Annotated in this window: 103 protein-coding genes and 4 tRNA genes (2 of these 107 only partly in view); 23 read left to right on the top strand and 84 right to left on the bottom strand. The window is 62.9% G+C overall.

All coding sequences use genetic code 11. The features are described 5' to 3' along the window. The 5 genes from KBB96_RS15010 to KBB96_RS15030 form a co-directional block, all read right to left on the bottom strand. Positions 1-230, bottom strand: partial view of a polysaccharide biosynthesis/export family protein gene (locus KBB96_RS15010; protein WP_211630271.1) — the 5' portion only. The gene continues 334 nt to the left of window position 1, outside the view; only the first 230 of its 564 coding nucleotides appear in the window; its start codon is at positions 228-230; its stop codon lies beyond the left edge, outside the window. 37 nt (positions 231-267) lie between these two features. Next, positions 268-2,448, bottom strand: a complete 2,181-nt coding sequence (locus KBB96_RS15015; RefSeq protein ID WP_211630272.1) for a GumC family protein — start codon at positions 2,446-2,448, stop codon at positions 268-270. 121 nt (positions 2,449-2,569) lie between these two features. Then, positions 2,570-3,907, bottom strand: coding sequence for a porin family protein (locus tag KBB96_RS15020; RefSeq protein ID WP_211630274.1), 1,338 nt, complete (start codon positions 3,905-3,907; stop codon positions 2,570-2,572). 47 nt (positions 3,908-3,954) lie between these two features. Next, a complete protein-coding gene (locus KBB96_RS15025; protein WP_211630276.1) occupies positions 3,955-4,800 on the bottom strand; it encodes a hypothetical protein in 846 nt (281 codons plus the stop codon). A 42-nt stretch (positions 4,801-4,842) separates the two neighbouring features. Continuing rightward, positions 4,843-4,913 (bottom strand) — tRNA-Gly (locus KBB96_RS15030). Positions 4,914-5,078: 165 nt separating this feature from the next. Here KBB96_RS15030 and KBB96_RS15035 point away from each other — a divergent pair. Next, positions 5,079-5,152: transfer RNA gene (locus KBB96_RS15035), tRNA-Gly, on the top strand. Between the two features lie 26 nt (positions 5,153-5,178). Here KBB96_RS15035 and KBB96_RS15040 read toward each other — a convergent pair. Together KBB96_RS15040 and KBB96_RS15045 are read right to left on the bottom strand one after the other, a co-directional pair. Continuing rightward, entirely contained in the window at positions 5,179-5,742 is a 564-nt protein-coding gene (locus tag KBB96_RS15040; protein ID WP_211630277.1) for a DNA-3-methyladenine glycosylase, read from the bottom strand. 2 nt (positions 5,743-5,744) lie between these two features. Then, positions 5,745-6,497, bottom strand: coding sequence for a Nif3-like dinuclear metal center hexameric protein (locus KBB96_RS15045; RefSeq protein WP_211630278.1), 753 nt, complete (start codon positions 6,495-6,497; stop codon positions 5,745-5,747). Positions 6,498-6,586: 89 nt separating this feature from the next. Between KBB96_RS15045 and KBB96_RS15050 the strand changes: the two genes are divergently transcribed. The 5 genes from KBB96_RS15050 (at position 6,587) to KBB96_RS15070 (ending at position 11,807) form a co-directional block, all read left to right on the top strand. After that, positions 6,587-7,657 (top strand): PDZ domain-containing protein, encoded by a 1,071-nt coding sequence (locus tag KBB96_RS15050; RefSeq protein WP_211630279.1) that lies wholly within the window; start codon positions 6,587-6,589, stop codon positions 7,655-7,657. Positions 7,658-7,789: 132 nt separating this feature from the next. Beyond that, positions 7,790-9,064 (top strand): caspase family protein, encoded by a 1,275-nt coding sequence (locus tag KBB96_RS15055; RefSeq protein ID WP_211630280.1) that lies wholly within the window; start codon positions 7,790-7,792, stop codon positions 9,062-9,064. 117 nt (positions 9,065-9,181) lie between these two features. Then, positions 9,182-9,955 (top strand): formylglycine-generating enzyme family protein, encoded by a 774-nt coding sequence (locus KBB96_RS15060; RefSeq protein WP_211630281.1) that lies wholly within the window; start codon positions 9,182-9,184, stop codon positions 9,953-9,955. 73 nt (positions 9,956-10,028) lie between these two features. Continuing rightward, entirely contained in the window at positions 10,029-10,913 is an 885-nt protein-coding gene (locus KBB96_RS15065; protein WP_211630282.1) for a formylglycine-generating enzyme family protein, read from the top strand. A 120-nt stretch (positions 10,914-11,033) separates the two neighbouring features. Beyond that, positions 11,034-11,807 carry a formylglycine-generating enzyme family protein gene (locus KBB96_RS15070; protein ID WP_211630283.1) on the top strand — a complete coding sequence of 258 codons (774 nt, stop codon included), beginning with the start codon at positions 11,034-11,036 and terminating at the stop codon, positions 11,805-11,807. Positions 11,808-11,838: 31 nt separating this feature from the next. On the opposite strand, the gene KBB96_RS15075 is transcribed toward KBB96_RS15070, so the two are convergent. Then, the gene (locus KBB96_RS15075) at positions 11,839-12,630 is read right to left on the bottom strand and encodes an RluA family pseudouridine synthase (protein WP_211630285.1); all 792 of its coding nucleotides are present in this window, start codon (positions 12,628-12,630) and stop codon (positions 11,839-11,841) included. Positions 12,631-12,703: 73 nt separating this feature from the next. On the opposite strand from KBB96_RS15075, the gene KBB96_RS15080 reads away from it, so the two are divergent. The 4 genes from KBB96_RS15080 (at position 12,704) to KBB96_RS15095 (ending at position 16,278) form a co-directional block, all read left to right on the top strand. After that, a complete protein-coding gene (locus KBB96_RS15080) occupies positions 12,704-14,017 on the top strand; it encodes a bifunctional UDP-3-O-[3-hydroxymyristoyl] N-acetylglucosamine deacetylase/3-hydroxyacyl-ACP dehydratase (protein ID WP_211630286.1) in 1,314 nt (437 codons plus the stop codon). 22 nt (positions 14,018-14,039) lie between these two features. Continuing rightward, positions 14,040-14,417, top strand: coding sequence for a hypothetical protein (locus tag KBB96_RS15085; RefSeq protein WP_211630288.1), 378 nt, complete (start codon positions 14,040-14,042; stop codon positions 14,415-14,417). 228 nt (positions 14,418-14,645) lie between these two features. After that, complete coding sequence (locus tag KBB96_RS15090) at positions 14,646-15,047, top strand: hypothetical protein (RefSeq protein ID WP_211630290.1); 402 nt, start codon at positions 14,646-14,648, stop codon at positions 15,045-15,047. 67 nt (positions 15,048-15,114) lie between these two features. After that, on the top strand, positions 15,115-16,278 hold the full coding sequence (locus KBB96_RS15095; RefSeq protein WP_211630292.1) for an FG-GAP repeat domain-containing protein: 1,164 nt from the start codon (positions 15,115-15,117) through the stop codon (positions 16,276-16,278). 37 nt (positions 16,279-16,315) lie between these two features. Here KBB96_RS15095 and KBB96_RS15100 read toward each other — a convergent pair whose 3' ends face one another. After that, positions 16,316-16,759, bottom strand: a complete 444-nt coding sequence (locus tag KBB96_RS15100; RefSeq protein ID WP_211630294.1) for a hypothetical protein — start codon at positions 16,757-16,759, stop codon at positions 16,316-16,318. 153 nt (positions 16,760-16,912) lie between these two features. Between KBB96_RS15100 and KBB96_RS15105 the strand changes: the two genes are divergently transcribed. After that, positions 16,913-21,766 (top strand): beta strand repeat-containing protein, encoded by a 4,854-nt coding sequence (locus KBB96_RS15105; RefSeq protein ID WP_211630295.1) that lies wholly within the window; start codon positions 16,913-16,915, stop codon positions 21,764-21,766. Positions 21,767-21,805: 39 nt separating this feature from the next. Next, entirely contained in the window at positions 21,806-21,958 is a 153-nt protein-coding gene (locus KBB96_RS15110; RefSeq protein ID WP_211630296.1) for a hypothetical protein, read from the top strand. A gap of 161 nt (positions 21,959-22,119) precedes the next feature. On the opposite strand, the gene KBB96_RS15115 is transcribed toward KBB96_RS15110, so the two are convergent. The 10 genes from KBB96_RS15115 to KBB96_RS15160 all read right to left on the bottom strand — a co-directional run bounded on the left by KBB96_RS15115 (position 22,120) and on the right by KBB96_RS15160 (position 30,505). Next, positions 22,120-22,545 carry an organic hydroperoxide resistance protein gene (locus tag KBB96_RS15115; protein ID WP_211630297.1) on the bottom strand — a complete coding sequence of 142 codons (426 nt, stop codon included), beginning with the start codon at positions 22,543-22,545 and terminating at the stop codon, positions 22,120-22,122. A 195-nt stretch (positions 22,546-22,740) separates the two neighbouring features. Continuing rightward, positions 22,741-23,238, bottom strand: a complete 498-nt coding sequence (locus KBB96_RS15120; RefSeq protein WP_211630298.1) for a single-stranded DNA-binding protein — start codon at positions 23,236-23,238, stop codon at positions 22,741-22,743. Between the two features lie 71 nt (positions 23,239-23,309). Continuing rightward, positions 23,310-23,597, bottom strand: a complete 288-nt coding sequence (rpsF, locus tag KBB96_RS15125) for a 30S ribosomal protein S6 (RefSeq protein WP_211630299.1) — start codon at positions 23,595-23,597, stop codon at positions 23,310-23,312. Then, positions 23,594-24,178 carry an aminoacyl-tRNA hydrolase gene (gene pth / locus KBB96_RS15130; RefSeq protein ID WP_211630300.1) on the bottom strand — a complete coding sequence of 195 codons (585 nt, stop codon included), beginning with the start codon at positions 24,176-24,178 and terminating at the stop codon, positions 23,594-23,596. Before pth ends, rpsF begins: the two co-directional genes overlap by 4 nt. Before the next feature lie 140 nt (positions 24,179-24,318). Then, on the bottom strand, positions 24,319-24,906 hold the full coding sequence (locus KBB96_RS15135) for a 50S ribosomal protein L25 (RefSeq protein ID WP_211630301.1): 588 nt from the start codon (positions 24,904-24,906) through the stop codon (positions 24,319-24,321). A gap of 137 nt (positions 24,907-25,043) precedes the next feature. Then, positions 25,044-26,447, bottom strand: a complete 1,404-nt coding sequence (locus KBB96_RS15140; RefSeq protein ID WP_211630302.1) for an ATP-binding protein — start codon at positions 26,445-26,447, stop codon at positions 25,044-25,046. Next, the gene (locus tag KBB96_RS15145; RefSeq protein WP_211630304.1) at positions 26,444-27,103 is read right to left on the bottom strand and encodes a response regulator transcription factor; all 660 of its coding nucleotides are present in this window, start codon (positions 27,101-27,103) and stop codon (positions 26,444-26,446) included. The genes KBB96_RS15140 and KBB96_RS15145 overlap by 4 nt, the downstream gene beginning before the upstream one ends. Before the next feature lie 77 nt (positions 27,104-27,180). Further along, on the bottom strand, positions 27,181-27,711 hold the full coding sequence (locus KBB96_RS15150; protein WP_211630306.1) for a PepSY domain-containing protein: 531 nt from the start codon (positions 27,709-27,711) through the stop codon (positions 27,181-27,183). A gap of 119 nt (positions 27,712-27,830) precedes the next feature. Next, positions 27,831-29,384 (bottom strand): flavin monoamine oxidase family protein, encoded by a 1,554-nt coding sequence (locus KBB96_RS15155; RefSeq protein WP_211630307.1) that lies wholly within the window; start codon positions 29,382-29,384, stop codon positions 27,831-27,833. A 194-nt stretch (positions 29,385-29,578) separates the two neighbouring features. Beyond that, complete coding sequence (locus KBB96_RS15160) at positions 29,579-30,505, bottom strand: ribose-phosphate diphosphokinase (protein WP_211630308.1); 927 nt, start codon at positions 30,503-30,505, stop codon at positions 29,579-29,581. A 94-nt stretch (positions 30,506-30,599) separates the two neighbouring features. Between KBB96_RS15160 and KBB96_RS15165 the strand changes: the two genes are divergently transcribed. Beyond that, positions 30,600-31,574, top strand: coding sequence for an exosortase/archaeosortase family protein (locus tag KBB96_RS15165; protein ID WP_211630310.1), 975 nt, complete (start codon positions 30,600-30,602; stop codon positions 31,572-31,574). After that, positions 31,571-32,329, top strand: a complete 759-nt coding sequence (locus tag KBB96_RS15170; RefSeq protein ID WP_211630311.1) for an exosortase-associated EpsI family protein — start codon at positions 31,571-31,573, stop codon at positions 32,327-32,329. The genes KBB96_RS15165 and KBB96_RS15170 overlap by 4 nt, the downstream gene beginning before the upstream one ends. 15 nt (positions 32,330-32,344) lie before the next feature. Here the strand turns inward: KBB96_RS15170 and KBB96_RS15175 are convergent, their stop codons facing one another. The 52 genes from KBB96_RS15175 to KBB96_RS15430 all read right to left on the bottom strand — a co-directional run bounded on the left by KBB96_RS15175 (position 32,345) and on the right by KBB96_RS15430 (position 89,741). Continuing rightward, entirely contained in the window at positions 32,345-34,285 is a 1,941-nt protein-coding gene (locus KBB96_RS15175) for an O-antigen ligase family protein (RefSeq protein WP_211630312.1), read from the bottom strand. Further along, positions 34,282-35,046, bottom strand: coding sequence for a hypothetical protein (locus KBB96_RS15180; RefSeq protein ID WP_211630314.1), 765 nt, complete (start codon positions 35,044-35,046; stop codon positions 34,282-34,284). The genes KBB96_RS15175 and KBB96_RS15180 overlap by 4 nt, the downstream gene beginning before the upstream one ends. Further along, complete coding sequence (locus KBB96_RS15185) at positions 35,046-35,303, bottom strand: hypothetical protein (protein ID WP_211630315.1); 258 nt, start codon at positions 35,301-35,303, stop codon at positions 35,046-35,048. Before KBB96_RS15185 ends, KBB96_RS15180 begins: the two co-directional genes overlap by 1 nt. A gap of 19 nt (positions 35,304-35,322) precedes the next feature. Next, positions 35,323-36,741, bottom strand: a complete 1,419-nt coding sequence (locus tag KBB96_RS15190; protein WP_211630316.1) for a sugar transferase — start codon at positions 36,739-36,741, stop codon at positions 35,323-35,325. Positions 36,742-36,791: 50 nt separating this feature from the next. Then, on the bottom strand, positions 36,792-37,982 hold the full coding sequence (locus KBB96_RS15195; protein WP_211630317.1) for a glycosyltransferase family 4 protein: 1,191 nt from the start codon (positions 37,980-37,982) through the stop codon (positions 36,792-36,794). A 6-nt stretch (positions 37,983-37,988) separates the two neighbouring features. Further along, positions 37,989-38,516 carry a GtrA family protein gene (locus KBB96_RS15200; protein WP_211630319.1) on the bottom strand — a complete coding sequence of 176 codons (528 nt, stop codon included), beginning with the start codon at positions 38,514-38,516 and terminating at the stop codon, positions 37,989-37,991. Next, entirely contained in the window at positions 38,513-39,313 is an 801-nt protein-coding gene (locus tag KBB96_RS15205; RefSeq protein WP_211630320.1) for a glycosyltransferase family 2 protein, read from the bottom strand. The genes KBB96_RS15200 and KBB96_RS15205 overlap by 4 nt, the downstream gene beginning before the upstream one ends. 2 nt (positions 39,314-39,315) lie before the next feature. After that, positions 39,316-40,314: a glycosyltransferase gene (locus KBB96_RS15210; RefSeq protein WP_211630321.1), complete on the bottom strand. Its 999-nt coding sequence runs from the start codon at positions 40,312-40,314 to the stop codon at positions 39,316-39,318. A gap of 26 nt (positions 40,315-40,340) precedes the next feature. Next, positions 40,341-41,459 (bottom strand): NAD(P)/FAD-dependent oxidoreductase, encoded by a 1,119-nt coding sequence (locus tag KBB96_RS15215; RefSeq protein ID WP_211630322.1) that lies wholly within the window; start codon positions 41,457-41,459, stop codon positions 40,341-40,343. Next, positions 41,456-42,283 (bottom strand): sugar phosphate isomerase/epimerase family protein, encoded by an 828-nt coding sequence (locus KBB96_RS15220; RefSeq protein WP_211630323.1) that lies wholly within the window; start codon positions 42,281-42,283, stop codon positions 41,456-41,458. Before KBB96_RS15220 ends, KBB96_RS15215 begins: the two co-directional genes overlap by 4 nt. After that, positions 42,280-43,863: a hypothetical protein gene (locus KBB96_RS15225; RefSeq protein WP_211630324.1), complete on the bottom strand. Its 1,584-nt coding sequence runs from the start codon at positions 43,861-43,863 to the stop codon at positions 42,280-42,282. The genes KBB96_RS15220 and KBB96_RS15225 overlap by 4 nt, the downstream gene beginning before the upstream one ends. Beyond that, complete coding sequence (locus tag KBB96_RS15230; protein WP_211630326.1) at positions 43,860-45,416, bottom strand: hypothetical protein; 1,557 nt, start codon at positions 45,414-45,416, stop codon at positions 43,860-43,862. The genes KBB96_RS15225 and KBB96_RS15230 overlap by 4 nt, the downstream gene beginning before the upstream one ends. Beyond that, positions 45,394-46,140 carry an NAD-dependent epimerase/dehydratase family protein gene (locus KBB96_RS15235; protein WP_211630327.1) on the bottom strand — a complete coding sequence of 249 codons (747 nt, stop codon included), beginning with the start codon at positions 46,138-46,140 and terminating at the stop codon, positions 45,394-45,396. Before KBB96_RS15235 ends, KBB96_RS15230 begins: the two co-directional genes overlap by 23 nt. Continuing rightward, positions 46,137-47,009 carry an SGNH/GDSL hydrolase family protein gene (locus KBB96_RS15240; RefSeq protein WP_211630329.1) on the bottom strand — a complete coding sequence of 291 codons (873 nt, stop codon included), beginning with the start codon at positions 47,007-47,009 and terminating at the stop codon, positions 46,137-46,139. Before KBB96_RS15240 ends, KBB96_RS15235 begins: the two co-directional genes overlap by 4 nt. Positions 47,010-47,021: 12 nt before the next feature. Then, positions 47,022-48,548 (bottom strand): MBOAT family O-acyltransferase, encoded by a 1,527-nt coding sequence (locus KBB96_RS15245; protein ID WP_211630330.1) that lies wholly within the window; start codon positions 48,546-48,548, stop codon positions 47,022-47,024. A gap of 24 nt (positions 48,549-48,572) precedes the next feature. Next, positions 48,573-49,556 carry an acyltransferase family protein gene (locus KBB96_RS15250; RefSeq protein WP_211630331.1) on the bottom strand — a complete coding sequence of 328 codons (984 nt, stop codon included), beginning with the start codon at positions 49,554-49,556 and terminating at the stop codon, positions 48,573-48,575. Positions 49,557-49,590: 34 nt separating this feature from the next. Next, positions 49,591-51,693: a hypothetical protein gene (locus KBB96_RS15255; RefSeq protein WP_211630332.1), complete on the bottom strand. Its 2,103-nt coding sequence runs from the start codon at positions 51,691-51,693 to the stop codon at positions 49,591-49,593. A 176-nt stretch (positions 51,694-51,869) separates the two neighbouring features. Further along, positions 51,870-52,958 (bottom strand): acyltransferase family protein, encoded by a 1,089-nt coding sequence (locus tag KBB96_RS15260; RefSeq protein ID WP_211630333.1) that lies wholly within the window; start codon positions 52,956-52,958, stop codon positions 51,870-51,872. A 22-nt stretch (positions 52,959-52,980) separates the two neighbouring features. Beyond that, entirely contained in the window at positions 52,981-54,447 is a 1,467-nt protein-coding gene (locus tag KBB96_RS15265; protein WP_211630334.1) for a hypothetical protein, read from the bottom strand. A gap of 86 nt (positions 54,448-54,533) precedes the next feature. Then, positions 54,534-55,589, bottom strand: coding sequence for a glycosyltransferase family 4 protein (locus KBB96_RS15270; RefSeq protein ID WP_211630335.1), 1,056 nt, complete (start codon positions 55,587-55,589; stop codon positions 54,534-54,536). 5 nt (positions 55,590-55,594) lie between these two features. Further along, the gene (locus KBB96_RS15275; protein ID WP_211630337.1) at positions 55,595-56,689 is read right to left on the bottom strand and encodes a glycosyltransferase family 4 protein; all 1,095 of its coding nucleotides are present in this window, start codon (positions 56,687-56,689) and stop codon (positions 55,595-55,597) included. Positions 56,690-56,730: 41 nt separating this feature from the next. After that, positions 56,731-57,786, bottom strand: a complete 1,056-nt coding sequence (locus tag KBB96_RS15280) for a glycosyltransferase family 4 protein (RefSeq protein ID WP_211630338.1) — start codon at positions 57,784-57,786, stop codon at positions 56,731-56,733. Between the two features lie 8 nt (positions 57,787-57,794). After that, entirely contained in the window at positions 57,795-59,414 is a 1,620-nt protein-coding gene (locus KBB96_RS15285) for a hypothetical protein (protein WP_211630339.1), read from the bottom strand. An 89-nt stretch (positions 59,415-59,503) separates the two neighbouring features. Next, positions 59,504-61,429, bottom strand: a complete 1,926-nt coding sequence (locus tag KBB96_RS15290) for a hypothetical protein (protein ID WP_211630340.1) — start codon at positions 61,427-61,429, stop codon at positions 59,504-59,506. Continuing rightward, positions 61,407-62,396 (bottom strand): glycosyltransferase family 2 protein, encoded by a 990-nt coding sequence (locus KBB96_RS15295; protein ID WP_211630341.1) that lies wholly within the window; start codon positions 62,394-62,396, stop codon positions 61,407-61,409. The genes KBB96_RS15290 and KBB96_RS15295 overlap by 23 nt, the downstream gene beginning before the upstream one ends. A 20-nt stretch (positions 62,397-62,416) precedes the next feature. Next, positions 62,417-63,787 (bottom strand): hypothetical protein, encoded by a 1,371-nt coding sequence (locus tag KBB96_RS15300; protein ID WP_211630342.1) that lies wholly within the window; start codon positions 63,785-63,787, stop codon positions 62,417-62,419. A gap of 11 nt (positions 63,788-63,798) precedes the next feature. Then, positions 63,799-64,707: an NAD-dependent epimerase/dehydratase family protein gene (locus KBB96_RS15305; RefSeq protein WP_211630343.1), complete on the bottom strand. Its 909-nt coding sequence runs from the start codon at positions 64,705-64,707 to the stop codon at positions 63,799-63,801. 16 nt (positions 64,708-64,723) lie between these two features. Further along, entirely contained in the window at positions 64,724-65,716 is a 993-nt protein-coding gene (locus KBB96_RS15310) for a hypothetical protein (RefSeq protein ID WP_211630345.1), read from the bottom strand. 4 nt (positions 65,717-65,720) lie between these two features. Continuing rightward, positions 65,721-66,257, bottom strand: coding sequence for a dTDP-4-dehydrorhamnose 3,5-epimerase family protein (locus KBB96_RS15315; protein ID WP_211630347.1), 537 nt, complete (start codon positions 66,255-66,257; stop codon positions 65,721-65,723). A gap of 17 nt (positions 66,258-66,274) precedes the next feature. Then, positions 66,275-67,819 carry a lipopolysaccharide biosynthesis protein RfbH gene (gene rfbH, locus KBB96_RS15320; protein WP_211630348.1) on the bottom strand — a complete coding sequence of 515 codons (1,545 nt, stop codon included), beginning with the start codon at positions 67,817-67,819 and terminating at the stop codon, positions 66,275-66,277. A 24-nt stretch (positions 67,820-67,843) separates the two neighbouring features. Further along, positions 67,844-68,956 carry a CDP-glucose 4,6-dehydratase gene (rfbG, locus tag KBB96_RS15325; RefSeq protein WP_211630350.1) on the bottom strand — a complete coding sequence of 371 codons (1,113 nt, stop codon included), beginning with the start codon at positions 68,954-68,956 and terminating at the stop codon, positions 67,844-67,846. A gap of 18 nt (positions 68,957-68,974) precedes the next feature. Next, the gene (gene rfbF, locus KBB96_RS15330) at positions 68,975-69,742 is read right to left on the bottom strand and encodes a glucose-1-phosphate cytidylyltransferase (RefSeq protein ID WP_211630352.1); all 768 of its coding nucleotides are present in this window, start codon (positions 69,740-69,742) and stop codon (positions 68,975-68,977) included. 34 nt (positions 69,743-69,776) lie between these two features. Then, entirely contained in the window at positions 69,777-70,880 is a 1,104-nt protein-coding gene (locus tag KBB96_RS15335) for a hypothetical protein (RefSeq protein ID WP_211630353.1), read from the bottom strand. Beyond that, positions 70,877-71,602: a glycosyltransferase family 2 protein gene (locus KBB96_RS15340; protein ID WP_211630355.1), complete on the bottom strand. Its 726-nt coding sequence runs from the start codon at positions 71,600-71,602 to the stop codon at positions 70,877-70,879. Before KBB96_RS15340 ends, KBB96_RS15335 begins: the two co-directional genes overlap by 4 nt. Positions 71,603-71,614: 12 nt before the next feature. Beyond that, entirely contained in the window at positions 71,615-72,010 is a 396-nt protein-coding gene (locus KBB96_RS15345) for an HAD family hydrolase (RefSeq protein WP_211630357.1), read from the bottom strand. A gap of 7 nt (positions 72,011-72,017) precedes the next feature. After that, entirely contained in the window at positions 72,018-73,625 is a 1,608-nt protein-coding gene (locus tag KBB96_RS15350) for a phosphotransferase (RefSeq protein ID WP_211630358.1), read from the bottom strand. 33 nt (positions 73,626-73,658) lie between these two features. Then, on the bottom strand, positions 73,659-74,354 hold the full coding sequence (locus KBB96_RS15355; protein ID WP_211630360.1) for a putative nucleotide-diphospho-sugar transferase: 696 nt from the start codon (positions 74,352-74,354) through the stop codon (positions 73,659-73,661). Positions 74,355-74,445: 91 nt separating this feature from the next. Next, positions 74,446-75,690 carry a sulfate adenylyltransferase subunit CysN gene (gene cysN, locus KBB96_RS15360; RefSeq protein ID WP_211630362.1) on the bottom strand — a complete coding sequence of 415 codons (1,245 nt, stop codon included), beginning with the start codon at positions 75,688-75,690 and terminating at the stop codon, positions 74,446-74,448. Between the two features lie 45 nt (positions 75,691-75,735). Further along, positions 75,736-76,098, bottom strand: a complete 363-nt coding sequence (locus tag KBB96_RS15365) for a four helix bundle protein (protein ID WP_211630363.1) — start codon at positions 76,096-76,098, stop codon at positions 75,736-75,738. Positions 76,099-76,153: 55 nt separating this feature from the next. After that, complete coding sequence (cysD, locus tag KBB96_RS15370; RefSeq protein WP_211630364.1) at positions 76,154-77,059, bottom strand: sulfate adenylyltransferase subunit CysD; 906 nt, start codon at positions 77,057-77,059, stop codon at positions 76,154-76,156. 124 nt (positions 77,060-77,183) lie between these two features. Then, the gene (gene cysC / locus KBB96_RS15375) at positions 77,184-77,792 is read right to left on the bottom strand and encodes an adenylyl-sulfate kinase (RefSeq protein WP_211630365.1); all 609 of its coding nucleotides are present in this window, start codon (positions 77,790-77,792) and stop codon (positions 77,184-77,186) included. Between the two features lie 29 nt (positions 77,793-77,821). After that, a complete protein-coding gene (locus tag KBB96_RS15380; RefSeq protein ID WP_211630366.1) occupies positions 77,822-78,904 on the bottom strand; it encodes an adenylyltransferase/cytidyltransferase family protein in 1,083 nt (360 codons plus the stop codon). A gap of 7 nt (positions 78,905-78,911) precedes the next feature. Further along, complete coding sequence (locus KBB96_RS15385) at positions 78,912-79,718, bottom strand: WecB/TagA/CpsF family glycosyltransferase (protein ID WP_211630367.1); 807 nt, start codon at positions 79,716-79,718, stop codon at positions 78,912-78,914. Between the two features lie 8 nt (positions 79,719-79,726). Beyond that, positions 79,727-80,869 carry an FAD synthase family protein gene (locus KBB96_RS15390; protein WP_211630368.1) on the bottom strand — a complete coding sequence of 381 codons (1,143 nt, stop codon included), beginning with the start codon at positions 80,867-80,869 and terminating at the stop codon, positions 79,727-79,729. 112 nt (positions 80,870-80,981) lie between these two features. Then, on the bottom strand, positions 80,982-81,980 hold the full coding sequence (locus KBB96_RS15395) for an NAD-dependent epimerase/dehydratase family protein (protein ID WP_211630370.1): 999 nt from the start codon (positions 81,978-81,980) through the stop codon (positions 80,982-80,984). 35 nt (positions 81,981-82,015) lie between these two features. Further along, positions 82,016-83,050: a GDP-mannose 4,6-dehydratase gene (gene gmd / locus KBB96_RS15400; RefSeq protein ID WP_211630371.1), complete on the bottom strand. Its 1,035-nt coding sequence runs from the start codon at positions 83,048-83,050 to the stop codon at positions 82,016-82,018. Positions 83,051-83,076: 26 nt separating this feature from the next. After that, a complete protein-coding gene (locus KBB96_RS15405; RefSeq protein WP_211630373.1) occupies positions 83,077-84,009 on the bottom strand; it encodes a GDP-L-fucose synthase family protein in 933 nt (310 codons plus the stop codon). Between the two features lie 5 nt (positions 84,010-84,014). Beyond that, positions 84,015-85,145: a glycosyltransferase family 4 protein gene (locus tag KBB96_RS15410; protein WP_211630375.1), complete on the bottom strand. Its 1,131-nt coding sequence runs from the start codon at positions 85,143-85,145 to the stop codon at positions 84,015-84,017. A 12-nt stretch (positions 85,146-85,157) separates the two neighbouring features. Then, positions 85,158-86,264, bottom strand: a complete 1,107-nt coding sequence (locus KBB96_RS15415) for a DegT/DnrJ/EryC1/StrS family aminotransferase (protein WP_211630376.1) — start codon at positions 86,262-86,264, stop codon at positions 85,158-85,160. 6 nt (positions 86,265-86,270) lie between these two features. After that, a complete protein-coding gene (locus KBB96_RS15420; RefSeq protein WP_211630378.1) occupies positions 86,271-87,587 on the bottom strand; it encodes a nucleotide sugar dehydrogenase in 1,317 nt (438 codons plus the stop codon). Continuing rightward, complete coding sequence (glf, locus tag KBB96_RS15425) at positions 87,584-88,762, bottom strand: UDP-galactopyranose mutase (protein ID WP_211630380.1); 1,179 nt, start codon at positions 88,760-88,762, stop codon at positions 87,584-87,586. The genes KBB96_RS15420 and glf overlap by 4 nt, the downstream gene beginning before the upstream one ends. Before the next feature lie 7 nt (positions 88,763-88,769). Next, positions 88,770-89,741, bottom strand: coding sequence for a UDP-glucuronic acid decarboxylase family protein (locus tag KBB96_RS15430; protein ID WP_211630382.1), 972 nt, complete (start codon positions 89,739-89,741; stop codon positions 88,770-88,772). Positions 89,742-90,133: 392 nt separating this feature from the next. Here KBB96_RS15430 and KBB96_RS15435 point away from each other — a divergent pair, with 392 nt between their 5' ends. Continuing rightward, positions 90,134-90,454, top strand: a complete 321-nt coding sequence (locus KBB96_RS15435) for a low molecular weight protein tyrosine phosphatase family protein (RefSeq protein ID WP_211630384.1) — start codon at positions 90,134-90,136, stop codon at positions 90,452-90,454. A gap of 38 nt (positions 90,455-90,492) precedes the next feature. On the opposite strand, the gene KBB96_RS15440 is transcribed toward KBB96_RS15435, so the two are convergent. Both KBB96_RS15440 and KBB96_RS15445 read right to left on the bottom strand, forming a co-directional pair. Further along, complete coding sequence (locus KBB96_RS15440) at positions 90,493-91,002, bottom strand: transcription termination/antitermination NusG family protein (RefSeq protein WP_211630385.1); 510 nt, start codon at positions 91,000-91,002, stop codon at positions 90,493-90,495. 29 nt (positions 91,003-91,031) lie between these two features. Then, positions 91,032-91,547, bottom strand: a complete 516-nt coding sequence (locus KBB96_RS15445; protein ID WP_211630387.1) for a GbsR/MarR family transcriptional regulator — start codon at positions 91,545-91,547, stop codon at positions 91,032-91,034. Positions 91,548-91,649: 102 nt separating this feature from the next. Between KBB96_RS15445 and KBB96_RS15450 the strand changes: the two genes are divergently transcribed. Then, positions 91,650-92,252: a flavin reductase family protein gene (locus KBB96_RS15450; RefSeq protein ID WP_211630389.1), complete on the top strand. Its 603-nt coding sequence runs from the start codon at positions 91,650-91,652 to the stop codon at positions 92,250-92,252. Positions 92,253-92,281: 29 nt separating this feature from the next. Beyond that, positions 92,282-93,307, top strand: a complete 1,026-nt coding sequence (locus tag KBB96_RS15455; RefSeq protein ID WP_211630391.1) for a tRNA dihydrouridine synthase — start codon at positions 92,282-92,284, stop codon at positions 93,305-93,307. 126 nt (positions 93,308-93,433) lie between these two features. On the opposite strand, the gene KBB96_RS15460 is transcribed toward KBB96_RS15455, so the two are convergent. Beyond that, positions 93,434-94,930, bottom strand: coding sequence for a DNA recombination protein RmuC (locus tag KBB96_RS15460; RefSeq protein WP_211630393.1), 1,497 nt, complete (start codon positions 94,928-94,930; stop codon positions 93,434-93,436). 109 nt (positions 94,931-95,039) lie between these two features. Here KBB96_RS15460 and KBB96_RS15465 point away from each other — a divergent pair, with 109 nt between their 5' ends. Both KBB96_RS15465 and KBB96_RS15470 read left to right on the top strand, forming a co-directional pair. Beyond that, positions 95,040-95,663: a superoxide dismutase gene (locus KBB96_RS15465; RefSeq protein ID WP_211630394.1), complete on the top strand. Its 624-nt coding sequence runs from the start codon at positions 95,040-95,042 to the stop codon at positions 95,661-95,663. A gap of 89 nt (positions 95,664-95,752) precedes the next feature. Beyond that, entirely contained in the window at positions 95,753-97,045 is a 1,293-nt protein-coding gene (locus KBB96_RS15470; RefSeq protein ID WP_211630396.1) for a hypothetical protein, read from the top strand. A gap of 4 nt (positions 97,046-97,049) precedes the next feature. On the opposite strand, the gene KBB96_RS15475 is transcribed toward KBB96_RS15470, so the two are convergent. Continuing rightward, positions 97,050-97,658, bottom strand: a complete 609-nt coding sequence (locus tag KBB96_RS15475; protein ID WP_211630397.1) for a DUF2238 domain-containing protein — start codon at positions 97,656-97,658, stop codon at positions 97,050-97,052. Between the two features lie 119 nt (positions 97,659-97,777). On the opposite strand from KBB96_RS15475, the gene KBB96_RS15480 reads away from it, so the two are divergent. Then, on the top strand, positions 97,778-102,904 hold the full coding sequence (locus KBB96_RS15480) for a tetratricopeptide repeat protein (protein WP_211630398.1): 5,127 nt from the start codon (positions 97,778-97,780) through the stop codon (positions 102,902-102,904). A gap of 6 nt (positions 102,905-102,910) precedes the next feature. Here the strand turns inward: KBB96_RS15480 and KBB96_RS15485 are convergent, their stop codons facing one another. From KBB96_RS15485 to KBB96_RS15495, 3 genes are read right to left on the bottom strand one after another with little or no spacing between them, the layout of a single operon-like run. Further along, a complete protein-coding gene (locus KBB96_RS15485) occupies positions 102,911-105,115 on the bottom strand; it encodes a hypothetical protein (protein WP_211630399.1) in 2,205 nt (734 codons plus the stop codon). 25 nt (positions 105,116-105,140) lie between these two features. Beyond that, positions 105,141-106,436, bottom strand: a complete 1,296-nt coding sequence (locus tag KBB96_RS15490; RefSeq protein WP_211630400.1) for a DUF3142 domain-containing protein — start codon at positions 106,434-106,436, stop codon at positions 105,141-105,143. 53 nt (positions 106,437-106,489) lie between these two features. Next, positions 106,490-107,590, bottom strand: coding sequence for an aminopeptidase (locus KBB96_RS15495; protein ID WP_211630401.1), 1,101 nt, complete (start codon positions 107,588-107,590; stop codon positions 106,490-106,492). Between the two features lie 149 nt (positions 107,591-107,739). Between KBB96_RS15495 and purN the strand changes: the two genes are divergently transcribed. Continuing rightward, a complete protein-coding gene (gene purN / locus KBB96_RS15500; protein ID WP_211630402.1) occupies positions 107,740-108,318 on the top strand; it encodes a phosphoribosylglycinamide formyltransferase in 579 nt (192 codons plus the stop codon). Positions 108,319-108,322: 4 nt separating this feature from the next. Here the strand turns inward: purN and KBB96_RS15505 are convergent, their stop codons facing one another. The 5 genes from KBB96_RS15505 to KBB96_RS15525 all read right to left on the bottom strand — a co-directional run bounded on the left by KBB96_RS15505 (position 108,323) and on the right by KBB96_RS15525 (position 112,102). Continuing rightward, the gene (locus KBB96_RS15505; protein WP_211630404.1) at positions 108,323-108,694 is read right to left on the bottom strand and encodes a metallopeptidase family protein; all 372 of its coding nucleotides are present in this window, start codon (positions 108,692-108,694) and stop codon (positions 108,323-108,325) included. 242 nt (positions 108,695-108,936) lie between these two features. Further along, positions 108,937-109,013: transfer RNA gene (locus tag KBB96_RS15510), tRNA-Pro, on the bottom strand. Positions 109,014-109,034: 21 nt separating this feature from the next. Continuing rightward, a tRNA-Arg gene (locus KBB96_RS15515) sits at positions 109,035-109,111 on the bottom strand. Positions 109,112-109,167: 56 nt separating this feature from the next. Further along, the gene (locus KBB96_RS15520) at positions 109,168-110,535 is read right to left on the bottom strand and encodes a hypothetical protein (protein ID WP_211630406.1); all 1,368 of its coding nucleotides are present in this window, start codon (positions 110,533-110,535) and stop codon (positions 109,168-109,170) included. An 88-nt stretch (positions 110,536-110,623) separates the two neighbouring features. Continuing rightward, entirely contained in the window at positions 110,624-112,102 is a 1,479-nt protein-coding gene (locus KBB96_RS15525) for a sulfatase family protein (protein WP_226373555.1), read from the bottom strand. 110 nt (positions 112,103-112,212) lie between these two features. Between KBB96_RS15525 and KBB96_RS15530 the strand changes: the two genes are divergently transcribed. Both KBB96_RS15530 and KBB96_RS15535 read left to right on the top strand, forming a co-directional pair. Then, positions 112,213-113,373, top strand: coding sequence for a substrate-binding domain-containing protein (locus KBB96_RS15530; RefSeq protein ID WP_211630408.1), 1,161 nt, complete (start codon positions 112,213-112,215; stop codon positions 113,371-113,373). Positions 113,374-113,433: 60 nt separating this feature from the next. After that, on the top strand, positions 113,434-114,927 hold the full coding sequence (locus KBB96_RS15535) for a sulfatase family protein (RefSeq protein ID WP_211630410.1): 1,494 nt from the start codon (positions 113,434-113,436) through the stop codon (positions 114,925-114,927). A 152-nt stretch (positions 114,928-115,079) separates the two neighbouring features. Here the strand turns inward: KBB96_RS15535 and KBB96_RS15540 are convergent, their stop codons facing one another. Beyond that, positions 115,080-115,343, bottom strand: the 3' portion of a protein-coding gene (locus KBB96_RS15540; RefSeq protein ID WP_211630412.1) for an alpha-N-acetylglucosaminidase. Its footprint extends 2,331 nt past the window's final position; the window shows 264 of its 2,595 coding nt (coding positions 2,332-2,595); the start codon falls outside the window, past its right edge; it ends in the stop codon at positions 115,080-115,082.

The raw sequence follows: 115,343 nt of genomic DNA on the forward strand, positions 1-115,343 counted from the left end.
CCGCCCAGCGAAGCGGGACTGGTGCCCGCCGCCGAAACCGGGCCGATCATCGGCATGTCCACATTACCGCTGTCCGAAACGGTGTACTCCCCGCTCACGCGGGCGGCGTCCTCGGGCGGCACGCCACGAAGGTCGATCTTGATGGCCTGACCCGGTTGAATGGTGGTCTGCGCCGAGGCAGACGCCGCCAGGCCGGCGAACGCCAGCAAGGCAAAAAGGAAACTCTTCACGTTCATATCCTTAAAGGTGGTGGAGGTTGGCGCCGTGTCAATACAGCTCGGAGTCCTTCTGCCCCTGGGCTTGCGCCTGCGGGCGGGCGGGCGGAGCCGACGAGGATTGAGCCGCGGCAGCAGGCTGGTGGGACACCGGCTGCGACTCCGCCGGAGCGTAGTAGGTGTAATAGCTGGTGTAATACTGGTACTGGCTGTCACTGCGGACATCCACGTTGTTGAGCACCACCCCGATGACGTGGCCGCCCACGTCCTCGACGGCCCGCTTCACACGCATCAGCATGTTGCGCGGCAGCTTGCGGTGCTGGACGACGATCATGGTGAGGTCCACTTCGCTGGCGAGCACCGAGGCATCGCTCACCCCGAGGATCGGCGGGCTGTCCACGAGCACGAGGTCGAAGCGCTGCTTCACATCCTGGATCAGTTCCGACATGCGCCGGGAGTTCAGGATGCCCGCGGCGTCCGCCGGCAGGATGCCGGAGGGCATGAAGTAGAGGTTGTCCACCGGAGTCTGGAGGATCACATCCTCAAGCATCAGCTCGGTCGTGAGGTAGTTGGTCAGACCCACCGAGTTGTTGATGTCGAAGAAAGTGTGGAGACGCGGGCGGCGCAAGTCGGCGTCGATCATCAGAGTGGTGTAGCCGCCCTGCGCACAAATGTAGGCAAGGTTGACCAGCGTGGTCGATTTACCTTCACCCGCACCACCCGAAACGACGGTGATGGCGTTGTCCTCGGGGTTCTTGCGGTTGAACTCGATATTCGTGCGAAGAATTCGATAAGCCTCCGCATCGGGGCTCATGCCGCTCTGCTTGTGGAGCACGCCGACATCCTTCGGAACCACGGCGAGCACTGGCACCTGGAGATAGCGCTCCACGTCCTCAAGGGTCTTCACCGAGGTATCGAGATACTCCAGGAAGAAGGCGATGCCGACGCCGAAGACGAGGCCGACCACGGCGCCGAGGATGAGGTTCAGCGTCACGTTCGGGCTGACCGGACCGGGAGCGATCACCGGGCTTTCATGGACCTTCACGAAATTGCTGGTCATGCGGACCTGGGCCTTCTCGGAGACATACTTGGTCTTCATGGCCTTCAGCATGTCCTGGGCACCCTCCAGATCGTTCTTGGCCTGGAGGTAGTCGGTGGAATCGATGGAGCGTTCGAGCGCTTCACCCGTCTTCTCGTCACTCAAGACCTTGAACTTGGCCAGGTTGCCTTCCGCGAGCGCCAACTGGGCGCGAAGCGTATCCTTGAGACTCGCGACGCCCTCATCGAGCTGGCGCTTCATGTTGCCTAGCTCCTGGTTCTTCGCGAGCACCAGCGGGTGGCGGGCGCCGAGCCCCTGCGTCTTCAAGGTGGAAATCGTGCGCTGGAGCTCCAGATACTGGGGATACAGGGCTTTGATGATGTTCTCCGGCAGATTGAGACCTGCTGCATAGGTGAGGAGTTGGTCGCTGTCGTACTTCAGCAGCGTCTGGATCTGGCTCTCGATCTGGATCTTCTCCTGTTCCAGCTTGTTCGCCGTTTCACGGGCGCTGACCGCTCCGCGGTCATCCTCATTGATGGCGGCGCCATACAGGCTTTCCTGACCCGTAAGGATGATCCCCTTCGTGCGGACGATGTTCGTGAGAAGCTTGCGTTTCTCCTCGACCTTGTCCTCCTGGTCCTGAACCAAGCGGGACAGTTCCTTCAACTGCGCGTCGGACTGGTTTTTTTCGTCCTCGGTACGGTAGGTATAGTAGGCCTTGGCCACCTCGTCGGCGATGTCGCGGGCATCCTCCTTGTTCGTGTGCCGCACCTTGATGTCGATCAGGTCGGTGCCACGGCGGTTCTGCGCATCAACGATCCCCTTCAGAATCATCAGGACGCTTTCCTTGTCGTATCCCCAGCGGTTCGGCAGCTCAAGCTGGTCGGAGACCTTGGAAAGCACGTTGCGGGATTTGATCACTTCGAACTGGGTGGCGAAGAACTGGGCGGATACGGCGCCGGTGCTGAGTTCGGTGTTTTCACGCCCCAGAACGGTGAGTCCGGGAGACGGGGCTTTCACTTCGACGACCGCGGTACTTTCGTACTTCTTCGGCATCACGTAGGTGATCACGGCGGCGGTCATGAACACCAGGAGCAGCGTGAGCAAAATGACGCCGTAGCGGTTCTTGATGACCTGCCAGTAGTCGACCGCGTGCAGGGTCGCCTCGGAGGGGATGGGAGTCTGCGGATTCATGGCATGGGACGGGAGAAAAAATGGAAGCAGTCCCCTGAAAAGACGAACTCCCGCAATGAAATCATTGCGGGAGTTCCGGGGAAGTCAAATGTCGTGACGTTTTGTAACGAGGCGGACCGGCTTAGAACTCGGCGCGGACGCCGACGTTGATGCGGTTGCGGTTGTAGCTGTTCGCATACAGATCCGAGCTGGAGTCCGTGTAGTTGTAGGACACATCGCCGGTGATGCGGTCGGTGAACTTGACGGACAGGCCGATGTAGGCGTTCACAAGATCTTCGCTGAGGCCGCTGACGCGGGCAGGAACGCCCGGCGGGAACGGACCGGAAACGGCGAGGTTATTGGCGAGAACACCATCATCGAAGCTGGCCGGGATGTAGTCCACTCCGGCAAACACCGAGAGACGGGACGATACCGTGTAGTCGGCGCTCACACCGAGACGGAGGGTCTCGCGGGAAGTGAACTCATACTGGTCGAACTGCACCACCGGGCCGGCCGAGGTCGCGCCGAACACCGTGCGGACGGTGTCGTAGTTCTCATTGGAGTAGCGGGCGAACGCACGGACCCGGAAGGCGGTGTTGATCTGGGAATTCAGAGCCGCTTCGAAATACGGGTTGGTGGTGCTGCCGTCGCCGATGGTGGAGTCCACGTCGTGGAGCTGGGCACCGGCCTTGGCCACGAAGATCGTGTTCGGGCTGAGGCGGTGCTCGATACCGACGAGGATGAACTGGTCGGTGGCATCGGAGGCAAGCCCGTCACCTTCGGTCTGTGAGTAGCGATACTCGGCGGTGCCGACGGTCTGCGGGGTGAACTGGTAGCGGAACTGGTTGTAAACCGCCCAAGTGAAACGATCCGCATTCGGAACGTTGTCATCGTAGGTCAGACCGCTGAGCGTGAGACCGGTGTAGGTCGCGAGGCGTTCGGTCCAGCGGTAGCCGAGGGAATTGTCGGTTTCCCAGTAGAAGTATTCGCCCACCTGGCGGGAACTGGCAAAGCCATAGGCATAGTCCGGCTCGAGCTCGTAAGCGACGAAGCTGCGGCTGCTGAGGCGGAGGCGCTCGTTGAAGCGGTGCGTCAGGTTCACACCGGCGCGGGCCTGGGTGTAAAGGTCTTCGGAACCGGAAGCACTGGGAGCATCCAAGTAGTAGATCAGACCGAGGCGGCCATAGACGTCCCAAGTGGTCTGCGGATTGGCGGACACGAAGGACACGCCGACATAGGGATTCAGGCTGTAGGCGCTTTCCTTGTAGCCCGGATTCGGTGTGACCGCGGAGGTGATGGGATTGATGAAGACGGCTGGCGACGTCGGGTTGACGTTGTCGTCATAGGTGGCGTTGATGCCAACGGTCCACTTGAGAGGAGAGTTCTCCTGGGATTCGCTGCCGGCGTAGTAGAGGCCTTGGCCGTAGGCGGAGCCCAAGGCGGACAAACCGGCAACGCCGGCAAGAAGGGTGCGTTTCATCTAGAGAAATTGGATTTAAAGGTGAACAGACTGGGGGGTGGTTCCATTCAAGTCGGGTTGGAGAAATTCGGATCGGTCGTCACCGGCGGCTCAAGGACCGGTGGGATCTCGGCACCCGGGCCGGGAGGCAGCAGGCCGCCATCCGGGGTCTTGGTGTCATTCGGGCTGAACTGGACCGGGCCTTTGCCGGGGAAGTTCAGCGGATTGAATTCCTCATCGCAGGGCTGGAGGTAGAAATCGAGATTGTCGGCGTTGCGGACGACGAGGTAGCCGCCGGGAGCCTGAACCCAGCACTCGTTCGGCACGGGAACCTTGGCGGTGTAAACCCAAGTGCTGCCGCCGCCGGTCGCGGTGGCGCGGACGCGGGTGTCAACACCGGCCTTGGCATTGAGATCACCGAGATAGACTCCGTTGGTGTCAACCACCTTGTAGTGCTCGGGGTTCTGGGTCGCGACGGCCTTGCCGATGCGGATGTTCTTTCCCCAGAGGTAGCTGCCAGCTTCCTTTGAGCTGTAGGAGCCGCCACCGGTGCCCGGATCGAGCTTGGCCATCACGGCCTGCACGCTGCCGACCGCATCCGGAGCCGCGGCGAGCGAGCACTGGGCGATGAGGCGCATCTGGTCCGGAGCCGCGGTCGAGGCGGTCTGGACGATGGAGGCGACGGTGTCCGAGTTCGCCTTGGAGGCCTCAATGGCGGCCTTCACGATCTCGCAGGCGCTGCCCGAATGAGCGGACACGTTACGCTCCACGATCGAGAGAAGATCGGAGGGCTTGGCGGCGATGGACTCCTTCACGGAGGCGGCGAGCTTCGCGCCGTCCTCAGCCGCGCTGGCGGAGAAAGCAAAAAAGCCCATGGCTGCACCAAAGAAGGCGCGCGTGGCGGTCTTGTTCATGATGATCGAAATTCCTGATGTGAGGATTACCGGCAGAAAAAAAGCGGGCAGCGGGAATCGAACCCGCATGGCTAGCTTGGAAGGCTAGGGCTTTACCACTAAGCTATGCCCGCGTTGACGCCTGCAAGCTAACAGGCACCCTAAAATGGCGGCAAGCGTTTTTTTGCGATTTTGGAGGCGCAATTTGCACGTCCAAAGCCCGATTTTACGGCATTTTGCGACGTTTGAGGTTGCCTTCCCTGTCCCTTGGGATAGCCCTGTCGCGGTCCCCTTCCAAGGCGGGTGTAGTTCAATGGTAGAACGCGAGCTTCCCAAGCTCGATACGTGAGTTCGATTCTCATCACCCGTACCACCGCCTCCTGCCGGACCTTTGGAATTCTAAAATTTCCGGCTCAAGGAGGTCGAATTCGGGTCGCCAAACCGCCACGGCAGATCAATGGCAGCCGAGATCCCAATTCTCGGGCCTTCCACGCGATGTTTCACGGGACCCCTGAAAATCGAGCATTCCGGATCATCGAGAAATGTAGTGGCGTGATGGCTGCCGTCGATGCCGAGGGCCTTGGTCAGTTTGCCCGGCCCTGAGCAGAGCTCCCGATCCTTCACCCCGGGCCGGCGTTTCCGCATGCCCTCCAAGCCTCCGACCGGCTCCAGGGCCCGGAACAGGACGAACCCATCCATGCCGCCGCCTCTTGCGAGAATATTGAAGAGCCAATGGACCCCGTAGTTGAGATAAACATATGCATCCCCCGCCTCATGAGAGGCCACGAATCGGCGCGCGCCGGGTCGGAAAAAGGTGTGGCAGGCGGGATCGCCCTCCGCCGCATAGGCTTCCGTTTCGACGATCCGCCCGACGCATCCATACCAGTGGAACGTGCAGCCGATCAGATCCCGGGCACAGTCCACAGGATGGCGGGTGAAGAATCCTGCGTCGATTTTCTCCATGCTCAAAGGCCGGTCGGGCGATCCACGAATTCCCAAGGCAATCCGAAGCGTTGTGACAACTCCTGCGCCAGTGCTTTGACCCCGAAGGTCTCGGTCGCATAGTGACCGGCATAGAGGACATTGAGCCCCAATTCTTCCGCCAAGGGATAACTCCAGTGAGGTCCTTCCCCGGTGATGAAGGCATCGATGCCGCTGGCCGCAGCCGCCGCGACCTCGCTACCCGCTCCACCCGTGACGAGGCCGACATTCGAAATGTGCTCCCTGCCGCCCGGGCAAAGGTGGACCGACCCTCCCACTGCGGCAGCGGTCGCCTCGACCAACTGCCCGCGTGTTCCCTCCCAGGCGCCCCGCAATCCCATGGGCCGCCCCTTCCAATCGAGGAATGGCTCGGGACTTTGCAACCCGATCGCGCGGGCGAGCAGGACGTTGTTCCCCCACTCTGGATGGACATCCAGCGGCAGGTGGGCCGAATAGATCGCCAGCCCGGCATCCATGGCGGTCTTGAGTTTCCGATAAAACGCACCGCGAACCGGCTGGGCTCCCTGCCAGAACATCCCGTGATGCACGAGCAGCAAGCCCGGACCGCCCGCCGCGGCAGCCTCGATCACGGGCAGGGAAGCATCCACCGCCGCAATGAGGCGCGGCACTTCGCCACTGTTCTCCAGTTGGAGACCGTTCACCGCCCCGGAATAGTCCGCGATCTCACCGATCCGCAGTTCGGAGTCGAGAAAGCCCGTCAAGGTCGCCAAATCCATGCCCGCTATCTAGCCGATGGCAGAAGGATCGCCAGCACGGATCAGGCTCGGCTTGCCGCGACCGCGCGACCACCCTTTGATGAAACCGCATGCCCGTCCTGCGTTTGCTATTGATAATGGCCCTCGTCACGCCCGCCCGGGCCGCGACACCGCAGGCGATCGTGGCCAAGGGGCAGGAGGTGCGGGTCCAGCCATTGGTGACTCTCCAATTGAACGGCAGGTCCACGCCGCTGCTGGTCGATACGGGTTCCGCCGCACCGCTGGTAATTTTTCCGGAAGCTCTTCCCAATGCCGCCGGCAAGATCGCGACGGTCGACCTCCGCGTTTCCAAAAACCAGCCTCCGCTTGCGGACCAAGCCACGGTCCTGCCCGCCGAGATTCCCGGCGCCAAGGGCATTCTCGGCTGGCCGCTGCTGAGGAACAGCATTTGGAAGCTCGATCTGCCATCGGGTCGCCATGAATTCCTCGCAGCTCTGCCGGATGTCCGCGGATGGATCTCCTTCCCGATCATCACCAGCCGGGATAGCCTCGCGATCCGCCATCCGCAGCTTGGCGAAGTCTTTCTCGACAGTGGTGCTCGGCGTGGTGCCTGCCTCACCAAGGACAGATGGAACACCTGGCGAAAAGCTCACCCCGAATCCGAGCTGACCCTGTCCGAGGGACTGAGCCCTGCCAGTCCCGGCGGTGCCTTCGCCAATCCCACCGCACATGACGTTTCCTTCGCCTTCGCGCCTCTGGAGTTCCGGCACACCAATGTCGGCGAGGCGTTTTTCGATCCGGCGCATGACGGGGCCTCGATCTTGCTCGGCCTGGAAACCTTCACGCGCACCGCGATGATCGTCGATGGTCCGGGCAAGCGGGTCTATTTCCAGCCGGACGAACGCGAACCGGCCTACAAGCCGCTGCCGCCGAACCGGCTCCAGACCGCCTTCCTCCCCGATCCGGATTTCACCAATGCCCTGTGCATCAAGCTGCTCCCCGGTGGGGCAGGCGAACGTGCAGGCCTGCAGGATGGTGACCGCGTGCTGGAGCTCAATGGCAGCGGTGCCCCGCCATCCTTCACCACGATGTTCGACTTCGTCCGCAAGCCGGGAGCGAAGGCCACGCTGCGAATCCGACGCAACCGCCAGCCGGTGATCATCAAGCTGACCGTTCCCTGATTCCGAGGCGAATCTTGATGATTCATGATCGACCGCCTATCGTCCGTGCCTACCACTTCCCCCTCGTCCATGCATCCGCCTTTCTTTTCCCATGTTTTCAGGAGTTTGATCGGCACAGTCCTGCTCATAGGAATGCCGGGCCATGCCAAGGCGGAATCCCGGCAGGCGTTGGTCATCGGCAACAGTGCCTACCAACACACCCGCATTCTCATCAATCCGCGGAGTGATGCCGCGGCCATGTCCGCGAAGCTCCGCACCCTTGGCTTTCAGGTGACCGAGCGGCTCGACACAAACCAGAAAACCCTCAGGGCCTCCCTTGAGGAATTCGCCGCCAAGGTGCCGAAGGACGGCGTTTGCCTCATCTACTATGCGGGCCACGGCTTGCAGATCAACGGTCGGAATTATCTGGTGCCCGTCGATGCGAATCTCGCCACGGAATACAAGGTGCAGGATGAGACCCTGCCCATGGACGCCGTGATGAAGACCTTGGAAGGCACCGGTAGCTCCCTCAACATGCTGGTTCTGGACTGTTGCCGGGACGATCCCTTCTCCAAAGGAAAAAGCACGGGCACCACGAACGGCGGAAACTCCTCCCGCCTGAATGCCCTGCGGGCGAAAACCAGCAGCGCGGAAACGCAATCCACCGCCGGGGTTCCCGCTGAATCCGCCACCCGTTCGATCGGCTCCGGCGGCCTCACGGTTCCGAAGGACATCCCCCGCGGCATGTTCATCGCTTTCGCCACCAGCCCGGACACCACCGCCGAGGACGGAAGCGGCGCCAATAGTCCCTATACCGCCGCACTCCTCGAGGAAATTGGCCAGCCCGGCGTCGATTTTGAAAAAGTCTTCAAGAACGTCGGCGCCCGCGTCTCCAAGGCCACCAATGGGAAACAGGAACCTTGGTCGAACAGCAAGTTCTACGGCACCTTCCATTTCGCCGCCGCATCCAACAACACCGCCGCCACCCCGGCTCCCGCCCCGCCGCCGGATGCTTCTGCCGTTCCAACCATTCCCGCGAACGGGTTCTTCGCGGTGGACCAGCTTTTCGACGGCACCGCCTACAGCAGCTACAACGCTTCCTCGAAAAAGAAGATCCTCGGGAAGGCCCAGGAAAAACTGAAGCAACACCAGCTCTACGGTGGCTCTGCGGACGGGAGCATGGGCCTCGGCACCCAGAAGGCGATCCTCGACTTTCAAGCCCAGAGCGGCCTGCCCCGTACCGGCAGGCTGGACGCCGCCACCCAAGCCGGACTCCAGATTGCCGGGGTCAAGGAAACCTCCGCCGCGGTGGACGACGACACGCCGCGCACCCCCCAAAAGCCCCGCGCCAAGACGGAGGCACCCGCGCCACGCAAACCGGCCCCGGCTCCGAAGAAGCCCAAGGACGACTTCTTCATCGACACCTGACAAAACGGCGGACATCCCATCCCCGGACCTGCGGGCTGGAGCCATTTCCAGATTGAAGACAGGCGGATCGGCACGGTATGAAGGAATCTAACAGGCCTTTGTCCTCGTCCTCCGTCCATGAAATCCGCCCCCGTCCTTTCCCTCATGGCACGCGTCGCCGCGTGTTCCGCGTTCTGCCTCCTCACCCACTGCTCGACCACTCCGGTCCCAGCGGGTGGCGGCGAGGCTCCCGCCGCCACCGCAGCCTCTCCGTTCGTGAACTCGCTAGGCATGAAGTTCGTGCCCGTCCCCGGCACCAACATTCTGATGTGCACGACGGAAACAACCGAACACCAATGGGTCACCGGAGGCGGCGCTCCACCTCTGGATTCCTGGGGAAACAGTGGGAATCAACCCCAATGGGACATCGGATGGAATGAAGCCAAAAAATGGTGCGAACAACTGTCCCTCAAGGAGGGCCGGCGCTACCGCCTGCCAACCAATGCGGAATGGAGTGCCGCCGCGGTCGGGGCCTCCACGCCCTATCCATGGGGTTCCGCCTGGCCGCCCCCCTCGAACTTCGCCAACTACTCCGGCGAAGAACGAAAAATCGATGGCATGAAAAATTATCTGAAGGGCAATGGCGTTCAAAAGCTCTCGGTTATCAAAGGGTTCCACGACGGAAACCCCACCCGTGCGGCGGTTGGGAGCTATCCAGCCAACGCCCTCGGCATCCATGATCTTTTCGGCAACGTCGATGAATGGGTCAGTGACGGCCCCATGACCCGCGGAGGCAGTAGCAACAGCGCGGGCGATGACGAGAACACCGGCAAAAAAAGGCGCGAGCTGGAGACCTACTATCCTACCTCTGGACAATCCGAGGCAGGTCTCCGTCTGGTGGTGGAACGGTGAGCTGTTTCCACGACCGCCCCGCACTCACCAACCGTTCCTTCTGTTAGACCATTTCCCCCCACAACTTTTCCCCATGAAAGCCACCCCTCGCTTCATCCCTTCGCTGCTCGCGCGTGCCATCGCATGTTTCGCCGCCTGCTTCCTCACCCACTGTGCGACCACGCCGGTCTCAACCGGCGGTGGTGCCAGCAGCGCCAATCTCCAAACCACGACGAAAGAAAGCCCCTACGTCAACTCTCTCGGCATGAAGTTCGTCCCCATTCCCGGCACCAATATCCTGATGTGCACGACCGAGACAACCATCGCCCAGTATCAACAATCCGGGCTCCCCTTCCAAGGTTCCGAGTATCCTCAGAGCAGCAACCATCCGGTGGTCAACATGACCGGAGGCGATGCCGCCAAATTCTGCGAATGGCTGAGCCGACAGGACAAGCACACCTACCGCTTGCCCACCGAGGCGGAATGGCTGGCCGCCGCAGGCAAGTCCCCCGGTTCCTGGCCGCCACCCGGCAACGCCGGCAACCTGGCCGGACAAGAACTCAAGGGCAGTTCCGAATCCGAGCGCACACAACTGAAGACCGAGTTCAGCAAAAAGGTGCCGGACCAACACTACTTCTACGATCAGCAACAACTGGCCGTCATCCGGGACGCAATGACTTCGAAAAACTTCCTGGCTATCGGTGGATACACGGATCGTCACCGCCACACCGCCCCTGTCGGAAGTTACGCTCCCAATTCCCTGGGCCTCTATGACATGGTCGGCAATGTCTCGGAAGTCTGTGACGGCTGGGTGGACAAGATGACCGGCCTGCGCGTGACCCGGGGCAGCAACTGGAAAAGCGCGGTCGCCTACGCAATCCGCAACCACGAACGGGGCACCCTCGGCAATTCCGATTGGCCGGTCAAGAGCCTCGCCCACAGCACCACCACCGGCTTCCGCTGCGTGTTGGTCCGTTGAACTTTCCGGGGCCAGGGTCTCCGGCGACAAGACGGAGACCATTTCCAGATTGAAGCCGACCGCCATGGCAGGATATGAGAGAAGTCTAACAGTCTGCCATCCGCTCTCCTCCCTCCTCCTATGAAAACCGCCTCCATTACTTCCCTTGTGGCACGTGCCGCCGCCTGTTCCGCCCTCAGCCTGCTCACCCACTGCGCGAACACTCCGGCCTCAGCGGCGAGCGGTGGCGGGACACCGGGGGTGGCCACTGTTTCGGCCCCGTTGGTGAACTCCCTCGGCATGAAGTTCGTGCCGATCCCGGGAACGAAGGTTCTGATGTGTGCCACCGAGACTTCCGTCGCCCAATACAAGGCCGCGGGCCGGGGCTACAATGCACCGTGGTATCCACAGGGAGAACACCACGCCGCCGCGAACATCACTTGGGCGGACGCGAAGGCCTGGTGCGACTGGATGTCCGCCAAGGAAGGCCGGAAATACCGCCTGCCAACCTCCGCCGAATGGTCCGCCGCGGCGGGCGGGAGCGGATTCCCATGGGGCACGTCCTGGCCTCCCTCCTCCGGGGCTGGAAACTATTGCGGCCAGGAATGGCGCACCGCTCCGGAAAAGGATCTCCAGCAACTCAAGGACCTCTGGAAATCCCGCTATGGCCAAACCAAAGGTCTCATCACCGGATACCAAGACGGCTACCTGTACACCGCCCCCGTGGAAAGCCAGACTCCGAACGCATTGGGACTCCGCCACATGAGCGGCAACGTCTGGGAATGGTGTGAATCGAAGGTGCTGCGCGGCGGCTCCTGGGCGGACAACGACCAGCGCTTCCTCACGCTCAACGCCACCGTGTCCAGTCCCCTCTACGATTTTGACAACGGCTTCCGCTGCGTGATCGAAAACTGACCGGACCCGCGGTCTCCCGCGGCCGGTGAGGTCATCCGGCCATGAACTCCGCCAGATCCGCCGCCAACCCGGCTTCCCACGCCACCTCCCGACCTCCCCACGGAATCCCGAGCATGGCGGCATGCAGCGCATGACGGCGCAGCAGCAATCGCTCTTGGAGCGCCGGAGTCCAATCGTCCCGCATCCATTCCATATACTCGGCACCGTCTCCGGAGTAGAGCTTGTCCCCGACGATGGGATACCCGGAATGAGCCAGATGCACGCGGATCTGGTGCATGCGCCCGGTCTTGGGGAAGCAGCGCACCAGCGCGAATTCCCGGCCTTCCCGGAGGAAGCGCCGTTCCACCCAAAAGCCGGTTTCACATTCGCGGCCCTCCGGATGCACCATCTGCCGCAGCCAGATCGGGGATGGCCCGACCTCGCCTGCGCGCAGGATAGGAGCATCGCTGGTCCAGGTGTCGAACTTCGGCCAACCGTGGACGATCGCGAGATACTCCTTCCGCGCCTCGCGCCGCTCGAAGATGCGCGAGAGATCGCGCGCCGCATCGCGATGCTTGGCAATCAGGACCACGCCGCTGGTTTCACGATCCAGGCGGGTGATGATCGAAAGCGCGGCTCCGTTTTCCATCTCATACATCAGCAGGGTCTCCACCCCTCCGAGCAGGTTCGGCTCCACCTTGCCATTGGCCGGGTGGACGATCAGGGGCGCCGGCTTGTTCACGACGATCCAATCGTCACTCTCTCCGAGGACGTGGAAATCGGCGATCGCGTGCAGGATCATCGCCGCACCCTTGCCACGGTTCCCTGCAAAACCAAGCGCCATCGGCACAAAATCAAGATCTTGGCGCTGGTTTCCGCCTTGCCAGCGGGGCCTCCAGCCATTCCACTGCGCGCCCATGCCCGCCGACGTCCAGCACACTCTCGCCGGTTCCGCCACCCTCGAAGGCACCTCCCTTCACACCGGTGAAAAGGTCACCCTGACCCTCAAGCCCGCTCCGGAAGGCCACGGTTTCAAGTTCCGCCGCATCGACCTGCCGGACCAGCCGTTCATTTCCGCGGATGTGGACAAGGTCCAGACCGTCGAGCGCGCCACCACCCTCGCCGAAGGTTCGGTGAAGGTGCACACCGTGGAGCACGTCCTGTCCGCCCTCACCGGCATGGGCATCGACAACGCGCTCATTGAAATGGACGCGAACGAGCCACCGATCGGTGACGGCTCCGCCAAGCCATTCGTCGAGCTGATCAAGAAAGCGGGCATCGCCGCCCAGACCGCCCCGCGCAAGACCTGGGAAATCCGCGAGCCGATCCACATGGAAACCGGTGATGGCACGCTGATCACCATCGTCCCGGCCAAGTCCTTCCGTGTCTCCGTGACCAACGTCGGCCCGGACGGCCGCTTCACCCAGTACTTCTCCAGCGAGGTGACTCCGGAGAAGTACGAGAAGGAAATCGCCCCGGCCCGCACCTTCGTTTACTACGAGGACGTCAAGCCGCTGCTCGAAAAGGGCCTGATCAAGGGCGGCTCGCTCGAAAGCGCCGTGGTCATCCGCGGCAACGAGGTGATGTCCAAGGAAGCCCTCCGCTACAACAACGAATTCGCCCGCCACAAGGCGCTCGATGTGATCGGCGACCTGATCCTTTCCGGCAAGCGTATCCTCGGCCATGTCATCGCGGTGAAGCCCGGCCACGGCCCGAACACCAAGATGGCCGCCACGCTCAAGAGCGAGTACTCGCGCCTGCGCTCGATGGTGCCGCCGTTCTCCATCCCGAAGGGTGAGACGGTCCTGGACATCAACGACGTGCTCAAGATCCTGCCGCACCGCTATCCCTTCCTGCTGGTGGACCGCGTGGTCGATTTCGAGGGCGACACCAAATGCACGGGCGTGAAGAACGTCACGATGAACGAGCCGTTCTTCCCCGGTCACTTCCCGGAGCATCCGATCATGCCGGGCGTGCTCCAGCTCGAAGCGATGGCGCAGGTTTCCTCCGTGCTGATGCTCCGCAAGCCGGAGAACGCGGGCAAGATCGGCTACTTCATGAGCGCGGACGACGTGAAATGGCGCCGCCCCGTGCTGCCGGGCGACACGCTCTTCATCGAGGCCGAAGTCATCAAGATCCGCGGCTCCATCGGCCAGACCCGCTGCAAGTGCCTGGTCAATGGCGAGGTGGTATCCGAAGGCGAACTGAAGTTCGCGCTGATGGACCGGTGATTCCAACGCGATCGAACGGGTCATGAAGATCGACCTGACGCATTCTCCCTACGGCGCTCTCCTGCTAGTGGGGATGATCGGATTCGGATTCGTCCTGTACATCTTGATTCGCAGGACTGAGGAGGCGACTGATCGATTCACCGCCTTGCTCTCCAAATTTCCCAGCCGGGGCGTGGACGCAAACCTGTCGTTCACGTCTCTGTCAGCCCCGGTCATGATCGGAGGCATCCGACAAGTGGACACCTCCTTCTCCCTGGCGGAAAACCCCTCGGGTGTCTACTTGCGGAAAGACGTTTCGGTTTACGGCCGCCGGGGCACGATTTTCATTCCCGTCAAACGTGTCGCCGAACGTACCTCGCGAATGATCCGGACGACCTGCGGCATACGAATTGAGTTCTGAGAGCCTCGAAAACATCCTCATCGCCACCGCTCTCCAGACCACGCCGTGTAACAGAGGACACACCGCACCAAAGAAAGATCGCACGGCTGAGTAGCATGACAACGCGGTGGTCTGGTGCTGCACCAGCAACCGACTTTCGGTAACCGGATCTTTCCCAACGAAACAATCCATGGATCTCAGACGATCCTCCGGTATGATCCCGGAATGCATCGGATCGCATCCTGCCTGATGTTTCTTCTCCTGGCGTCCCCGCTCCTCCATGCGGAGCCCGAACCCACGAAAACCGAACTCGCAAAAAAGGCTCCCACCATCCTGAAGAGCGCGCAGCAATTCGCGATCGGCGGTGTGGGCATCGCCGGCACCACCTCTCCCGCGGAAAGCGCGCTCCGTGCCCTGCTCAACCGACCCGACGCGGTGGCCGAGTGCAAGAAGCTCGTCTCGGACGCCACTCCGGCAGGCAAGCTCTACGGCCTGCTGGGACTGAAACTGAAGGACGCCAAAGCCTTCGAAGAGGCCTTCCCTGCCTTCAAGGATTCGAAAACCGCCGTCTCCACCGCCTCCGGCTGCATCCCCTACGAAACCACCATCGGCAAGATCGCGTCCGACATCCGGGATGGGAAACTGAAGTGACACGCATCTCGCGTTGTCGCTACACCGGTGCTAAAGAATCATCGGCCACGGAGTATTCTCCTCACGCATGAAACTCTCATTGCTCCTGCTTTCCCTCGCCTTGCCGCTCCACGCGGAGGTTTCCTTCACGAAGAAAACGCTGACCACGGAGTTCCTCGCTGAAGGGGCCGCGGTCGCGGACTTCGATGGAGATGGCAAGATGGACATTTCCGCCGGAGCGTTCATCTGGTTCGGCCCGGATTTCCAACGGAAGACCCACTTCACCACGCCGCCTCCGGCGCTCGATGGCTCGAAGGAATACTCGCAGTTCTTCATCGGCGGTGCGGCGGATGTGGATGGCGACGGCAAGCCGGACATCCTCAACACCGGCTTTCCGGGCAAGGAAACCTATGTGTTCTTCAACCCCGGGAAGGATGGCGGCGAATGGAAACGCCAGGTGCTGCTCGATGTGACCGACGGCGAATCCCCGATGTGGATCGATGTCACCGGCGATGGCAAACCCGAGCTGGTCTGCCACAGCCGCGGCTCGACAGGCTATCTGGAGCTGCCGTGGGGCAAGCGAGACACCCCCGGCACCTTCCACGCCATCGCCCCAGCGAATCCAAATCTCTACCAGCGCTACACCCACGGCCAGGGCGCAGGCGATCTCAATGGCGACGGCCGCCCCGCGATCCTCGATAAGACGGGCTGGTACGAGCAACCAACCGACCGCAACCAACCATGGCCGTTCCATGCGACCACCTTCGCCCAGAACGGCGGCGCGCAGATGCTGGTGTTCGATGTGAACGGCGATGGCGCGAACGACGTGGTGAGTTCCGCGAACGCGCATGGCTATGGCCTGAGCTGGTTTGAGAACAACAAGGACGGCACGTTCAAGGAGCACGTGATCATCGACAAGGATCCCGCCAAGGAAACCAACGGCGTGCAGTTCTCCCAACTCCACGCGCTGACCACCGCGGACATCAATGGCGATGGCATTCCGGACCTCGTCACCGGCAAGCGCCGCTGGGCCCATGGCAGCAACGGCGATCCGGATCCGAATGGTGCCGCGGTTCTCTATTGGTTCGAAACCAAGCGGGACGGCAAGGGCGGAGCGGAATGCATCGCCCATGAGATCGACCGTGATTCCGGTGTCGGCACCCAGGTCACGGTCACGGATATGAACAGCGATAAGAAGCCCGACATCGTGGTGGCGAACAAGAAGGGCGTCTTCGTGTTCGAGCAGAAATAGCCGTTGGCCAGGAGGGACGGACCTTGTGCCCCACATCTCATGGTCGTTCCTTGCCACACAGCAACGGCAGCCCTGTTAGAAGTGCCGTGAGATAACAGAACGTGATGTCCGGAATGAACATCGGATGTCTGGGGGGCGTCAGGTGGTTCTGGATCGCCGCGACCAGCAGGGTCGTGCCGACGAAGAGGTGGAACGGCGAAACCAGTTTCACCAACCCCTCGAATGCGTCCGGCTTCCAACAAGCGAGCGCCGACGCAAGGCCGATGCACCCGAACACGCTGGAGGCCATCTTCAGCCAATAGTCGAGCAGCGGGTCGTAGTGCAACGGCTTCGCCCCCATCGCCCGGAGCTGCTCGGCGGCGTTCTGCCACGGCACAAAAGTGAACCAGAAGGAGATGCCCCAGCCGCAGGCGCTGCACAGCAGGCCGAGCCGCAGAATTCTCAGCCAGCCGGGCGTTTCGGGAATCCTCGGGTCTTTCATGATGGAGGTCCGGCGCGGCGGGTCGATGCGCCTTCCGGGAATAACTCCGCCAAGTGCGGAAATTTTCTCCGTCAGGTTTCCGGGGGTGCGGGAGATCTACGTCCATCCGGCCCCCGTTCGCGCCGGAGCCCAAACCCATACCCCCGCCATCGCATGCGACCTCTCCGAAAACTTCCGTTCCTCGCGACCGTCCTGGTCGCAACCTATACCGCCCACGCGGACACCCGTACCTGGCAGACCGCCGGCACCACCGATACCTGGAGCACCGCCGCCGGGGATACCAACTGGTTCATCGATGCCGACACCACGCTCTCGCCGTGGGTGGATGCGAATGCCGCCGTTTTCGATGCCGCCACCGGGGAGACCGTCACCAAGACCGGCACGCTGCTCCCCACCAACGTCACCATCGGCGCGAACAACGGCAGTTGGGCCTTTTCCGGCGCAGGCACCATCGGCGGCACCGCCTCCGTGTTGAAGACCGGCACCGGATCGCTTTCCCTCACCACGGACAATGCGTTCAGCGGCGGCCTCACGATCTCGCAGGGCACCGTCAACTTCTCCACCGCCAATGCGACCGGCACCGGCACGGTCACTCTGAACGACGCGAACACCGGCAGCACGAACACCTCGTTGCTCGGCAGCATCGGCACCGCCCGTGCCATCACCGTGGCGAACGCTGGCACCGGTACCACCACCATCGGCACGACCTCCGGCGGAGCCGTCGCTTACAGCGGCGCGATCACGCTGAACAAGGCCGTCACCTTCCAATCGTCCACCACCGACCGCACCGACTTCAGCGGCGCAATGAGCGGCGCGGGTGACATCACCATCACCGCGGGCGTCGCCAACGGCCGTACCATCTTCAACGGCACCGCGAAGACGGCGACCGGCAACGTCACCATCACCTCCGGAGCCAATCTCCAGCTCAGCGATGGCACCGCCACCGCCAACAGCTTCATCGGAGATGCCTCGCTGGTCACGGTCAACACCGGCGGCTTGTTCCGCATCGCCAAGGGCGGCAACAACGAAACCATCGGCGGCCTCACGGGAGGCGGCAAGGTGCAGGCCTTTTTCAGCAACAACACGCTCACCATCGGCGGCACCGGCACCAATACCTTCACCGGCGAACTGGAAAACAACAGCGGCACCCTCTCGCTCACCAAGTCCGGCACCGGCACCCAGACGCTGGGCGGCACCGGCACCAGCAACTTCTCCGGCAACGTCGCGATCAACGGCGGCATCCTCAAGCTGGCGAAGTCCACCGCACTCGGCGCGACCAACACCGCCGTGACCAAGACCACCGTGGCCGCAGGCGCGACCCTCGATGTCAACGGCACCAACGACAGCAACTACGGAGTGACCATCGCAGGCACCGGCACCAGCGGCCAGGGCGCGCTGGTCAATACCGGTGCCAACACCGGCGCGGGCAACATCCAGACGCCGAACATCGCGCTGTCCGCCCATGCGACCATCGGCGGCACCGGAAACTTCTACATGATCGCCTCCGGATACGGGGCGAATACGCTCACGCTGAACAACAACACGCTCACCAAGGCGGGCACCAACACCTTCTTCCTCACCAACACCACCGTCACGGCGGGCACCATCGCCATCACCGGCGGCGGCATTTCCCAGAACCGTGCGTCGAACGGCAGCGCCGCCGCCTTCACCCTGGACAACACGGCGGGCGTTTCGCTGGCCCTCGGCGGTTATGATCTTTCGGTGGGTTCGCTGGCAGGTGGCGGAGCCACCGGTGGCAATGTGAATCTCGGCGGCAATACGCTGACGGCCGGCGCGCTTGGCACTTCGACGTCTTTCGCAGGCGCGATCAGCGGCACCGGTGGTCTCACCAAGGCTGGCGCGGGCACGCTCACGCTGGCGGGCACGAATACCTGGAGCGGTGCCACCACCATCAATGCGGGCACGCTGCAAGCGGGCTCGACGGGCGCGGTCGGTTCAAGCTCCGCCGTCACCCTCGCGAACGTCGCGGGAGCCACGCTCGATCTCAATGGCTTCCCGCTGCAAGTCGGTTCGCTCGCCGGAGGCGGCGCAACCGGCGGCACGGTCACGAACAGCAGCGGCACGCCAGCCGTTCTCACCACCGGTGGCCTCAATGCCTCACCCACGTTTGCAGGCACGATCACCGGCGCGGCGCTCGGCCTCACCAAGACCGGCACCGGCACTCTCACTCTTTCCGGCACGAACACGTATGGCGGAGCCACCACGATCAACGGTGGCAAGCTGCTCGTCACCGGCGCGCTGGCTTCCGGTGGAAACATCTCGGTGGGCAATGGCGCGATCTTCGCAGGCAGCGGTTCCGCAGGCGCAGTCACGGTGGCGGCTGGAGGCACCCTTGAAGCCGGAGCTTCCGGCACGGGTTCGCTGTCACTCGCTTCGCTGTCGTTCAGTGATGCGGCCACCGTGAACGTCGGCACGCTCACCGGCTACACCTCCACGGCCGCCATCAACGTGAGCGGCACGGCCACGACCTCCGTCACACCGGCTGCGGTGGTGCTCAATCTTCCCACCAGCGGCGTCGCTTCCGGCACCTACCATCTGATCTCTCATGCCAACGCGCTGGCGGACCTCTCCGCCTTCACGCTCGGCACCGTGCCCACCCTCAGCAACCGCCAGAGCGGCATGCTCGTGAACAACACGGGCTCCATCGATTACGTGGTCGCCGGTGATACTCCGAAGTGGACCGGCCTGGATGGCCCGGACTGGGTCGTGGGCGGCACGGTTCCACTGCACAACTGGAAACTCATCAGCGCGGGAACAGCCACTGACTATATCGAAGGCGACCTGGTGCTGTTCGATGACACCGCTTCCAACAAGAACGTGCGGATTTCGATCGCAGACATCTCACCCGCCGCGGTGACGTTCAACAACTCCGCGGGCAACGACTACGTGCTCAGCGGCACGGACTACACCACCGGCATGGAGATGTGGGGCATCACCGGAGGCACCACGCTCACCAAGAGCGGCACCGGCGCGCTGACCCTCACCGGACGCAATACCTTCACCGGCGGCATCACCTTGTCGGGAGGCACGATCAACGCGAACCATCCTTCCGCGCTGGGCGCCGGTCCGCTGAACTTCGCCGGTGGTGCGATCGACAACACCACCGGAGCTCCCCTAGCGCTCACCACCGGCAATGCCTTGCAAGGCGGTGACATCGTCTTCACCGGCAGCAATGATCTCACTCTGGATGGCCCGCTGGCGATGACCATCAACCGGCAGGCGGTGGTGAATGGCGGCACGCTCACCTTGGGTGGCGTGGTCAGCGGCACCGGTTTCAGCCTGACCAAAGCGGGTGCGGGAACGCTGGTGCTCTCCGGCACGAACACCCACACCGGCGGCACCATCGTGGCGGCGGGAACACTGCGCCCCACCGCGAATGCGGCGTTCGGCACGGGTGCTCTCACCCTGAACGGCGGCACCCTTGATCCGAATGCGCTTACCATCACCACCCCCATCACCATGGGTGCGGGTGGAGGCACGATCGCAGGCCATGGCACCTTGGGCAGCGTGATCTCCGGCAGCGGCGCGCTTTCGCTGGCGTCCGATGGCACGCTGGTTCTTAGCGCGATCAACACCTACTCCGGCGGCACGACTGTGACTTCCGGCACCGTGACGCTTTCTGGTTTCGCCGGATTCGGCAACGGCAATGCCTCCATTGGCTCGGGAAGCCTGACCATCCAGTCCGGAGCAACGGTGACCACCACCAGCTTCTTCACGATCGACGCCAACAACACCGCCACCACCCGCACCGTGAACGTGGCCGGCACCCTGAATCTCGCGGGCAGCGAATACATCCGCACCTTCAACCTGACCGGCGGCACCCTCAACGCCCCGAACTCCGGCACGGAATACCTGCGCGCTCCGGCTACCGGCCTTGCGATCAACTCGCTGGCATCCGCCACCACCTCGACGCTCACCAACCGTCTCGACCTGACCTTCAGCCCGCTGGTGGCGGATACCGCGAATGGAGCGGCGGCGGTGGATCTGGCCATCACCGGTCCGGTCACGGAAAACACCGGAGCTGGCAGCGGTGCGAAAACGATCACGAAAAACGGCACCGGCACACTGCTGCTCTCCGGAGCCAACGCCTACTCCGGCGGCACAACCGTCAATGCTGGCACCTTGCTGGTGAACAATGCCACCGGCTCGGGCACCGGCAGCGGTGCGGTGACGATCGCCAGCGGAGCCGCCCTCGGTGGCACCGGCACGCTTTCCGGTGCGGTCACCGTGAATGGCACGCTCGCGCCGGGCCAGGGCCTGGGTGGCATTTCCACCGGAGCACTCACGCTTGCGGCGGGTTCCAATACCTCCCTTGAAGTGGACACGACCGCGGTCACCTCGGACGTGGCCCATGTCACCGGCAATGTCACGCTCGGTGGCACGCTCAACCTGACCGACCTCGCACCGGGCACTCTGGCCAATACCGCGAAGCTCACGCTGTTCACCTACACCGGCACGCTCACCGGCACCTTCGCCGGACTGGCGGAGGGCGCGACGGTGAATGTCAGCGGCAATCCGCTCTTCATCCACTATCACGATGGCAATGCCGTGACGCTGTCGATGGGCGATGCCTACACCAACTGGGCCTCCGCCCGCGGCCTGGCCGGCCCGGACGCCGCCCGCGATGCGGATCCGGATCATGATGGCGTGAAAAACGCGCTGGAGTTCCTCTTCGGCAGCGAACCGAATCCCGCGACTGCCGGAGCCGGCTCCCTCGCTTCACTGCCGGCCATCACCACGGATGCCACCATGCTGCACTTCACCTACCGCCGCACGGCTGCTTCGGTGGGCGTGGTTTCACCGGTGGTGCAATACGGTTCCAATCTCATCGGCTGGACGAGTGCCGTAGACGGGTCCAATGGCGTGACGGTGCAGGTGGTCACCGATGGCTTCGGAACCGGCGTGGATCGGGTAACGGTGAACATCCCGCTCGCGCTCGCCAGCGGCGGCAAACTCTTCGCCCGCCTGACCGCACCGAATCCCTGACTCCCTTTTCCTGGGTACATGCAATGCTAGCGCGGCCGGGTGGTTCTGCCATCCGGCCGTGCTATTTGGGCATCCGGGAACTACAATCTGGAGGAATTCATCAATCTCCAGTCGCCTTGGTCCTCCGGGCAATCACCGGGGCCGTTCACCAACAACCAGCTCATCGAGCTGGTACACATCGGGTGCGGGTGAAGACGGCGGGGAATCCGTAGCAGCGCCAAGCTGAGCTTGGCGTGCTGCTGGCGGAGCTTTTCGAAAAAGAGGCTGCCGTGATCCTCTCCCCACACGCGAAGCCAAGCTTCGCGCTACCACCGCATCCCCGCTGACACGGGGATGCGGATGAAACACGTGCCTCAGGCCACGGTGAGCTTCACCGGGATATTGTTGCGCGTGGCATTCGAATATGGGCAGACGATGTGCGCCTTCTGGACGAGGTCTTCCAGCAAAGCGCGGTCGGTGCCTTCGGACTTGATCGTCAGTTCGACATCCAGGCCGAAGCCGCCGCCGTCGTCGCGCTTGCCGATGCCGACCTGCGCGGTGACGGTGGTTTCCGCCGGGAGGTGGATCTTCGCCTGACCCGCCACGAAGCGCAGCGCGCCGAGAAAGCAGGCCGAGTAGCCGGTGGCGAAAAGCTGCTCCGGATTGGTGCCTTCGCCGCCGGGGCCGCCGAGTTCCTTCGGGATCGAAAGCTGCACGTCGACCTTGCCGTCGGAGGTGGAGGATGTTCCATCGCGACCGCCGCCGGTGGCGGTCGCCTGGGCTGTGTAGAGAACTTGCATGGGATGACAGGGGTTGGATTGTTAGATAGAAGACATGGCAAGGTATCGTGACGAGTCCCCAGCCATGCTCAGGGATCTAACTCCGGAGAGCGTCCAGTCAAGTCCGGGAGGCAACCTCACTCACCCGTCACCAACGCAAAAACGCGCCCCGGAGCTCCGGAGCGCGTCTTGTGAAATCAATGGCTGGAAGACCGTTCAGAACGGGATGTCGTCCTCGTCGTGGTAGTCCTCTACCGGAGCGGCGGAGCCACCCTGCGGAGGGCCGGAGCGCTGCGGAGGGCCGCCTGCGGGGCGGGAGTAGCCGCCATTGCCCTGCGGGGCGTGGCTTGCGCCGGACGGCGGGCCACCGGGGCCACTCTTGCCATCGGGAAGGAATTGCAGGTTCTCGGCGACGACCTTCAGCTTGCTGCGCTTCTGGCCGGTGGCCTTGTCCTCCCAGGTGTCCATCTGCAGGCGGCCTTCGATGAAGCAGCCGCGGCCCTTGGTGAGGTACTGCTGGGCCAGCTCGGCCTGGCGTCCCCAGAGGGTGATGTCCACGTAGGTGGTTTCTTCCTGGCGCTGGTTCTGTTCGTTGGTCCAGACCCGGTTGATCGCCAGGGCGATGTCCGCCACGGCGGTGCCCTTCGGCGTGTAGCGGAGCTCCGGATCGCGGGTCAGATTCCCCAGCAGGAGAACTTTGTTCAAATTGGCCATGTGAGCGTAAACCTACGGAGAAAATCCGGGTTGCAGCAAGACGGATCATCGCTCCGAAGAGCGAAGCCGGATCAAGCGACGCGCTGGTAGTGCTGGACGTGCACCTTGGAGTTCAGCGTGAGGCGGGCCTGGATCTTGGAGATGGCGGCCGGCTCGGCGGTGAAGACGTAGGTCACGTAGTGGCCGGCATCGAGATGCTTGGACTCGTAGGCGAACTTGCGGCGGCCGATCTGCTTGATCTCGCCGACCTTGGCGCCTTCGGTTTCGAGTTCCTTGGCGACGCTGGCGACGGTTTCATCGACGCTGCCTTCGACACCCTTGGTGTTGAGGATGATCAGGCCTTCGTATTTGCGGCTCATGGTGATGGAGGTGTGTTGGAGCGGGTGTTGAAGCGGTTCGCCGCTGAGGCGACGCCTTGGGAGCGCGCAACCTGTACGGCCTCAACGGCGGAATCAAGCGTGTTTTCCAGAAGCGGCCGCTCTTCCAGCCGGAAATTCCCCAACACGTGTCCGACCATCTCCCCCTGCTCGCTGCCGCCGATGCCGAATTTCAGCCGCGGGAACGCGTCCGTGCCCAGTTGCTGGATCAGCGAGCGGATGCCGTTGTGGCCGCCGTGGGAGCCCTTTTCGCGAAAACGCAGGGTGCCCAGCGGGATCGCGGCATCGTCATAGACCACCAGGATGCGATCCGGCGTCCACTTGTGGAAAGCCAGGATCTGTTGCACCGGCCGGCCGCTGAGGTTCATGAAGGACTGCGGCTTCAGCAGCAGGGTGCCGTCCGGGAGCTTTGCCAGATGGCTCTGCCACTTCGGCTTGCTTTCGAAGGCAACGCCGGATTTCGCCGCCAGGCGGTCCAATACCATGAAGCCGACATTGTGCCGGGTGCCTTCATACTGCCGCCCGGGGTTGCCGAGGCCTACGATGAGGGTGAAGGGGTCCAAATGGAGAAAAACGGGAATAGAGGTTCAGCCGCAAAAAGGCGCAAAGAGAACGCAAAAACAAGACCGGTCCCCCCGGTGCTGAAAACAAAAACGCCCGGACCGCGTGGGCGACCCGGGCGTTTTCGGAAAGATCAGTTGGCTCAGGCGGCCGGGGTCTCTTCGAGACCGGCACCCGGGACGCCCACGTGGGCGACGACCACATCACCACCGTGGGTGGCCTTCACGCCCTTCGGCAGGCCAAGCTCGGAGATGTGGAGGGAAGCGCCGACTCCGAGAGCGGTCACGTCCACCTCGATGGTGTCCGGGAGGTCGTTCGGCAGGCAGACGATTTCGAGGGTGTGGATGTACTGCTCCACCACGCCACCGGCCTTCACGCCAGCCGGCTCACCATTGAGGTGCACCGGGATGTGGGCGGTGATTTCGGTCTTCTCGTCGATGGCGAGGAAGTCAGCGTGCAGGGCGGCGCCGGAGATGGCGTCGTGCTGGATCGACTGGAGGAAAGCGAGGCGGACACCCTGACCCTCGACATCGAGGTTGATCAGGATGTTGTCCGAGGTGCTGTGGGCGAGAAGCTCGGCAAAGGTCTTTGCGTCGACCTTGAGGTTCACGTTCTCGGTGTTGCGTCCGTAGATGACGGACGGCAGCCAGCCCTCTTTGCGCATCTGGTTGAGACGGCCGGAGCCGGTGCGCGCGCGCGGGGCGGCTTTGAGTGTCTGCTTGGTGGCCATGACAGGAAGTGGTGGATGTTGCGGGATGCGCCGGAGGTTCCAACCCCCGGACCGGGGGGCGGTCTGTATCCGGGGATCGCGGGTTTGTCAAAATTTTGTTGCGCGAAGCAGCTTTTGATCTCTGGAGGATGGATTTTTTATTCCGGATCCGAACTGGCCGCCACCAACCGGAATTCGATCACGCCGTCCCCGGTCAACCGGGCCTCCAGCGTGCCACCGAGGAGGCCCGCCGTTTCCCGGGCCAGTGCCAGTCCCAGCCCGTGGCGGCGGCCATCGCTGCGGGCGGCATCCTTTTTCCAGAATCGCTCGAAGAGATTCGGCAGATCCACCGCGGTCAGGCCGGGAGCGGCGTTTGCAAAGCGGATGGAGAGCGCATCCGCGGTGATCCGGACCATGGAATCCACCAGGGCATGGTGGACGGCGTTTCCGATCAGGTTGGTGAAAATCAAATCCAGCAGCACGGGATCGCTTTCCCAAACCAAGCCCGCCGGAATCTCCCTTTGGCAGGTGATGCCGCGTCCTCCGGCAGCCGCGGCATGGCGCTGCCACACCACATCCACCAAAGCCGGAATCCCCACCGGCTCACGCCGCACCAGACGACCCGGCTCCTCGGAACGGGCCAATTCCAGCAACCGCAGGGCCAGTGATTCCATCCGACCGCTCACCGTCCGCACCTCCTGCCACCCGGCAGCCTGTTCGTCCGCGGTTTCCGGCGGAGCCATCAGATTCACCTCCGCCAGCGCCCGCAGTTCCGCCAGAGGGGTCCGTAATTCGTGGGCGACGTTCGCGGTGAAGCTCTTTTCCCGCTCGAACACGGCTGCGAGACGCTCCAGCAGCTCGTTCAACCGACCCGCGATCGGTTGCAGCTCGGCAGGCAGCGGCTCCACCGGGAATCGTGTGGCCAGCGAACTGGCGGTGACACCGGAAATCTCCGTCACCAGCTCATCCAGCGGCCGCAGGCCGCGCCGCACGCCCCATATCAGAAGCCCCGCCATGCCCGCAAGGGTCACTCCTCCGGCGATCCACAGCGAATTCCTTAGCTCACGCAGCGTGTGCTCCAGTGGCGTGCGCACCCGCCCCACCACCAGCAAGGCCTCCCGGCCCGGATGCCCGGACTCCTCCTCATGCTCATGCCCGGCCTCAAGACGGTAGCCGATGCAGCGCAGCTTCCGTCCATCGCCCAGCTTGGTTTCGAAATAGACCGGCTCCTTCGTGGTTCCTCCCGCCATGGGCAGGGTCTCCTTCCCCAGCGAGAGGGAGCGCCGGATCTCCTGCCCGTCCGCACGGCGCAACAGGAATACCGTATTGCCGCGGCGGACATTGAACTGCGGCATCTCATCCACGTCCGAGTCCATCTTCAGCGTCTCGCCCTTCTCCTCCACGAAGGCCTGGAGCGATTGGGCGGTGAGTCGCAGCGCCGCATCGAATTCTTCCGTCAATGCCCGCCGCATCTGCCAGTGGAAGGCGACTCCCGCCAACCCGAGAAGGACGATGCCGCCGAGCAGCAACCGCAGCGTGAGGGTTCCCTTCAGAGAGTTCATGGCGCGCTCAACACGTAGCCCAAGCCGCGGCGGGTGTGGATGAAGCCGCTGCCGATTTTACGACGCAAACCGTAGATGGCGGTGTCCACCACATTGCTCATCGGCTCCACCTTGTCATCGTAGATCTGCTCCTCGATCTCGGAACGCGGCACCACCTGGTCGCGGCGGCGCGCGAGGCACTCGAGGAGTTTCCACTCGCGGGCGGTCAACTCCACCGCAGCGCCATGAAGCGTCACGCGCCGGGCGGCGAAATCCAGCTCCAGCGGCCCCAGTGCGAGCACCGGCTGGGTCATGCCGTGGCGGCGGCGGCCGAGCGCCTCGACCCGCGCGAGCAATTCCTGCAACGCAAACGGCTTCACCAGATAATCATCCGCCCCCTCGCGCAATCCGCGCACGCGATCCTCGATCGTATCCCGGGCGGTCAACAACAGCACATGAGCCTGACCGCCGTCCTTCCGGAGATGCCGCAACAGCGAAAGGCCGTCCATTTCCGGCATCATCACGTCCAGCACGATCACGTCGTAATCGTGCGTCAGCGAGGCCTCCAGCCCCTCCCGGCCGTTCGCCGCCACATCCACCGTGTGGCCGTGGTGCTCCAGCGCCCGGCGCACGGACCGGCGCAGGCTTTCGGAATCTTCGGCGTAGAGAACTCTCACGATGCGGAAATACAGGGCGCGAGCCCATCCTGCCGGAAAGCGGGATGGGGCCGCAATATCATCAAGCGATGCGGGGCTTACTTCCCACCTTGCTCCTCGTGATCGTCGTCGTCCTTCTCTTCGTTTTCCTCCTTCTCCTTGCCCTTGGTTTCGCGGGCGATCTCCTTGCCGGAGGCGTCGAACTTCACCTCGACCTCACCGGCCGCGGTTTCGATCTCGGCTTCATAGACGGTGGTTCCCTTCTCGGTGACCTTTTCCACCTTCTCGACCTTGCCTCCGGCGGCGACGGTCTTGATGGCGGCCTGTACTGGTGCGGGAGCGGCATCGGCGGCGATCACCTCCTCCTGGGAAAGGACAGTGCCATCGGCTCCGACGGTGATCTCGTGTTTGTGGCCGGCAGCGGACCACTTCGCCTCAAAGGCGTCGACGCCGTCTTCCTTCTCGGCCTTGATCTGGACCGGCTCGTTGCCAGCGGCGGCGCGGATCGCGGCGGCGACCTTGGCGGGCACCTGATCGAGTGCGAGGCCCTTCTTCTCTTCCTTGGCGGAAAGGATCACCGGCAGGGCGAGACCGGCGAGGATCAGGATGGTTGCGGATTTCTTCATCATGGCGATGTGGATGCGTTTGTGATTTGGCGCGATCCGGATCACTCCGGACCGCACGCACACCCTGCCACCGCCCGCATGATGGAATCATGACGCGGGAGAAATAATTCTCCGGCGCGGCATCAAACCGCCGCCGCCAGCACTTCCTTCGCAGCGCGTTCGCCGGATTCGACGCCGCCGTTCATGAAACCACCGAAATCCGGACTGGTATGCTCGCCAGCGAAGACCAGCGCGCCGCCCAGTTCCTGCGTGGCGGAGGCCGCATAGGCCCAGGTGTATTGACCCACCAGTGTGGCGCTGTAGCTACCTCGGTTCCATTTCACTTTCGGCCAGTTCATCACCGCGCGGTTGCCGTCCCATTGACCCGCGAGGGCCGGGAACACTTTCTCCGCCTCGCCGGGGAAGGCCTTGAGGCGCTCGGCGGTCCAATTCGCCGCCGGAGTGCCGCCGATGAAGTTCGTGAGGATACCGGAGCGGCCTTTCTGACCGCGGCTGGTTTCCCAAAACTGCTGGAACGGCAGGTCGGACACCACCGAGCCGTTGCAATAAAAGTCCCGGCCGCCGCTTTCCTGACGCCAGACGCGCTCCTTCACGCCCCACATCACCTTCACGTTCGCGCCATAGCCGAAGGTGTGAATCGCGCGTTTCTTCTCCGCGCTCAGGCCGAGCGAATCAATGCCCTCCACGTGCCTCAGCACCGTGAACGGGATCGCGCAGATCACATGAGCCGCGTCTTTCACCACGCGCTGGCTGCCGTGGCGGAAGGTGAGGCGCAGCCCGGTCTTCGTGCGCGCAACGGCGGAGAGCTCATGCTCGGAGAACGTCCGCACCTTGCGCTGGATCCTGCCATACACGGCGGTCGGCACGCGGTCGTTGCCGCCTTCGATGCGCATCGATTCATCGCTGGTGCCGAACATCTCGAAACCCTCCTTGGTATCGGTGCCGATGAAGTTCACCAGGTTCAGCGCGCTCTGATGGACGGTGTCCACGCCGTATTCGCAGCAGTAGGCCACATCCAGCATCTCGATGAGCCAGGCCGGGGTATCGTGTCGGGAACCCGCGAGATAGCTCTTCAGGTTGATGCCATCGAGCCGCTTCGCCTTCGCAGTGTATTCCTCCTGCGCATCGGTGAGGCCTTCCGCATCCGCGGCGATGCGCTTCGCCATCGGCTGGAAAGCCGGGATCAGGTCGCGGTCGGTGAAAATTTTCCCGCCGATGTGGTAGAAATCGAGGCCCTTCTCGCCCTTCTTGAGCGGCTGGGTGGAAATGCCGCACTCCTTGGCCAGCTTGATCAACGCCTCATGGTTGGTGTCCACCAGTTCGCCGCCGAGCTCGCAGAACATCCCATCGCGGTTGAAATCGCGCTTGGTGAACATCCGGCCGCCGAAACGCGGCGAGGCCTCGTAGAGTTCGCAATCAACGCCCTGCTGCATCAATCGCAGCGCCGCCGTCAGCCCCGCGATCCCGCCGCCTACGATCACCACCGGTCCACGCAGATTCTTCCCGGCGGGCGGAACGGTGACGCAGCCGGAAAGGGCACCGGCCATCCCCGCCGCACCGAGGGTCTGGAGAAACCCACGGCGGGACCAGTTGCCCTCCCCGGTCGCATTGGCCACATGGGCCTCGCGGAGACAATCGATCAGGGAACGGAAAAGCGGGACACGACCACGGTTCATGATGGTGCGGACTCCATCACATATCTCATTTCCCTAACAGGAAATTCCGTAGTAGCGCGAAGGTCCTCCTTCGCGTGCTGGAAGAGCGCATTCCAGATGATGGGCACCCTCTTCTCAAAAGCTCCGCAAGAAGCACGCCAAGCAGAGCTTGGCTCTACTCGGCGCGACAACTCCGCGATCGTATGGCAAGTGACTCAGATCTCGAACAACGAGGTCACCGACTGCCCGCCGCTGATGCGGCGGATTGCCTCACCCAGCAGCGGGGCAATGCCGACGGCCTTCACCTTCGGCCCTTCGGCCTGCGGCACGGAGTCGGTGGTGATCACTTCCTCGATCACGGAATCGCGGATGCGGTCGTGGCCCAGTTCGCCAAGGACGGCGTGGGAAACGCCGGCGAACACGCGCTTGGCCCCGTTCTTCTGGAGAATCTCGGCGGCGGCGGTAAGCGTGCCGGCGGTTTCCGTCATGTCATCCACCAGCAGCACGTCTCGCCCCTCCACCTCGCCGATCACATTCATCGCCTCCACGCGGGTGGCGGAGATGCGGTGCTTCGCCACGATCGCGAGATCGGCACCGAGGGCGTCCGCATAGGCGCGGGCCATCTTCACGCCGCCCACGTCCGGGGACACGACGGTGAGATTGGAAGTGTCCGGATGACGCTCGCGGAGGTAGCCGATGAGCGCGGACTTCGCGTACAGATGATCCACCGGAATGTCGAAGAAGCCCTGGATCTGCGGCGCATGGAGATCCATGGTCAGCACCCGGTTCACGCCGGCGGAGGTGAGCAGGTTCGCCACCAACTTCGCGGTGATCGGCACGCGCGGCTGGTCCTTCCGGTCCTGGCGGGCGTAGCCGAAAAAGGGCATCACGGCGGTGATCCGCTCCGCGCTGGCGCGGCGGGCGGCGTCCACCATGATCAGCAGTTCCATGATGTTGTGGTTCGTCGGCGGGCAGGACGGCTGGATGATGAAGACGTCCTCTCCACGGATGTTCTCGTTGATTTTGACGAAAGTTTCACCGTCCGGAAAGGCGGTAACATGAACATCGGCAAGAGGTTGTCCGAGGACGTCTGCGATGCGTTCTGCAAGGGCCCGGTGGGCGGTTCCACTGATGATTTTCATGGGACGGAGCTGCGGCGGCGATTGTTGACAGCGGGGGGCGGGTCGGCAACTCTTTGCAACGCCACGGCGAAAATGAGTTCGCCGACCTCCGACCATGAACCCGAGCGAAGAAGGTTCCCTCACGCCCGCGACACAGCCCGAAAGCCGGGACAACGTGATCGCCTGGGTGGGTTTGGCCTTGGTGATCGGGTTCTTTTACTTCGGCCTCCATCACTACGGGCCGGGCCGGGCGGAGTTCGTGGTGCAGACATGGACTCGTGCTTGGAACAAAGAGAGCGATTTCGAACACGGTGTCATCTTCCCCTTCCTCCTGGCCGGACTGCTGTTCTGGCGGCGGAAGGAAATCCTCGCTGCCCGCGGACCGGGTGAATGGCTCGGTTTGATCCCGGCGGTTTTCGGCGCGCTGCTGTTCCTGCTTTCCTACCGCACCATCCAGTGGCGCGTGGCCATCATCGGCCTGCCCTTCCTGCTCACCGGCTCCGTGTGGTACCTGTGGGGTCGCCGTGCCGCCTGGCTGCTGGCGTTTCCGCTGTTCCTGATCTGGCTGGCCATTCCGGTGGGATTCCTGCAGCAGGCCACCGGCGGTCTCCAGCTCATCGCCACCCGGCTCGCCCATGTGGGAGCCTCGCTGTTCGGCGTGCCCACCACGATCATGGGCAACAAACTGATCATGGCGGATGGCGCGGGCTTCGATGTCGATGAAGGTTGCTCCGGCATCCGTTCGCTGTGGGCGCTGATGCTCATCGCCGCCGCCTGGACCTACGTCGCCCGCATTCCGCTGTGGAAGCGGGTGCTGTTGTTCCTCAGCGCCTTCCCCATCGCCATCATCGGCAATGCCCTGCGGCTCATTTCGATTTTCATCATCGCCAAATTCAGCGGCACCCATTTCGCCGGAGGCACGTGGCATGATTGGTCGCCGCTGGTGTTCTTCTATCCCTTCTCCCTGTTCCTGCTGCTGACCGTCCACTCGATTCTCGAAGGCGGTCTGCCATGGAGGAAGCATAACCGCCGCGAGGTCCGCCGTACCGTGGTGACCCGCAATACCGTCGCGAGAACCCAGACGCCATGATCCGCCCTCTGATTCTCCCGGTCGTGCTCGCCGCTTTGATGAGCGGAATCTTCTTCCTGCCCACCTCGGGCACGGTGGCGGAGTCTGCGATTTCCTTGAAGCTGCCCGCCGGCATGGACGACTGGGACTTCAACATCATCCAGGCCAGCCAGAAGGAAGTGGATATTCTCGCGAAGGATACCGACTTCAGCAAAGCCGTCTGTGTCGCCCCCGTTCCGAACGCCTACACCAATCAGGGCGATCCGATCGACCAGCGCGTCGATCTCTCCATCGTGCTTTCGGGTTCCGACATCAACAACTCGATCCACCGCCCGGAACGCTGCATGCCCGCCCAGGGCCACCAGATCTACGAGGCGAAGTCCGACGTGCTCACGACTCCGGGCGGCCGCACCCTGCCGGTGCGTGAACTGGCCTCGGTGCAGAATCTTCCGCTGGATGAAAAGGGGGAGAAGAGCGTCTCCTTCCACTGCGTCACCTACTACTTCTTCGTCGGTCAGAATGAGATCACCGAAGACCACCTGAAGCGCACGCTCATCGACATGCGTGATCGCGTCCTCCATGGCCAGGACCAGCGCTGGGCCTACGTTTCGGTATCGATGTGGTTCAGCGAGGAAGGGAAGTCCAACGGCTTCCGCGATCCGAGCGGACGGGCGGTCGTGTTTCCTTCACGGGAAGACGCGGAAAAGAAAATCCGCCAGTTCCTGGGGAAGCTGGCGGATCGCAACATCAACTGGCAACAGATCGCCAGCCGCTGAATTCAGCGGAAATGTTCAGGGAGACGGCGGCACCGCATCCGGGGCCGGAGTGTAGCGGGCGTCCTCCAGCCACTTGATGAAGTTCCTCACGCGCGCGAGTTCGATTCCTTCCGGCGACTGCTCGGGGAACCAGCAATGCTTCAGGCTGACCTCCATCTGGTTCCTGGCTTCGATCGCCCACGCCAGTGCCTCAGCCGTCCGGCGGGCGTGAAACAAGGCATTGGCCTGCCGGAATGAATGGCTGCCGTAGGCAAAACGGGCACGATAATAGATCTCCCGGAGATCCAACAGCGGCAGCAGCACCCGGTATTGCTCCTCGGCGGCGGGAAACTGGCCGAACTCATCCAGCACGCGGGCCATGCTGAGACGGGCCGCGTAATCGTGGGGATTCCGGCTGACCGCGATCTGCAAGTGCCGGTAGGCCTTGTCCGCCCACTCGCCGGAAGCGGGTGGAGCTTCCGATTCCGACATCCTGGCCGCCATCCCCGCCGCATCACGATCCAAGCGGGAGTCCGGTCGGATTTCCGCCGCCCGTGACAGCGCGGCGTAACGGACGGGCACGATATTCACCAGCCCATCGGAGCCCGGCCGGGCCGAGATCCACCAAGCCGCGGCATCCCGCCAGCCCAAAGTCACCAGGCCCACAGCCAGACCACAGGCCACCCATGGAGCCGGGCGCATCCACGGAGAGGGCCGGGTGCCGGGTTTGGAAAAGGGCCAGGGCTGGGCCACCACGATGCCAATCAAAAGCCCCAGCACGATCACATCGGGAGCCATGTGGAACACGAAGCTGAACATGCTCTGCCCGAGCACCGCCACGATCGCCGCCATTGCCCCGATCGTCAGCCCGGCATCCGGCCCCGGGCTATCCTTCTCCGGTTCCACGGCCAACACCAGCAGACCACGGAGGCCCACCAGCACCAGCATTGCCACGACCACCGCCAATCCGATCCAGCCGTAGTCCGTAGCCGTTTGCAGCAACTCGTTGTGGACGAAATCAATGTCTCCGGACCCCACCCATAGTTGCTGCGGATCCCAGTGCTTGAAAACCTCATAGGAGAACGACCGGCTGCCGCCCCCGGTGGAAGGCTGGTTGGAGGCGATGTCGATCGCCATGGAGGCGAAATTCAACCGGCCGCTGTCATCCAGCATCCTCGCGCTGTTCGCCGCGACCCCGCGGTGAGCGAGCATCTGTCTGGCCAGATGCCACCCGCCGAAACCCAGCAAGGGCAACGCCACCACGACACCCACCACCGCCAGACCGAAGGATTTCGCCCGGCGGCGCTTCAAATCCAGCAACCAGCCGATCAGCAGGACCAGCAGCCCGGCCGCCGAGGCGATCCAAGCTCCACGGCTGTTGCTGAGGGCGATTCCGCCTGCACAGGCAAGGGCAACCACCGCCCAAGCGATGCGAATCCGCCGACCGCTTCCGCCAACCAGTGCGCGACCGCACGCCACGAATCCGGCAGCGAGCAGGAAGTTCGCGAAGTGGTTGTAATGAGCATAAAAGCCCGAGGGATAGGAAGCGGTCTTCCGGCCTGCGAAAAACGGTGTGAATCCCGGATCGTGCCACTGGACCAGCGCCACCACGAGATTCGCCATGGCGAGCACGGCCAGGCCTACCACCATCACCCCATGGCTCCGGCGGTTTGCCAGCCATCCCGCCCAAAAGCATCCCGCCACACCGCAACCGATCAGCAGCAGATCGCTGCGACCGAAGTCGATCACCGGGGAAGTCGCCGCGCGCCACGCCGCGTATCCCACGGCTCCAAACACCAGGAGTGCCAGGAACACCGGCCGCTTGGAGGAAGGCAGGGCAAAGGCACCGGTCACCAACGCCGGAGCCAGCATCAGCAGAACCATCCCCGGAGCCGTGGGCTCCAGTGAAGGAGCGAACGCCAATGCCACGGCCAGCGCCAGGGACAGCAAAATGGCTGAGATCACACCGGATTTCATGCGTCTTGCACGGTTTCCGACCAATATCCTTTCACCGGATGAATCCGCCACGCGCCTTCCTGACGGTAGGACTCGAAATCAGCGGGCGTCTTGAGAATCTCCGGAGCCATGAAGCGGTCGCGGCCATCCATCGGCCGCACCCGGAAACCCAGATGATGCGCGGCGGTCGGCAGCATCAGTTCCAGATAAATCCGCAACGGAGGATTCAAGGCCGCCACGGCCTCGAACGCCGCCCGCGTCCAGAAGGAGCCGCACCCCAGCATGGACAGCACCACCGCGGAGTACTCCCGGCAGGAAATGTCCTGCCAATAGCTCAGGAATGCCGGATCGTGGGCATGGAAGGTATAGTGGGGATGGCCGGTGCCATCCACGCGGTTCAGCCGATGGCCGGCGACATCCGCATTTTCCCGGACAAGCAGGTCCAACAGCCGGGCATTGAGGCCCGGGTGAAGGGGGATCTCGTCATACTCCGCCACATGCACGTGACTGGCGCCCAGCTCACGGATCACGGGCAGGACCGCTTGGAACACCCCCAGATAACTCTGGCGCTCGCGGGGGTGGTCCTTCGTCCGCAGCCAGGGGTCATCGACGAAAACCGCATGATCCACTCCCAGCTTGGAATAGTTCTCGGGAGTGCCCCCATATGCCACCACGATGGCGTGATCGGGATCTCCATTCTTCCAGTACGCGCACATGCGCCGCACGGCCTCGGGAGACTCGTGGGTCAGCAACACGGTCGCAACAAGCGGGGCTCGGTCCATCAATCGGGAAGTTTGCGGGGAAAGTCCGGCTGCTCCGGGCGGGTGAATCCAAGGCTCTGGCGCCAATAACGGACCCGGTCCTGGGTGCGGAACACCGGCTTCAGGGGCATGCCGCCGGTGAAGCCGATCACATGGATCCGGCCTCGCCACACGAGGATGATCGCCCGGCCGAGCAATTCGCCCGTGACTTCGTCACGAACCGGAGATCCGAACCGGCTGATCCAGAAGCTTCCGATATGACGGAGGAGGTTTCGCATGTTGGATGACGGTACGGCGTTACTTGGCTCCCTTCGCCAGCAGCACCGCGGGGATCGTCTGGGCGAGGATCTTGATGTCCAACCATAACGACCAGTTGTCAATGTACTGAAGATCAAGTTTCACCCATTCATCAAAGCTGGTGATCTCATTGCGGCCGCTCACCTGCCAGATGCAGGTGAGGCCGGGCTTCACGCTCAGCTTCCGGCGGTGGGCGGAGTTTTCGATCTTGGGCAGCTCGTACATGGCCATCGGCCGCGGCCCCACCAGGCTCATTTCCCCGCGCGCGACGTTGATGAACTGCGGCAGCTCATCGATGGAGTACTTCCGGAGCAAACGTCCGACCGGGAAAATCCGCGGATCGTTCTCAAGCTTGAAGACCGGGCCGGACATCTGGTTGCCGGACTGCTGCTTGAGCTCTTCCAGCTTGCGATCCGCATCCGGAATCATCGTGCGAAACTTCCACATCCGGAACGGCTTGCCATAACGGCCCGCGCGCTCCTGGAAATAGAACACGGGGCCCGGACTCTGGATCTTGATCGCGATCGCGACCACCAGCCAGAGCGGCGCGGTCAGGATCAGGAGAAACACGGCACCCAGCCAATCCAGAACGCCCTTTGCCAGCAGTTCCCACGACAGATCGGGAGTGGAACGCAACACCAGCAGCGGACGGCCGCCGATCATGTCGAAGGTCGGCCGGGCCACCTGGGTCTGGATGAAACTCGCCGCCACCCAGGCCTCGATGCCCCGCGATTCGCAAATCTCGATGGCGGTGCCCAGTTTGTCGAAAGCGGTGCTCTTGGCCGCAAACACCACGCGCTCCACCGCCTCATCCTCCAGCAGGCGCTGGAAACCTTTCCAGTCGTCGGTCGTCAGGTCATGGCGGCCGACGATGCGCCATAGCACCGACTCATCCTCCGGCACCTCGCGCAACCACTGGTCGATGTCGGCGGGCGAGCCGGCGAGCACGATCGATTCCTTCCGATCCTCCGCCACACTCGCATGGCGCGCATGGTTGGACACCAGCCACGCGCGCGTCATGAGGAACAGTACCGCCAGCGGAATCGCCATCGCGAGGACCGCACGGCTGGAAGCATTGAAGCGGAAGAACACCACCATCACCGAGATCGCGATGGCGAGGATGGTAAAGGCCTTGATGACCTGCCACAGCGCGGGACCGAAGCGCTGGCGCACCGGACTGCGGTAGAACCCGAACAACTCCAAGGCCAGAGGCGCGAACGGCACGACGATGAAGAGCAGCCAGGTAATTTCCTTCAGTCCCGAGACATCGTTCTTGGAAACATGCACGCCGATTCGGTCCAGCCAGTCGATCAGCGGCTCGCGCAGGAGCGCGCCGACCGCGAATGCCGCCCAGATCAGCATCGCATCGACGAGCTGCAGCACCTGGATTGAAAAAGACTGACGGCGGTTGGCTGGCATGTCTGAAAAGGAATCGGACCGGCTGGTTGTTCCACATCGGCTCTCCGGGATCAATCCCGGGGGCGTGCCAAGGCGGCTTTGATGGAAGCCGCAGCCCTTTGGCCTTGGGAAGCGGCACTATAGTGGATGGAGAATTGCAGGATGCGCTCCTCCGGGACCCGTTCGAGGGGAGATCGCAAGGCAGCGGACAGGATCGCGCGGAAATTCTCCGGGTCCAGAGGATCGAAAAGCAAGCCGGTGTCCGGCAGGCACAGGTCCGCGGAGGCCCCGTTGTACATCGAGAACAACTGGGGCAAACCCGCCACCAGCGTTTCGAGCGTGGCCAAGGGCCAGTTGTCATCGAGGGTAGGCAGCATCGCCCAATCGGCGGCGGCAAAGTAGCGCGGCAACTCGTGGTGCTGGACGAATCCCGGCATCACCACACGGATGCCCGGGTTTTTGGCCGCCCATTCCTCCAGTTTGGCCCGATGCTCGCCATCTCCCAGCGCCAGAATGGAAAATTCCGGGCAATCCGGCTCACGTGCCACCGCCTCCACCGCCTCCGCCATCTGCAAGACCCCCTTGCGCGCCGAAAGGCTGCCGGAAAACAGGAATACCCTCCCCTTCAGACCCAGCTCCATCCGCGTTTCATCCCGGCGCTCGCGCCAGTGGGTCACATCCGCCTGCCATTCGAGGGTGTCGATGCCGGTCATCCCCTCATCGATTTCCGAAGATGCCGCTCCATAGGACTCCAGCAAGCGGCTGGACTCGGGGCCGTTCGACCAAAAACGGGCGGTCCGGCTCACGATCAACTGGCGGACCAGTCTCTTGAAAAGGCCCACATGCCCTTCGGTGTGGCAGGTACCCTCGGAATACACCAGCACGGGAACCCGGTGGAGCCAGCCATACAACAGCGACCACAAGGTGCGGAAACCGTACTCCGCGGTCACCACCACCTGCGGATCCGCAGCGGACAGGACACCGTAGGTCTTCTCGGAGAAATGGAACTGCCGGGGTTCCGTGTAGTGGACATCCTCCCGGTGCCGCTTGTAGATGAACGAACGGCAGTTCTGGATGACCGTGCGGAAGCGGTGTCCGTCCGCACTGGCCTGCCAGCCGCGGTTGAACTCGGAAAGCGTGTCCAGCACCACGGTCAGATCCACGTGGCGCGCGATCTCATTGTAGAATCCGATCCGGTACGGCGGCAGCATATTGGTAACCAATGCGACACGCGTCCGGTCAGTAAGGGATGACGGATTCATGGGGGATCAGGAATGGAAGACGACGAGCTTCCGGAAGACGAAATTGGCAAGGGTCGACACCGCGATCACACCCAGTTTGACCCAAAAATCGTTGGCGTGGGAGTACGTGATCAGGTACCACGCCGCCGATTGTCCCGCCACGAAGCTGGCGGCGGCAGCGGCGGTGAACAGGGCGAATTCCTTCCGTGGAGCATGCCTGCCCGCCACGAAGACCCAGCGCCGGTTGGTCTCGTAAGTGAAGGCATTGGTCGGGATGAAGCCGACGGCGATTTCCACCAGATTCCAGAGCAACCGGTGCTCGTCGTAGGACGCGCCCAGCTTCATGGCGATCCAGCGGAACAAGGCGCACGCCGCGAAGAACACGAAAACCGAGGTTCCGCCGATGGCGAGGTACTTGGTGAACTGCCAGCTACCCCGCGCCTCCGGCTTCATCACGGTGGCGAGGGCGGTCCGCCAGCCACGCTCCCGCGCATCCGAAATCAGCGCCGCGGTGTCCCGCAGCGCATCGAAGGGATAGCGGGCGAGACTTTTCATGCGTCCGTATCGTATTTGCCGGTGCAGGTTTCCACGAGCTGCCGCATCACGGCGAACAGCCCGCCGAAGCCTTTGATCTTGGTCGGCGTCTTGCCGGTGGCCGGATAGACGCGCGACACCGGAGTCTCGATCACCCGATAGCCGAACGCCGCCGCCTTGATCGCCAGGTGATAGTGCAACTGGTAGCGGTCGAAGCATGGCCGGAACACGCCGATCTCCGGGTCTGTTAGAAGACGGCGGCTGTAGGCGCGGAAGCCATTGGTCGTATCCGTATAGCGGAAGCCCGCGGCCAGTGAAATGAGCGGCGCATGGAGAACGTTCACCGCGAGATAGCGGCTGAGAGGCGTGTTCTCATGATGGCCGCCCGGGATGAAGCGGCTGCCCTGGACATGGTCGAAACCGTTCTCCAACAGCTCCACCATGCTCGGAATCGCATCGAGCCCGTCCTTGCCATTGCCATCGATGACGATCACGCCGTCGTAGCCCTCGGCGAGGCAGTAGTCGAAGGCCATCCTCATCTGCGCGCTGAGCTTGCCCGGGCCGCGCTTCACCAGCAGTGCCTTCGCACCCGCTTCCTGCATCAAGGCCCCATCGAGCGAACCATCGGTGCTGCCGCCATCGGCGACGATCACATCCACCAGTGGCGCGTGCTCCGCCATCGCGCGCACCTGCTTGCGGATCTTTTCGCCCTCGTTGATCACGAACACGCAGATCGCCCATTGCTTCGCACGCGGTCTTTCCCACGCCACTTCATAACGCGGGCTGCGGACATCGTCTCCTCTCAGGATGGTTTCCACGTTCACGATGCCACCTCCTCCTTCGATTCCTTCACGATGCTGCTCTGCACGGTGTCCTCCAAAAGGACCGAGCTGTTCGCCTCATGGCCGATGAAGTAGAGCGGGCGGCTGCGCACCTCGCCGAGGATCGTTCCCACGTATTCACTGAGCACGGCGAGGATCAGGCAGATGAAAAAGAACATGCCGCTCTGCTGGAGGGACAGGGTCGTCCAGCCGGCCGCAACGTTCTGCTTCACCAGGTAGATCCCGACCACATAGCAGGCATAGATGAGGTTGAGTCCCGCACCGGCCAGCCCCGCCAGCGTCACCACCCGCAGCGGATGCCGGGTATTGGCCGCCAGCAGATCGATGGCGGTGGCGGTCTCGGTGGCGAACGATCCGGCTTTCGGCTGATCGAGCCGCTCGACGCGGCGATATGGAAAGAACTCGTGATGGTAACCCAGCGTGAGCGTCAGCACGCGCAGGTAACGGCTCTGGACGCGCACCTGCAACAGTGCGTTCACCGCCTGGCGGCTCATCGCACGGAAATCCTCGGCACCGCGCTTCAATTCGACGCCGAGACGCCGGTTGCAGTAGCGCCGGAACAAATTGCCGAGAAACTCACGCACACCGGAGCGCAGCCGCGGATTCAATGCCACGCCGTGGACGATCCCTCCGTTGGTACGACAGACGGTCACCAGTTCGGGAATCGCTTCCACGGGATCTCCCGTGGGATCGAGCGTCACCACATAGTCACCGATGGCCGACTCGATGCCGGCGGACAGGGCCACCTCCCGGCCGAAGGAGCGGGAGAGACGCAGGTAACGCACCCGCGGAATGTCCCTGAGCAGACGCTCCGCGGTCTGCCGCGTGTCATCGGAGGAACCGTCATCCACGAGGATGATTTCGAAAAAACGGTAGTGTCCCTCCATCACGCGGGAGAGATCGGTTAGAAAAGGCGCGAGGATGGCCCCGTCGTTGTCGAGGGGCGCCACCACGCTGATGACGGTATGCGGGTCCATGTGGGGAGACGGAGTGCAGGAGCACGTCAAGGAGCGCCGGACAATACGGAGTCCAGTTCGTCCTCGACGTCGAAAATGTTGTCAATTTTGCCACCCATCACATGGATCAACGCGGGCAGCCCGGGATCCCGCCGGAACAGGATCGGGCGGCCGTCATCGACCTCGGTCTGGGGCAGCAGTGTTTTCACCTCCCACAACGAATCACGGTGGACCGCGCCGCGCAGGACCGGCAGGTAGCGGGAGGCATCCCCGACCATGTATTCGAAATGGCTGCGCTTGGAAAGCTGTTCGAAGCGCTGATAAGGATCGATCGGCTTTTCCCCCGGTTTCTCGAACCACTGGAGATGCGGCGTGTAGCGGACGTGGCTCAGGGTGGTGAGCCCGCGCGAGGGATAGGGCATGAAGGAGAAGAACGGCCCGCACATCATGGTCACGGACAAGCCGTCCAGATCGGGGGGCAATTCCACCAAGGCCATCTCCGCGAGCTCGTGCTTGAGGGGGATCGGCGGCAGACCGCTGCCGGATGTGAGCAGATTCAAGCCGCTGTAGGTCGCGTTCACCACCAGCTTCACCCGGTATTCCGACCCATCGTCCAGACGGACCTCCGCCAAGCCATCGGTCGCCGGTTGGGCGGAAACCACCCGGGTGCCGAGCTTCACCGGAATACCGGCTTCCTCCAAATCGCGGTGGCAGCGCTGGCGCAGGATCGCGCAATCGAACGCGCACTCCTCGGCGATCCACGAGGCCTCGGTGAGCACGGGGTTGAACAACCGCGCGATCTTGTCAGGCGCTGGTTTCAACGGCGCGCCGATCCGTTTCATGAACAACTCGAACTGCCCGGCGGACACCTTTGAAAACAACCGCCCCACCGCATAGACCTTCGTGAAGGTGTCCACGATGGCCTCGCGGTAGGTATCGCGGAAGCGCTCGTAATTGTGACGCGACCGGTAGGCCGTCATCAGGCTGCGCGGATAGTGGTAGCCGCCGTGGACCCGCGCCTGGTTCACACGCGAGGCCCTGCCTAACAGCTCCGGCCCGGCCTCCACCACCAGCGGCTTCAGACCGCGGCGATGCAGCATCAGCGCGATCGAGCAGCCGAAGAAGCCTCCGCCCGCGATCACCACATCCGGTTCCCTGCCGTTCATTCCGGAATACGATAGCATTCCCGCGTCTTGCGGATCGCCAGTCCCACCGAAGGCACGATGTCCTCCTGGGCTTTCATTTCAATGGCCACGTCTCCACGGTAGCCGGCCTTGTCCAACGCGTCCGCCACCCGCTGATGCACGGGATCGGGTTCGTCCCATGGGCCGAGGTTCGGCTGGCTGGCATGGGCGTGGGCGATCAGATGCGAGGCCTGTGCAATCACCGGCTCGAAGTTCTCTCCGCTCAAGGCCAGTCCGCCCGCATCCACATGCAGGCGGAAGCCCGGTGAGGAAACCGCCGTCACCAGATCGGCCGCCTGATCCATGCGGGTGCAGAAGTCCGCGCCGTAGGCTTCGGGATTCGCCTCCATCACCAGACACGAACCGGCCTGATGGCAGGCATCACCAACTTCACGGAAAAACTCCGTCGCGATCTTCATCGCCTCCGCGTGGGACCGCGATCCCTTCAGGCGGTTCTTCGGCGAGCCGAATACCATCGGTCCGGCCCCGCACCATCCCGCCACCTGCCCGACCGCGATCAACCATTCCTTCATCCGCAGGCGGGAGGCCTGGTCATCGAAAAGGAACACTCCATCGGCACCAAACAAGAGTGCCTGGAACGAGCCGATGCGGAAACCTCGTCCGGCATACCACTCCGCCTTTGCGCGCACGGCTTTTTCATCCGCACACAGGGGATCGCCGAAGGCCCGCAACGGTGCGAGTTCGACCGTCTTGACGCCGAGCTCGAGCGCCTTGTCCAACAACTCTTCCTCCCGGTCGGGAGGCCAGGCGATGTGCGAGATCGAAAGGTGGGAAGAAACAATCATCGGATGGAGGTGGCGGGACCGGCCGGTTCGTAGCGCAGGAGTGTGAGGCTGCCGAGCATCGTTTCCCTTTTGCCCCATGGCCCGAGGGCCGCGGTCGTGTTCACGATGGGCTCGAAAGCGGTGAGCCGGTGCCAAGGACCGGCTTTCCCTTGAAGAACGGGAACCAAGGGCCAGGGCAGAATGCCGGAGGGATCGGAGTCCGCATCGCCGTCCACGATCAGGATGTCTCCATTCGAAAGCGCGGAAAGCGATTGCTTCTCATACACCAGCCGCCGCTCGGCCGGAATCAGATTGGGGAAAGTCGTGAAGCGGATGCGGGCCCATTCCTCCGGCGGTCGTTCGGCCGCCGCTTCCCATAGGGAAAGCGGAATGAAAACCGTGCCGGTGCTGGTAGCCAAAGCTTCCGCCAAGACCTGGCGCGCGCGATCCCGCGGTGATGTGGGTTTGGAAGTCGCCACCGCAACCGTCGCCAATACCAGAGGCAGCACGCAGGCCACCGCCTGCCCACCAAGGCCCAACCTCACAAGACCGCGCCAGGCTCGTGGAAATCCGGACACAAGATGGAATGCCGCACCCGCCGCAAATCCGATGAACGGCGCAACCACCGCACCATGCCCGATGTTCGGATGACCCGTCGCGATCAGATACAGCGGTGCGAGCAAAACCAGCGCAATGGTAAGGGTGAGAGCCGGAGTCGTTTCCGCACGGGCCGCCTTGCCCCCTTTCCACCACGCCAGGACGCTGCAAGCGGTAATGAACAGAAGCGGAGCGGAGAAGAATACATTCCTGGGATCGAGGAACAGGCGGGTGAATGTCTGGACGATCCCCGACTTCAGCCCGCGCATCGCGGAAAGCGTGTCCTTCAACTGTTGCAGGCGGGCGGGATCGGACTGGTAGTAAAAGGCGAACCACGCCACCCCGACGAGCAAGGGCAGCCACCATTTCCACAGCGCCGTGCGGCCATCCCGGAAAGTTCCCGCCAGCACAATGAGGCCCGCTCCGGCCAGGGTCAGAGGATGAACCGAAGGAGCGAGAACCAGACAGATCGGGGCCACCCACAGGTGCCATTTCCGCGATTGGGAGGAAAGCAATGGTACCGCCGCGAACCACAGCAACACCGACGCCCATGTTTCCGGCCGATCGAGGAATGCCATGCTCGCAAACCACCCGCGATGGAACAGCACGGTCAGAAAGCCGATCGACGCCCCGGCGCTTGAACGGAATTTCCCATGCAGCAGCAGACCGACATGCACGGCGACTCCAAAGCGCAGCAAATGCAACAGCGACGCATCTCCCAGGCATGACCATGGCAGCAGGGTGCCGAACCAGGAACGCGCCAGCGGCCAGCCGAACCAGTGATAGCCCCACGTGTGATCGAAGCCTTCAAAGGTTCCCACAAACGGCCAGGCCAAATGCCCGGGATGTTTGCCCAGCGCAGCACCGACACTCTGGAATCCATCCGGAAAGCCGGGTTTGATGACGTACCACCCCGTCCACATCGACAAGGCGGCCCATGCCAGCCCGACGATCAGGAAGCCCACCATCAAGGGCAGACGCTTGATAACTTTCTCCACCGTCATTCGATCACGGGAGGATGGTCGATGCGGATCACCCGATAGGTCCGGGTCCCATCGAGTCCTTGGATGGTGACTTCATCCAGCACCGGCCCCAGGGAAAGCGGGTCGACGAAGGTGAGCCGCATCAGCGCCTCCGGGCGGAAGTAGGCGCTGCCCACCTGACGTTGGGACCATTCATACAAGAGAATGTCGCCGTTGGCGCAGGAAGCGAACAGAGATCTCTCCGCATCTCTGCGGCAGTCGGGAGTCGCCACGTTCGGGAAGGTATAGAACCGCGCGTTCTCCACTCCCGCCGCTGCAGCCGCTTCCCACAGACTGCATGGAATGAACACTCTTCCTTGCGAAGCCCATCGCTCCACCAGCGCCTGGGATGCCGGGCGCGCTGAAACTCCACGCGTCCGCCAGGCATCGATCATGCGGTTCCCTTGGAAAGCCGCTCCGTATACGAAACATCCACCCACTACCGCCCGGAATGCCGGTTTGCCGAATCGGGATGTATTCCACGGCGACCGGCAACAAGCGCAGACCATGCACGGCACGAGCGCCGCCACATGCAGGCGGTTCGGATTGTGTGCGAGCAGGGAGAACAAGGCGGCTCCCACCGGCATGGCCGCCCACAGGGCAAACTTCAACGCCCCACTCTCCCGCCTGCCAAACCAAAGGGACACGAGAGGATACATCCACAGAGCCAGCATCAACATGCCGAACGGGTTTCCATAGCAAAGGCGGAAACCCGTCAGCAAAGAGTGATAGGACAAGCGCTGCGCCGCGAGATTTTGAGTGAACTGGTGGAAACGTGTCGCATCTCCGAGAAACCAGACGGCGAGTCCCGTCACTCCGCAGAACCATCCGGCCATCAGCCACACGATCCGGACAAACATCCCGTCCGCCCGCATCCGCTGCCATCGCAGGCGGTGCCACAACATCCACACGCCGATCAAAAACGGTGGCGCCACCACACCGACCACGTGGACGAAAGGCAGGCAGAAAGCCAGGAGGGCGATCAGGAGATTGCCTCCTTTGGCGCTCTCCCGATCCGTCACCAGCCATGCAAGGCCGAGGAACAACACTCCGGCGAAAGGCTCCGGCCTCATCATCCCCACCGCAACGTGCAGGTCCGGCCACGCCAGCACGACCGCGGCTGCGATCCACGGCCAAATCCCACCGACGTGATGGCTGAGACGGCCCACGGCTGCCGCCCCGCCCACCAGCATCGCGGACCCCAAGGCGAATTCAAACAGCGGATGAAAGCCGATCCACGGCTGGAGAAAGCTGCGGAACATCGCCCATCCCGGCCAGTGATGGCCCCATGTTTGGTCGAAGCCGTCGAAGCTTCCCAGAAATGATCCGCGCAAGTCGAAGGGATGCTTCGCAAAAGCCACAGGACCGAGGCTCTGCCACGAGTCCGTGATCACGGAGCCGGAGAGCCAGGCATACCAAGCCGCCCAGACGAATGCAGCGGCCAGCAGGAGGCCTCCTCCTGCTTTCACCCGCCAATCGATCACCCGGTCCATGCGGCAGTCCCTCCCACCCTCAAAGCCAGTCTCCGAGATCATCCAGCACTTGCTCCTTCGAATAAAGGTAGCCGTTCGATCCGCCCCATTCGGCCGCGTGCTTCGAACGCATGTCGTAGCCCGCGGGAGGAGGACCTTCACCACCGAGGAGACGCTCCGGGAAGAAGCGGTCGCGGATTTCCGAAGTGGCGACCGGCTCGGAAGAAACGTTCAGCAGGTCGATGCCGCGCTCCCACACATGACCGATGTCCGCCGCCAATCTACGGGTATCGTAGTATTGGAACACGCCGCCGGGATGAACCTTGTGGAGCTCGTTGTCGTGCATCATGTCATAGATCACGTTTTTCTTCAGCCCCGGACCGAACAAGCCGGGCAGCCGCAGGATGGAAACCCGCGGGAACAACCCGCGGATGCGCTCCTCGGCGTCCAGACGATTCAGGCCATAGGCGTGATGCCCCTCGACCGGGATGGGAGAGTCCTCGTCCACGTCACGCGGGGCGGGATAGACATCGATGGTGGAGATGAGGGTGAAACGATCCGCGCGGACTTCCGCCAGGGCCTCCAGCAACCGCGCGATCCCGGCCTTGTCTTCTTCCGGATGCAGGTTCGCCCACCACTTCTTCGCCTGCACGCCCGCACAGATGACATGCCCGAAGGATTGCCCGCGGATGTTGTCGATGTCCGTCGAACGATAGCGATGGGAAGGAGACAAGGCGTCGGCAAGGGTGGATCCGACGAAGCCGGTGTGGCCGATGAGGGCGGTCATGGTTGCGATGAGGGAAGGGTCGTGATGAATTCCTGCAGGCTGTCCAACACGGCCCGCGCGGAGCCGGGTGCGAGATGGACGCCATCGGTGAACTGGAGGTTTTCGTGCGGAATCTGCTGCTCCAGATTGACGAAAGGCACGTCCGCCATTTCCGCCACATACGCGGTGGCTCGATCAGTGACCTCCCGCCCTTCCGGACGCATGGGAGCGGAGGGGTATTCCACCAGGATGATCCGGCTGCCGGACTCGCGCAGCATCGCGATCATGCGAATCAATTCATCGAGAGTTTTTTTCTCCAAGGCATCCCTGGGCTGGATTCCCTTCGGGAGCGTGGTCCGCGCCAATGGAAAGCGCCGTGTGGTGGTGTCTCCCGCCGGTCGCTTCAACAATCTGTCATAGAGCATGCCGCTGGGGCGCGCCTGATAGGAAAACACCGGCAGGTGGGTTCCCGCCCGGAACACCGGACCTCCCACCGCTTTCAAAATCGGAGAAGCCTCGTACTTCACCGCACGCTCGATGGTATTGGACTCGAGCACGATCCACTTGCCGGCTTTGACGCGGCCTTCCACCAGCATCCGCATGCCATCGGTGAGACAGCCGCCGTCGGTTCCAAGGTTCGCCACCTTGGAATTGCCCACCTCCTTGCCGGGCAACCGCCCGCTGATGGAGGACCCTACCAGGGTGAACTCCGCCGGAGCTCCGGATGCCGCGGCCTGGAAGCGTGACAGCGAGGTGAAATAGTTCGACTCCGTCTTGCTGCTCTTCCACCCGAGGCCATAGGCTCCGGACCACTGCAGAATCGCGCAGACGAGGAAGCCCGCCAACGTCCCGGCCAGGAACTTCCGCAGATGGGTAGGTGGGGATTCCATGAAGGAAACGGCTTAGAACTGGAAATAGATGAAGCCTTGCGGCGCACCCGAATTGGTGAAGATCAGGAACAGCAGGCCGCCGTAGATCAAAGCCTCGCACCAACTTCCGCGGAAGTCCGCGAACCAATCGCGGCGGTGTTCACGGACCCAACCGGCCACGTGATACAGCACCACGGCCGAGCCGAAGACCGCAGCCACGAACACCGGCGGCCCTGCCATGTGGAGTGGTCCCGCGAGTTGCTTGAAGAAAAGGCCGATCTGCCGCATGTCCGGCATCAGGAAGGTCAGCCACAGCAGGGTGACGGCGTGAAAGGTGTAGAACCATCCGAGCACCGCCCGCATCGGACGCGGCCTCTCATCCTTGCCACGGCGCCGGAAGAAAAATCTCTCCGCCGCCAGCAGCAATCCGTGCAAGGACCCCCATAACGCGAACTTCCACTCGGCTCCGTGCCACAAGCCGCCGAGGAACATGACAAGGAAGAGATTCACATATGTTCTCGCTTCCCCCTTCCGGTTTCCACCCAGTGGGATGTAAAGATAGTCCCGGAGCCACGCGGACAGGGACATGTGCCAGCGCCGCCAGAATTCCGTCACGCTGGTGGAGAGGTAGGGGAAATCGAAGTTCTCCGGGAAACGATAGCCGAACAAGGCCGCGAGGCCGATGGCGATGAGGGAGTAGCCCGCGAAGTCCGCGAAGATCTGGAGCGAGTAGCCATAGAGCAGCATCACCAGATCCACCGGTCCGGCGAAAACCAACCAGGGTTTCGTCAGCGTGACGGTTTGCTCCGCGAGGTTGTCCGCCACCACCATCTTCAGGAAATATCCGAGAATCAGCGAACGCAGGGCCGCACCCCACGCGATGTCCGCGAAACGCTTGGACGCGATCTGCGGCCAGAACTGCTTCGCCTTCACAATCGGTCCCGCAACCAACTGGGGGAAGAACAACAGGTAGAAGCCGATGTCGCGGACGCCCTTCGCAAACCGCAGGCCGTAGCCCCAGAGGATGCCGAGCCGGCTCTTCCCCGCGGTGTTCCGCCCCTGTTCGTCCGCTGCACCCTCGCCACCGGACATGAGGGCATCGCTTTCCCGGATCACCTCCCCGCGGGCGACATCAATGATCATGCTGATGCCATGGAAGGTGTAGAACGAAATGCCGATCGGCAGCGGGATGCCGCGCAGCGCCTCCACCCATTGCGTGGGCAGGAATGGCAGCATTCCCGCGAAGAACGGCGCATACTTGAATACGCCGAGCAGGGCCAGGTTCAGGATGACGGCGGTCCGAACCCAGCGTTTTACCTTCGCGTCATCTCCGGACAGCTTGTGCAGGATGATCCTGCCGGTGGCGATGCTGTTGCCCACACAAGACACCGCGAGCAACAACAGCAGCCGCGGATCCTCCCAACCGTAGAAGATCACACTGGCCAGCAGGGCGATCGACACCTGCCACGCCTTGCCATGGCGACCGCCGGACCAAGGCGCGTAATACGCGGCGAAGGTGACCACCAGCAGGACGAGAAACTCCCAGGAATTAAAAAGCATGCCGTAAACTGGGGAGTCCCCCCGTCAAATCAGTCTTTCACGGAACAGCCTGCGCAGCAGCTCCGACGCGGTGGCCATGGCGAAAAGGGTCACGGGCAGGGCCACCACCGCCGCCCATCGCATGTCCAGCTTGGTCACCACGGCCGTCAATTCCACAATCCGCTTCAGGCAGAAGCAGTGCAGGCAGAAGATTCCGAGGGAATTGCGGGATAGGAACGTCAGCCAGGCCGGAGGAGCCGAAGTCACGCCAAGGGCCGCCGTGATCGCCAAGGCTCCTCCGAGAATCGGCGACGGCCGCAAATACTCCGGCAGGAAATGGCGGTCCGGCCCCACCATCCAGCCCGGTGCCTTGGCCAGCCATTCGAGGGAGGCGGAAACTACAAAGGCCACGAACAGCCCCCTGAGCATCCATTTCCGATCCACGGATGGCTCCGCCAGCACCCTGGCAATGAATGGTGCGGCTAGGAAATTCAACGGCCACCAATACGTCGCCACATGGGTCCAGATCCAACCGGTGGAGGCCATGGCGACGAGCAGCACGCCATTCAGCCCTATCAGCGCTGCCGCCCAAAGACATGCCGTACGCACGTTCATCGCTCCCGCCAACCGCGCGATCGGACACAGCAACAAAAGCACCGTGAAGAAATAAAACGTCCAGCCGCCGCCGCGCAGCAGGAATTCCACGGGACCCAGCGTCATGGAGTCCCGCCCCCGCCACGTCCACACAAACCAAAGGCCGACCCAGAACACATACAGCGCGCCAAATCTCTTGAGACGGCGCGCATAAGCCCTGGCATCCTCCCGCGCTTCCACCTGGAGGAAATACGACATGATCAGAAAACCGGGAACAGCCACGCCCAGCACATCCGCGATCACGACATCCCACCAGGACGGATCGGCACCGGCATTCTCTCCGGCGAGGTTCAGATGCATCGCGATCACGAACGCGATGAACGTCACTCTCAGCCAGTCGAAGCCATACCAGTGCTTTTCTTTCTCTTCACCCATGCTCGTCTGGGAAAAACCTGGTCGCCGGAACCCCTCAGCTGTCCGCAAGCTGGACGTAAACCCGCAGGAACCGCCTCGTGGCCCAACCGGAGGCCGGCATCGTGACACGCCACTTCTGGCCGGTGCGTTCCACTACGGTTCCCGTAGGAAGCTGGTTGGTCCAGTTGACCAGATCGGTGGACCATTCGACCGCGTAGGTCACTCCCTGGGCCTCGGCATCCGCGTTCAAGGTGCACTCCAGCACCTGGGTGCCGCCCGCCCCCCGGGTGCAGCGGGGCAGGTTGGCCACAGGCGCATTGCCGTCCGCGCCCGCCGGCCCGAAGGCGTAGGCCACCAGCGCCGGGTCGGTCGATGCGGGATCATGATGCACATAGACAGGCGGGCTCGGAGGCGTCACCGGAGTCAGCGGGGCGGTCACACCGGAATTCGGATAAGTGGTGACCACGGACCAGACGATCTGCTGGAGCTTGGTGGCGACTTCCGGAGGGAAGTTCACCGGCACATCCGTGGGGAAATCCGCGCTGATTCCCTTGGCTGGCAGGCCCACGGGGGATTTCTTGAAGAGGGTGGCGTAGTGGGTGAGCGCGGAGATGTAGGCTCCCATGTCGCTGGGGTGGCGCTCATCCAGATAGAGCGAATCGCGGTTGTAGCCGCTCAATACCCCGGTGCCCAGTTGGGAAGCGACGGCACGCAACGCCTCACCCGCGGGAATGATCAGCGCGGGCTTGCGTCCACCGCGGCTGATGTTGGTCCGGATCTGTTCGAACGAGGCGTTGATCGCGTTCTGGGTGGAAACCGATTCACTGGAATAGGGCCAGTAGGCGTAGAGGTAAACCTGCGTGCCTGCCGCATCCGCGATGTCGTAGAACCGCTGGGCGTACGTTTGGAAATCGCCCATGGCGTAGGATTGCCATTCGCGGCTGTGGGGCTGGATCACCAGGGCATCCCAGGTGCCGGTCGGCAGGTCGGCGCGGGAAGGCGTGCCGGTGTAGAAACCGCCAAGACCGGTATCCCAGTGGAAATGCAGGGTCTGGGCATCGGTCATCTGGTAGCCGGCCGCGAGATCACCACCGGTGGCCTGGACCAGATTGGTGAGTTCCTGCGGAATATTGCTCCAGCGGGTGAAGCTGTTTCCGATATGGAAGGTGGACATGGATTCCGCCGTGTGGATCGTCCCCACCCAGCCGGAATAGGTGACGGTTCCCTGGGTCCGGCCGGTCGCCGCCCGTGGCACCACGCCCACCCGCAGATAAGCGCCCTGATCCGCCGCAGTCAGCGTGTGCGCCCGCTCCGAAGCCGAAGGCCCGCTCAAACGAACCACCGTTCCACCCGAGGGGTTGGTGGTTCTCTCCCAGATGAACTGGGTATCGCCCTCGGCATCCCCGTCCTGATCGGCGTAGGTGTAAACGGGCGTCACCGCGCCGCCCACCCGGAGCGCTCCCACCACCCCCGCATTGCTGGCGGCGGGCGGGAAGTTGACCACGTTCATGGTCTCCAGGCGCAACGCATTCAGATACCCGTAGCTGCCGGTATCCCTGCGGACGGAAATGGTGATCACGCCGTCCGTGGTCGGCCGCACGTTCTCAAACACCGCGAGCCCCGAACGGTTGGCATTCGGCTGGCTGGAGGTGTTGATCGCTTGACCGCTGGCTTTCAGTGTCTGGGAGGAGCTGGTTTGCAATCCCGAGATATCATAACGCGTGATCCGGGTTTCGGTGGTGTCCCGCGATCCGAAGAGGGAGATGCGGAAGATGCCGTCCGTCGGAAGATTCGACAGCGTGACCGTCAGGACATCACTCCCCGCCACGTAAAAGCTGTCCATGGTGGCGGAGGGCACCGCCAACCCACCGAGGGCGCTTGCATCCGGCACGGTGGTTCCGGAGGTATTCGCTCCCGAAAGAAATCCGGCGACCGAGAGGCCGATGCCGGTGGAATCGCCCGTATCGGTCAGCAGATTGCCCAGCGCGGCAACCGGCTGGGTATCGATGACGTTGTTCCAACGGCGTCCGTTGGCATCGGGACTCGCCGTCTGCTGGCCGCCCGCTCCGAAGTCCACGTAGGCCGTGGAAACCTGTGACCATGCAAGGATCGGGCACCAAAAGAGTACGCCCGTGCAACGGAGAAGCAGTCGATTCATGGGTTTGACAGGGGAGCAATGAATGCCGCGGCACCCGGGGGGATGCGGACGGCTCAAACCCGGAATTCAAAATCCTTCGGCAACGTTCCAGGTTCTAGGTTCTTTCAAAAAAGCATCCCGCCTGAAATTATGCAAACGTTCCCCTGCCTCCCTACGCGATTTTTCGGCTTATGCCCTCATACCAGCCGGTGCCTGAATGCCCGGCGCAGGAACTCCGTTGCAAATGAGCAACAGACGATCAGCACGGCGCAGCCGAGAACAACCGAAGCTCCCTGCCATTGAGGCGCATATTTCCCCAGCACGGCCGCCGTGGCTTTCACGAATCCACCGAGCACAAATGGATGCAGGCAGTAGGTTCCCAGGGCATTCCTCGAAAAGAAGGAGAACACCCGCCCCGGCTTTGCTTTCACTCCGATGGCCAGCAGCACGATCACCATCGCCCCGAACTGGATCGAGAACCGCGCGTGCTTCGGAATCCAGCGGCGTTCTTCATCCAGGGAATCCAGCGGCAGCGCGTGGCTCCATTCCCATACGGCGGCCAGGATCGCCAGAACGAGGAAGGCACCGATCCATTTCCATCGCGCGGCCCGGGAGTGCCGCAGCATCTCCACATGCGGCACCATCAGGGCGGCCACAAAGGGCATCATGGTGAAACAGGTGGGCAGCCAATAGTAGTGCGAGTGCGTCCAACGGTTGTCCAGAAGCAGCCACTGGTAAGTCCCCGCCAGAACAGCCGCCGACAGCAGCAACCCCACCCATTGCCCGCGGCGTGACAACCGGCCCGCCACCCAACCCAGCCAGGTGCAGATGATCAGCACCGCGATGAAGTAGAACACCCAGTTCCCGCCCCTCAGCAGGAACTCGATGACCCCAAGGACTCCCGGGTGCTCCGGTTTCGATTTGGTATAGAGCACCCAAGCCCCCACCCAGAAACCGTAGAGGTATCCGAGGTTCGTCAATCTCGCCCAAGTGCGTTCCCAAGTGGGGGTCTTGAGCAGGAACAGGATCATCGATACCAGAACGAACGCCGGGACGGCGCAGGACTGCAGGTGGAAATAGAAATAGTCCCAGACATTCGGCCCCTGTCCGACCACGGCGGCGCGGTCTTCCGCCCAGCCCTTGATCAGATTGGCATGGCCGACGATGACGGAGACCATGAAAAACACCCGCAGGTAGTCGAATCCCCATATACGGGGGGAGTCGGCCTCGGGTGAAGGACGTTGGATCGCTACCGGCTTGGTTTCGGGCTGGAGGACGAGAGACATGCGAATGAAACCGGGATTGCAGCTACTTCCGGCGGAAAACCTGGAACACGGTGGCCTGGCTGTCCGAGTAGCGGACCGGTGCGGAGATTTCACCCATGGGCTCCCATAGATCCTCAACCCCGATGGGCTGGATAAGTTGGTGTTTCAATGCCGTTGCAGTCACAAAGTTGAAGACCCCGCCCTGTTCCTGCAGCGGGTCCCAGACCAGCAGGTCGCCCGGAGCCGTATCAGCCATCACCATTTGCTCGTATTCGGACCGTTCGCGCCGTGGCAGGATGTTAGGAAATGTCGAAAAGCGGAAGTCCCTCCCCTGTCCGGGTCGCAAGGCGGCTTCCCATAAACAGACCGGAATCAGAACCCGCCGGGAGGGAGGCAGACGGTCCAACGTCTTCGCCAATCCGTTCCGGTAGCTTTCTCCTCCTGATCGCAGCAGCAACCATGCCTGTTTGGCGGGGTAAACGGCCATCAGGCCACATGCCACAGCCATCACCGGTATCAGGAGTTTCCCGGAACGGAGCATGGTGATTTTCCGGCCACCCGCGCACACGAGCCAGACGGCGAACGGGAGCACCCCGACGAAGTGGAGGGGATTGGGATTCCGGCCCACCACATTCAGCGCGAACGAAATCACGATCGCCAATGCGGGCAGCAGAAGTATGTCGTTGCTGGTGTCCTTCGGGTTCCGCACCGCCCGTAGCAGCAGGCAAATCCCATAGGCGAATGCAGGGACAAGCAGAACCAGCAAGGGGATCGCGCCCCGGCCGCTCAAGCCCCAGCGGAACAAGGTGAGATAGCCGGCCCCCATTCCATCCACCAGCATCCGCTGGCTGGCGAGGTTCAGCTTGAACTGCGCCCACGCGTCCGGTTGCAAGCCATACCAAGCCACGAACAACAGCACGCCTCCCGCCAGTGCCAGCACGGGCGGAAGCGTCCTCCGGACCGCAGCCATCAAACCATTCCGGCACCACTCCAGTACTGCCACCCCGGCACACCACGCTCCCGGCACCACCAGTCCGAGCGGATGCAAGGTCGGCAGGATCAACAGCAGCAAACTCCGGCAAACCAGCGTCCGTTTGGTATCCTGCCACCAGCATCCCGCCAGTAGCACCAAGGCGCAGGCAGTGGGGATCTCCGGCCGGTAGCTCTGAAGCGCCGTCAGTATCCCCGGCGCGGCGAGTGTGAAAAACCCGGCCGCCATCCCGGTCACCTTCCCCTCCGCCTTTCCGACCAATACCGCCACCCGCGTGGCCGTCAGAATCCACAGTCCCCACAGCAAGGAAACATCCGCTCCGGGACTCCAGGACACCACCGGGATCAACCATGATCTCAGCCACGGCCAGCCGAACCAATGGAATCCCCACGTCCGGTCGTAGCCCATGAAGGATCCCACCAGAGGCCACCGCAGGCTCCCGGGGCCATGCGATCCTGCGGCGGCGCCGATGCTTTGGAAACCATCCACGATCACGCTGCCCGTGCACAGGGCCAGCACGGGCGCGAGGATGATCCACCCGCCCGCTAACAAAATGGCCGCGGCTGCCAAAGCCCGCGACCATGTCCTGCCTGACCGCATTTGAATCATGTGCGGGAGCGTTCCAGCACCTCCTGGTAGTGCCGCAGATGCTGGCGGGTCACTGCCTCCGTCGTGAAGGTCTGGCACCGCTCGAGCCCCGCCAGCTCCAATCCACGGCGCGCATCCGCATCCTGCAACAGCCGCAGGATCTCCTTGGAAAAATCCGCGTCCTCCACCACCGCCCCGTACCGGCCGTGCTCCAGCACATAGTCGGCGCCCGGATTCTGGCTGGTCACGATCGCGGTACCCGCGGCCATGGCCTCCATGTAGGCCATGCCGAATCCTTCATAGATGCTCGGATAGCAGAACAGCCATGAGGAGGCATACCAGTCCGCCAGCTCTTGATCCGAGATACCCCGCAGCGCCCGCACCCGCGGATGATCCGGCACCTTGTCGCACAGCATCACCAGCTCCGCCCCCGGCATCCGGGGAAGAATGTCCTCCACGAAACGCTCATACATGAACTTGCCGCGTTTCCTGCCCGTCCAGTAGCCGTTGTAGAAGATACGAGGATGCTCTGCCTTCGCACCGGGCCGGAACAAGGTGGGATCGAAAGGATTGTCCACCACGTGCTGCAAGCCGTACATCTCCGCGGTTTCCGCACCGATGCAGAGCGTGCGGTCGGCGCGGGCGACGGAAACCCACTCGCACAGGTAGTTGAACCCCATCAGGAGCTTGCGGAGGACATTGTCCGTCGCCTGCATTTCCCGCAGGCTGGATCCGTGCAAGGTGCGCAGCCGCGGTCTCAGCGGTCTCAGCACGAAGTGGTCGTAGCCGTGGAAATGCCAGACATCCACATCGCCCGGCAGTGCTCCGAAATTCAAGGCCAGCGGATACACGACCTGACCAAGTTTCGAGCCCAGCCAGCGGTTGAGGCGATCGGAGCGGAACGGCTTCACGATCTCATAGCTGGCATCGGAAGGATTGCCCGACAAGGCGACCACGGAGACCTCATGCCCGGCCTCCACCAGACCATTGGCCAGCCGGTGGACGGCCACCGTCACCCCTCCCAGTTTCCCGCCCGCTTCCGGGAGAAATTCAATGACCAATGCGATCTTCATCGGAATCAAGCCGGGCAGCCATGCAGGAGCCGGACGGGCAATTCCAGGGTCCTGCGATACATCGGACCGTAGGCCGCTCCTACGGTGGCCCAGTTGAAGCGCCCGATGGCCCTCTGGCGTGCCACCGCCAAGGCCTCCATCTGGGCGGCGGACCGTTCTCCCAGCCACTTGTGAAGGGCATCGTTCCAACCCGCCTCATCCTCCTGAGCGACGAGCTCGCCGTTTTGTCCGGCCTCGACGAGTTCCGGCATGGAGCTTTTCGGCTGGGCCAGAATCGGAACCCCCATCGCCACCGCCTCGATCATCGCCAGCGAAAGTCCTTCACGCTCCGATGGGAACACCAGCACTCCCGCCCGGCCCAGCACCGCGCGTCCGGCCTTGCGGTCCACATTTCCGAGCCAATGGATGTTCGGAGTATTTCGAAAATCTTCCTCGAAGGACTTGCCCAGATCCCCGACCCCGCCACCCAGGGCGACGAACGGAATATCGGGGTTTTTGCGGGCAAGGTTCACAAACACTTCCGGATGCTTGCGGGGCTCGATCGCCGCGACCCACAACGGAAATCCACGGGGCAGGGCGCACACCTCCGCCGGCAGATCCGCGTCACAGTCGATGGCAGGATCATACAACGCGGGATCGAATCCATTCGGGATCACTCCCAGGAACCGTTCCGGCACCCGGTTGCGGATGTCCACCGCGACAGCTTCGCTGACCGCGACGAATGCGTCCACCCACCGCAGCACCCGGCGGTACCGGGCCCAGCACACCGGATGATCCGGATGCTGCTCCAGGTTCATGGTGTCCAGGTAGCGGGTATGTCCGACACCACGGAGCTTGGCCGCCACCGACGCAACGTAGTTCCCATGGCTGTAGGAAGCGGTATGGACGATGTCGAAACGATCCCTCGCGATGTCCACCGGCTCGCGGAGCACAAGATTGGGCAGTTTCCAAAACTCCTCGCCCTCCCGGCGGTCTTCATCCGAAACCGGATTCGAAAAGGAATGGAACTCGATCTCCGGATTGTACCGCACACAGGCACGCTGCAAGGTGCTGATGGGATTGCGCCAGCGGTCGAGGCTGATCGGCAACAGGACTTTCATGTTAAACTGGATGACGGCGGTTCGCCCGCGGGGAATTCCCCTCAGCGGAACAACCGGCGGTAAAGATCGCCATACTGGCGTCCGATCGATTCCCAGGAATAGCACTCCAGCGCATCCGCCCGGATGGCGGCGGCTGTCGTGGCGCGGGATGCACCGGAAGACCGGATGAAGGATTGCAGCGCGTCCGACCATGCGGCCGGCTCGCGGATATCGATGAGCCTTCCGTTCACCCCATCCCGGATCAACTCCGGCATGGAACTTTTCGGCTGGGCGATGACGGGTACGCCCATGCCCAACGCCTCGATCACCGAGAGCGCGAGGCCCTCCCGCTCCGAAGGAAACAGGAACACTGCGGCACGACGCAGAAGCGCCCGGATCATCCGGCGGTCCACGTGGCCCAGCCAACGCAGGTTGGGAACAGACTTCACCATCGGCTCGAAATGTCGTCCCAGCGGATGAACGTAGCCGGCTCCCACGAAGGGTATTCCGGGATGAGCCCTGGCCAGTTCCACGACGAACTCCGGATGCTTCCGCGGCTCCAAGGCGCCGACATACAAGGCGAACGGTCCGAGGTCCCGGACTTCCGCAGACAAAATCGCGTCGTCTTCAATCGCAGGATCGAAATAAGCGGCATCGAAACCGTTCGGGATCACTCCATGATAACGGCCCGCGCAACGCTCCGCGACTCCCTGGCCTGCCGCCCGGCTGACCGAGACGAATGCGTCGGCCAATCGTTCCGCGACTTGCAACAGTGTCCAGTCCTTTCCGTCACCGGGTCCGACTTCCAGATTGATCGTGGTGAGAAACCGGCACGCTCCAACCGAACGGACCTTCGACGCCACGGCGGCGGCGAGATTGTGCGGAGTGATCGACGCGGTGTGGACTCCATCGAAGCGGGTGGCCGTCAATTTCATCTGACCGGCCGCACGGACGTTCGGCAGCGCCCAGAATGCCTTTGCCAGCCGGGCGTCTTCCTCGCTGAACGGGGAAGACACCGAATGGAATTCGATGTCGGGATTGGCTTCGACGCATGCCCGCAACAGGGTTGCGATCGGATTGCGCCAGCGGTCCAGGCAGATCGGCAGGAGGACGCGCATCTCTGGAACTAGAGCGCGGGCGTTGGACGCTCGAACTCACGGAGAGGACGGCGGCCGCGGGCCGGAGGAGGCTCGGGATCAGGGCCCGCGGACGGATCGGCCGGCGCGGCGGCCAGACGGGCCGCCTCACGCTTCGCGCGCATGGCTTCCTGATACGTGGAGAAGGGAATGGCGAGCCAGAGCGCGAAGAACAGATTCTGCGGGAAGTTGCGGAACTGCGCGCCGTTGCCCATCGCGCCCACCAGGATCCCGAAGGTCAGTGCCAGGCAAAGCCGGGTGGTTTTGAAGGCGAGCGCGTTTCTCGGCAGGCTGAACATGTAGCGCATCAGCCGGTTCAACAGGAACATCGCGAAGAGCCCGCCAAGGATCAGGGGGACGTAACCGAACTTGATCAAGCTGTCGATCAGGGCGTCATGCCCCCAATGGAACTGGTCGTTCGTCGTATCCTTCGCGCTCATGCCGGCGGCGGAGAAACCGAACGGCTGCCAGAGACGCGGCTCCTGCGTGAGGTTCGCCCAACCGTGGATACGGTCCATCGCCGTGCCAAGCACCACCGCGCGTTTTACAGTTGGATCGTTCGTGGCGGAAAGCGCGATGTCCTGGAGGATCGTTTCCGCCTTGGGGACCATGTTGTACTTGAGAATCCACGGGGCGCTCAGCACCAGCGTGGCGAAGCACCCGACCGCCAGCAACAGGCCGAGACGGGCACGGAACTTGGTGGCCAGCATGAAATACGCGGCAAGCCCCCCGAGTCCGCAGGCCCAGCCGGTGCGGACGATGGTGAAGTAGGAAGCGATGAAAAACAACGGCGCGAGAGCCCACTTGCCAAGGCGCTGGAACGTGGTCGGCCTGGCATTGCCCGGCCGGAGAGGCACGAAGCAGTAGAGGACGTACAGGGAGAGAAGCGTGGAGGCCGTGCCCGCGCCATTGAAGGTGGAGAAGCATCGCACCTGTCCCATCGTTTCCCACAGGTTCTTCACCTCGATGGTCAGGCCGCTCATCAGATACCGGTACTCGAAATCCGAGTAGCCGAACTTGCGCTGCCAGAACATGTAGAACACCGCGGGGATGAAGGCGACGAAGGAGAACTGGAGCAGTTTCCGCTTCGACTCGTCCCCCGGGAACAACACTGGAATGGTGAAGAAGAGGAAGGCATAGAAGCCCTGGTTGACGATGGCGCTCATCTTGCCAAGGCCCGCCGAGTCCGACTCGCCGAAAATGGTCCCCACCACCGTGATCCCCACCACCAGCAGGGAGACGACCAACGAGATGATCTTGTCACGGGTGATCGCATCCCGCCCGAGCACCATCCCGAGGAACACCGATATGATCGATCCGGCGACCAACAGCGGCGGAATGGCCAGCACGTACGCCACGTCCGTCATGGTCGGGAATCCGCCCAGCACCATCAGGCGCTTCAGGAGGTCGATGTATCCGGTGCAGATGATCATCACGTACATCGCCGGACGGGGACTCACCGCACCGAACAGGAAAGCGGCGATCGCGAGATACAAATAGAGCTGTCCGAGCGAACTGCTGCGGGCCAGCAGGATCTCCACCATGATGTACAACCCCAAGGCCAGCCCGCAAAGGCCGACGAAAATGGCTTTGACGTTGATTCCGTTCATCGGCGCTCGCGCGGAGGGTCGGCGATGGGAGAGTGGGTTTCAAGAAGGGAATTCCCCGCCAACCGACCTACCGGGTGGATCAGGCGGCCTCAGGCACCGCGCAGCAATGCGGCCAGCCGCATCAGCCAGCCGCCGATGAAAGACGAATTCCGCAGGGATGCCGCTGGCCACAACCACGCCCAAGGTTCACCTTGGAACAGGCAGGTCCTGATACGAGCCACATCATAGCCCTTGGCGAGAGCCACGCTGTCCGCATGTGCCTCGTCCGTCGTAACCGTCCAGTCTGCGAAATGCAGTGCATCCGTGGCATCGGGATGCTCGAAGAGCCGGAGAAGGTTCCGAGTGGTGATGCCATGAAGATCTTCCAGAGTCCACCAGCTGCGGTAGAGGGGATCCGCCGCAAGGCGGACAAAAGCCAGGGCGGCCTTCTGGGCCCGCTCGCGGCCGGGGGCATGTTCGCCTGCTTCCGCCATCGCAAACACCGGTTCCCATTTGCCGGAGTTTCGCTCGTATCCCTGCAATGGCCCGGCCGCTCCACCGAGCAACACCTCGAACAACCGCTGATGGCGGTCCAGGGCAAGATCCCCTTCGCCCTCCGGGCGGTTGTAGAGCCACGCGGCCTTGTGTTCCGGAGTCGGGCCAGAGCCAGTCAAACCCAGATAGTATCCCCACAACGGAGCGTTCGCAGGCAGCAGACGGTTCAAAAGATCCTGGGAACTCCCACGCCAGCCAACATCGGCGACCGCCACTCGGCCAGCAGCCTGGTCGGCCATTTGTCCCAAGTATTGCCGGACGGGCTCGCCCGCCTGATGCCGGGCCGCGGCGATCCGGGCCTGCCATGCCGGGCCCGCGAGGATTTCCGTGATCCGGCTGCGGGCTGCGGCATTGAGCCGTTCGAGCAGGCCGGTGGCTGGCAAGCCGGCTTCTTCCCGGAGATCGTGAAGCGCCCTCTCATCCAAGGCGAACCGGGAACCCAGCAGTTGCAACGAGGCCAGACGGCTGCCTTCGAATAAATCGCCGGTTGCCGTTTCCGCGGAAAGAGCTAGCTGCAGCTGCCTGCGGCCAGCACAGAGATATTCAAGCTTGGGTGAATCAGCGTCCGCGAATATCCGGGCGGCTTCCAGCGGCAGCAGGCCATCCCGGGAAAGGAACCAGATCGTGCGAACGGCATCCCGGCGAGCTTGTTCCAGAATCCAGAAAGCAAAACCCGCGAGCAAGGGGCCAAGCACTCCAGCACCCAGCGAGGTCCAGAATTCATCCGGCTCCTCCATTCCGGCGCGGGCAGTCCGGCACAATGCCGCAATGCCGCCGAACCGACGAATGTCTTCCGGACCATGATAACGGGACCAGTCCTCCCAACGGCTGGCTTCCGCAGTGCCCAGCCGCTCGGCCTTCAATCCGGCGCGGCCTGGAGAAACCACGTCTCCATGACGGTTGTCCCCGCGATGCAAGATCTCGTGAGGCGCGGCTTCCAGTTCAGCCAGCAGACGCGGCCACATGTCGCCACGACCCTTGGTCACCTTCCATTCCCCCGATACCGCGAGAAGATCGCCCGGAAGAATCAGGTTTTCCCGCTCCAATATCCGACGGATGAAGGACGGAGCGAGATACATGTCGCTGACAAACGCCACCCTCCGCCCCTCGTTCCGCGCGGCATTCACAGCGGCACGGCCATGAGGAGTGGCGGTCAGGAATTCCTCCTCGAGGGAGAGCTCCAGCGACACGGAACGTCTCCGGTCCTCTTCCGACCAACCAAGCAGACGGCCCAGCATCCGGTGGATGTCCTCCAGCGTCACTTCCCCGCCGGGCTCCATGCGGCGGGACCAGCGTTCGGCTCGGACCCGCAGCGCCCGGAACATTCCCGCGGAGGGAACGCGAACGCCTTCTTCCCTCAGCTTCGCACCGAGCAGCATGAAGATATCCACCGGCAGCGCCGTCCGCCGCGTCAGAACCGTGTCAAAGACATCGAAAGTGGAAACGGGTCCTCTCAAATCACAACCGGTCGAGACCTTCATTCGCATCCGCACTGATGCGGCGGTTGATCACCGTCCGCACCGCCTGCCTCGTCACCTTGAACGAGGCCAGCGGCAGCACAGACATCAGGAGTGCCGAGCGTATTTTCATCTCCGCGTTTCCGCAGATGAAAATCCTCGCCAGCAACAACCACCAGAAGCGGATGGGCCGGCTCTCCTCATTGAAAATATAATGCAGGCCCGCACCGAGGAACGGACGCCAACGGGCATCATGGACGATTTGCCGCACCACCACCGCGATCGAACCATCGACACCCTCGAGGTCGATCAGCGCGGGCAATCCAGAAAGCACTTTCAAGTGGCTCCATGCCTGGTTCGCCGCCTGCGGAGACCGCTCGACCAGGCGTTCCGGGCACATCACGGCCAGGACATTCAAGTCCGCCATCATGGTCGCCAGCATCGCCACGTGCGGCACATGGGAATAAACCATCAGGTATCCCGCTCGCAGGTGCGGCAAGATCTTCCGCACGCGATAGCAGCCGGCGGAGATGAAAAGCAAATTGGAAAGCCGCCCCGCAATCCCCGGCCCCTCCACCAAACCGCGGAATCCACCAATCGTTCTCTCACCGTTATGGGTATGGAGAGAGGTGGAGAAACTCATGTAGCCCACTGCGGCATCCGCCGAAGCAATCCTCGCCAGGACATGCCCGACCGCATCCGGTAGCACGGAATCATCGTCACCCAACACCCACAGCCACTCACCATCGGCATGCTCGAAACATTTGCAGAGATTCGCGGCCAAACCGACATTGGCAGCATTCCGGTGGAAGTTGATCTTCGAGCCGATCCCTTCTCCGAACCGCTGCCGGACGACTGTCTCGACCACCTCGTCCGAGGCGTTATCGATGATCCGAACGCTCACTCCGGATGCGAGCTGAGGCAGCAATTCCGCAATCCGGTCGCAGACTTTCGCCGCACGGTTGTAAGTCGGGATTACGATCGACAGCACGGGGAATTCAGCCGACAGGATCATTCCGCGGGTTGAGGGGCTTGGTTCTGACGGTTCGCGAGCATCGTGCCAGTCTTCCAATACGGGCGCACGGTCAGTGCGATACCGATGCCGCCGATGATCCAGGTGCCTAGAATCGCGAGAGATCCCCCGCGCAGCCCCCAAGTCGAAAGGAATCCCCACAGCATCAGTGGCGTCGCGATCATCTGCACGTAGGCGATGATCACAAACGGTTCGACCTTGAAGGCGCGGGGCCAGTAAGTGAGACCGAGCGCGCAGGTCTGCACAAACTGCGCACCGAAAAGGATCAGCATCGAGTTGTCATCCATGAGACGGCCCTCGAAGCGCGGAAATTGCGCCAACACCTTCGTCGCCACGAACGCCGCGGCCGCGCAACCCATGGAAAACAGGCACACCTGAAGCCACCGCGCCTTGAACAACCGCCGCGCCGCCGCCACGTCTTCGTCCGCGATCAGGTGGGCCAGCTTCGGGAAGTTCATCGCCAGCCAGACCAGTGGCAGCCCGATCATCGCCGACCCCATGGTCTGGGAGAAACCGAGCCGTGCCGAGCTGGGAGCACCGAGCAGATGGAAGCAGATCGGCTGCTGGATCTGGAACACGAAGTAGGTGGTGAGATAGGTCTGGCTGGCCCGCTTGATCAGGCGGAGCAGCTCTTTCTTGAAATGCACGAGACGTTCCTCGATCTGGCTGCGGAACGGCACATACATCCACGGATAATTCTTCCGGAAACGAATCTCCTGGGAGAGGTAGGCGGCCAGCGCGCCGGCGCAGAATGAAAACAACCCCGCGCCAAGCAGCAGCAAGCTCCACTGGACGAGATACTGGATGAGCGCGTTCTTGGTCCGGAGGATGTTCGCGGCGGCCACCTGGTCCGCACCTTCCAGCAGGCCCCAGCGACCCTCCGAGGCAAACTGCAGCGAACTGATCGTGATGAAAGACACCCAGGCGCCGAGGGTATGGAAATCGCCATGACCCTGGTAGATGAGGAACGCCGCGCCGCCGAGTCCTGCGGCCAATCCGTATACCGTTGCCACGCGCAGCATCCACCGGTTCACGGTCGCCACGAATGCCGGTTCCAAGGGAGAGGTCCTGCGGCCCTCTTCATCCCCGCGCGCATGCGCGGCCACCTGGATGACCGAGGTGCCCGCCCCCAGCTCGAACAACGCGCGCAGAGCCAGCAGGCTCGCGAACAAATAGTACAAGCCCTGCTTCTCGGGAGTCAGGGTCCAGACCGTCAGAAATGCGCCTACAGGCGCGGCCGCCATCGACATGATACGCGCGCCGAGCCCGGTCAGGACCTTTTTGTCCAAGCCAAGCAAACCGGCGATCCGCAGGACCCAGGATGGAAGACGATCAGTCAAGGCAGGCACGCGTATGGAATTCAGACACCCTTCGGACGTTTTTGCTCCCAAAGCTCGCGGATCCCTTCTTCAAGAGTCACAGACGGCTTCCATCCTGGCACGGCTTCGCCGAGATCCGATGGCAGCATCACCTCCCGCTCGCGGTAGGGTCTCGCCCCCCAGTGAGCGTTCACCGGACTGCCGGTCACCCGGCCGATCGTCGCCGCCAATTCACGGATGGAGATCACGCTCCCGGCGCGCAGCATGTATCGCTGGTGACACGGTTCCGTGGCGGCCCTCAGCAGGCGATCAGCGGCCAGATACGCTTCCGCCACATCCCGCACATGGACGAGATCGATCTTCTGCTCGCCCGGAGAAAGTTCCAGCGGCGTCTGGTTCCGGGCGGCGTTCAGAAGCAGCGTGATCAGCTTCCCGCGTGGATCATCCTCGCCGTAAGTGTCATGCAGCTTAAGCGTGACCGCCTTCACACCGGACACCCTCACGTAGTATTCGAGGAGATCCTCGAAGGCCTGCTTGGTGGCTGCATACAAGCACACCGGATCGTAGTCGTTGTTTTCGAAATGCTGCCAGCCGGTGCCGGTGTTGACGAAGCGTTTGCAACCGGTGGCGCGCATGCCCTCGAGCAACTGCATGCCGAACAGGAGATTCGAAGCTACCAGCGACTCCACGTCACCCGCCGCATGGTTGGTGATGATCCTGGACGCGAGGTGGAAAACCGTATCCGGCTGCACCATCTCGAAAACGCGGAGCATGTCGGTGGTGCTGCCGTCGTATTCCCAGACAGCGCAGCCTTCCGGAATCCGCGAGCGATCGGAAGTGGAGCGGACAATCGCCGCCACCTTCCATCCCTCCGCAAGGAGGCGGCGGGCGAGGTGATTGCCAATGAAGCCGGTGACGCCGGTGACGATGGCTGTTTGAGGAGAGGACATCGGGCTGGTGATGAAATCATTCGCTGCCGCGGAAGGTCCGCAGCAGGTTCGAGGCTAGGGCGGAAGCGCGGTGGCGTTCGTTGAGCAGACGGCGGGCGCCTTCCACAACAGGGAGGATTCTTTCAGGAGTGCGGAGCGCTTCTTCCACGAAGTCGGCGATGCCTTCAGCAGTGAGTTCCGGATCGTAGAGGAAGCAGTTCTCGCCATTGACCCAGTCGTGGTAGGTGCCTTCCTCCGCCCCATGAACGACGGGGGCGGCACCGGCTGCGGCGGCTTCCAAGGGACGGAAGCAATGATACGCGAGGCCCTTGCCCGCCATGCAGAGTTTGCTGTCCAGAAGACCAGCCGTGAACTTACCAAAGGATTTCTCTCCGAGTTCAAAGACCTTGTATCCGCGGGCGGCGAGGATTTGCGTGGCTTCGCGCTGCTTGATCCGTTGTTCGTTGTGATAGATGCCGGCCACGAAGATGTCGTGCCCGCCGGGGCCGGTTCGTTGTGCGCCGAGTGAATCGATGAGCTCGTCCGGCATCACCGTGGGCAGATAGTGGATGAGCGTGTTCCGCGGCCCCATGCAGGTGCCGACCAGATCGCACGGCACATTCAGCATGAAGTAGTGGTCCGGCTCGATGCAGGTGAGACCGAATTCACTGGGACGAAACTGATCGGAGTAGTCGGTGATGGCGAAGCGCGCTTTCGACCCGAAGAACACGCGCCGCATGAAGCGGGCGGCATCGGGATTTTTGAAGAACCAGGCGGCGATGCGTTTAACCTGCCGCCGCAAGAAGCCATTGCCGGTGGTCCAGGTGATGTGGACGGGAGGAACGATCACCCAATCGTAACGGCGGCCGCGCAGCAACTCGAAGGCCAGGCGGACCATTGCCGAGCGCGGCGCCTTCTTCGGGCAACCGCTGTGCATCACCGCATTGCCGGTCTGGCAATGGACGACTTCGACCTCCGGTGAGCGGGCCACCAGCAGGAGCGAGTCCGTTGTGAGATCGAGGATCTTCATTCCCTCAGAAGGGGCTCGCGTAGGAACCGAATTCCGGATGCGCGAGATCGCGGCCCGAAATGATCGCGTCCGTGATCGGCCATTCGAAGCCGAATGAATTCCAAAGCAGGCCCTTGTCCGCATCCGCAGCGTGGACGGCATCCGTCTTGTAAACCATGCAGGAGCCGTCCTCCAAACTCAGGAAGCCATGGGCAAAACCCCGCGGGACGTGAACGACATGATGATTCGCCGCGGAGAGTTCGAAGGATGCCGCCTTGCCGTAAGTTGGGGATTCCTTCCGTAGATCGAGCAGGACATCGAGCACGCGTCCGGAGAGGCAATAGATCAGCTTCTGATGATCGTGCGGCGGAATCTGGAAATGCATCCCCCGCAGGACATCCTTCGCGGAGGTCGAGAAGAACTCCTCCCGCACGATCATGGAGATTCCATGCGCAGCCAGTTGGTCTTCATGAAACGGTTTCACGAAGTTGCCGCGGGCGTCCTCAAACACGAAGGGTCTGAGGATCTTCACTCCCGGCAGGGGCTCGTCGATGAGTGTCATGGGATCGGGAGGAAACTTCAGCTTTCCGCGCCAGCGGTCTTTGCCGCGACGAAGTTGCGGATGGTTGCCGCCATGTAGTCGATCATCTCTCCGGTAAGGCCCGGATAGGTGCCGAGGAAAAGCGTGTGGTTCATGATGCGGTCCGCACCGGGCAGTTCGCCCGAGACGCGGATCGCGCCCGGATCATCGCGGCGGAGTTGCACGAAGGCCGGCTGGCGGACGAGGTTGCCGCCGAAGAGCATGCGGTTGCCGATCTTCTTCTCATCGAGATGCGCGGCGAGTTCCGTACGGGTGAAGGGAGCTCCTTCGCGGATGGTCATCTTGAAGCCGAACCACGAGCAGGACGTGCGGCAGCCGGTATCGTCCCATTCAAAGGTGCCGTCTTCATTCCAAGCGGTCGCGTGGGTCGGCAGGGCGAAGTCGATGACCTCTTCCAATCCCTTCAGGCCCGCGCGGAGGCGCTGCCAGTTGTCCTTGCGTGCCTCGATGAACGCAGGCAGGCGGCGGATCTGCACGCGACCAATGGCGGCCTGCGGATCGAGCGGCTTCAGATTGTAGCCGAGATGGCTGTAGATGTACTTGTGATCGTAGCCCTGCGGCAGTTCTCCGAGCTGCCATTGGAAGCGCTTGCCGCAAGTGTCGTCCTTGCCCGAGGCGCACCAGCAATCGCGGCCCCAGTCACGGAAGCTCTCCGCGTAGGTTTTGAGCGGGGGCTTTCGAACGATGTTCACCGCGCCACCCTCGCCCATGGTGAGATGGTGCGGAGGGTAGAAGGACTGCGTGGAAATATCGCCAAAGGAACCGGTCGGCGCGGTGAGCAGGTCACGGCCATCCACAAACTCGATGCGGATGATCGGGTGCTCGCCCTTGTCCGCGATCTTCAGCAGGTGATCGAGGCCGAGTTCCTTCGCGCGCTCCACCGGCAGCGAGTAGGTGCAGCCAAGGGCGTCGCAGTTGTCCTCCACCAGCCAGAGATCGTACTTCTTGCAGAACTCGAGCACCACGCCGAGATCGAAGGGATTGCCGAGCGCGTGAGCCATCATCACCGCCTTGGTCCTGCCCGGCGAGTACGCCGCTTCCAGTAGCGAGCAATCCGCGTTTCCGGTGAGCGGCTTTGCATCGACGAAAACCGGAACGGCTCCGTTCTGGATGATGGGCGCCACGGTGGTGGGAAAACCGGCGGCCACGGTGATCACTTCATCACCCGGGCGGATGCGCTTGTGCTCCGGCAGCTTGTGGGTGGTCAGCGCGCTGAAGGCCACGAGGTTCGCGGAGGAGCCGGAGTTCACCAGCAGCGAGTGCCTCACGCCGAGAAACGCGGCCAGCTCCTTCTCCATCGCCTCGCCCTCGGGGCCGAGCGTGAGCCAGAAATCGAGCGTGGCGGAGACGGCGGCGGTGACTTCCTCGGTTTCGAACACGCGCCCGGCATAGGGAACGGTGGTCTGGCCGGGAACGAACGCGGGGCCGTCCTCGATGAACCCGGGACGATTCTGGCGGTGCGCCAAACGGGAGTATTCCGCGGTCAGGCGGAGGATTTCAGCTTTGAGCTCTGGAAGGGACATGGGAAGGGACGGTGGGGGTGAGCATTAAACGGACCACGGCAGGCCGATGGCGGCGGCGGATGCCTGGTAGGCTTCGATCTGGCGATCGCAGAGGGTGGCGGCATCCTCGCCATTCTCCTCGGCGAGATACCATTCCGCGGTGCGGGCGATGGTTTCGGGAAAATCCCAGACGGGCTGCCACTGGAGCAGATGGAAGGCCTTGTCGATGGCGAGATTCAGCTTGGAGGCCTCGTGCGGTGCGTTTGGATCGGAGCGGTCCTCCCAGTTTCCGCCGGTGTGACGGATGAGTTCGCCGACGAGTTCGGAAACGGGTCGGTTGCTGGTCAGGCGCGGGCCGAAATTGAAAGCGGAGCGGAACGGCGCGTTGTCCGGGTAGCCGGTGAGCCGCGCGTTGTGCAGCACCGCACCCAGCCAGAGGTAGCCGGACAGCGGCTCAAGCACATGCTGCCAGGGACGGGTGGCGATCTTGTTGCGGACCGGGATGGTCTCCCCGGCGCGCAGGGCGCGAATACAATCAGGCACGATGCGGTCCGCGGCCCAATCGCCGCCACCGATCACATTGCCCGCACGCGCGGTGGCCATGGCCACCTTGCCACCGGGATCGAAGAAGGAACGGCGGTAGGAAGCGGCGGCGATTTCCGCAGCCCCCTTCGACGCGCTGTAGGGATCATGACCGCCCATCGCATCCTCCTCGCGGTAGCTGTGGAGCCACTCGCGGTTCTCATAGCACTTGTCGGTCGTTACTACGACCACCGTACACTCATGCCCGCTGCGGCGGATCGCTTCCAACACATGGACGGTGCCCATGACATTGGTGGCGAAGGTATCCACCGGGATGTCGTAGGAGAGACGCACCAGCGGCTGGGCCGCGAGATGGAAAACGAAGCGAGGCTTCAGGGTCGCGACCAGTTCGGCAAGGCGATCCAACTCCGAGAGATTCCCACGGTGATCCGCAGCGAGACGCAGCGAAAGACCGAGGCTGTCATAGAGCCTCTCATGCGGCTGCGGGTCGAGCGCGTAGCCTGTGACCCGTGCTCCACAGCGGACAAGCCACTGGGCCATCCACGAGCCCTTGAATCCGGTGTGCCCCGTGAGGAGCACCTCCGCATCGCGATAGGTATCTGCAAACACGCTCATGAGAGAGGAAAGGAAACGTTACCAGGTTTTCCAAGGAGCCTTGCGGGTCTCCCACAGTCGCTCCAGCTCCAGCTTGTCGCGGAGCGTGTCCATCGGACGCCAGAAGCCGTGATGGCGGAAGATGCCGAGCTGGCGGTCACGAGCGAGCGACTCGAGCGGCTCGCGCTCCCAGATCGTCGGATCGCCTTCGATGCGGTCGAAGACGGACGGCTCCAGCACGAAAAAGCCACCGTTGATCCATGAGCCATCGCCTTCCGGCTTTTCCTGGAAGGCGAGGACGGAGTCGCCTTCCAGATGCAGCGCGCCGAAGCGTCCGGGCGGTTGCACGCCGGTAAGCGTGGCTTCAAGTCCGGCCGCGCGGTGGGCGGCGATGAGGGCGGTGATGTCGATGTCCCCCACCCCGTCGCCATAGGTGCAGCAGAAGGTCTCGTTTCCGATGTAGGGCTGGATGCGCTTGATGCGGCCGCCGGTCATCGTTTCATCACCGGTGTCCACGATGGTCACGCGCCACGGCTCGGCCTTCTTGTGGTGGACCTCCATGGTATTGCCGACCATGTCGAAGGTGACATCCGACATGTGGAGGAAGTAGTTCGCGAAATACTCCTTGATGACGTAGCCCTTGTATCCCGCGCAGATGACAAAGTCATTGATGCCATGCGCGCTGTAGATCTTCAGCACGTGCCAAAGGATCGGACGACCGCCGATCTCGACCATCGGCTTCGGCTTGAGCGCGGTTTCTTCGGAGAGGCGGGTGCCAAGGCCTCCGGCAAGGATGACGGCTTTCATGGGGACAGTTTGTGGCGTGGGGGAAAGAAAAGATTCAGGCGAGACGACGGGCTTCTCCGATCACATGACCGGCGAGAGCCTCCGGTGACCAAAAGCGGCGGTAACGGTCCAAGACATGGGCGCGGCGTGCGGCATCTTCCGATGCGGAGATCTCCAGCAGGCCTGCGAGGCGCTGTTCGATGGCGGGCCAATCGACTTCTCCATCGAGCTCGTAGCCCATGGTGCCGAGTTCGATCAGCTCGGTTTCATCGAAGGGCTGGTACCAATGAATCGAAAGCGAGTCCGTGGCGACGGCAGTACCGACCATGAAGCTGTCGATCAGGCGGAAGGGAATGCTCAGGCTGAGTCCCGAGACATTGATGTTCCAAGCGGAAGACGCGACCGTCGCCGCATAGTCGTCGTCATCGCGGAGAGCCGGACCAATGAGGGCGGGGTCGGAGCTATTGAGCAGGCGGGCATCCACATCCGGGCGGTTCATCGCACGGAGATGGCGGACGATGCGGCCGCGCTTCACGTTCGGATGCTGGTAAAGCCCCTGCTTGTCCTTGAGCCGGTCATTGGCCTCGGCATCGGAGTCCCCGCCGAAGTAGGCGAGGACGCGCTTGGCGCGCGGAGTTTCCGCATGACGTTCCCATGCACGCAGGAGTTCGAGGTTGCGCTTGAAGTCCAGCGAACGCGAAAGCGGCCTGCCCAACATCGCACGGCGGATCTTCGATGCATTGCGAACCGCGGCTTCCGGCATCGGGCGTTCGATCTGCCGGCACAGCTTCAGCGAATCCGGAAAGGAATCCGGGAGCTGGCACTTGAAATACAAATCGCAGTCATCGAGCAGATGTTCGGCATACGAATACCCGTGGTCGGTGACATCGAAGACGAAGCGCTTCACCGTGCCACCGAAATCGATCTCACCCTGGAGCCACCACATCGGGCCGTTCACCTTTGCCACCCATGCCGGGGCCAGCGCCTTCGCGCCCCAGCGGAAGTAGCGATGGCGCAGGGCGGTCTTGGCAGCGGACAGGCGGAAGCGCAGATCCAGCTCTCCCTTCTGCTCCAACAGGCCGAGGCCGGTCACCAGCCAGTCGAAATAACCGGCGTGATTCAGGCAGAAATCCGTGATGGTGACGACCGGTCGCTTCACAGGCTGGCGGGGTCTTCGGCGAGGAAGGCCTGGTACTCGGCGGGAGTGCCGAGAATCCAATGCTTCTCGCAGGGATCGAGGATGAATCGCGCGCCGCGGGCGATGAGGCGGTTGTAGAGAGGAGCCACGTAGAACTCGCCCTTCTCCCGCTCATCCGCGGCGATGGCGGCGCGGGCGATTTCGAGGAAAGCGGCAGTGGATGAGAAATGATAAAGGCCGGTGAGAGCGTCATTCGAGATCACCGACTTCTCGCGGACCTCGTTGACGATGCCATCCGCATCCGTGCTGGCGAAGCTGAAACGCGGCTCGGTGGAATGGAACGAACCGAGCACGCCATCGTGCGAAGCGTCCTGCAATCGTGCGGCGAGGCCGCTGGAACGGAAGGCGGTGTCGATGTTGAAGATGAGCAGTCCGGCTTCCGGATCGAGCAGGTCCGCGGCGAGCACCACGGTTTCCGCTTGGCCGCGGGTGGTTTCATCCAACCACAGGAAACGGGGATTCCGTGAGGCGTAGAGACGGCGGATTTCATCCTCCAGGCCGTGTTCATCGCGATGCTGTTTGAGTCCCACGAACACGAGCGTGGTCGCAAGTTCGAGCGGCAGCGAATCGACGCTCCACTCCAGCAGCGTCTTGCCATGCGCTGGCAGCAGCGGCTTGGGAATGGCATAGCCCGCCTCCGTGAAGCGGCTGCCGAGACCGGCCATGGGAATGACGATGTTCATCCGGGAAAAGATTCAACCCACGTTGCCACCGGCTCCGGCCTGCTCCTCGCGGTTGGCGGGCAGGTTCGAGGCGTCATCGGCAACCGCATCCCAGCTCTCGAAGCGGAAGGCATTGTCATCGATGTAGATCTGCGCCCACGGCTTGCCGAAGTAGATCTCATCATAAGGAACGTCGTGCCGCTCCAGCCAATCCAGTGTGTCCTTCGCGATGCGCGCCTGGACGAGCCCGACGTTCGCGCCGCAGGTCTTCATGTGGCGTGCGGTCTGGATGATGATGTAGTGCCCGGCTTCCTTGAAGGCGCGGAGCTTTTCCGGTGCGCCGGGAATGGGGGCGATGTCCCGGTAAGTCTGGCCGGGTTTCTTCAATTCGGCGATCACGCCATCAAGGTCGATGCAAAGGCGGGCCATGGTTCGATCAGGCAAGGGCTTGGGAGAGAAGGTCCAATCCGCGCAGGAAGAAGGCGAGCTGGCGGTCGGCGTCATCCGCATGGAGCGGGCACATGGAAAGGAACAGCAATGCGGTCATCACCTCGATCTCGCGCGGATCGGCTTTCTGGACCGCGATCAGCCAACGGGTCATTTCCGCGAGCCATGGCGCGTTCGGACGCAGGCCGATTTCCAGATGGAAGCCGGAGGCATCCCTCCACACGTCGAAGAGCCCATTGACGATGTAGTCGTAGTGGCCGATTGCGGAGTGGCTGAGCTTCGCGAGATCGTAGCGCCAGTCCCCGTGGATGCCGGGGCATGAGGCGCCGAAGCTGCCGCGCGGATCGATGAGGCGGACAACACCTGAAGCGACATCGAAGAGGATGTTGTTGAAGCAGAAGTCGCCGTGGAAAATGCCGAAGGCGGATTCGCGGTAGGCCGATTCGATGACCTCGCCCGCGCTGGCGAGCATGGTGCGCAATGGCGGCAGCATGCGTCCGTTGAGGGTCACGTTCTGGTTCTCCAGAGCATCGCGCAAGGAAGCATCGGACAGCGAACGGAGGTAGGTCCCGATCCGCGACACCGTCTTGTCCCAGTGGAACTGGCGGTAGGCGGCGGGACCAATCGAGGCCGGATGCGCGCGGAAGAGATCGAGCGTATCATGCAGCGAGTCGAAGCAACGCCACCAGCTCTCCTTGCTGAGGTCCCAGTAGAGGAGGTACTCGGCCAGATTCGGATAGCCATAGTACTCCATCTCGTAGGACTCCACCTCGCCTGCGTTCGCGGAGACGGAGACCAGCCGCGGAAACAGGACGCGCAGTCCGGCAGGAAGGGTTTCGAGATAAGCGGCCTCTCGGGAGAGCTTCTCCTTGTCGCTGGAGGACTTGGTGATGGTGCCGCGCCGGGTATCCACCCGCAGGCGGTTGAACGAGCGGCTGTTCACCAAGGAAGCACGGCTTCTGTAGTAGTTCGTCTCGTGGCCGCAATCGATCCAGGTGGTGGAGCGCAGTGTCAGCGGCGTGCGAGGTGCGGCAGCCTCGATGACGGAAAGCAGATCGTTCGGGCGCGCGGCCGTGGCCACGGCTTGAGCGAGGATGGTGGACGGAAGATTGAAGACCCCGGTGAATGCCAACGCATCGTCCGGCCGGGCCTCGCCTTTGGCATGGAAGGTCATCGCATCCTCGCGCCAGGCGATGGCGGACCATTCGGAAGTGCTGTGCGCGGGTAGCACGCCACCCTGGACCTCACCGGATGCGGGGATCTCGACCGGAATGGTGGTGACCAGATTCACGATCACTTCTCCAACAGCGGACACTTTCTCCAACGCCTGCCGCAGCGTGTCCACCACGCCGGGTCCGGGCTGCACGCCATGCAGCGTGAAGCCGTGCTTGCGGGGTGAGAGTTCGCGCCGCACTTCATCGGTGAAGCGCTCATCCACGAACAGGTGGAGGTCATGGCCGCGACCGTAGGCATCCATCACATACGCGGCCAGCGGACGCGTGTTCAGCGGGATGAGCGCGGGGCACGCGCAACCGGCCTTCAGGAAAGGCAGCTTGCGGGAGATGTCCCCCCCGGCGATGACAAGAACGGTGGCCATGATGGCTGCGTCGCGATCGACGCGTGATGGAGCTCAACGCCCCGCAATCCGCTTCAACTTCTTCGGCACCTTGCCGAGGCCGAACCACAATTTTGCAACCATCCCGTAACGCCGGATGGCGCGCATCTCGCGGAACTGCTGGATCTTCTGGCCGATGCCATCCTTCCCTGCGGTGTAATTCGCGTGATAGATCCGGATGTTGTCCGGCGCGGGCCAGCCGTGGGTGCGGGCGTAGTATTCGAGAGGCAGCGTGCCCCAGGAAACTTTCGCGCCCTCGCGGAGCATGTCATTGACCACCGCCTGCTCGTTCTTGCCAGGATCGGCGGCGAGGCGTGCGCCCACTTCGCGGAAGAAATCCGCCATCGCGGGCGAGGCACGGCAGACGATGAAGCCGGTGTTCACCTCCGTGGTCTTCGGGCCTTCAGCTTGGAAGAGCACTTCCTTGCCGGAGGCTTCGTAGATGGCTTTGAGATCAGCCGCAGTGCTTTCGAGGTAGATGATGTCCACATCGCTCCACAGGATCACCTGGCCGTCGTTCTCCTCCATGCTGCGGACGATCAAATCGATCTTCCGGCGGATGCATTCCATGAACTCCTTGCTGTAGAAGTCCCCCGCGCCCTTGAGATCGAGAAGCGTTGACCGGACCTCGAAGTCGGAAGGCAGCGAGGGCTGGAAGTAGCCCGAGAACAGGATCTCGTGCGCCGGAGTGAAGCAGCAGAAGACTTTCATCGGCGGCGGTGTGGAATGATCGCCCGAAGCACTTTCGCTCCGGGCGATCGGAAGATTTGAAGAACGGGACAGAAATGTCCCTACTCCTTGATTAGAGAATCATCCCTGCAGCGACCGTTTCGTTGGTGCCGGGATCGATGAGGATGAACGAGCCGGTGTGGCGGTTGCGGCGATAGGAATCGTGCAGCAGCGGCACCGCGGTGCGCAAGGTGATGCGGCCGATGTCGTTCATGTTGAAACCTTCGACATCCTCGACCTTGTGAAGGGTGTTGATGTCCACGTGATACTTGATCTCCTGGACGATCGCCTTGGTCTCGCGGGTGGTGTGGCGCAGGACCAGCTTCGCGCGCGGTGGCATCGGCTTGTTCGAGAACCAGCAGATCATCGCCTCGATGTCCTGGGAGGCTTCGGGCGGATTGTTGGTCTTCACCAGCATGTCGCCGCGGGAAATGTCGATCTCATCGCGGAGGGTGAGGCAGACCGACTGCGGCGCGAAGGCCTCGCTGATCTCGCCTTCCGGCGTGTGGATGGCTTTGACGTGGGTCTTGAAGCCGGAGGGCAGCACGGTGACTTCGTCGCCGGGTTTGAAGACACCACCCGCCACACGACCGGCGTAACCACGGAAGTCGTGCCACTCGTCGCTCATCGGGCGGATCACCCACTGCACCGGGAAGCGCGCGTCGACGTGGTTCTCCTCACCGCCGATGTAGACGTGCTCGAGATGATAGAGCATCGAGGGGCCTTTGTACCACGGCATCTTGTCCGACTTGTCGACGACGTTGTCGCCGTTGAGCGCGGAGATCGGGATGGTGGTGATATCGATGATGTTGTCCAGACGCGAGGCGAAGGACGCATAGTCCGACACGATCTGGTTGTAGACCTCTTCCGAGTAGTCCACGAGGTCCATCTTGTTGACGGCCACGATGACGTGCTGGATGCGAAGCAAGTTCGCGATGAAGCTGTGGCGCTTCGTCTGCTCGATCACACCCTTGCGCGCGTCCACCAGGATGATGGCGAGGTTCGCGGTGGAGGCACCGGTCACCATGTTGCGGGTGTACTGGATGTGTCCCGGCGTGTCCGCGATGATGAACTTGCGCTTCGGCGTGGCGAAGTAGCGGTAGGCCACGTCGATGGTGATCCCCTGTTCGCGCTCGGCCTTGAGGCCGTCGGTCAGAAGGGCGAGGTTGACGTGCTCGTCACCGCGGCGGCGCGAGGATTCCTCAACCGCTTCGAGCTGGTCCTCGAAGATCGACTTGGAATCGTAAAGGAGGCGGCCGATGAGGGTGGATTTGCCGTCGTCAACGGAGCCGGCGGTGGTGAAACGCAATAAATCCATGAGAGTCTAATGTCTGAAAGTCGAAGGTCTGAAAGTCGGAAGAGCTCAGCGGCGGAGGTGCTTGGCCAGGGATTCGATTCCCCTGCTGAGTTGCTCACTGAAGGATCGGATGGAGGAAGCCGTGTCGGTAGAAAGATAGCGCCTGTCTTCGGCCAGATAGAGCATGCTGCGGACTTCACCGTTCGATCCTTTTGCCAGATCGAGGAACCGGGCGAAATCCGCGTCGGTTCTGCGTTCGAAGCCCTCTGCGATATTGTTCATGACAGAAACACCAGCGCGTTGGATTTGATCCCGAAAGCCGAAGTCCCGCGCGGCAACCGAATCCGGACCGAATGCATCGTAGATCTGATTGGCGAGCACTCGCGCGTCCTGCCAGATTCTGAGGTCTTCAAATCGTTGTGCCGTCATATCAGGTGTTTGCTTCTGACTTTTAGACCTTCGACTTTAAGACCTTCAGACCTCTTCAGAAGTATCCTTCCTTCTTCCGGTCTTCCATGGAGGTTTCGGAACGCTTGTCGTCGGCGCGGTTGCCGCGCTCGGTCTGGCGGGCGGCGGCAACTTCGTCGATGATCTGGTCGAGCGTCACGGCATCGGACTCGATCGCGCCGGTGATGGTGGCGTCACCCATCGTGCGGAAGCGGATCTGCTTGTGCTCGACGGTCTCGCCTTCGCGCGGCTGGACGAATTCGGAGATCGCGAGGATCGCACCGTTGCGGACAAGCGTGTCACGCGAGTGGGCGAAGTAGAGCGAAGGCAGCGGGATATTCTCGCGCTTGATATACATCCAGATGTCCATCTCGGTGAAGTTGGACAGCGGGAAGACGCGGAAGTGCTCGCCGGAGTTCTTGCGGCCGTTGAAGAGGTTCCAGAGCTCGGGGCGCTGGTTCTTCGGGTCCCACTGGCCGAAGTCATCGCGGTGGGAAAAGAAGCGCTCCTTGGCGCGGGCCTTCTCCTCGTCGCGGCGGCCGCCGCCGAGGCAGGCATCGAACTGGTGGTGCTCGATGGTGTCGAGCAGGGTCACCGTCTGGAGGGCATTGCGGGAAGCGTTCGGGCCCTTTTCCTCGACCACGCGGCCGGTGTCGATGGACTCCTGCACGGAGCCGACGACCAGACGCGCACCGATCATCTCCACGAACTCATCGCGGTAAACCATCGTCTCCGGGAAATTGTGGCCGGTATCGATGTGGACCAGCGGGAACGGCATGCGGGCCGGCCAGAACGCCTTGCGGGCGAGCCAGGCCATCACGATCGAGTCCTTGCCGCCGGAGAAAAGAAGCGCCGGATTCTGGAACTGCGCCGCGGTTTCGCGGAGCACGAAAATCGCCTCGGCTTCGATCTGGTCGAGGTGGGAAAGTTGGTAGTTGGGCACGGGAAGAGAGGACTTCGGTGGATGGGAGCCTGGACTCAACGACCGGACTCATGCGCTGAAAGCGCCGCGCGGAGGTAATGAGACGGCAGCGGCACCGCAAGCAATAATTACCAAATTTACCATTTCACTCAGGAATAGCCGGAGAAATCCGGCCCCGGACGGCGTCCAAAAGGGCGGCGGCGACCTCCGCCACCGTGGTGCTTTCAGTATCAAGGAGAAGGTCCGGCTTCTCCGGGACCTCGAAGGAGCTGTCCCGGCCGGTGAAATTCGGAATCTCACCCTTGGCGGCCTTCGCGTAGAGACCTTTCACATCGCGCTGGGCGCAGGCTTCGAAACTCGCCTGGACATAAACCTCGAAGAAATCCTCCCCGACGATACCGCGGGCCAGGCCCCGAAGGGCAGCACGGGGGGTGATAACGGACACGAAGGTGATGATCCCGTTCGCGGCGAAAACCTTGGCGGTTTCCGAGACGCGGCGGACGTTTTCGAGCCGGTCCTCATCGGAGAAGCCGAGGTTCGCGTTCAGCCCGGAGCGGAGGTTGTCGCCATCGAGGATGACGGTGAAGCGGCCTTCCTCATGCAGCGCGCGCTCGGCGGCGTTCGCGATGGTGGACTTCCCGGAGCCGGAGAGGCCGTACATCCAGATCACGAGTCCGCGCTGGCCGAGCAGGGTTTCCTTGTCCTGGCGGTTGAGGAAGCGGTGGAACTCGGTGTGGATGTTGGTGGCGGCCATGTGGGAAAGTGAAGAGGGCGGCGGAGAGGTCAACTGCGGCAAAACGGTTCGACCGCACGGTAATCGGGAAGGGCGTTCACCGCCGCATCGCGGTGGGTGGAGTTGCTGAACAGCACCACCGCATAGCCACCATGGCCGCCGCCGCAGTACTTCGCGGCGAGGGCTCCGGCGGGCAGGTCGAGCGCGTCCATGCCTTCGCCGAGTTGGGCGCGGTAGGAAGCGCGCACGGATTCCGCGAGCAGGGCGAGATCGCCGAGCTTTACCGCCGCCCGGGCGATGGCACCGGCGCGAGCAATGGCTTCGAAGTCACGGTCGAGCGCGGCGATGCCAGGCGTGTCATGCGGCTTGCCGGTCCAGAGGAGCGCCATGCAGCCATTCAGAAATTCGCCGCGGGTCTTGAGCTCCAACACCGGTCGTGGACCGGATTGCCAGATGCACAACCCTGTCTCACGGATCACCGCCGGGTCCTGCCAGCCGACACCGAGATCGATCTCCGATTGGCATCCATCGTGACCATTGAGCAAGGCCCATGCGCCGCTGCCACCAAGACCCGCGTTTTTTTCGTAGGGCCATGAACGCAGCGACACCAGCGGTGAGATCGCCATGTTGACGATCCAGGTACCAGGCTGGGCGTAACGCGGGACATCGAGCCAGCCACCGGCGAAATCAACACGCAGGGGAGCTTCCTCCGGTGCGCGCATCAGGCGGGCAATCGACGAGGAACTGACATCGCCATTCCCGGCCGCAGACTTGCCGAGCACCACCAGACGGCAACCGGTTTCATCACAAAGCCGCGATTTCGAGGAGTGATAAGGATCTCCTTCATTGATGACCAGCACCTGCGGTTGGACGCGGCGGAAGTGCTGTTCGAAATCGAGTCCGAGTTCACCGCCCTCTCCCAACACCACTTCATCCACCATCCGCAGCGAGCCGATCAGCTCCTGCTTGTGATCGTCCGGAATGGAGGGCTTTCGCTGCTTGTGCCGCCACAGCGATTCCGCGGACGCCACCGACACGGTGAGGTGATCACCATGGGCACGCGCATCTTCGAAGAAGCGCAGATGCCCCGCGTGGAGAACATCGAAACAACCGCTGACAAATACCTTCACCATCGGGGTGTCAGTCCATCGGGTAAGCCTTCACGCCGCTCAACTGCGCGAGCACTCCGGCAAGGAAGCGCGGATTGTTCCGCAGGTAGCGTTTCCAAAGCCGCTTCGGATCCATGAACAGGCGGAACAGCCATTCGAAGCCGCTGCCACGGATCCACTTCGGAGCTTCCTTCACGAGGCCCGCCTGGAAATCGAAAGCCGCACCGACGCCGAAGAACAACAGTCCCTGGTCATCGGAGCGCAGGGCCTCGGCATGACGTTCGAGGAAGCCCGCCATGAAGCGTTCCTGCTTCGGCGTGCTGAGTCCCACCCAAAAGTAATGGGGCTTGCTGGCGCGGATCGCCGCGACCAATTCGAGCTCTTCCTCATTCGTCAGCGGACGGAACGGTGGTGTGATCGTGCCCGCGATGCGGAGCTTAGGATGCCGTTCCTTGAGCACGGAGGACAAGCGTTCCACCACACCATCTCCCCCACCCCACAGAAAATGGCGGCGGTCTTTTTCAAGTCCGCGCTCCAGCAAGGCGGGCATGAACTCCGGACCGCAGACCTGCTCCATGTCCGGACTGCCTTGCAGGCGGCCCATCCACACCATCGGGATGCCGTCCGGGATCGAGAGATAGCTGCGGTTGTGGATGCGCTTGAGCGCCGGATCTTCCTGCGACTCGATCACGCCATGAACACCGGTGACGGTGACGTAGCCGAGCACGCCGGGAGTGTCCGCCGCGTTCTCGACCTCGTTCAAGGCCGAGCCCATGGTGACATCACTGATGCCGACACCGAGGACATTCGCGCGGGGAATGGTAGAGGAGGACAACATGCCGCGATTCAGAAATTGAGGGATGGCAGGCGGATGCGCAGTGGCACCGCGTCCGCAACGGGAGTCTCCGAAACAATCATCAGATAACCGCCGCCACAGCCGGAGAAACAGGAACCGAGCGAGCCCTTCGCGAGTCGCTCGCGGATCGGCAGCAGATCATCCGGCACCGTCGCGGGCAGAAGCGCTCTCCAGCTTTCGAGCGTTTCATCGAGTGCCTTCCCAAGACCGGCCGCATCGCGTGCGAGGATCGAGTCCCATGCCAGATGTCCCGCATCGGCGAGACGACGCGCAAAGGCCGGGTCGAGATGCTTTTCCACCAGGGGGTCGTAGCCTTCACCACGCTCACCAACCGGCACCAGATGCAACACGGACTGCAACCATTCCACGATGGCAGGATCGGTGCAGCGCTCGATGTGTTCCGGCCAATAGCCGCCCGCGTAGTCAAGGCGATTGATGCCCGGCAGCACGAATCCCAGCGCGTCCTGCGAGCCGGAGACGTATTGCGTGCCCGGAGGATTCTCAAACGCAAACAGCACCTTGGCCTGATGCTCCAGACGCGTGTCCGGCATGCGCTGGCCCCAAAGGATCTCCGCACTCCTGCGGCTGCTGGTCGCCATGCCCGCGCGATCCATGAACGCGATGGTCGGTTCCAACTGCGCCACCACCACCGGACCCGCCGCGAGTTCCGAGACCCACGGTTGATCCAGCCAACCGCCCGCGATGCAAACGCGGTAAGGTAGTGCGGTGCGGCTTTTCGAATCGGTGCTGCTGCGCGCGGGAAAGTTCTCCGCCGGGATGCGGTCGAGCACGTGATACTCGATGCCTTTCTCGCGGCAGAGCGCCTCCTTGTCCGGCGTGTGACCGTCGTGATTCACCACAAACACATCCGGGCGGATGACATCGATGTCCGGTGCGAAGTCGAGCATGCCCCAGCCGGCGGAAACGCGTGCTTCATGAACACAAGCGAGCTTGCTCAGCAGATACACGCGCTCGTCCTGTGAGAACAGCGGCGGGCGGCCCTTGAGGTTCTCGACATTCGCATCCGAACCCACCCGCACATGCAGCCGCCCGAACTTCGCCGCCTCTTCCAGGAACGCGATATGCCCCGCGTGGAGCAGATCGTAGCAGCCGGAGACGAGGACGGTTTTCATGATTCGGAAAGAGTCTGAAAGTCCAAAGGCCGAAGGTCGGAGCCAGTCCGGCTGGTGCCGGGTCTTCTTTCTCTTACGACTTTAAGACTTTCGACCTTCAGACCTGCGACTCTTATTGAACGACAGCTTCGCCGCGCTTGCGCTTCTCGTGCTGCTCCTTGATCCACCAGTAGGTCTTCTCCAGGCCGGTCTTCAGGTCGATGCCCGGCTCCCAGCCGAGGACTTCCTTGATGAGAGTGTTGTCGGAGTTGCGGCCACGCACACCCTGCGGCGCATCGAGCTTGTACTTCCGCTTCATCTTCACACCGGCGATGCCTTCGATGATGTCGAGGGTCTGGTTGATGGAAACCAGTTCGCTGCGACCGAGGTTGAGCGGATCCGAGTAGGAAGAGGCCATCAGCCTATCGATGCCGGTGATGCAGTCGTCGATGAACATGAACGAGCGGGTCTGCTCGCCATCCCCCCAGATCTCGACTTCCATCGTGCCGTTGTCGATCGCCTCGATCACCTTGCGGCAGAGCGCGGCGGGAGCCTTCTCGCGACCACCATCCCAGGTGCCCTTCGGGCCATAGACGTTGTGGAAGCGGAACACACGGACGTTCATGCCGTAGTCCTGCTCGAAGTGCTTGCACAGGCGCTCGGAGAAAAGCTTCTCCCAGCCGTAGCCGTCTTCCGGCATCGCCGGATAGGCGTCGGATTCCTTCAGTGCCACCACTTCGGCGTCTTCCTGGCGATAGTCCGGATAGGCGCAGGCGGAGGAGGAGTAGAAGTAAGCCTTCGCACCCTGGTCCTTCGCAGCCATCAGCAGGTGGGTGCTGAGCAACACGCTGAGCATGCACAGGGCCTTGTTCTTCGTGATGAAGCCCATGCCACCCATGTTGCAGGCGAGGTTGTAGACTTCGTCACAACCTTCCGCGGCGCGGTAACAGTTGGCCTTCTCTTCCAAGTCCATCACCAGGTTCTCGGCCTGCGGATGGAGCTGGTACCATTTGTCGAGCGGCTTGATGTCAGCCACCACAACCTGGTGGCCGCGCTCGATGAGGACGCGGGCGAGTTCGCCGCCGATGAAGCCGCCGCCGCCGGCGACGAGGATGCGTTTGCTAGTGCTCATGTGGGTGGGGGTAGTTTGAGAGTTTGGAAATGAAATCAACGGGTGGCCGCGAGCTCCTTGCCCGCGGCGGTGGCCACCGCCCGTTCCTGACGGGCGAGTTCGAGATCGGCCTCGGTCATGATCTTCACCAGATCCTTGAAACGGACCCGCGGCTCCCAGCCGAGCTGGCGCTTGGCCTTGGCCGGATCACCGATGAGAAGATCCACCTCGGCGGGGCGTTCGTAACGCTGGTCGTAGTCGACGTATTGCTCCCAATCGAGACCGAGCAGACCGAAGGCCTCCTGCACGAATTCCTTCACGGAGTGGGTCTCATTGGTGGCGACCACGTAATCGTCCGGCGTGTCCTGCTGGAGCATCAGCCACATCATCTCGACGTATTCCTTGGCGTAGCCCCAGTCGCGCTTCGCATCGAGATTGCCGAGGAAAAGCTTGTCCTGCAGGCCCATCTTGATGCGGCCCGCAGCACGGGTGATCTTGCGGGTGACAAAGGTTTCGCCACGGCGCGGCGACTCGTGGTTGAAGAGGATGCCACTGCAACCGAAGAGTCCGTAGGACTCGCGGTAGTTCACCGTGAGCCAGTGCGAATAGACCTTCGCACAGGCATACGGCGAGCGCGGCCACAGCGGAGTCGTCTCCGTCTGCGGCACTTCCTGCACCTTGCCGTACATCTCGGAGGATGAGGCCTGGTAGAAGCGGACCTTTTCGATCAGGCCGGTCTGGCGGATCGCCTCCAACAGACGCTGCGTGCCGAGGCCGGTGACATCACCGGTGTATTCCGGAGCATCGAACGAAACGCGCACGTGGGACTGCGCCGCGAGGTTGTAAACTTCGTCCGGGCGGATTTCGCAAAGCAGCTTCGCAAGGTTGGTGCCGTCCGCGAGGTCACCGTAGTGCAGGAACAGGCGTTTGTCGCTGCGATGGGGATCCTGATAAATGTGATCGATGCGGTCGGTGTTAAAGGTGGACGCACGGCGGATGATGCCGTGGACTTCGTAGCCTTTTTCCAAAAGGAACTCCGCGAGGTAGGAGCCGTCCTGACCGGTGATGCCGGTGATGAGCGCGCGTTTCATGGGGATGGGTGCAATGGCAATGGTGGTCAGAGACGCGCGGCCGCGGTGCCGAGCGTGGAGAGGAAGTCCTGATAGGCGGCGGCGAGGCCTTCGCGCAGGGCGATGGTCGGCTGCCAGCCGGTGGCGCGGATCTTCGAAATATCGAGCAGCTTGCGCGGCGTGCCGTCCGGCTTGGTGGGATCGGTGAGGATCTCGCCGGTAAAGCCACTGGTTTCCGCAACCAGCGTGGCGAGTTCGAGAATGGTGATGTCCTCGCCGGTGCCGACGTTCACCCAGTCCGGCGGATTGTCCTGCTCCAGCAGATGCAGGCAGGCGGCAGCGAGATCATCGACGTGCAGGAACTCGCGGCGCGGCGTGCCGGTGCCCCAGATGGTGACGGAGGCATCGCCGCGTTCCTTAGCTTCATGGAAGCGGCGCAGCAGCGCGGGGATCACGTGGGAATTCTCGGCATGGTAGTTGTCGCCCGGACCGTAGAGGTTCGTCGGCATCGCGCTGTGATACAGCAGGCCGTGTTGCGCGCGGTAGTGCTGGCAGAGCTTCAGGCCCGCGATCTTGGCAATGGCGTAGGCTTCGTTGGTCGGTTCGAGCGGCGAGGTCAGCAGGCAGTCCTCGGTCATCGGCTGTGGAGCCTGCTTCGGATAGATGCAGGAGCTGCCGAGGAAAAGCACGCGCGGCACACCGGCACGGCGGCTGCCCTCGATAAGATTCATCTCGATCCCAAGGTTCTCGTAGATGAAATCCGCCGGATAGGTCGCATTGGCATGGATACCGCCGACCTTGGCCGCGGCGATCACCACCACGTCCGGCTTCTTGTCCGACAGCCAATCGAAGACCGCACGCTGGTCGAGCAGGTCCAGCTCGGCACGCGTGGCGGTGAGCACCTCGTAACCGTCCGCAGATCGCACCAGTGCGGAGCCAACCATGCCGCGATCACCGGCGATGAAGAGTTTTGGTTTCATTCCAATCAAGGAGCCTCGCAGGCTTCCACCAGAACCGTGCGCATGGCGTCGAGGTGGGCGGAGAGCGTCAGACGTTGTTCGTAGATGTCGCGTCCTCTTGCTCCCATGCGGTTCCGCAGGTCCGGGTTTGCGGCGAGTTCAACGAGGCGATCCGCGAGGGCATCCGTGTCATGTGGCTGGACCAGGAAGCCGGAGCCGCCCTCCTCCACAATCGAAGGAGCACCGCGCCAGGCATATGCGGCCACCGGCAATCCACAGGCCATCGCTTCGATCAGCACGAGAGGGAAATTTTCCGCACGATAGTAAGACGGAAATCCGAACACATCCGCACCGGCAAAGGCCTGCCACTTGTCATCGCCATAGGCCGGAGCGGGAGGATCGATGGTGAGATTCGCAGGGAGGTCCGCGACGAGCGCTTCGAATTTCGCGCGGGTGCCTTCATCCGGCCATTTGCCGACCAGTCTCAAGCGCACCGAACGGTCGATGCGTGCCGCAGCGGACTTGCAAGCGGTGACCAGATCGAGCACGCCCTTGTCTTCATAAAGATTGCCGACGAACAGGACCTGGAAGGCATCGCCCTCGCGGTTCTCAGCGGGCAGAGGAGAAACATCGAGACCGTTGGCGATTTCGAACTCGCGTTCCGCGCCGAAGTCTTTTCCCGGCACCGCCGCGTGTTTCGAAAGGCAGACCGCCCAGGCACCACGGCCGTAGATCCAGCGCCCGAGGAAGCTTTTCAGCGGGCTGGCGTTGAGGAATTCAGGAAGACCGCCGGAGTGGTAGTGCAGCACCGTGCGGCGGAACAGCGGACGACAGAGACCGAGGAAGATCACATCGCGGACGAAGGGCACCATCGCCGCGCTACCAGGAGTGTAGTAGAGAACACGGGCACCGGATTTGAACCGGAGGCGGAAGCCGCGGGCGACGATGGAGATCAGACCGAGGCCTTTTTTCAGCGAAGCCTTGCCGACTTCGCCGAGCTCATTGCTGGAGCGGATCTCGAGGAGAGCCTTCTCAAGCGGCGCGAGATCCGCATCGAACAGCGCGCGGGTGGCGAGCGATTGGCCGTGGACGGGTGGGGGCACCACACCGGCCATCAGGATCTTGTGGCATGCCGCCATCGCTGGGAATACCGGCACGCCGGCGGGAAATCAGGAAGCGAACGCGGCGACGGCCAGCGCGACTTCATCGAGCTGCGCCTGGACCAGCTCCGGATAGACCGGGATGCTGAGCACTTCACGCGACAGCGCTTCGGAGACAGGGCAATCGCTGGCAGGCAGATCGGCGAAGCACTCCTGCTGGTGCAACGGCACCGGGTAGTAGATCTCGCAGCCGATGCCGCGCTCGGCGAGGTGCTGCTTGAAGGCATCGCGGCGGCCTTCACCCGCGATGCGCAATGTGAACTGGTTCCAGACGTGGCCGCGGTTTTCGAGGGCTGCCGGAGCCTTGCAACCTTCCGGCAGCGGCAGGTTCGCGGCATACCACGCGGCATTGCGTGCACGGCCTTCCGCGTAGGAATCAAGATGGCGCAGCTTCACCCGCAACAGCGCGCACTGGAGCGCATCCATGCGGAAGTTTCCGCCGACCATCTGATGATAGTAGCGCGGATGCATGCCGTGGTTGCGGAGCTTGAGGATCTTTTCCGCGAGCGCGTCGTTGTTGGTGGTGACGAGACCGCCATCACCGAAGCCGCCGAGATTCTTCGAAGGGAAAAAGCTGAAGCAGGCGACCTCGCCGAAGTTGCCGCACTGAACGCCCTTGAAAGTCGCGCCGATCGACTGCGCGGCGTCCTCGATGACGATCAGCTTGTGCTCGTCCGCGAAGGCGCGGATGGCATCCATGTCGCAGCACTGGCCGAAAAGATGCACCGGCATGATCGCCTTCGTCTTCGGTGTGATGAGCTTCGCGGCGGCGGCGAGGTCGATGGTGAAATCATCCTCACGGACATCGCAGAACACCGGCACGGCACCACTGCGCGAGATGCACCCGGCGGTGGCAAAGAAGGTGAACGACGGACACAGCACTTCATCGCCTGCGCCAATCTCCAGGGCCATCAGCGCCACCAGGATCGCGTCCGTGCCGGAGGAAATCGAGATCGCGTGCTTCGCGCCGATGTACTGCGCGCACTCGCGTTCGAAGGCCTCGACTTCCTCGCCGAGAATGAAGCGGCCGGTGGCGAGGACCTTCGCGAACACGTCCTTCAGCTCGGCTTCGAGCGGACGGTTCTGCGCGTTGACGTCTAAAAGTGGAACGGACATGGGAAATCAGGCTTTCACGACCTGCCCTTCGCGCGTCGCGACGGCGGCCATGGCATTGCGGGTATCGACGATCAGATCGGCGGAAGCAGCAAGCTCATCCAAATTGAACGCCGCGTGGTTCGTCGAGATCACCACGCAGTCATACGAACCGAGTACTTCCTTCGACCAGGCGACGGACTCCTTGCCCGCCCAGTTCATGTGCTCACGGGTCTTTCCGACGACCGGCACATGCGGGTCGTGGAAATCCACCTGTGCGCCGAGTTCGAGGAAACGGTCCATCAGCTCGAAGGTCGGCGACTCGCGCATGTCATCGACGTTCGCCTTGTAGGCGAGGCCGAGCAGCAGCACGCGGCTGCCTTTCACCGCCTTGCCACGGGAATTGAGAGCCTCCATCGCACGATGGATCACGTACTTCGGCATCGAGCGGTTGATCTCGCCAGCCAGCTCGATGAAGCGGGTGTGTACGCCGTATTCGCGGGCTTTCCACGTCAGGTAGAACGGGTCGATCGGGATGCAATGGCCGCCGAGGCCGGGGCCGGGATAGAAAGGCGTGAAGCCGAAGGGCTTGGTCGAGGCAGCGCGGATCACCTCCCAAATGTCGATGTCCATCGCATCGGCGGCGACTTTCAGTTCGTTGACGAGGCCGATGTTCACCGCGCGGAAGATGTTCTCCAACAGCTTGGTCAACTCGGCCACCTTGCAGGAGCTGACCGGCACGACCTGTTCGAAAGCGGCGCTGTAGAGTGCCACGCCCGCATCGAGGCAGGCCGGAGTGATGCCGCCCACCACCTTCGGGATGTTGGTGGCGGAGAACTTCGGATTGCCCGGGTCCTCGCGCTCCGGCGAATAGACGACGAAGAGATTGGTGCCGACCTTGAAACCCGCGGCCTCCACCCGCGTCACCACTTCCTCATCGGTGGTGCCGGGATAAGTGGTGCTTTCCAAGCTGATCGCCTGGCCTTCGCGCAGGTGCGGGACCACGGATTCCAGCGTGTCCGTCACGTAGCTCAGATCCGGCTCGAAGTGGTGGTCGAGCGGAGTCGGCACGCAGAGGATGATCGCATCGCACTCGGAGACGCGGCGGAAATCGGTGGTGGCATCCAGCGTTCCTGCGGCGCGCGCTTCTTCGACATGCTCGCCCGGGATGTGCTTGATGTAGCTCTCGCCGCGATGGAGGGCCTCCGGTTTCTTCGGATCAATGTCGAAGCCGACGGCCTTGAATCCGGCGCGGGCGTAGGCGAGCACGAGCGGCAGGCCGACGTAACCGAGGCCGACGACGCCGACGACGGCGGTTTTGGCGGAAAGTTTCTGCTGGAGATTCATGCGCGTTCGCGGACGCCGAAGCGTTCGAGGAGCTTGGCGGCTTCGGTCAGGGCCATGCCGGTGACCTGGTCCATGTTGTAATAGCGGTAGGTGGCGAGCCGGCCGGTGAAGGTGGTGTTCTCCTCCCCGGCGGCGAGTGCCGCGTAGCGCTGGTAGAGTTCCTTCGCATCGGCGGCGGGGACGGGATAAAACGGTTCATCCCCCGGAGTCCACGCTTTTGGAAACTCCCGCACGATGGTGGTGGCGTCCGTCTGCTGGCCGGTGGCGTGCTTGATCTCCACGATGCGGGTGAAGGGCACGTCCGCCTCCGGGTAGTTCACCTGCATCGCGGGCTGCCAGAAGCCCTGCTTGCCGGAGATCGCCTCGCGTTCCACCAGCTCGTCCGCCGTGAAGCTCTCATGCTCGAAGCGCAGCGAGCGGTAGGGCAGCGGACCGTAGCAGCGGTCGAAGTATTCGTCGATCGGGCCGGTGTAAACGAGATGCGTGTAGCTCCAGCGGTTCTTCGCTTCCTCGAAATCCACGCCGAGGTGGAGTTCCGCACCGGGCGAGGATTCCAGCATGCGCTGGAACATGGCGGTGTAACCTTCACGCGGCAGGGCTTGGAATTCCTCGCGCAGATAGCGGTCATCGCGGTTGGTGCGGATCGGGATGCGCCCGCAGACGGAGGGATCGAGATCCCGCGGGTGGCGCTGCCATTGCTTGAGCGTGTAGCCCTCGAAGAACAGCTCGTAGAGATCGCGGCCGACCTGGGAGATGATGACCTCCTCGGAGTTCGCGGGCTTGTCGATCTTCTCGCGGTGCTCCTCCAGCCAGGTCTCGAACTCCGCCGTGGTGGCCGGGCGGCCGATCCATTCCTCGAAAGTGTTGAGGTTGATCGGAAAGCTCCAGTAGCGCCCGGCGGCGTGGCTCTTGATCGTATAGTCGACCGGATGCCAGTCGGTGAAGCGGCTGAGGTAGCCGACGATCCGCGGCGAGTTCGTCCGGAAATAGTGCGGGCCGTAGGGATGGATCAGCACGCCCGCCTCGTCCTTGCGATCATAGGCATTGCCGCCGAAGTGATCGCGCTTGTCCACGATCACGCATTTCCAGCCCGCGTTCGAGAGCTGCTCGGCCATCACCAGCCCGGAGAATCCGGCGCCGACGATGAGAAAATCGATGTGGGTTTTGTCCGCCACGACTCGCTCAGACGGTGGCCACCACTCCGCGGAAGTACTCGATGGTGCGGGCGATGCCGTCATCGAAAGACACCACCGGCTCCCAGTGCAGGACATCCTTGGCGCGGGCGATGTCCGGCTTGCGGACCTTCGGATCGTCCGGAGGCATCGGGCGGTTCTCCACCTCCAGTTCAATGTCGAAGTGGCGGGCGATGGCCTCGCCGAACTGGTAGATGGTCATCTCATGCGGGTTGCCGATGTTGACCGGATCGTTGGTGTTGCTGCGTGCGAGCTTCCAGATGCCCTCGACGAGGTCGGAAACGTAGCAGAACGAACGGGTCTGACCGCCACCGCCGAACATGGTCATCGGCTCGCCGCGGAGGGCCTGACCGATGAAAGCGGGGACCACGCGGCCGTCGTCCAGACGCATGCGCGGGCCGTAGGTGTTGAAGATGCGGACGATCTTGGTGTCCACCCCGTGGGCGCGGTGGTAGGCCATCGTCACGGCCTCGGCATAGCGCTTGGCTTCATCGTAGCAACTGCGCACGCCCACCGGGTTCACATTGCCCCAGTAGCCTTCCGGCTGCGGGTGGATCTCCGGATCGCCATAGACCTCCGAGGTGGAGGCCACGAGATAGGTCGCGCCTTTCACCCGTGCGAGTTCGAGGGCGTTGTGTGAGGCGTAGGAACCGGCCTTCAGCGTCTCCAGCGGGATCTTCACGTAGTCGATCGGGCTGGCCGGGGATGCCATGTGGAACACGAAATCGACCGGGCCTTCGATTTCGAAGGACTCTGACACGTCCTGCTCGATGAATTGGAAATCCGGGTTGCCGATGAGGTGCTCGATGTTGCGGCGGTGGCCGGTCACGAAATTGTCCAGCGCGATCACCTTCAGGCCATCCGCCAGCAGGCGCTCGACCAGATGGGAGGGGACGAATCCGGCACCGCCGGTCACAACAGCGGTCTTGCCGCGCAGGAGAGCTGAATCTTTGACACTCATGGAAAACGTGGGAAGCCTGACACGCTGCCGCCCTTGGTCGATCTTTTGCTCTTCGCAAAAGAAACCTGGGGCGCGGACTCAGGGAATGGACGGCTGCCGCTCCACTCGGAAAGGCGTTGGTCACCGACATCCACGGGCAATTCCGGACTTTGTTCAACAAAAAATGAACAAACCCAGCCACGCGATCGGGGAGGCTGAAAGGAGGAGGAAAAACCGGACACCCGAGACCCGCTCCGGATTTATTTGGCCAGTGGAAGCTGATTTCCTATCCCTACCGCGGATGTCACGGCTCACCCTATTCCTCCCTTTGATGGCTTTGGCGCTTGGCGGTTGCGGATTGGCCCCGAGCGGACCAGCGGAACGCAGTCACTGAAAGCTCGCATCCACATCCAATGCTCCACGTTTTGTTCATTTGCAGCCGCAACCGCTGGCGGAGTCCGACAGCCGAAGCGGTCTTCGCAGATCATCCGGGGATCGAATGCGCGTCAGCCGGTCTCAGCCGGGACGCGGAGAATCGCCTCGATTCCGAAACCGTAAAGTGGGCGGATTTGATTTTCGTCATGGAGCGCCATCATAAAGCCAAGCTCTCTTCCCAGTTCCGCAAAGAGCTGACGGAAAAGCGGGTCGTGTGCCTCGGCATTCCGGACCACTACCCGTTCATGGATCCACGGCTGGTGGAGATCCTGAAAACGAAGGTCGGGAAACTGCTATAATAGGATAGCCGGGGCGGGAAACCGGGATGACCAATCGTTCACGGCCTTGGCTTCCGCGGCATCAGGATCGCGAACAGATCCAGATCCACCACCTGCTCCTGACCAAGGAACTCCAGAAGAACCTTCACGCGCTCCGGAGCTGGAGCCACCGATACCACCGTACCTTTCATCCCCCGCAGCGGACCGGTGGCGACCTCCACTTCCTCTCCCTCCTCGATCACCGGGGCCACGGTCAGGACATCCCCTTCCGAGGTATCCCGCTCCGTGATCTCCGCCTGCAGCAGATCGACAAAACCCTGCGGCACCGGTGGAATCTGCCCGCCAAAGCGCACCAATCCCCGCACGCCCTGGCTGAAAGTCACCGCGCGCTCCAAGGCGGCGAGATCGAACTTCGCCAACAGGTAGCCCGGAAACAGCGGCTCGACCCACCAGATTTTCCCTCGGCGGGTGGCCTTGCGGTAGCGCAGGCGGGGGCAGAATACCTCCACCCCCTCCAATTCGCGCAGGTGTCCGGCGGCGATGTGCTCGCGCTTCGTCTGGGTGCGCACGCAGTACCAAGCGCTGTGCCCGGCCCCGCTCATTGCCCTAGGAGCCGTTGGATGAGAGGCAACATCACTCCTCCGCGCCGCAGCCAATTGTCCAACCGCTCGATCCGCTCCTCCAGAAACTCGCGCCGTTCGGGATCTTGCTCGCGGGCCGCGACCTCGGCCAGCTTGCCGATCTTCTGCTTCCCGCTCTCGATGTGGGGCCGGACCTGTTCGCGGATAAAGCCGCCCACCAGGCGCTTCAGCTCGACCGCCGGCTCGAAATAGGTGCGGCGTCCACCATTCAACTCCACCTCGCGGACCGCACCGAGCCCCTTCAAGGCCCGGAGCCCCTGGCTGGCGGATCCCTTGCTGATGTCAAGCCGCTCGACCAGATCGTCCAGCGCCAGCGGCACCGGGGAAATGAACAGCAACCCGTAGATTTCCCCGATCGAACGCGGCAATCCCAACACCTTCACCCCATCAACGAATACGTCCACGACGAGGCGCTCCAAGGGATCGAGCGATCCAGTGGAAGGGGCGTCGTCGCGCTCCGATGACTGCGGCATGTGGGCCAACTAGCCCACTCCACGCCAATGTTCAAACTTTATTGAACAAACCCGCCGTGCCAAACATTGGACGGTTCCCGCCGGATCGGCTTGGGTGGCGGCATGGAACTCGACCTGCTCGGCGCGCACGCGGAACGCGCCTATCCGATCCTGGCCTCGCTGGTGTGCCCCCGGCCGATCGCCTGGGTGACGACGCTGAACGCGGATGGCTCGGTCAATCTGGCGCCGTTTTCCTTTTTCAATCTCGTAGGCACTGATCCGCCCCTGCTGATGGTCTGCCCTGGCGATCGTCACGATGGCACTCCCAAGGACACCGCCCTGAACGCGAAAGAGCGCGGCGAATTTGTGGTCCATCTGGTGGACGAGCCGCTGGGCGAAGCCATGAACCGCTCCTCCGCCACCCTGCCCTATGGCGCCAGCGAGGTGGCCAAGGAAGGACTGGAACTGCTCTCCTCCTCCACCATCGCCACGCCACGGCTGGCCGCAGCTCCGGCAGCGCTGGAGTGCAAGGTCCACTCGGTGCAGTTGATCGGGGAAAACCGGATGATCCTCGGCCTGATCCAGCGCGTCCACGTGCGGGAGGACATCTACGAGCCGGACAGCGCCCGCATCCGCGTGAATGCCTATCACCCGGTGGGCCGCATGGCCTCGCCTAACTGGTATTGCACCACCCGCAACCAGTTTGAAATGGTCCGTCCGGCCTGATTTCACCCCTCCTCTCTCCCATTTCGACCTTGGATCTCCTCGCTCCAGACCGCCCCTCGCTCGTCCTCGCCCCGATGCAGGACGTCACCGATCTCCCATTCATGCGGGTGATCGCCCGGCGCGGTGCGCCCGATTGGTTCGTCACCGAATATTTCCGCGTCTATCCGGATTCCCGGCCCGATCCCTACATCCTGCGCTCGATTACGGAGAACAAAACCGACCGACCGGTATTTGCGCAGATGATCGGGCGGGACATCCCCGCCTTGGTCAAGACGGCGGTGGAACTCCAGCGCCATCCGGTGGCCGGGATCGACCTGAACCTGGGTTGCCCGGCTCCGGTGGTGTGCCGCAAGGATGCGGGTGGCGGGCTGCTGCGGAGCCCGGATCAGATCGACGCCATCTTCGGGGCGCTGCGCGAGGTGATTCCCGGTCGTTTCACCGTGAAGACCCGGATCGGCTATCACGATCCGGAGGAGTTTCCCCGGTTGCTGGAGGTTTTTGCCAAGCACGCCATCGACCTGCTGACCATCCACGGCCGCACCGTGGAGGAACGCTATCAAACCCCGGTCCATCCGGACTGCGTGAAGCTGGCGGCCGAAACCCTGCCCTGCCCGGTGATCGCCAACGGCAATGTGGTTAACATACCAACTGGTTTGTCTTATATTCAAAAGACGGGCGCGGCGGGTCTGATGGTGGGTCGTGGCGCGATCCGGAATCCGTGGATTTTCACGCAGCTAAAGGCCGCGTTCGCCGGAGAAGCTGCCATCCAACCAACCAGACGAGACCTTCTGGAATACGCGATGGAGCTGTACGCCGAACTGGCGGCGGAAACGAAGCGTTTCAATCCCCTCGCCCACGTCCAGCGGATGAAAAAGACGATGGTCTATATCACCCAGGGACTGGATCAGGATTTCCACCACCGCATCTGCCGGGCGAAGACCCCGGAGGACTTCGAATCCGCCTGCCGCGATCACCTTGACCACGACGCCCCGCTCCCGGACACACCGCCGGACGACACCAAGCTGTTCTGCGGCTTCGGGGAGTTGGTGAAGTAGCGCGAGGCTCCCGCCTTGCGTGCTTCTGGAGAATCGGACCTGAAAAAGCGTGCCCTAAGGATGACTCGTGACTTCAGCGGCAGCGATCTTGGAGACACACGCAAGGCGGGAGCCTCGCGCTACTAGTTACTCCAGCGCCGATCTCAAATCACTCGCCGCGTTCCGCGCACCGGCATCGGGCACGAAGGTGAAATCATCCTCCGGTTCCACGACGGCGATGGTCGGCAGGGCGGCCTGCGTCTCCGGCGCGGTATCCCGCGGCAATCGCGCGAGCTTTTCCACCGGCTCCGGTTCCGGCAGCACGGCGTTCTCCGCCGCCGCCTTGAGGTCCTCGAACTTGCGGGCGGCGGGCAGCACGCGGCTTTCGAAGGAGGCGACGGCGTTGTTGTAGTTCTGCACCGCGCCATCCAGCGACTTGCCAACCTTCGCGAAGTGTCCGGACAGCGTGCCGAGGCGTTCGTAGAGCGTGCGGCCCATCGCGGAAATCTCGCGCGCGTTCTCGGCCAGCGCCTCCTGACGCCAGCCGTAGGCCACGGCCCGCAGCAGCGCGATCAGCGTGGTCGGCGTCGCGAGGATGACACCATTGTCCACACCGCGCTCGATCAGACCGGGATCATTCTGGAGGGCCGCGGAGAAAAACGACTCACTGGGCAGGAACAGCACCGTGAACTCCGGCGTGTGATCGAACTGCGCGGTGTAGTTCTTCGAGGAAAGCTGGTCGATGTGCGTGCGGACCTGGCGGGTGTGGCGGCGCAGCGCGTCCTCACGGGTGGCGTCATCCGCGGCTTCCAGCGCATCCAGATAGGCATCCATCGGCGTCTTGGAATCGACGACGAGGGTCTTGCCACCGGGCAGCTTCACGATGAGATCCGGGCGCAGGCGCTTGCCCTCATCGGTGGTGGCGGTGTGCTGGGTTTCGAAATCGCAGTGCTCCTGCATGCCGGCCAGTTCGACCACGCGGCGGAGCTGGATTTCCCCCCACTGGCCTCGACCGGTGGGCTGGCGCAACGCCTTCACCAGATTCGCGGTCTCGCGCTGGAGGCCGGACTGGCCTTCGCCGAGCGATTTCACCTGCTGCTGGAGTTCCGCATAGGCGGCCACGCGGGCTTTCTCGATCTCACCGACGCGGAGTTCGAACTTCCCGAGCGATTCCGCCACCGGCTTCACGAGGTTCTCGATGGCGGTCTTCCGCTGCTCGATCTCTCCCTTCGCTTCCTCCGTCTGGGCGCGCAACGAGGTCTTGGCGAGCTGGAGGAACTGTTCAGCGGAGGATTTCAGGGCATCGGCGGAGAGCGCCTTGAAGGTATCGGAAAGGCGCTGCTCGGCGCGGTCGAGAAGCTCTTGTTTCGCTTTGGCCGCTTTCTGCTCTTCTTCCAGACGCGTCTTCAACTCCGCGAGGTGGCTGCGGACGGCGCTGGCCTCCTGATCGTTGAGGGTCGACTCCTCGGTGAGGCGTGCAAGGCGGGCCTCGATTTCGGCCGCGCGGCGTTCCTCGGCCTTCAGACGCTCGGCGGCGGCGGTGTGGCGGCTGTTGGCGGCCAGTTTTGTAATCAGCCAGCCGAGGAAAAGGCCTGCAACGGCGGCGATGATAACGGGCAGATGCTGTTGGAGTTCGGGCGGCATGGCGGATTTTACCTTGCGGGGATTTTTGCCTGCGCTTTGGTTAGGCTGTCCACGCGACAACCGGCGTATCCGCCGCCGCGTCGGAACGCAAACCAAACTCCCGATTCCCATGGCCTTCACGCTTCCCGAACTTGGCTACGCTTACAACGCGCTCGAACCGCACATCGACGCGCGCACGATGGAGATCCATCACAGCAAGCACCACAACGCCTACGTGACCAACCTCAACAACGCGATCGCCGGCAAGGCCGACCTCGAGTCGAAGAGCGCCGAGGATCTCGTCCGCAATCTGGCCGCCGTGCCGGAAGACATCCGCGCTGCGGTCCGCAACAACGGCGGCGGCCACGTGAACCACTCCTTCTTCTGGAAGGTGATCGCCCCCGGCGGTGCCAAGGCTCCGTCCGGTGCGCTCGCCAAGGCCATCGACGATGCCTTCGGTTCCTTCGACGCCTTCAAGGAAGCCTTCGCCAAGGCCGGTGCCACCCGCTTCGGCTCCGGCTGGGCCTGGCTCACCAAGAACGCCGAGGGCAAGCTCTCCGTGAGCTCCTCCGCCAACCAGGACAACCCGATCATGGGCAAGGATTTCGGCGGCAACGGCGAAACCCCGCTGCTCGGCCTCGATGTCTGGGAGCACGCCTACTACCTCAACTACCAGAACCGCCGCCCGGACTACATCGCCGCGTTCTGGAACGTGGTGAACTGGGACGTGGTCGCCGCCAACTACGGTGCCTGATCCACCGGGGGGGGACGTTCTTGTTCCCCTCGCCAGAATCATGATTTCATCCGGCGGGGACAGCGATGTCCCCGCCTTTTTTCATGCCCATGAAACGGCTCCTGCCCAAACTCCTGGCCGCACTGGTGCTGGCGATGCTGACCGTCCTGGCATGGCAGTTTCGTTTCGAGCACTCCGGGCCGCTGCTCACCGGCCCTTTCAAGCCGGGTCTGCCGGGCTGGGAATGGAAAAGCGGGAAGGGCCGTGAAGCCAATCCGGATGAAACCGGCGCGGTGACAATCTCCCGCACCAAAGGGGATGGCGACCCGGCGGTGCTGGTCGAGCACGTGCTGGGCACTCTGGATGACGCGCGGTTCCTCCACATCGAGATGGATGCGAAGTGGGACGACGTGGAGCAGGACGGCGACGTCCGCTGGGCCACGGCGCGGGTGATTCTCTTCGGCAAGCATCCGGATGGCACCACGACCATGCCTCACGATCACGGCCTGATCAGCGCGTATGGCAGTGCCCCATGGCATCATGAAGAAGCAGTTTTCGATCTCGTTCCGAATGGCGGAGAACAACGTCTCTCGCTGGAGCACTGGGGCGTACGCGGCTCGCTGCAACTCCGAAACGTGGAGGTCTCCGTGGTCCGGCAGCGCGCGTGGTTTCTTCCGGCCGCCACCGCTCTGCTGATCGCGTGGGTGCTGTGGGGAACATGGTGGGCGGCTCCTGCTCCCGGACGCTGGAAATGGCTCCGCGCCCTCCTCGCCGGATGCACGCTGGTGGGGGCCACGTGGTTCCTGGTGTTTCCCCAGCCGCGGTTCAGCGCCCGCTCGCTCTCGGGGCAATTCCGGCTTGGTACGGCACTTCCAGTAGTTGCCCCTCCCAAGGCTCCCGAACCTGCGCCACCCCAACCCGTTCCGCCGGTCGCCGTCGTTCCAGCACCAGCACCGCCGCCGGTTTCTCCAGTGGTTCCACCGCCGGTCGCGCCACCCGCACCTCCTGCGATCGTTCCGCCCACGGCCCCGGCTCCCGCACCACCATCGGAGAAACGCGAGGACCGTTTCGTCGATGAAGCGATCCGGCAGTTGCACGACCGCTTCAACTTCCTCCACATCGTCGCCTTCGGAGCCTTCGGGCTGGCGCTGTTCGGATTCGCGCGCCCCGGGCTGTGGCCGATCACCGCGGTGATCGCGTTCGCCTCGGAAGCGCTGCCGAACTACCAACAGCATCAGGCATGGGATCGCGGGGACATCGGCGATCTGCTATCGGATGGCGCGGGCCTGTTGCTCGCGGCACTGGTGGTGATGGCCGTGAGGAAGCGGTGGCGGAAGAGATGCTCTCCAACGGATGATCCGGCCTCCGGAGACTCCACCCCCGGAAAAGCCCTCCCCGGCTGACGCCTCAACTCCTTTTCCGGATCGAGCGGTCTTGGAAAAACCGCGTGAGCACCACCGCCACCAGCGAACCGATCAGGCAGGTGAACATATCCTCCTGCGTATCCCATGGATCACCCTGGGTACCGAGGAACGCTTCCGATGCCTGCGCGGACACCAGTGCGGCGCACCACTCCAGAAGCTCATACACCGCGCTCACCGCCATGCAGAAGCAAACCGTGAGAAACTCCCGCCAACCGCGCCGCGCGATCACGCGGTTCCGGATCATCACCTCGCGGAACAGTACCGCGGGCACGAAGCCCTGCGCGAAATGACCGAGGCGATCGTAATGGTTGCGCTGGAAGCCGAACCAATCCTCCGCCCATTCACCAAGCGGCACCCTCGCATAGGTGTAGTGCCCACCGACGATCAGCAGGATCATGTGCAGGGCGATGCATGTCAGCGCGAAGCTTGAGAAGGACCAGCCCTTGCGCGCGGCAATGAACAACCCGGCCAAACCGATGAACACCGGCGCGGTTTCCATGCCCCACGTCAGCCAGTCGTAAGGACGCCACATCGACCATGCCAAAACGGGCAGGACGCAGGCGAGAAGAGGCAGCAGGCCGGAACGCTTCATTCGTCCAACATCGCACGAAACAGACCGTGCGGAAGCACCATCCGCCAAGGCCGCATTTCTCCAGCAAGCGGGCTGGCCAGCCACCGATCCCCGGGATATGTGTGCCGCGGATGATGGAGATGTTTGAACCGCGGGAGGACGTGCTGGCGCAACTGGAGCGCCTGTGGGAACAAGGGCTCATCCTCCAGGCATGGGAGCTCGCCAAGGAACACGGACCGATGGAGAGGTGGGCACCGGGGCCCGCCCTGCTCGTGGCGGCACGGATCGCATCCACCGCCGGGAACTCCAAGCTCGCCAACGTCTTCGACATCCTCAACTGGCGTGACGACCGGCAGGACCCCGGCCGCTATTTCCAAGCATTGTTTCCCCGGCTCAAGTGGCGCCCTCCGGTGCTGCTGCTGCCGGAGATCCAGGCCATGCTGGAGCAGCGGACACGCCCGATGGAAGACACGGACCGCGCCGATCTCCTCTCATTCAAGTCCTGGGCACTCGGCACGCTCCGCGATTTCGCGGCAGCACATGAAGCAGCCGATGAGGCGATCCGCCTTGTCCCGTCCTCCCCCTGGATCCGCGTGCAGCGGTCGTCCGTCCTCGAGATGGAAGACCGCTACGAGGAAGCGCTGGCCGCAGCCCGTGAGGGCATGCGGATCCGGAAGTTCCATCGTCCCTCGGTGTTGCAAACGGTGGATTGTCTGGTCCACCTCGGCCGTGACGATGAAGCCATCCAACTGCTTCACGAGGCTCACGATGCCACCGAGCTGGGCGCGTTCGCGATGCAACTCCAGGCGCTCTACAGCGAACGCGAGGATCATGAGCGCGGACTGTGGTGCCTGGATGAGGCGGAGCGCCGCATGCCCCTGATCACGAAGGATCTCACCAAGTGGATCGCCGGACGCCGCGCGGACTTCCACTATCTGGCCGATGACATCGATGCCTGCTTGGAATGGTGCGATCGCAAGGGCGAGGGCTTCCAGAAATTCATGGCCGAGAAGCTGAGGCGGCCGGATGCCCGGACGCGCAAGCGCAAGCGCCTGAACGTGCCCTTCATCCGCCAGCACAACATGACCTGTGCGCCCGCGACACTCGCCTCACTGGCGAAGTACTGGGGCAAGGATCACGACCACCTCGCCATCGCCGATGCCATCTGCTACAACGGCACGCCTTGGCACAAGGAGCACGGTTGGGCGGAGACGCATGGCTTCACGGTGCGTGAATTCCGGTTCACCCGCGAGGTGCTCATCGCCCTGATCGATCGCGGCCTGCCCTTCACGCTCACCACCTCCTACGTCACCTCCGCACACCTCCAGGCCTGCATCGGCTATGACGATCGCTCGGACATGGTGCTGCTGCGCGATCCCACCAACCGCCACTACGGCGAGATGTTGATCGACGGCCTGATCGAAGCCCATCCGACACAAGGCCCCCGCTGCATGGTGCTGGTGCCGCAGGAGGAAGCCCACCGGCTCGATGGCATCCTGTTTCCGGATGAAGCGGTGTATGACGCGCATCACCATCTTTCCGTGGCGACCGAACATCACGACCGCTGGAAGGCGGAGGAAGCGGTGTCCACCTTGCGGGCGATCTCACCGGAGCATCCGCTCACGCTGCTCGGAGAAGTGGAGCTGGCCGCCTATCTGGGCCACCGTGCCCGGCAACTGGAATTCACGGACCGCTTGATCGCCCGCTTTCCCAATCATGCGCCGCTCCAGCTCAACCGCCTCGGAGTCCTGCAAATGCTGGGCGACCGCGAGGCCAGCAAGGTTCTCCTGGAAACGATCACCGCGAAGCCCTGCGATCCGATTTTCATCTCGGAGTTGGGCGAGTGGTTGCTGGAAGATGCCAGACAGCTCGCCCCGGCCCGCCGCTACCTGCGTCGCGCGGTCCTGCGCAAACAGCAGGACGGACAACCGCTGGAGAATCTGGCGAAATGGCACATCAAGCGCGGGGAGTTCGAAGAAGCGGCGCGGCTGCGGCGCTACGCCTCGAACCTCTCGTCCGCATGGGAGCCTTACGCACGGAGCTACTTCGACAGTTGCCGGATCATCGGGCGCATCGAGGATGGATTGGAGTTTCTCCGCCAAAGGACGAAGCATCAGGGACGCTCCGATTCCGCACCATGGCTCACGCTTTCCGGAGCCTTGGAGAGCCTGCAACGAGCCAGCGAGGCAAGGGCGGTGCTGGAAGAAGCCATGACCGTCTTCCCCGAGGATGGGACATTGAAACTGGAGGCCGGACAGATGATGGTCCGGTGGGGCGATGCCGAGCGAGCCGTGGGATTGCAGTGGATCGAGGAAGCGCGCGGCAAGGTCGCGGATTCCCAATGGCGTCGCCATCGCGCGCGGACGGCGCTTTACCTCGGCGATCGCCCGCTGGCCATCCGCCAGTGGCAGGGAGTGCTGGAGCGTGAACCGCTGGCGATCGATGCCTGGCAGACGCTCGCGCGCCTGATCGCGGAGGAACAGGGTGAAACCGAAGCGCTGGCGTTTGTGAAGGCCGGAGTCGCCCGGCACCCGCGCCACACCGGACTGCTGACGCTGCTGGCCCAGTGGCAGTCCGCGCCTGAAGACCCGTTGCCCACGCTCGACCGCCTGCTGGAGCTGGACCCGGACGACAACTGGGCACGCCGCGAACGCGCCAGCGCCCGGTTCCGGCTGGGAGATCAAGAGGGCGGCCTGGCGGATGCCCGCGAAGCCTTGTCGCGCAATGAACGTGAGCCCGCCTCCCTCGGCGTGCTGGCCGATCTGCTCCACCGCCACGGAGAACAGGAGGAAGCCGTGGCCTGCCTCCGTCGCGCGCTGATGCTGGATATCGACTACACCTTCGCGATCGACCGGCTGATGGAGTGGTGTCCCGACCCCGCCGCCCAGCAGGAGTCGATTGCCTTCGTAGCGGAGGAAATGAAACGCCAGGTGTCCAATGGCGAATGCGTGCCGGTATTCCAGCGCTGCGCCTGGGGCGTGCTCGCGCCGCCGGATCTCATGGCGCGGCTGCAGGGCTTCTGCAAGGAGCGCCCGGATCTCTGGCAGACATGGATCGCGCGGTTGAGCCAGGCCTTGCAAATGGATCTGCCGGGCGAGGCCGCGATCTGCTCGGACCATCTGGCCACGGCTTTCCCATTGCTGCCGCGCACATGGCTGGAGGTGGCGAAGGTGCGCCATGCCGCGGGTGATGTGGCGGGCGAGGTGGAGGCCCAACGGAAGGCGCTCGAACTGGCTCCCGCCTGGGACACCGCCGCCCGCAGCCTTTCCGAATCGCTCGAACGCCTCGGTCGCCACGATGAGGCCGAAGACGTGCTCCGGAGTGCCGTCCGTCACGAGCCGCTGAACGCAATGAACCACGGCGTGCTGGCGGAATTGCTGCTCCGTCGTGGCAAGAAGGAAGAAGCATGGCAAAGCCTGCTGAACGCCGTGGACGCCGCGCCCACCTATGCCTGGGCATGGTCCGCATTGACCCATTCCTCAACCGGACTCGGCAAGGAACAGGAACTCCGCGATCTGGTCGAACGCCAGAACGTGACGCACAGCCACAGCGCCTCCTGGTGGGGCATCGCCGTGGATATTCTCCGGACACTGAAGGATCGGGAAAAGGCCCTCGAAACCGCACGCGCGGGATTGGCCCTTCACCCCAAAGCCACCCAACTGCGGGATCAAGTGCCCGTACTGCTCTGCGATCTGGGCCGCTACGATGAGGCCCTGCAGGCGTGCGAAGCGGCACCGGGAGAAACGGAGTCACCCTTCGAAGTCGCCGGTCGTCGCGCCTGGGTAATGATGGAGATGGGTGATGGACCGGCCGCCATCCGCGCCATGGAGGCCGTACTGGAACGACAGCCCGACTATGCGTGGGGATGGCAGTTGCTTTCCGAATGGCATCACGCGCGGAAGAATTGGAAGGCTTTGGAGGATTCCACGAAACAATGGACGCGCTTCAGTCCGGACAACTCCATCGCACACGGTTTCGCCGGACTCGCCGCCGAGCAGTTGGAAAAACCGGACCAGGCCAAGCGTGCCTTCAACCGGGCCTTCCTGCTGGATCCCACCTATGAATTCGCCGGACGCAAATTGATCTATCTCCGCATCAGGAGCGGCGAATTGAACGCGGCACGGGAAACCCTCCAGATGCTCCGCCACTACTCACCGGGGCCATGGGTGGAGTGCGATGCCATCCTGATCGCCCTCGCGGACAAGCGGGATTCCATGGCTCTGGAGATGGGCGAAAAACTCTGCCGCGAAATCGACGAGGCCGGTCCGCTGATGTGGCTGAACCAGGAGTTCACCAATCACAAGCTCGGCGTGAAATGGCAGAACCTCCTCGACCGGATGGTCACGGAGGGTGGCGATCTTTCACCGGCTGTCCTCGCCGCGTGGGCCTCGCCATTCTCGGGCAAGGAGGCCTTGGAAAAAGCCGCCAAGCGCCTGCGCAAATTCAAGATCCCGGAACCGGCACGCAATGCCGCATGGGACGTGCTGCTTCATTCCGCACCCCGGAACCGCCTGCCAAGCCTGGCCCGCACGTGGATCCGCAAGGAACGCGCCCGCTTCCATGCCGATCCGGAACTATGGAACGCAGTGGGCGAGGTGTTGGTCGCCATCGATGACTTCAAGGCCGGGGCTCAATGGCTTGGTGATTGGAAAGACCGCGGCGATGCGGTGGGTGCCCACACGCTGGTGAACCTGACCTCCGCCATCGACGCGATGGAGGGCCCGGCCGCATCCGCGCCGATCCGCGAATCAGGCATCACGCGCTTCCGCAATGATCGCAACTCGCTCGCATTGCGCGCGGCGCACGCATCCTATCTCGCATCCATCGCGCGAGTGGATGAAGCGGACGAGTTGCTCGGTCCCATCGAGGAAGGCCGTACTTCGCAGTACTACAACGGACTGGCGGAACTGGGCCGGGCGATGGTTGCGGCCACGCGCACGAAAACATCGACCGCGGAAACCCACTACCGCAACGCCATCCGGCAGCTCGGCACATGGCCGGATGACCCTGCGGCTACCAACCACATCCGTGCCGCCCAAAAGGCGCTGGCTTCACAGATTCCCGGACTGAAGGGCAACCCGCGGAAGGTGATCAAGATGTGGGGCGGAGCCCGCAAGTCGAGCAAAGCAAAATCCGCCCTGTTCAAGGTCGCAATCGTTCTTCTCGCGATCGCGGCAATCGTCATCGCCGTGGTCTCCGGATCGCCGATTCTCATCATTGGTGTCTTGATCGGCCTGGCCCGTGGCATCGGGTCGCAGCAGAAGTAAGAGCCCTTACCGGGACTTTTCCTCCGGGGCCTTGTCGAACGAATCGCCCGTTCCGGCTCCGCCGGTCCACGGGCCGTCGGGTTCGATGAACCAATGTTTTTCAATCACGGCCTTGCCGATCCCGGTCTTCGGGCAACGCTTCTCAATCTGGTAGTAGATCTTGTCCGCGCCGGGATTGTCGAGGTCCTGGATCCAGCGGCCCGCCTGGTTGAGAACGTCCGCGGTTTCCTCGGTATTGTCCGGAAGCAAGGCGGCGGCTTTCACCGCAAGGGCGGAGGCTTGTCGGACGTACTGGCGCATGGATGCGGCACGTCCCTGGGCAAGACGCTTGCGCTCGGAGTCCGAGGAAGGAACGAAGTTGTCGACCAACTTCACCTTGTCTCCATCTTCCTCATCTCCGCCCGATGCCTTCGATTTGCCAGTCATGCGGGACTGGACGAGGGCTTCCGGATGTTCCGGCGCATAGCCGCCCCACTCGGCACGGACGACATCATCCTCGGTGCCACACCAGGACGAGCCATCTTCGAGAATGCATGCGGCCTCGAAGAGCGCCCGGGCGCGCTCCTTCTTCGGATTCTTCTCGTTGTTTCCCTTCGCACCCAGTTCCCGGAACAGGTCGAAGAGCTTGCGGGGTTCCTCGCCAAGCAGGAGGCGGCCTTCGGCATTCCGGTCTTCGCGGATGAGGCGGCGTCCGGCGAGGTTCATGAGGTTGTTTCTCATCTCGCGGCGCATGTCCGCGGGAGTCCGCTCATCACCCGGTTGATTGGCGCGCTCCTCATCCGTGAGCATGGCATTGGCCTTCACGAACGCGACCAGTTCGTCGGTGCCCAGCAAACGCTCCGCCACATAGCCGGCGTCAAACCAGCAACCACCGCTCCAGAAGGCCGCCAGAGATTCCTTGAACTTTCCTTGGGCCAACAACGAGGCTCCCAGATCCGCGGCGGCGGAGGCTTTGGGAAGATAGCCATCCTCGTAGCGGGTGGCCGCATCGTCCGGAAGCTGGGGCACCACCACCGCCATGAGGCTGGATGCAGTGGCGAAGTCACCCTTGCGCAGGGCGAGCTTCGCCTGGAGCCATTGCCCGAGCGGCGAAGCGGGCTTGTCGAGGCGGGCCCACTTTTCCGCCTCCGCGAACTTCCCGGCGGTGTAGGCGGCCCATCCGAGCGATGCCGCGCCTTCCATGCGGTCCAACTTCGCCTTCTCCACAATTTCCAGCCATGTGGTCAGGCGGGTCTTGTCCGACTCCGACCAATAGGACGTGCTGGTGGAGAGAACGTGCGCTGTGACGATCTGGCGGAGGACTTCATCCTTGGCGGCTGCGATCATCTTGTGCTCCACCGTCCCGGCCTCCGCCTTGAGTTGCTCCTCCGTCTTTTCCGGATGAGGCACGGAGTCATCCTGCGGCCCCTGTGGGACCAATGCCTCGAAGGAAAGCGGCGACAGTCCCGCACCGGTCTCCCGGTCCGGCACCAGCAGCTTCATGGAACGGATCGCCGAGGTATCGCCCAACGCAAGTTGCTGGAGATAGTGGCGGGCGGCGGCCGCGTGATTGCCCGCATCATACTCGGCACGCGCCTGCCAACCGAAACTATCCGCAGCCAGATTCAGCGGATCCGCAAATCCCTCCCGCGCGTATTGGCGGCACTTGCCGAACCAAGCCACCGCATCGGCGCGGGTTTTTTCATCCTGCATGCAGGTCTTCCCGAGCATGTAGGCGGCCCATACCGTGCGGTAGTGGCGTTGCCCGGCGGGGCGCTGGAGCAACTTCTCCCACGCGGTCTTCGCCTCCGCCGGTTTGTCATCGGCCAACAAGCCCGCACCCCGGTGGTAGTCCGCGAATTCGGAATCCGTCTCGGCCAGCTTCGGGCGATCTTCATCGCTGGCTCCTTTTTGAAGCCACGCCCGCATCTCAGCCTGTGCGGCTCGGGCCGATGTCACATCGGTGGGTTTCAGTTTTCCGGATTTCAGCGCCTCCTCGAAGTCGGCGTTGTCCGCTGCGGCAGTGGCCCCCGCCTTGCCATCCTCCGCCGTGTCCTCGGACGGATCGGTCTTGAATTCCGGCGGCAGATCCTTCTCCGCATACTGCCTGGCGAGACGATTGAGTTCGAGGTCCCAGTAGAACTGCGGCGGACCTTTCAGCACCTGCCCGCCTTCATCAAGAAAGCGCTCCGGCACCCAGCCGCCGGTCGCGAAGGCCTCGCCGGAAAACATTCCGCACAAAACCAAAAGCATCCCTCTAGCGGACGATTTCATAGGAAAACGTCATATCAGGTGGCGGCGGTTCCTGATAGCGAATCCATCCCAGCGGCATCGAATTTCCCGGCGCCAGACGGATCGGCCTACCTTGGGTAGGGAACTGGAAATCGACATGGTCCGGAGCGGCCTTGCACTGCCAGCCGCCGAGCCCATCCGCAACGACGGCCTCCGGAGGTCCCGGCCGGGTGACACGAATGCTCCTGGGCAGCAGGTCGTCCTTCTCACCGGTATTCCAAAGCACGAAGTCCACGGGGCTGCCGGGAGCCGCCTTGATCTCCCATCTCGCCATCGGCACACGACCAGACATCACCGCTGCCAGCGTAGGCCAGCGCCAGTTGTACGTTTCTCCATCGACCGGCAGACGATACCAGTAGAGTCCCTGCATCATGGCCGGACGTTGCTTCGTCCACTCCGCCACCAATCCGGCGAGGTCTGCGGAATCCGATGTGAATTCCACCACGCGGGCGTCCCACCGCCACGTCGGATGGCCGGCGTCCGCCACCATCCCGAGGCAACGGCCATCCGGCCCGTACCCGGCGATACAACTGTAGGTGGGCAGGGCGACATGGAACGGGCGGCCGAGCTTCGCCGCGCGCGCCACCCACTCCCGCGCCATCACCGGATCGCAGACGGTGGGCGCCTTTCCGAGTGCGGTGAGATCGAATGAATGGACCTGAAGAACATAACCATCCACCCCATCCACGAGCTTTTCAAAAGCGGGCTCACCGAGCCAACTCGGCAGCGTGGTGATGCGCAGCGGAACACCGGTGGAACGCAATCCTTCCCGGACAGAGGCCAACCACTGCCGGTAGCCTTCGAGATTCTTCTGCGCGCAATCGTAATCGATCTGGAACTCGGAAACCGGAACCGATGCCGCTTTCGCCTCGGCGAGACGCTCCAACAGCACGCGGATCACAGCCTCCGCCACCATCCGGCCCTCACCCGCCCGCTGCACCCTGGCGACGAGACCCGCGGGCCTCGCGGCGGCACGGAGAGCACCCCAGTCAATCGGAGGTCGGACCACGGACGGCTCCCCGCCTGTTGCCTTCCACTCGATCTGAGCGGCGAGCACGGCCAGACTGTCGAAGGCTCCGCCATGGGCGGCAATGGATCGGGACACCTCCGGCCTCCAATCACGCTGCCAGACATAGGCCCGCTGAACCATCGGGCCGGATGCGGTCGCCGGAGCCTCCGCGGGCTTCGTCTTGTCGCAGGACGACAATGCCGCCAGCAGCAGCGGGGCGATGACGGCGCGGACCGGAAAGGCAAAGCCCATGCTTCCATTTGCAGTCCGCTTTCTCCGCTCACAAGCAGGAACGCTCGCGAGGCTCACCCGTTCAGCTTCGCCAATGCGGCGGGCAGGAACTTGCCGTCCTTGCGGATGACCTTGCCGTCGAACTTGATCTCGCCGCCACCGTAGTCCTTGCGCTGGATGTTCACGAGGTCCCAATGGACCTGCGAGCGGTTGCCATTGTCCGCCTCCTCATAGGCCTGGCCCGGCGTGAAGTGGAAGGAACCGGCGATCTTCTCATCGAAGAGGATGTCACGCATCGGCTCGCGGATCACCGGGTGGAAGCCGATGGCGAACTCGCCGATGTAGCGCGCACCCTCGTCGCTATCGAGGATCTTGTTGAGTTGCTTGGTCTTCGCTCCGGCCTCGGCCTTCACGATTTTGCCCTTGGAGAACTCCAGCTTCACGTTGTCGAAGGGAATGCCCTGGTAGATCGTCGGCGTGTTGTAGGAGATCACACCTTCGACGGAATCGCGCACCGGCGCGGTGAAGACCTCGCCGTCCGGAATATTGCAGGTGCCGCCGCAGACGATGGCGGGGATGTCCTTGATGGAAAACTTGAGATGGGTGCCCGGGCCGGTGATCTCCACGCGGTCGGTCTTGTCCATGAGCTTCTTCAGCGCGTTCATCGCGGGGATGAGCGCCTTGTAGTCGAGCAGGCAGACATCGAAGTAGAAGTTCTCGAAGGCCTCCGTGCTCATGCCCGCCTGCTGGGCCATCGCCGGATTCGGCCAGCGCAGCACGCACCATTTGGTTTTCTTCACACGGTGGTCGATCACCGGGCGGAGATGCTTCATGGCGAGCTTCATGCGCTCGGCCGGGACATCGGAGGACTCGGCGATGTTGTGGCCGCCGCGGATCGCGATGTAGGCGTCCATATCCTTCATCTCGGCGAGCAGATGCTTCGAGATGATCGAGTACTGGGCATCCTCCGCACCGAACAGCATCTCACGCGTGATGCGGGAGTCATGGATGCGAACGACCGGGATAGCACCCTTCGCACGGGTCTCGCGGATCAACGCGATGCCGATGGAATCCGGCACGTCATAGAGATCGATGAGGACCTTCTCGCCTTTCTTCAGCGAGGTCGAGTAGCGGACCAACTGACGGGCAAGAGCGTCGATGCGGGCGTCGTGCATGCGGCATGCTGTCAACTCCTTGGGAACTGCCAAGTTCCAATGCGGGGTATTGATTCCCAACCGGCGTCTCTGCTCGTTTGAAGCCATCCCCCTTGCGCCCAACCCGCCTTGGCGGTTGAAAACCCCCGCCCCGCGTTCTACACCCGGGCATGCGCCTCGGTATCCTCGGCTCCGGTTCCGGTTCCAACATGCAAGCGATCCTCGATGCGATCGACGCCGGAACACTCGATGCCGAAATCGCGCTGGTGCTTTCCGACAATCCGGGAGCTTTCATTCTCGAGCGTGCCGCCAAGCGTGGCATCCCCACCGCGGTGATCGACTGCCAGGGCTTCAAGACGAAGTTCCCGGAGGAAGTGCAAGCCGCCACCGCCCGGCAGTTGCATGAGGCGGGCGTGGACATCGTCTGCCTCGCGGGCTTCATGCGGCTGGTAAAGCAGCCGCTGTTGGACGCCTTTCCAGACCGCATTTTGAACATCCACCCCGCTCTGCTCCCCGCCTTTCCCGGTGTGGATGCATGGAAGCAGGCGCTGGCCGCAGGAGCCACGGAAAGCGGCTGCACGGTCCACTATGTGGACGCAGGGATGGATACCGGCCCGGCGGTTCTTCAAGCAAAGGTGCCGGTACTGGCGGATGATACGCCGGAGACTCTGCACGCCCGCATCCAGGTGGAAGAGCACCGGCTCTACCCGGAGGCCATCCGGGTCGTCGCGGAGAAACTCGGCGTCTGACCGGCTATTCGAGGCCGCGATCTTCCAGATCATTCTCCTCCCAGCCGAGGTAGTGGCCGAGTTCGTGGAGGAAGGTGATGCCGACCTCATCGCGATAGTCCTGCTCGTCCTGTTCGACCCATTCCCACAAATTGAAGAGGAACAGCCGGACCTGCGGGATCATGCCGCCGGGAGACGAGGTTTCCTCCAACAGGGAGGGTCCTTCGAAAAGGCCGAGTTCGTCGCCCTCCAGTTCTTCGTCGTGAAGGCTGCGACCGGGGCGCTCCTCGAAGGAGATCGAGCACGCCATGGCCGGCTTCTTGACCTGCGGCGGCAGGGTGGCGAGCACGGCCTTCACTTCCTCATCGGCCCACTTGGAGAGCGTTTCGAAATCCATGGCGGGGTTCTAGCGGATGGGGGGAGGGAGAGGAAGAGGGAAGAAACGCGGCGAACCCCTGGCGGAATTACCTTCGGCCATGCCAGCATGTGGCTTCGCCAATTTTTACGAAGTCGCGAAGCTCCTGCCGCATTCGGACTCTTGCTGCGCTCGAAAGTTCTCACCCACCACTCCTGGGTGGAAAGAACAGCGATCGTTCTTGAAACAAAAAAGCCTCCCGGTGAAGGAGGCTTGGTCAACCATGGTCGGGGCGGCGGGATTCGAACCCACGACCTCTTCGTCCCGAACGAAGCGCGCTACCAGACTGCGCTACGCCCCGAAACCAGTGGTGGAAAATGAGTGGCGCACTCGTAGGGACTCGAACCCCAAACCTTCTGATCCGTAGTCAGACGCTCTATCCAATTGAGCTACGAGTGCGTTGGCCTTGCGGCGGGGCGCAGAGAAGACCCCAACGGCCCGACCCTGTCAACATTTTACGCGGAAATCTCTTCGAGCGGACCACAAATTCCTCTCGCGTGCAAACGGGCGTGGTTTTCCAAGTTCATCCGGATCACGCGCTCGAACGCTTCCCCGGCATCCCGGAGGCTCACCGCGCCGCGTTCGACCGACTTCCGCATGTGTCTGGCAATGAGTTCGGGAGACGGCGTGCCAGGCAGTTGCTCCCATTCGCAGCCCATGGGAATGGCGGAGGCAAAGGCGGTGTCATCCGAGGTTTTCAGGGACGTCCCATCCGGCAGCCATGCATAGAGAGCAACCGAGTACCGCTCGGGAAACGCATCGCCACGGACCCGCGAGAAGAACATCAGGTCACGCCGGTCCCGATGGAACAGACAGATCTGTTCCGAGTGACTGTTGAAGCGATCCGGGATCGGCAGATGAATCCACGTATGGATCGACCAACCGTCCTCCCGGAGACCGGGCTCCATGGCCAGGATGCGGTCCCGGAACTCCGTCGAAACGACCTCGGAACCCGCCGTGGAGGGCTTCGTCTGCATGACCGCACGGGTGTCCAACGCCCGCGGTTGGAGGAGTTTCGTCAGGAGAATGTTCAGGCAGGGCAGTGGACGCCAGCGCAGCAACCTGAACCACTCCAACAGCGGATGTTTCGCCATGTGGATGACGTAGGTCCGCAGATCCAGATTGGGCCGCGAGGCCGGATCCGGCGGAGGTGGAAGCGCGCAAAGGAAATCGATGGCCGCCTGATGTACCCCGCGCAGCAGCAGCCAATCACCGGAGGTCCCTCCGGTCCGCAACTGGCCGTCGCGCTTGAGCACCAGAACCCCGCCAACAATCGCAGCCACCACCGGAGGCACCAGAATCAGGCCCCCCACCGCGAACGGCTCCATGCGATGAGTGGATTGGGAAACCAAGGCCCAGGCAATGAGGGTGCCTACGACGCAGGAGCCGATGATACACGCGATCCAGATCAAGATAGGCCGCATGAGGCGGCGCGAAGCCAGCTGTGATTGCTGGTATCGGATCAGCCAGGTTGGCACCTTCAACCAGCGCCCGGACAAGAGGCACAGAAGGACCACGATACCCGTCAGGACCTCGATGGGAATGTGAAAGCCCAACCACGATTCCAGCTGCTCCCGGCCGGACGCCGCACCGGCGATGAAGATACAGGGAATCAGCACACGCAGGTTCAACGGCATGAGGGAAACCTGCCGGACCACCGCATCCGCAGGCAGCACCTCCCCGGTCAGCAGATCGACTCCGGGAAGGAACGCCCCGGTCCGCACCCACAGATCGGTTCCATCGCATTTCCAGAGTCCCTTTTGGAGGTCAGGCGCATCCTGGACGATCGGCGGCGCGTAGGGGTTGGGAGGCTCGTCTGCCATTCCAGTTCACTTGGGCAGATCCCGCCCTCACGGGAAAACAAAAACGCCCCGGTCCGTGGAACGGCCGGGGCGTTTGTTGGAAAGGATCTCAGGATTGGGGGCGGGTACGCTCGGACTTGCGGATTTCCTCCAATCGCTTGGTGAGGCGTTCAACAACCTCCGGGTGCTCGGCGGTGAGGTCTTTCTTCTCCGCAAGGTCGTCCTTCAGGTTGAAGAGCTGCAAGGGGAAACGCCCGCCTGCGAGGAGCAGCTTCCAATCGCCCTCACGGTAGGCGAGCCGGTTGCCGGGAAGACTGTCCTCCACCAGCCACTCGCGGCCGGTCTTCGATTCACCGAGCAGCGCGGGCATCACGTTGAGGCTGTCCGGTACCGCATCGGCTGCCAGTTTCACCCCCGTGAGGGCGGCGAAGCTGGCGGCGAAGTCCATCTGGTTGACGATGGCGGAGCTGGTACCGGGTTTCACCTTCCCCTTCCAACGGACAATGAAAGGCACGCGGGTGCCGCCTTCGAACAGCGAGTACTTGCCGCCGTTGTAGGGACCCGCCGGCTTGTGGTCTCCCAGCTTTTCCTTGGCCTCATCCTTGTAGCCGTCATCGATCACCGGACCGTTGTCGCTGCTGAGGATGACCATCGTGTTTTCCGCAAGGCCGAGCTTGTCGAGCGTCTGCATCACCTGACCGACCTGCCAATCGAACTCGGCGATGGAAGCCCCGCGCAGGCCCATCGTGCTCTTGTCGAGGAACATCGCGTTCGGAACACGCGGCACATGGATGTTGTGGGTGGCGAAGTAGAGGAAGAACGGCTGGTCCTTGTGCTTCTCAATGAAGCCGAGCGCCTCGCGGGTGAAGTCCTGCGACATCTGGTCATCCTTCCACAGCGCCTTGGTGCCACCCTTCATGTAGCCGATGCGGCCGATGCCATTGATGACCGCCATGTTGTGCCCCGCGCTCCAATCCATCTTGAGCGTGGCGCGGTCCTTCTTGCCATCCGGCAGACCGGGGAAGGGTTTCTTGTAGTCCACCTCGATGGGGTCCACGGGATCGAGGTTCTCCACGCGGTGGTTGCGGATGTAAACGGTCGGCACGCGGTCGCCGGTGGCGGCCATGATGAAGGATTCGTCGAAGCCGATGTCATTCGGGCTCGGCTTGATCTCGCCATTCCAATCGACCTTGCCGCTGCCGAGGCCGAGGTGCCACTTGCCCACCGCACCGGTGGTGTAGCCGGCTTGTTTGAAAATGGACGGCAGCGTGGTGCTGCCCGGCTTGATGATCATCTCCGCGTCTCCCGGCAGGATGCCCGTGCCCTTCTGCCGGAAGGCATACTGGCCGGTCATGATGGAATAGCGGGACGGCGTGCAGGTGGAGGACGCCGCGTGACCATCGGTGAAGTTGATGCCCTCGGACGCCAGCTTGTCGACGTTGGGAGTCGCGACGCCTTTCGCGCCGTTGCAACCGATGTCTCCGTAGCCAAGGTCATCGGCATAGATGAAGATCACGTTGGGCTTCGTGGAGGCGACGGCGGCGGCCTGGAGCAGACAGGCGGCGGCGAATGTGGATAGCAGCTTCATGGGCGAAAGGAATGGATGATGATGATCCAATACTCCGCGGACGGACCAGACCATGTTCATTTCGAGGAAACGACTTCACTTTTTGGGAAGTTTCACCAAGGTGCCGGAGAATGTCCGCCGTCGGAATTCCCACCGTCATGCTCGCCCTGCCATTGTTCTATGGACAGGCGCGGCGCATCCGGGAGGGCGTGATGGCCCATGTGGACAGGCACGGCGGCTGGCGGCTGGTGGAATGCGATCTGGAGCAGGCGGCATCACGGCCGGAGGTCTTCACCGGCGTGGATGCCGTGATCACCTGGACGGGCGGTGATACCGGGTGGATGAAGGGCCTCGATGCCCGGGGATTGCCGGTGGTGAACTGCATGGACGATCCACCTGCCGTCCCCGGAATCTCACGGGTGGCCACGGAATGGCCATCGCTGGCACGGCTGGTGGTGGCTCATTTCAAGGATCTCGGACTGGAACACGCGGCGTATCTGGAGCGCCGGATCGGAACCGGCTCCTCCCGGCATCACCGGCTCAAAGCACTCCGGGAAATCACCCGGGAAGCGGGGATCACCTGCCACGGTCATGAACTGAGGGCACACGCGTGGCCGGGAACGGCACCGGCGGCCGATGAGCACAAGGTGGCGGATTTCCTGCGCGCCCTCCCGAAACCCTGCGGGGTGCTGTGTGAGGACGATCCGGCGGCGGTGCGGGTGCTGGAGATCGCGGCAAGGCATGGCCTGCGGGTTCCCTCGGATCTGGCCGTGGTGGGGCAGGGCAACCGTTTGATCGGCCGCACCGGACGACCCGCGCTCACCACCATCGTGCCACCGGGCGAGGAGATCGGCCTGAAGGCGGCGGAAGTCTTGTCCGAACGCATGGCCGGGCGTCTGCCACCCGGAGGCCTCTGGCTGCTGCCCTGCACCGATCTGTTGATACGGGACAGCACCCAGACGGCGGCGGCGGACCCGGCACTGGAACGGGCCTGGCGTTTGTTCGACAGGCGGGTGCTGGAGGGCATCACCGTGCAGGAACTGGCCGCTGCAGCAGGCGTTTCCACCAAGACGCTGGTGAAACGGTTCGGCACGCGCTTCGGGATCGACCCGGCGGGCGAAATCCGGCGGCGGCGCACGGAGGAAGCGAAGCGCCTGCTCGCGGAAACGGACACTCCGGTCGCGGAAATCGGACGGCGCTGCGGGTTCCCCTCCCCCTCCAACTTTTTCAACTTCTTCCGCCGCAACACCGGCGCCAGCCCAACGGATTTCCGCAGATCTTTTGCACGTTGACTGCTGCTCGACATCCCCCCTCCGCCACGTAATTTCGCAGCCACCACGGCCCGCTTTCCCATGATCCGCAACCTCATCGCCGCGCTGGCCCTGCTCGCGCCCGCCATCGCCCGCCCGGCCCTCGAGAAGCCGAACGTCATCGTGGTCCTGCTGGATGACGCCGGCTACGGCGATTTCTCCCATACCGGGAATCCGACGATCAACACGCCGAACCTCTCGCGCATGGTGAGCGAGGGTCTGAATTTCCCGCAGTTCTATTGCGGCTCGTCCGCCTGCACCGCCTCGCGCTACTCGATCCTCACCGGCCGCAATCCAATCCGTTCCGGTTTCGGCTCCTGGGTGCTCGGCCCGGAGTCGCCGCGCTACATGCACCCGAACGAGGTGACGCTGGCGGAGGGATTGAAACACCAGGGCTACGCCACCGGCATGTTCGGCAAGTGGCACCTCGGCACGCCGAACGCGGCCAACCAGATGACCCCGGATACCCTGCCGCTGGCGCACGGCTTCGACCAGTGGCTCGGGACCAACGTCTCCCACGACTATGAACATGGTACCAACCTGATCCGCAGCAACCCGCAGGGGAACTCGCCGGTCCAGGGTTACGAAATCATTGAAAAGGACATCCTCGGCAACGTGCCGGTGCTGGAGAGCCTGACCAAGCGTTACACGGACGCCGCCATCGACTTCATCAAGGCGAAGAAGGACGCGCCGTTCCTGATCTATTTCACGCCGAACTATCCGCACCTGCCGGTGCATGCCTCGAAGGATTTCCAGGGCACCTCGCTGCGCGGCCTCTACGGTGACTGCATCGAAGAGATCGACAGCAATCTCGGCCGCCTGCGCTCGGCATTGGAACAGTCCGGCATCGCCCAGAATACCCTGGTCATCTTCGCCTCCGACAACGGCCCGTGGATCAAGTACCAGGACACCGCCAAGGACGCGAAGTACGGTGAAGCCCGTATGTTGATCGGCTCCGCCCTGCCCTTCCGGGATGGCAAAGGCTCGACCTGGGAAGGCGGCCAGCGCGTGCCCGGCGTCTTCTGGTGGCCGGGCACCATCCGCCCCGGCACCGTGGTGCAGGCTCCGGCGAGCACCATGGATGTGCTCCCCACCGCTTTCGCACTGGCGGGTGAACCGCTGCCCACCGGCCGCACCCTCGATGGCCGGGACATCCGCCCGTATTTCAACGCGGATAAATTCCCCGGCACCGTTCCAAGTTTCACCTTCGCCTTCTCCGGATTCGGCGACAACTCGATCGGCGCGATCCGCAGGGGGCCTTGGAAGCTGCACACCAAGATCGCCTCCCAAACCGGCAACAACTACGGCTTCAAGCCCACGCCGGAAAAGCCGCTGCTTTTCAACGTCGAACAAGATCCCGGCGAACGCATCGACCGCGCCGCGGAGCAGCCGCAGACCGTGGCTGAATTGAAAAAGCTGCTCACCGACTACGCCGCGGGAGTCGAGAAGGAAGGCTCATTCTGGCCGCCCCTGCCGAAGCCCGACCCGAAGGCCAAGGGCAAACCGGGAGCCAAGCCGGTGGATGAGGATGAGTAGGACCATTGTGGCACAAGCATTCCTGCTTGTGAATGAGAGCGGCTCGATGCCGCCGACAGCAACAACCATCCAATAACTTCACGCGAGGCCGCCGGGAAACAGGGTGGATAGGAGCTTTCCGCTCCACCCACTCACAAGCAGGAATGCTTGTGCTACTTTCCCTGCTTGAGGAAATACACGCCGGAAGAGTTGGTCGTGCCATCGGTGCGAACTTCGGCTTCCAACACCATCGGCGTGTTCAGCGGGATCTCCGGCAAGTCGAGCTTCCAGGTGTTGTCCACATGCTCGTTACCGGTGTGGCCTTCATGCAGATCCTTCGACACGATCTCGCTGCCGAAGCGCAGTGTGACATTGCGTACGTGCAATCGGCTGCGGCCTCCCTGGTAAAGCGCGCCGAAGGTCCACGGCCCACCCGC

Source organism: Luteolibacter ambystomatis, from assembly GCF_018137965.1.
GTDB classification, from domain to species: domain Bacteria; phylum Verrucomicrobiota; class Verrucomicrobiia; order Verrucomicrobiales; family Akkermansiaceae; genus Luteolibacter; species Luteolibacter ambystomatis.

Excerpts from the sequence above, each read along its gene's own strand:
- KBB96_RS15165 (WP_211630310.1), top strand. The coding sequence starts at position 30,600 with ATGAACCCGAGCGAAGAAGGTTCCCTCACGCCCGCGACACAGCCCGAA.
- KBB96_RS15420 (WP_211630378.1), bottom strand. The coding sequence starts at position 87,587 with ATGAATCTCCAGCAGAAACTTTCCGCCAAAACCGCCGTCGTCGGCGTC.
- KBB96_RS15175 (WP_211630312.1), bottom strand. The coding sequence starts at position 34,285 with ATGAAATCCGGTGTGATCTCAGCCATTTTGCTGTCCCTGGCGCTGGCC.
- purN (WP_211630402.1), top strand. The coding sequence starts at position 107,740 with ATGCGCCTCGGTATCCTCGGCTCCGGTTCCGGTTCCAACATGCAAGCG.
- rfbG (WP_211630350.1), bottom strand. The coding sequence starts at position 68,956 with ATGAGCGTGTTTGCAGATACCTATCGCGATGCGGAGGTGCTCCTCACG.
- KBB96_RS15190 (WP_211630316.1), bottom strand. The coding sequence starts at position 36,741 with ATGCCAGCCAACCGCCGTCAGTCTTTTTCAATCCAGGTGCTGCAGCTC.
- KBB96_RS15505 (WP_211630404.1), bottom strand. The coding sequence starts at position 108,694 with ATGGATTTCGAAACGCTCTCCAAGTGGGCCGATGAGGAAGTGAAGGCC.
- KBB96_RS15390 (WP_211630368.1), bottom strand. The coding sequence starts at position 80,869 with ATGAAAACCGTCCTCGTCTCCGGCTGCTACGATCTGCTCCACGCGGGG.
- KBB96_RS15150 (WP_211630306.1), bottom strand. The coding sequence starts at position 27,711 with ATGATGAAGAAATCCGCAACCATCCTGATCCTCGCCGGTCTCGCCCTG.
- rfbF (WP_211630352.1), bottom strand. The coding sequence starts at position 69,742 with ATGAAAGCCGTCATCCTTGCCGGAGGCCTTGGCACCCGCCTCTCCGAA.
- KBB96_RS15025 (WP_211630276.1), bottom strand. The coding sequence starts at position 4,800 with ATGAACAAGACCGCCACGCGCGCCTTCTTTGGTGCAGCCATGGGCTTT.
- KBB96_RS15085 (WP_211630288.1), top strand. The coding sequence starts at position 14,040 with ATGAAGATCGACCTGACGCATTCTCCCTACGGCGCTCTCCTGCTAGTG.
- KBB96_RS15155 (WP_211630307.1), bottom strand. The coding sequence starts at position 29,384 with ATGAACCGTGGTCGTGTCCCGCTTTTCCGTTCCCTGATCGATTGTCTC.
- KBB96_RS15215 (WP_211630322.1), bottom strand. The coding sequence starts at position 41,459 with ATGAACGGCAGGGAACCGGATGTGGTGATCGCGGGCGGAGGCTTCTTC.
- KBB96_RS15480 (WP_211630398.1), top strand. The coding sequence starts at position 97,778 with ATGTTTGAACCGCGGGAGGACGTGCTGGCGCAACTGGAGCGCCTGTGG.
- KBB96_RS15095 (WP_211630292.1), top strand. The coding sequence starts at position 15,115 with ATGAAACTCTCATTGCTCCTGCTTTCCCTCGCCTTGCCGCTCCACGCG.
- KBB96_RS15270 (WP_211630335.1), bottom strand. The coding sequence starts at position 55,589 with ATGAAGATCGCATTGGTCATTGAATTTCTCCCGGAAGCGGGCGGGAAA.
- KBB96_RS15275 (WP_211630337.1), bottom strand. The coding sequence starts at position 56,689 with ATGAAAGTCCTGTTGCCGATCAGCCTCGACCGCTGGCGCAATCCCATC.
- KBB96_RS15435 (WP_211630384.1), top strand. The coding sequence starts at position 90,134 with ATGCTCCACGTTTTGTTCATTTGCAGCCGCAACCGCTGGCGGAGTCCG.
- KBB96_RS15415 (WP_211630376.1), bottom strand. The coding sequence starts at position 86,264 with ATGTCCGTTCCACTTTTAGACGTCAACGCGCAGAACCGTCCGCTCGAA.
- KBB96_RS15135 (WP_211630301.1), bottom strand. The coding sequence starts at position 24,906 with ATGGCCACCAAGCAGACACTCAAAGCCGCCCCGCGCGCGCGCACCGGC.
- KBB96_RS15070 (WP_211630283.1), top strand. The coding sequence starts at position 11,034 with ATGAAAACCGCCTCCATTACTTCCCTTGTGGCACGTGCCGCCGCCTGT.
- KBB96_RS15365 (WP_211630363.1), bottom strand. The coding sequence starts at position 76,098 with ATGACGGCACAACGATTTGAAGACCTCAGAATCTGGCAGGACGCGCGA.
- KBB96_RS15250 (WP_211630331.1), bottom strand. The coding sequence starts at position 49,556 with ATGGGTGAAGAGAAAGAAAAGCACTGGTATGGCTTCGACTGGCTGAGA.
- KBB96_RS15235 (WP_211630327.1), bottom strand. The coding sequence starts at position 46,140 with ATGACCGCCCTCATCGGCCACACCGGCTTCGTCGGATCCACCCTTGCC.
- KBB96_RS15475 (WP_211630397.1), bottom strand. The coding sequence starts at position 97,658 with ATGAAGCGTTCCGGCCTGCTGCCTCTTCTCGCCTGCGTCCTGCCCGTT.
- KBB96_RS15080 (WP_211630286.1), top strand. The coding sequence starts at position 12,704 with ATGCCCGCCGACGTCCAGCACACTCTCGCCGGTTCCGCCACCCTCGAA.
- KBB96_RS15285 (WP_211630339.1), bottom strand. The coding sequence starts at position 59,414 with ATGAACGGAATCAACGTCAAAGCCATTTTCGTCGGCCTTTGCGGGCTG.
- KBB96_RS15470 (WP_211630396.1), top strand. The coding sequence starts at position 95,753 with ATGAAACGGCTCCTGCCCAAACTCCTGGCCGCACTGGTGCTGGCGATG.
- KBB96_RS15230 (WP_211630326.1), bottom strand. The coding sequence starts at position 45,416 with ATGATCTCGGAGACTGGCTTTGAGGGTGGGAGGGACTGCCGCATGGAC.
- KBB96_RS15340 (WP_211630355.1), bottom strand. The coding sequence starts at position 71,602 with ATGAACATCGTCATTCCCATGGCCGGTCTCGGCAGCCGCTTCACGGAG.
- KBB96_RS15170 (WP_211630311.1), top strand. The coding sequence starts at position 31,571 with ATGATCCGCCCTCTGATTCTCCCGGTCGTGCTCGCCGCTTTGATGAGC.
- KBB96_RS15495 (WP_211630401.1), bottom strand. The coding sequence starts at position 107,590 with ATGCACGACGCCCGCATCGACGCTCTTGCCCGTCAGTTGGTCCGCTAC.
- KBB96_RS15195 (WP_211630317.1), bottom strand. The coding sequence starts at position 37,982 with ATGAATCCGTCATCCCTTACTGACCGGACGCGTGTCGCATTGGTTACC.
- KBB96_RS15245 (WP_211630330.1), bottom strand. The coding sequence starts at position 48,548 with ATGCTTTTTAATTCCTGGGAGTTTCTCGTCCTGCTGGTGGTCACCTTC.
- KBB96_RS15490 (WP_211630400.1), bottom strand. The coding sequence starts at position 106,436 with ATGGGCTTTGCCTTTCCGGTCCGCGCCGTCATCGCCCCGCTGCTGCTG.
- rfbH (WP_211630348.1), bottom strand. The coding sequence starts at position 67,819 with ATGTCCCTTCCAGAGCTCAAAGCTGAAATCCTCCGCCTGACCGCGGAA.
- KBB96_RS15535 (WP_211630410.1), top strand. The coding sequence starts at position 113,434 with ATGATCCGCAACCTCATCGCCGCGCTGGCCCTGCTCGCGCCCGCCATC.
- KBB96_RS15240 (WP_211630329.1), bottom strand. The coding sequence starts at position 47,009 with ATGGAATCCCCACCTACCCATCTGCGGAAGTTCCTGGCCGGGACGTTG.
- KBB96_RS15060 (WP_211630281.1), top strand. The coding sequence starts at position 9,182 with ATGAAATCCGCCCCCGTCCTTTCCCTCATGGCACGCGTCGCCGCGTGT.
- KBB96_RS15520 (WP_211630406.1), bottom strand. The coding sequence starts at position 110,535 with ATGGCAGACGAGCCTCCCAACCCCTACGCGCCGCCGATCGTCCAGGAT.
- KBB96_RS15310 (WP_211630345.1), bottom strand. The coding sequence starts at position 65,716 with ATGAAGATCCTCGATCTCACAACGGACTCGCTCCTGCTGGTGGCCCGC.
- KBB96_RS15290 (WP_211630340.1), bottom strand. The coding sequence starts at position 61,429 with ATGAAGGTCTCGACCGGTTGTGATTTGAGAGGACCCGTTTCCACTTTC.
- KBB96_RS15075 (WP_211630285.1), bottom strand. The coding sequence starts at position 12,630 with ATGGCGCTTGGTTTTGCAGGGAACCGTGGCAAGGGTGCGGCGATGATC.
- KBB96_RS15315 (WP_211630347.1), bottom strand. The coding sequence starts at position 66,257 with ATGACACTCATCGACGAGCCCCTGCCGGGAGTGAAGATCCTCAGACCC.
- KBB96_RS15530 (WP_211630408.1), top strand. The coding sequence starts at position 112,213 with ATGTCCGCCGTCGGAATTCCCACCGTCATGCTCGCCCTGCCATTGTTC.
- KBB96_RS15015 (WP_211630272.1), bottom strand. The coding sequence starts at position 2,448 with ATGAATCCGCAGACTCCCATCCCCTCCGAGGCGACCCTGCACGCGGTC.
- KBB96_RS15065 (WP_211630282.1), top strand. The coding sequence starts at position 10,029 with ATGAAAGCCACCCCTCGCTTCATCCCTTCGCTGCTCGCGCGTGCCATC.
- KBB96_RS15210 (WP_211630321.1), bottom strand. The coding sequence starts at position 40,314 with ATGGACCCGCATACCGTCATCAGCGTGGTGGCGCCCCTCGACAACGAC.
- KBB96_RS15485 (WP_211630399.1), bottom strand. The coding sequence starts at position 105,115 with ATGTTTTCCGGCGAGGCCTTCGCGACCGGCGGCTGGGTGCCGGAGCGC.
- KBB96_RS15040 (WP_211630277.1), bottom strand. The coding sequence starts at position 5,742 with ATGGAGAAAATCGACGCAGGATTCTTCACCCGCCATCCTGTGGACTGT.
- KBB96_RS15055 (WP_211630280.1), top strand. The coding sequence starts at position 7,790 with ATGCCGGGCCATGCCAAGGCGGAATCCCGGCAGGCGTTGGTCATCGGC.
- KBB96_RS15385 (WP_211630367.1), bottom strand. The coding sequence starts at position 79,718 with ATGTTGTCCTCCTCTACCATTCCCCGCGCGAATGTCCTCGGTGTCGGC.
- gmd (WP_211630371.1), bottom strand. The coding sequence starts at position 83,050 with ATGAAACGCGCGCTCATCACCGGCATCACCGGTCAGGACGGCTCCTAC.
- KBB96_RS15305 (WP_211630343.1), bottom strand. The coding sequence starts at position 64,707 with ATGTCCTCTCCTCAAACAGCCATCGTCACCGGCGTCACCGGCTTCATT.
- KBB96_RS15430 (WP_211630382.1), bottom strand. The coding sequence starts at position 89,741 with ATGAGTGTCAAAGATTCAGCTCTCCTGCGCGGCAAGACCGCTGTTGTG.
- KBB96_RS15050 (WP_211630279.1), top strand. The coding sequence starts at position 6,587 with ATGCCCGTCCTGCGTTTGCTATTGATAATGGCCCTCGTCACGCCCGCC.
- KBB96_RS15115 (WP_211630297.1), bottom strand. The coding sequence starts at position 22,545 with ATGCAAGTTCTCTACACAGCCCAGGCGACCGCCACCGGCGGCGGTCGC.
- KBB96_RS15460 (WP_211630393.1), bottom strand. The coding sequence starts at position 94,930 with ATGCCGCCCGAACTCCAACAGCATCTGCCCGTTATCATCGCCGCCGTT.
- KBB96_RS15160 (WP_211630308.1), bottom strand. The coding sequence starts at position 30,505 with ATGAAAATCATCAGTGGAACCGCCCACCGGGCCCTTGCAGAACGCATC.
- KBB96_RS15395 (WP_211630370.1), bottom strand. The coding sequence starts at position 81,980 with ATGAGCACTAGCAAACGCATCCTCGTCGCCGGCGGCGGCGGCTTCATC.
- KBB96_RS15260 (WP_211630333.1), bottom strand. The coding sequence starts at position 52,958 with ATGTCTCTCGTCCTCCAGCCCGAAACCAAGCCGGTAGCGATCCAACGT.
- KBB96_RS15350 (WP_211630358.1), bottom strand. The coding sequence starts at position 73,625 with ATGGCCACCGTTCTTGTCATCGCCGGGGGGGACATCTCCCGCAAGCTG.
- KBB96_RS15345 (WP_211630357.1), bottom strand. The coding sequence starts at position 72,010 with ATGGCCCGCCTTTGCATCGACCTTGATGGCGTGATCGCCGAATTGAAG.
- KBB96_RS15220 (WP_211630323.1), bottom strand. The coding sequence starts at position 42,283 with ATGATTGTTTCTTCCCACCTTTCGATCTCGCACATCGCCTGGCCTCCC.
- KBB96_RS15180 (WP_211630314.1), bottom strand. The coding sequence starts at position 35,046 with ATGGACCGAGCCCCGCTTGTTGCGACCGTGTTGCTGACCCACGAGTCT.
- KBB96_RS15120 (WP_211630298.1), bottom strand. The coding sequence starts at position 23,238 with ATGGCCAATTTGAACAAAGTTCTCCTGCTGGGGAATCTGACCCGCGAT.
- KBB96_RS15185 (WP_211630315.1), bottom strand. The coding sequence starts at position 35,303 with ATGCGAAACCTCCTCCGTCATATCGGAAGCTTCTGGATCAGCCGGTTC.
- KBB96_RS15225 (WP_211630324.1), bottom strand. The coding sequence starts at position 43,863 with ATGACGGTGGAGAAAGTTATCAAGCGTCTGCCCTTGATGGTGGGCTTC.
- KBB96_RS15405 (WP_211630373.1), bottom strand. The coding sequence starts at position 84,009 with ATGAAACCAAAACTCTTCATCGCCGGTGATCGCGGCATGGTTGGCTCC.
- KBB96_RS15090 (WP_211630290.1), top strand. The coding sequence starts at position 14,646 with ATGTTTCTTCTCCTGGCGTCCCCGCTCCTCCATGCGGAGCCCGAACCC.
- KBB96_RS15465 (WP_211630394.1), top strand. The coding sequence starts at position 95,040 with ATGGCCTTCACGCTTCCCGAACTTGGCTACGCTTACAACGCGCTCGAA.
- KBB96_RS15255 (WP_211630332.1), bottom strand. The coding sequence starts at position 51,693 with ATGAATCGACTGCTTCTCCGTTGCACGGGCGTACTCTTTTGGTGCCCG.
- KBB96_RS15280 (WP_211630338.1), bottom strand. The coding sequence starts at position 57,786 with ATGCGCGTCCTCCTGCCGATCTGCCTGGACCGCTGGCGCAATCCGATC.
- KBB96_RS15200 (WP_211630319.1), bottom strand. The coding sequence starts at position 38,516 with ATGAAAAGTCTCGCCCGCTATCCCTTCGATGCGCTGCGGGACACCGCG.
- KBB96_RS15450 (WP_211630389.1), top strand. The coding sequence starts at position 91,650 with ATGGAACTCGACCTGCTCGGCGCGCACGCGGAACGCGCCTATCCGATC.
- KBB96_RS15445 (WP_211630387.1), bottom strand. The coding sequence starts at position 91,547 with ATGCCGCAGTCATCGGAGCGCGACGACGCCCCTTCCACTGGATCGCTC.
- KBB96_RS15105 (WP_211630295.1), top strand. The coding sequence starts at position 16,913 with ATGCGACCTCTCCGAAAACTTCCGTTCCTCGCGACCGTCCTGGTCGCA.
- KBB96_RS15100 (WP_211630294.1), bottom strand. The coding sequence starts at position 16,759 with ATGAAAGACCCGAGGATTCCCGAAACGCCCGGCTGGCTGAGAATTCTG.
- cysC (WP_211630365.1), bottom strand. The coding sequence starts at position 77,792 with ATGGCCGCCACCAACATCCACACCGAGTTCCACCGCTTCCTCAACCGC.
- KBB96_RS15525 (WP_226373555.1), bottom strand. The coding sequence starts at position 112,102 with ATGAAGCTGCTATCCACATTCGCCGCCGCCTGTCTGCTCCAGGCCGCC.
- rpsF (WP_211630299.1), bottom strand. The coding sequence starts at position 23,597 with ATGAGCCGCAAATACGAAGGCCTGATCATCCTCAACACCAAGGGTGTC.
- KBB96_RS15355 (WP_211630360.1), bottom strand. The coding sequence starts at position 74,354 with ATGAAAGTCTTCTGCTGCTTCACTCCGGCGCACGAGATCCTGTTCTCG.
- KBB96_RS15045 (WP_211630278.1), bottom strand. The coding sequence starts at position 6,497 with ATGGATTTGGCGACCTTGACGGGCTTTCTCGACTCCGAACTGCGGATC.
- KBB96_RS15020 (WP_211630274.1), bottom strand. The coding sequence starts at position 3,907 with ATGAAACGCACCCTTCTTGCCGGCGTTGCCGGTTTGTCCGCCTTGGGC.
- KBB96_RS15140 (WP_211630302.1), bottom strand. The coding sequence starts at position 26,447 with ATGAACTCTCTGAAGGGAACCCTCACGCTGCGGTTGCTGCTCGGCGGC.
- KBB96_RS15380 (WP_211630366.1), bottom strand. The coding sequence starts at position 78,904 with ATGGTGAAGGTATTTGTCAGCGGTTGTTTCGATGTTCTCCACGCGGGG.
- cysN (WP_211630362.1), bottom strand. The coding sequence starts at position 75,690 with ATGGATTTATTGCGTTTCACCACCGCCGGCTCCGTTGACGACGGCAAA.